Origin of the sequence: Mesorhizobium sp. B2-3-10, from assembly GCF_006442275.1 — a bacterium.
Classification (GTDB): domain Bacteria; phylum Pseudomonadota; class Alphaproteobacteria; order Rhizobiales; family Rhizobiaceae; genus Mesorhizobium; species Mesorhizobium australicum.
Window position 1 is genome coordinate 338406 of record NZ_VFVT01000007.1, and the last position, 81473, is coordinate 419878.

Annotated in this window: 81 protein-coding genes, 2 pseudogenes and 1 riboswitch (1 of these 84 only partly in view); of the genes and pseudogenes, 50 read left to right on the plus strand and 33 right to left on the minus strand. The window is 63.0% G+C overall.

Annotated elements, in window-relative coordinates:
- The 3 genes from FJ943_RS21880 to FJ943_RS21890 all read left to right on the plus strand — a co-directional run.
- Positions 1-360 carry the 3' portion of a biotin transporter BioY gene (locus FJ943_RS21880; RefSeq protein WP_140724747.1) on the plus strand. It extends 234 nt beyond the left edge of the window, so only the last 360 of its 594 coding nucleotides appear in the window; the start codon falls outside the window, past its left edge; the stop codon is at positions 358-360.
- Positions 357-806: a DUF1284 domain-containing protein gene (locus FJ943_RS21885; RefSeq protein ID WP_140661437.1), complete on the plus strand. Its 450-nt coding sequence runs from the start codon at positions 357-359 to the stop codon at positions 804-806. The genes FJ943_RS21880 and FJ943_RS21885 overlap by 4 nt, the downstream gene beginning before the upstream one ends.
- A 142-nt stretch (positions 807-948) precedes the next feature.
- Entirely contained in the window at positions 949-2724 is a 1776-nt protein-coding gene (locus FJ943_RS21890; RefSeq protein ID WP_140724901.1) for a tetratricopeptide repeat protein, read from the plus strand.
- A gap of 74 nt (positions 2725-2798) precedes the next feature.
- On the opposite strand, the gene FJ943_RS21895 is transcribed toward FJ943_RS21890, so the two are convergent.
- The gene (locus tag FJ943_RS21895; protein ID WP_140724750.1) at positions 2799-3260 is read right to left on the minus strand and encodes a GNAT family N-acetyltransferase; all 462 of its coding nucleotides are present in this window, start codon (positions 3258-3260) and stop codon (positions 2799-2801) included.
- Between the two features lie 196 nt (positions 3261-3456).
- On the opposite strand from FJ943_RS21895, the gene FJ943_RS21900 reads away from it, so the two are divergent.
- Positions 3457-4401, plus strand: a complete 945-nt coding sequence (locus FJ943_RS21900; RefSeq protein WP_140724753.1) for a glycine--tRNA ligase subunit alpha — start codon at positions 3457-3459, stop codon at positions 4399-4401.
- 3 nt (positions 4402-4404) lie between these two features.
- On the opposite strand, the gene FJ943_RS29700 is transcribed toward FJ943_RS21900, so the two are convergent.
- Positions 4405-4581 (minus strand): hypothetical protein, encoded by a 177-nt coding sequence (locus tag FJ943_RS29700; protein WP_167331130.1) that lies wholly within the window; start codon positions 4579-4581, stop codon positions 4405-4407.
- A 195-nt stretch (positions 4582-4776) separates the two neighbouring features.
- On the opposite strand from FJ943_RS29700, the gene glyS reads away from it, so the two are divergent.
- Both glyS and FJ943_RS21910 read left to right on the plus strand, forming a co-directional pair.
- Positions 4777-7008, plus strand: a complete 2232-nt coding sequence (gene glyS, locus FJ943_RS21905; RefSeq protein ID WP_140724756.1) for a glycine--tRNA ligase subunit beta — start codon at positions 4777-4779, stop codon at positions 7006-7008.
- Positions 7009-7205: 197 nt separating this feature from the next.
- Positions 7206-7493 carry an ATPase gene (locus FJ943_RS21910; protein ID WP_140724759.1) on the plus strand — a complete coding sequence of 96 codons (288 nt, stop codon included), beginning with the start codon at positions 7206-7208 and terminating at the stop codon, positions 7491-7493.
- A 71-nt stretch (positions 7494-7564) separates the two neighbouring features.
- On the opposite strand, the gene FJ943_RS21915 is transcribed toward FJ943_RS21910, so the two are convergent.
- Together FJ943_RS21915 and FJ943_RS21920 are read right to left on the minus strand one after the other, a co-directional pair.
- On the minus strand, positions 7565-7951 hold the full coding sequence (locus FJ943_RS21915; RefSeq protein WP_140724762.1) for a hypothetical protein: 387 nt from the start codon (positions 7949-7951) through the stop codon (positions 7565-7567).
- A 175-nt stretch (positions 7952-8126) separates the two neighbouring features.
- Entirely contained in the window at positions 8127-8597 is a 471-nt protein-coding gene (locus tag FJ943_RS21920) for a hypothetical protein (RefSeq protein WP_140724765.1), read from the minus strand.
- A gap of 159 nt (positions 8598-8756) precedes the next feature.
- Here FJ943_RS21920 and FJ943_RS21925 point away from each other — a divergent pair, with 159 nt between their 5' ends.
- The 3 genes from FJ943_RS21925 (at position 8757) to FJ943_RS21935 (ending at position 11928) form a co-directional block, all read left to right on the plus strand.
- On the plus strand, positions 8757-9731 hold the full coding sequence (locus FJ943_RS21925; RefSeq protein WP_181174602.1) for an L-threonylcarbamoyladenylate synthase: 975 nt from the start codon (positions 8757-8759) through the stop codon (positions 9729-9731).
- Between the two features lie 9 nt (positions 9732-9740).
- Positions 9741-11171, plus strand: a complete 1431-nt coding sequence (locus FJ943_RS21930; RefSeq protein WP_140724771.1) for an FAD-binding oxidoreductase — start codon at positions 9741-9743, stop codon at positions 11169-11171.
- Between the two features lie 190 nt (positions 11172-11361).
- Positions 11362-11928 (plus strand): DUF6101 family protein, encoded by a 567-nt coding sequence (locus FJ943_RS21935; RefSeq protein WP_041163896.1) that lies wholly within the window; start codon positions 11362-11364, stop codon positions 11926-11928.
- A gap of 41 nt (positions 11929-11969) precedes the next feature.
- On the opposite strand, the gene ubiA is transcribed toward FJ943_RS21935, so the two are convergent.
- Positions 11970-12953 carry a 4-hydroxybenzoate octaprenyltransferase gene (gene ubiA, locus FJ943_RS21940; protein WP_181174609.1) on the minus strand — a complete coding sequence of 328 codons (984 nt, stop codon included), beginning with the start codon at positions 12951-12953 and terminating at the stop codon, positions 11970-11972.
- Between the two features lie 68 nt (positions 12954-13021).
- Positions 13022-13933, minus strand: a complete 912-nt coding sequence (locus tag FJ943_RS21945; RefSeq protein WP_140724777.1) for a LysR family transcriptional regulator — start codon at positions 13931-13933, stop codon at positions 13022-13024.
- 90 nt (positions 13934-14023) lie between these two features.
- On the opposite strand from FJ943_RS21945, the gene FJ943_RS21950 reads away from it, so the two are divergent.
- Both FJ943_RS21950 and purD read left to right on the plus strand, forming a co-directional pair.
- Positions 14024-14845, plus strand: coding sequence for a phytanoyl-CoA dioxygenase family protein (locus FJ943_RS21950; RefSeq protein WP_140724780.1), 822 nt, complete (start codon positions 14024-14026; stop codon positions 14843-14845).
- A gap of 152 nt (positions 14846-14997) precedes the next feature.
- On the plus strand, positions 14998-16275 hold the full coding sequence (gene purD, locus FJ943_RS21955) for a phosphoribosylamine--glycine ligase (protein WP_140724783.1): 1278 nt from the start codon (positions 14998-15000) through the stop codon (positions 16273-16275).
- A 19-nt stretch (positions 16276-16294) separates the two neighbouring features.
- On the opposite strand, the gene FJ943_RS21960 is transcribed toward purD, so the two are convergent.
- Together FJ943_RS21960 and FJ943_RS21965 are read right to left on the minus strand one after the other, a co-directional pair.
- Positions 16295-17404 (minus strand): glycoside hydrolase family 25 protein, encoded by a 1110-nt coding sequence (locus FJ943_RS21960; protein ID WP_140724904.1) that lies wholly within the window; start codon positions 17402-17404, stop codon positions 16295-16297.
- Positions 17405-17544: 140 nt separating this feature from the next.
- Positions 17545-17781, minus strand: coding sequence for a hypothetical protein (locus FJ943_RS21965; RefSeq protein ID WP_140617309.1), 237 nt, complete (start codon positions 17779-17781; stop codon positions 17545-17547).
- 212 nt (positions 17782-17993) lie between these two features.
- Here FJ943_RS21965 and FJ943_RS21970 point away from each other — a divergent pair, with 212 nt between their 5' ends.
- Both FJ943_RS21970 and FJ943_RS21975 read left to right on the plus strand, forming a co-directional pair.
- Positions 17994-19763: an acyl-CoA dehydrogenase family protein gene (locus FJ943_RS21970; RefSeq protein WP_140724786.1), complete on the plus strand. Its 1770-nt coding sequence runs from the start codon at positions 17994-17996 to the stop codon at positions 19761-19763.
- Positions 19764-19782: 19 nt separating this feature from the next.
- Positions 19783-20535, plus strand: a complete 753-nt coding sequence (locus FJ943_RS21975; RefSeq protein WP_140724789.1) for a crotonase/enoyl-CoA hydratase family protein — start codon at positions 19783-19785, stop codon at positions 20533-20535.
- An 8-nt stretch (positions 20536-20543) separates the two neighbouring features.
- Here FJ943_RS21975 and pdxH read toward each other — a convergent pair whose 3' ends face one another.
- Complete coding sequence (pdxH, locus tag FJ943_RS21980) at positions 20544-21161, minus strand: pyridoxamine 5'-phosphate oxidase (RefSeq protein ID WP_140617306.1); 618 nt, start codon at positions 21159-21161, stop codon at positions 20544-20546.
- 40 nt (positions 21162-21201) lie between these two features.
- Here pdxH and FJ943_RS21985 point away from each other — a divergent pair, with 40 nt between their 5' ends.
- The 4 genes from FJ943_RS21985 to FJ943_RS22000 all read left to right on the plus strand — a co-directional run bounded on the left by FJ943_RS21985 (position 21202) and on the right by FJ943_RS22000 (position 24266).
- The gene (locus tag FJ943_RS21985) at positions 21202-21663 is read left to right on the plus strand and encodes an RT0821/Lpp0805 family surface protein (RefSeq protein WP_015318820.1); all 462 of its coding nucleotides are present in this window, start codon (positions 21202-21204) and stop codon (positions 21661-21663) included.
- A gap of 100 nt (positions 21664-21763) precedes the next feature.
- Positions 21764-22696 (plus strand): J domain-containing protein, encoded by a 933-nt coding sequence (locus FJ943_RS21990; protein ID WP_140724792.1) that lies wholly within the window; start codon positions 21764-21766, stop codon positions 22694-22696.
- Between the two features lie 105 nt (positions 22697-22801).
- On the plus strand, positions 22802-23620 hold the full coding sequence (fabI, locus tag FJ943_RS21995) for an enoyl-ACP reductase FabI (protein WP_015318818.1): 819 nt from the start codon (positions 22802-22804) through the stop codon (positions 23618-23620).
- Between the two features lie 52 nt (positions 23621-23672).
- Positions 23673-24266 carry a histidine phosphatase family protein gene (locus FJ943_RS22000; RefSeq protein WP_140661424.1) on the plus strand — a complete coding sequence of 198 codons (594 nt, stop codon included), beginning with the start codon at positions 23673-23675 and terminating at the stop codon, positions 24264-24266.
- A gap of 9 nt (positions 24267-24275) precedes the next feature.
- Here the strand turns inward: FJ943_RS22000 and FJ943_RS22005 are convergent, their stop codons facing one another.
- Complete coding sequence (locus tag FJ943_RS22005) at positions 24276-24539, minus strand: DUF1344 domain-containing protein (RefSeq protein ID WP_015318816.1); 264 nt, start codon at positions 24537-24539, stop codon at positions 24276-24278.
- A 183-nt stretch (positions 24540-24722) separates the two neighbouring features.
- Between FJ943_RS22005 and aroC the strand changes: the two genes are divergently transcribed.
- Together aroC and ribB are read left to right on the plus strand one after the other, a co-directional pair.
- On the plus strand, positions 24723-25829 hold the full coding sequence (gene aroC / locus FJ943_RS22010) for a chorismate synthase (RefSeq protein WP_140724795.1): 1107 nt from the start codon (positions 24723-24725) through the stop codon (positions 25827-25829).
- A gap of 126 nt (positions 25830-25955) precedes the next feature.
- Positions 25956-27056, plus strand: coding sequence for a 3,4-dihydroxy-2-butanone-4-phosphate synthase (ribB, locus tag FJ943_RS22015; RefSeq protein ID WP_015318814.1), 1101 nt, complete (start codon positions 25956-25958; stop codon positions 27054-27056).
- Positions 27057-27075: 19 nt separating this feature from the next.
- Here ribB and FJ943_RS22020 read toward each other — a convergent pair whose 3' ends face one another.
- Positions 27076-28296, minus strand: a complete 1221-nt coding sequence (locus FJ943_RS22020) for an MFS transporter (protein ID WP_140724798.1) — start codon at positions 28294-28296, stop codon at positions 27076-27078.
- Between the two features lie 120 nt (positions 28297-28416).
- Here FJ943_RS22020 and FJ943_RS22025 point away from each other — a divergent pair, with 120 nt between their 5' ends.
- Positions 28417-29025, plus strand: coding sequence for a TetR/AcrR family transcriptional regulator (locus FJ943_RS22025; RefSeq protein WP_015318812.1), 609 nt, complete (start codon positions 28417-28419; stop codon positions 29023-29025).
- 89 nt (positions 29026-29114) lie between these two features.
- Positions 29115-30098, plus strand: a complete 984-nt coding sequence (locus tag FJ943_RS22030; protein WP_246671916.1) for a hypothetical protein — start codon at positions 29115-29117, stop codon at positions 30096-30098.
- A gap of 116 nt (positions 30099-30214) precedes the next feature.
- Here the strand turns inward: FJ943_RS22030 and bluB are convergent.
- Positions 30215-30889: pseudogene (gene bluB / locus FJ943_RS30040) on the minus strand (5,6-dimethylbenzimidazole synthase); the annotation flags it as partial.
- Between the two features lie 2 nt (positions 30890-30891).
- A riboswitch (cobalamin riboswitch) is annotated at positions 30892-31075 on the minus strand.
- 178 nt (positions 31076-31253) lie between these two features.
- On the opposite strand from bluB, the gene FJ943_RS22040 reads away from it, so the two are divergent.
- From FJ943_RS22040 to FJ943_RS22065, 6 genes are all read left to right on the plus strand, one after another.
- Positions 31254-32180: a histone deacetylase family protein gene (locus FJ943_RS22040; protein WP_140661419.1), complete on the plus strand. Its 927-nt coding sequence runs from the start codon at positions 31254-31256 to the stop codon at positions 32178-32180.
- Positions 32181-32183: 3 nt separating this feature from the next.
- Positions 32184-32435, plus strand: a complete 252-nt coding sequence (locus FJ943_RS22045) for an exodeoxyribonuclease VII small subunit (RefSeq protein WP_015318808.1) — start codon at positions 32184-32186, stop codon at positions 32433-32435.
- 92 nt (positions 32436-32527) lie between these two features.
- Complete coding sequence (locus FJ943_RS22050) at positions 32528-32794, plus strand: DUF2277 domain-containing protein (RefSeq protein ID WP_140724805.1); 267 nt, start codon at positions 32528-32530, stop codon at positions 32792-32794.
- 39 nt (positions 32795-32833) lie between these two features.
- On the plus strand, positions 32834-33754 hold the full coding sequence (locus tag FJ943_RS22055; protein WP_140724808.1) for a pirin family protein: 921 nt from the start codon (positions 32834-32836) through the stop codon (positions 33752-33754).
- Positions 33755-33828: 74 nt separating this feature from the next.
- Positions 33829-35766 carry a 1-deoxy-D-xylulose-5-phosphate synthase gene (gene dxs / locus FJ943_RS22060; RefSeq protein ID WP_181174603.1) on the plus strand — a complete coding sequence of 646 codons (1938 nt, stop codon included), beginning with the start codon at positions 33829-33831 and terminating at the stop codon, positions 35764-35766.
- Between the two features lie 148 nt (positions 35767-35914).
- The gene (locus tag FJ943_RS22065; protein ID WP_140724811.1) at positions 35915-36208 is read left to right on the plus strand and encodes a hypothetical protein; all 294 of its coding nucleotides are present in this window, start codon (positions 35915-35917) and stop codon (positions 36206-36208) included.
- Here FJ943_RS22065 and FJ943_RS22070 read toward each other — a convergent pair.
- Positions 36205-36606 carry a GFA family protein gene (locus tag FJ943_RS22070; protein ID WP_140617295.1) on the minus strand — a complete coding sequence of 134 codons (402 nt, stop codon included), beginning with the start codon at positions 36604-36606 and terminating at the stop codon, positions 36205-36207. The two genes, FJ943_RS22065 and FJ943_RS22070, sit on opposite strands and share 4 nt — an antisense overlap.
- A 174-nt stretch (positions 36607-36780) precedes the next feature.
- On the opposite strand from FJ943_RS22070, the gene FJ943_RS22075 reads away from it, so the two are divergent.
- Both FJ943_RS22075 and FJ943_RS22080 read left to right on the plus strand, forming a co-directional pair.
- Positions 36781-37545: a TlyA family RNA methyltransferase gene (locus FJ943_RS22075; protein ID WP_140724814.1), complete on the plus strand. Its 765-nt coding sequence runs from the start codon at positions 36781-36783 to the stop codon at positions 37543-37545.
- Positions 37542-38786, plus strand: coding sequence for a class I SAM-dependent RNA methyltransferase (locus FJ943_RS22080; RefSeq protein ID WP_140724817.1), 1245 nt, complete (start codon positions 37542-37544; stop codon positions 38784-38786). Before FJ943_RS22075 ends, FJ943_RS22080 begins: the two co-directional genes overlap by 4 nt.
- 223 nt (positions 38787-39009) lie before the next feature.
- On the opposite strand, the gene FJ943_RS22085 is transcribed toward FJ943_RS22080, so the two are convergent.
- The 3 genes from FJ943_RS22085 to FJ943_RS22095 form a co-directional block, all read right to left on the minus strand.
- The gene (locus tag FJ943_RS22085; protein ID WP_181171394.1) at positions 39010-39693 is read right to left on the minus strand and encodes a transglutaminase-like cysteine peptidase; all 684 of its coding nucleotides are present in this window, start codon (positions 39691-39693) and stop codon (positions 39010-39012) included.
- A gap of 235 nt (positions 39694-39928) precedes the next feature.
- Positions 39929-41341, minus strand: a complete 1413-nt coding sequence (tldD, locus tag FJ943_RS22090) for a metalloprotease TldD (RefSeq protein ID WP_140724820.1) — start codon at positions 41339-41341, stop codon at positions 39929-39931.
- A 170-nt stretch (positions 41342-41511) separates the two neighbouring features.
- Entirely contained in the window at positions 41512-42072 is a 561-nt protein-coding gene (locus FJ943_RS22095) for an invasion associated locus B family protein (RefSeq protein ID WP_140661414.1), read from the minus strand.
- 378 nt (positions 42073-42450) lie between these two features.
- Between FJ943_RS22095 and coxB the strand changes: the two genes are divergently transcribed.
- From coxB to FJ943_RS22165, 14 genes and pseudogenes are all read left to right on the plus strand, one after another.
- Positions 42451-43317: a cytochrome c oxidase subunit II gene (gene coxB, locus FJ943_RS22100; protein ID WP_015318797.1), complete on the plus strand. Its 867-nt coding sequence runs from the start codon at positions 42451-42453 to the stop codon at positions 43315-43317.
- 38 nt (positions 43318-43355) lie between these two features.
- Positions 43356-45008, plus strand: coding sequence for a cytochrome c oxidase subunit I (ctaD, locus tag FJ943_RS22105; protein ID WP_015318796.1), 1653 nt, complete (start codon positions 43356-43358; stop codon positions 45006-45008).
- 75 nt (positions 45009-45083) lie between these two features.
- Positions 45084-46028, plus strand: coding sequence for a heme o synthase (locus tag FJ943_RS22110; protein WP_140714998.1), 945 nt, complete (start codon positions 45084-45086; stop codon positions 46026-46028).
- A 2-nt stretch (positions 46029-46030) separates the two neighbouring features.
- Positions 46031-46192 (plus strand): hypothetical protein, encoded by a 162-nt coding sequence (locus FJ943_RS22115; RefSeq protein ID WP_015318794.1) that lies wholly within the window; start codon positions 46031-46033, stop codon positions 46190-46192.
- Positions 46192-46824, plus strand: coding sequence for a cytochrome c oxidase assembly protein (locus FJ943_RS22120; RefSeq protein WP_140724823.1), 633 nt, complete (start codon positions 46192-46194; stop codon positions 46822-46824). The genes FJ943_RS22115 and FJ943_RS22120 overlap by 1 nt, the downstream gene beginning before the upstream one ends.
- Position 46825: 1 nt before the next feature.
- Positions 46826-47707: a cytochrome c oxidase subunit 3 gene (locus FJ943_RS22125; protein WP_015318792.1), complete on the plus strand. Its 882-nt coding sequence runs from the start codon at positions 46826-46828 to the stop codon at positions 47705-47707.
- A gap of 330 nt (positions 47708-48037) precedes the next feature.
- Complete coding sequence (locus FJ943_RS22130) at positions 48038-48424, plus strand: DUF983 domain-containing protein (protein WP_015318791.1); 387 nt, start codon at positions 48038-48040, stop codon at positions 48422-48424.
- A complete protein-coding gene (locus FJ943_RS22135) occupies positions 48421-49176 on the plus strand; it encodes an SURF1 family protein (protein WP_181171244.1) in 756 nt (251 codons plus the stop codon). The genes FJ943_RS22130 and FJ943_RS22135 overlap by 4 nt, the downstream gene beginning before the upstream one ends.
- 88 nt (positions 49177-49264) lie before the next feature.
- On the plus strand, positions 49265-50275 hold the full coding sequence (gene ispH / locus FJ943_RS22140) for a 4-hydroxy-3-methylbut-2-enyl diphosphate reductase (protein ID WP_015318789.1): 1011 nt from the start codon (positions 49265-49267) through the stop codon (positions 50273-50275).
- Positions 50276-50281: 6 nt separating this feature from the next.
- Positions 50282-51259: a homoserine kinase gene (locus FJ943_RS22145; protein WP_140714996.1), complete on the plus strand. Its 978-nt coding sequence runs from the start codon at positions 50282-50284 to the stop codon at positions 51257-51259.
- A complete protein-coding gene (gene rnhA, locus FJ943_RS22150; protein ID WP_015318787.1) occupies positions 51256-51789 on the plus strand; it encodes a ribonuclease HI in 534 nt (177 codons plus the stop codon). The genes FJ943_RS22145 and rnhA overlap by 4 nt, the downstream gene beginning before the upstream one ends.
- 44 nt (positions 51790-51833) lie before the next feature.
- Entirely contained in the window at positions 51834-52409 is a 576-nt protein-coding gene (locus tag FJ943_RS22155; RefSeq protein ID WP_140724825.1) for a histidine phosphatase family protein, read from the plus strand.
- A gap of 122 nt (positions 52410-52531) precedes the next feature.
- Complete coding sequence (locus tag FJ943_RS22160; protein ID WP_140724827.1) at positions 52532-52813, plus strand: type II toxin-antitoxin system ParD family antitoxin; 282 nt, start codon at positions 52532-52534, stop codon at positions 52811-52813.
- Positions 52803-53113, plus strand: a pseudogene (locus FJ943_RS22165) (type II toxin-antitoxin system RelE/ParE family toxin). The gene FJ943_RS22160 and the pseudogene FJ943_RS22165 overlap by 11 nt, the downstream one beginning before the upstream one ends.
- A gap of 4 nt (positions 53114-53117) precedes the next feature.
- On the opposite strand, the gene FJ943_RS22170 reads toward FJ943_RS22165, so the two are convergent.
- The 3 genes from FJ943_RS22170 to FJ943_RS22180 form a co-directional block, all read right to left on the minus strand.
- On the minus strand, positions 53118-53594 hold the full coding sequence (locus FJ943_RS22170) for a DUF2938 domain-containing protein (RefSeq protein WP_140724830.1): 477 nt from the start codon (positions 53592-53594) through the stop codon (positions 53118-53120).
- Positions 53595-53687: 93 nt separating this feature from the next.
- Positions 53688-54170 carry a peroxiredoxin gene (locus tag FJ943_RS22175; protein ID WP_015318782.1) on the minus strand — a complete coding sequence of 161 codons (483 nt, stop codon included), beginning with the start codon at positions 54168-54170 and terminating at the stop codon, positions 53688-53690.
- Between the two features lie 73 nt (positions 54171-54243).
- Entirely contained in the window at positions 54244-55050 is an 807-nt protein-coding gene (locus FJ943_RS22180; protein ID WP_140724833.1) for a protein-disulfide reductase DsbD domain-containing protein, read from the minus strand.
- A 172-nt stretch (positions 55051-55222) separates the two neighbouring features.
- Between FJ943_RS22180 and FJ943_RS22185 the strand changes: the two genes are divergently transcribed.
- Positions 55223-55831, plus strand: a complete 609-nt coding sequence (locus tag FJ943_RS22185) for a YqgE/AlgH family protein (protein ID WP_015318780.1) — start codon at positions 55223-55225, stop codon at positions 55829-55831.
- 153 nt (positions 55832-55984) lie between these two features.
- Here FJ943_RS22185 and FJ943_RS22190 read toward each other — a convergent pair whose 3' ends face one another.
- Positions 55985-56776 carry an MBL fold metallo-hydrolase gene (locus tag FJ943_RS22190; RefSeq protein WP_181174604.1) on the minus strand — a complete coding sequence of 264 codons (792 nt, stop codon included), beginning with the start codon at positions 56774-56776 and terminating at the stop codon, positions 55985-55987.
- 98 nt (positions 56777-56874) lie between these two features.
- On the opposite strand from FJ943_RS22190, the gene FJ943_RS22195 reads away from it, so the two are divergent.
- Positions 56875-57765, plus strand: a complete 891-nt coding sequence (locus FJ943_RS22195; RefSeq protein WP_140724839.1) for a LysR family transcriptional regulator — start codon at positions 56875-56877, stop codon at positions 57763-57765.
- A 49-nt stretch (positions 57766-57814) separates the two neighbouring features.
- Here FJ943_RS22195 and FJ943_RS22200 read toward each other — a convergent pair whose 3' ends face one another.
- From FJ943_RS22200 to thrC, 4 genes are read right to left on the minus strand one after another with little or no spacing between them, the layout of a single operon-like run.
- Positions 57815-60703: an EAL domain-containing protein gene (locus FJ943_RS22200; RefSeq protein ID WP_140617282.1), complete on the minus strand. Its 2889-nt coding sequence runs from the start codon at positions 60701-60703 to the stop codon at positions 57815-57817.
- A gap of 3 nt (positions 60704-60706) precedes the next feature.
- Positions 60707-61303: a GNAT family protein gene (locus FJ943_RS22205; RefSeq protein WP_140617281.1), complete on the minus strand. Its 597-nt coding sequence runs from the start codon at positions 61301-61303 to the stop codon at positions 60707-60709.
- A 12-nt stretch (positions 61304-61315) separates the two neighbouring features.
- A complete protein-coding gene (locus FJ943_RS22210) occupies positions 61316-62608 on the minus strand; it encodes a pitrilysin family protein (protein WP_140617280.1) in 1293 nt (430 codons plus the stop codon).
- 14 nt (positions 62609-62622) lie between these two features.
- A complete protein-coding gene (thrC, locus tag FJ943_RS22215; RefSeq protein ID WP_140724841.1) occupies positions 62623-64020 on the minus strand; it encodes a threonine synthase in 1398 nt (465 codons plus the stop codon).
- Between the two features lie 129 nt (positions 64021-64149).
- Between thrC and FJ943_RS22220 the strand changes: the two genes are divergently transcribed.
- Complete coding sequence (locus tag FJ943_RS22220; protein WP_140661407.1) at positions 64150-64881, plus strand: hypothetical protein; 732 nt, start codon at positions 64150-64152, stop codon at positions 64879-64881.
- A 42-nt stretch (positions 64882-64923) separates the two neighbouring features.
- Here the strand turns inward: FJ943_RS22220 and FJ943_RS22225 are convergent, their stop codons facing one another.
- Positions 64924-65613: an HAD family phosphatase gene (locus FJ943_RS22225; RefSeq protein ID WP_140617277.1), complete on the minus strand. Its 690-nt coding sequence runs from the start codon at positions 65611-65613 to the stop codon at positions 64924-64926.
- 178 nt (positions 65614-65791) lie between these two features.
- Here FJ943_RS22225 and FJ943_RS22230 point away from each other — a divergent pair, with 178 nt between their 5' ends.
- Positions 65792-66925 (plus strand): site-specific DNA-methyltransferase, encoded by a 1134-nt coding sequence (locus tag FJ943_RS22230; protein WP_140617276.1) that lies wholly within the window; start codon positions 65792-65794, stop codon positions 66923-66925.
- Positions 66926-66989: 64 nt separating this feature from the next.
- On the opposite strand, the gene FJ943_RS22235 is transcribed toward FJ943_RS22230, so the two are convergent.
- Together FJ943_RS22235 and mutY are read right to left on the minus strand one after the other, a co-directional pair.
- The gene (locus tag FJ943_RS22235; RefSeq protein ID WP_140617275.1) at positions 66990-67601 is read right to left on the minus strand and encodes an HAD family phosphatase; all 612 of its coding nucleotides are present in this window, start codon (positions 67599-67601) and stop codon (positions 66990-66992) included.
- Entirely contained in the window at positions 67594-68733 is a 1140-nt protein-coding gene (gene mutY / locus FJ943_RS22240; protein WP_140661406.1) for an A/G-specific adenine glycosylase, read from the minus strand. Before mutY ends, FJ943_RS22235 begins: the two co-directional genes overlap by 8 nt.
- Positions 68734-68786: 53 nt before the next feature.
- Here mutY and FJ943_RS22245 point away from each other — a divergent pair, with 53 nt between their 5' ends.
- The 3 genes from FJ943_RS22245 to smc all read left to right on the plus strand — a co-directional run bounded on the left by FJ943_RS22245 (position 68787) and on the right by smc (position 73880).
- Positions 68787-69287, plus strand: a complete 501-nt coding sequence (locus tag FJ943_RS22245) for a DUF721 domain-containing protein (RefSeq protein WP_140617273.1) — start codon at positions 68787-68789, stop codon at positions 69285-69287.
- Between the two features lie 267 nt (positions 69288-69554).
- Positions 69555-70298 (plus strand): DsbA family protein, encoded by a 744-nt coding sequence (locus FJ943_RS22250; RefSeq protein WP_140617272.1) that lies wholly within the window; start codon positions 69555-69557, stop codon positions 70296-70298.
- Between the two features lie 123 nt (positions 70299-70421).
- Positions 70422-73880 (plus strand): chromosome segregation protein SMC, encoded by a 3459-nt coding sequence (gene smc, locus FJ943_RS22255; protein WP_140724844.1) that lies wholly within the window; start codon positions 70422-70424, stop codon positions 73878-73880.
- A gap of 185 nt (positions 73881-74065) precedes the next feature.
- Here the strand turns inward: smc and FJ943_RS22260 are convergent, their stop codons facing one another.
- The 6 genes from FJ943_RS22260 to FJ943_RS22285 form a co-directional block, all read right to left on the minus strand.
- Positions 74066-74434 carry a VanZ family protein gene (locus tag FJ943_RS22260; protein ID WP_140724847.1) on the minus strand — a complete coding sequence of 123 codons (369 nt, stop codon included), beginning with the start codon at positions 74432-74434 and terminating at the stop codon, positions 74066-74068.
- Between the two features lie 223 nt (positions 74435-74657).
- Positions 74658-75437: a GGDEF domain-containing protein gene (locus FJ943_RS22265; RefSeq protein WP_224587748.1), complete on the minus strand. Its 780-nt coding sequence runs from the start codon at positions 75435-75437 to the stop codon at positions 74658-74660.
- Between the two features lie 120 nt (positions 75438-75557).
- Positions 75558-76220, minus strand: coding sequence for a thermonuclease family protein (locus FJ943_RS22270; protein WP_140724850.1), 663 nt, complete (start codon positions 76218-76220; stop codon positions 75558-75560).
- 46 nt (positions 76221-76266) lie between these two features.
- Entirely contained in the window at positions 76267-77469 is a 1203-nt protein-coding gene (locus tag FJ943_RS22275; RefSeq protein ID WP_140724853.1) for an ABC transporter substrate-binding protein, read from the minus strand.
- A 27-nt stretch (positions 77470-77496) separates the two neighbouring features.
- Complete coding sequence (locus FJ943_RS22280; RefSeq protein ID WP_140714969.1) at positions 77497-77865, minus strand: hypothetical protein; 369 nt, start codon at positions 77863-77865, stop codon at positions 77497-77499.
- Between the two features lie 72 nt (positions 77866-77937).
- A partial coding sequence (locus FJ943_RS22285; protein ID WP_140724856.1) for an Ig-like domain-containing protein occupies positions 77938-81473 on the minus strand: 3536 nt, incomplete at its 5' end.

Genomic DNA, 81473 nt, shown 5'->3' on the forward strand with positions numbered 1-81473 from the left:
CTGGTCGAAGGTGCTGTCGGCTTTCCAGTCCTGGCCGGCGGCGCTGCCGGCATTCAGCATTTCGTGGGCCCGACGGGTGGCTATCTCTTTGCCTTTCCTGTCACCGGCGCACTGGTCGGTTGGTTGGCCGAGCGCGGCTGGAACGGCAACAGGGTTTTGCCTGCCTTCGCCGCCATGCTGCTCGGCAATCTTGCCTGCCTGACTCTCGGCACAGCCTGGCTTGCCGTCATGATCGGCGCCGAGAAGGCCATCACCTTCGGCTTCGTGCCGTTCATCGTCGGCGGGTTGCTGAAATCGGCGCTTGGCGCCGCGACGCTGATGGCGCTCCCGCGCGGCAAGATGAACTTGCCGAAGCCGTGACGGTCAGGCTGCGCGCCCACCATCTCCTTTGCCTGCTCACCTATGTGGGCAAGGGATACAGCCCCGCTTTCACCGCCAATTATGACGGAATCGCGGAGCGCTTGAGCCGGGGCGAGGACATCCTCCTCGTTTCCGGACCAGACGACATCTGCGCTCCGTTGCTTGGCGAGCCGGAACCGCACTGCCTGCGTGACGGCGCGGCCGGGCGGGACCGGCAGGCCGCGGAAGACGTGGAAGCGCTGCTGGCTCGGCCGATCCGGCACGGCATCCGCCTCGATCTCGATGCCGCCATCCTGACAAGGCTGCGGCAGGCGTTTTCGACCGGCCACGTGCGCAAGGCGTGCGGCGGCTGCGAATGGAGCGGGCTGTGCGGCGCGGTGGCAAGCGGCGGCTATCGCGATACGCGGCTGCGGCGGCCTGTTGACGCGCAAAACCGTCCCATTTAGCCATGGTTTGTTAATCGGGTGACCCGATTGTGAATTTCAGGCGGATTGAAGCGCGACCCCAAAAAGGCCATGCTTTGCCTGGAAAGATCGAGTCTGGGTCGATCCGCTGACGCGGAGATGGCGCCTGGCTGAAAGGGATATGATGCAGCAAGGACGTGCGCGCTGGCTGACAAGGCTGGCAATTGTGACGGGCATGGCGATTTCGGCATTGCCGGCCTATGCCAAGCAATCCACCGAACCGGTCAAGATCTCGTCGTTCTCGGGCGCCTATCTGGCTGCCAGGATCGCCGAGGGCGACAACGACCTCGACAGCGCCATCGCCTATTACAAGCAAGCCCTGGCCTTCAATCCTGGAGACACAGCCCTGCAGCAGAGCCTGATGCTGTCGCTGATCGCTCAAGGCCGCTTCGACGAATCGCTGGTCTATGCCGACAAGCTCAAGGAAGTGCCCGATGTCGAGCGCTTCTCGCGCCTGGCGCTGGCGGTCGACACCTTCCACAAGAAGGATTTCACCAAGGCACAGTACTGGCTCAAGCTGTCGCTGGAATCCGATCTCGATCGGCTGATCTCCGGCGTCATGTCCGGCTGGGCCGAGCAAGGTGCCGGCCAGGCCAGCGAAGCGATGGCTTCGATCGACAAGCTGCAGGGGCCTGACTGGTTCGGCCTGTTCAAATCCTTCCACCGCGCCCTGATCGCCGATGCGTCTGGTATGCCTGAAAAGGCCGAGGCTATCTATGCCGCGACGATGCAGGACACCACCGCCGGCGGTGCGGCGCCTGAAACCTGGATGCGCAATGCGCAGGCCTATGCCTCGTTCCTGGCCCGTAAGGGCGACAAGGCCAAGGCGATGTCGGTTCTCGACCAGGCCGAGGCGTTCTCGCCGGGCAAGCTGGAAATCGTCGCCTTGCGCGACAGGATCAGCAAGGGCGACAAGATCGCGCCCTTCGTGTCCGGTCCGTCCGACGGTGCTTCCGAAATCCTGCTCGATCTTGCCACCGCGCTCAACCGTGGCGGCGGCGAGCCATTCGTGCGCCTTTATTTGCAATATGCCTTGGCCCTGAAGCCCGACAGCGACGCTGCCCTCGTGCAGCTCGCCGCCGTTGCCGAACAGCTGAAGAACGGCGAGGGCGCCATCGCACTCTATCGGCGCATCCCCGACTCTTCGCCACTGAAGGAGATTTCGGACCTGCAGCTTGGCCTCAACCTTGCCGATCTCGACCGCCATGACGAGGCGATCACGCATCTGAAGGCCTTCGTCGAAGCTCATCCAAACGACATGCGCGCCTATCTGGCGCTCGGCGGTGTCTACTCCTCGAAGGAGGATTTCCGCTCCGCCGCCAATCTCTACGACAAGGCCGTCGAGGTGCTGAAGACACCGACCGCCGCCAACTGGAACATCTTCTACCAGCGCGGCATCGCCTATGAGCGGCTGAAGGAATGGCCAAAGGCCGAGCCGAATTTCCGCAAGGCGCTGGAATTGCAGCCAGACCAGCCGCAGGTGCTGAACTATCTCGGCTATTCCTGGGTCGACATGAACACCAACCTGAAGGAAGGGCTGGAGATGATCCAGAAGGCCGTCGATCTCAAGCCGAGCGACGGCTACATCGTCGATTCCCTGGGTTGGGCTTATTTCCGCCTCGGCCGGTTCGATGACGCGGTGCGCGAGATGGAACGCGCGGTCTCGCTGAAGCCGGAAGATCCGGTTCTGAACGACCATCTCGGCGATGCCTACTGGCGCGTCGGCCGCAAGCTGGAAGCCACCTTCCAATGGAACCAGGCCCGCGACCTGAAGCCGGATCCCGACGTGCTTGCCTCCTTGCAACAGAAGCTGATGAAGGGCCTGCCGCCGATCGAGTCCAACACGGCGCAGGAAACCCCGAAGGTCAAGCCGGAGCCGGTTCCCGCCCCGAAGGGGTGAAACGCCTTTTTGGAATCCGAACGGGGCTCTCGGAGCCCCGTTTTCGTTTTGATGTCCGTCTGCTCAGAACGCGCTCAGAACATCTTTCGATAGACGACGAAGCCAGAGCGTTCGCCGACCTTGTCATAAAGCTTCATCGCCGCGTGATTGGTTTCATGCGTCAGCCAGTATACTCGGCCGGAACCGGCCGCCTTGGCGCGCTCGTAGACGCCTTCGATCAGCGCCCGGCCGACGCCTTTGCCGCGCGAGGCCTCGCTGGTGAAAAGATCCTGCAGATAGCAGTTTGGCGCGATCGCCGTCGTGCTGCGGTGGAACAGGTAGTGGACGAGGCCAAGCAACTCGCCTTCGTTTTCCGCGACCAGCGCATGCACTGGCTCATAGGCGTCGAAGAAGCGGGACCACGTCATTGCCGTGATGTCGCTTGCCAGCGCCGTCTCGCCCGAACGGCCATAGAAAGCGTTGTAGCCGTCCCACAGCGGCAGCCATCGGTCGAAATCCTGGCGCGTGACGGGGCGGATGGTGACGGGGTTGGACATGGCTTGACCTGTCGTCGTTGACATGGGTGATACAGGGCTTCGAAGAGAGCGCAGGTCGCCACGTCCGGCAATGGGCCAGCCGCTCGCAAAGCTTTCGACCGGTCCTGCAAAGGTCGCGGGCGTGCGCCTTGCTTGACGCTTCGCCGCCGTGTCTCTAGGACGTGGCCGCAAGCTAGCCTGTGTCGCCGAGGCCACCGTGACGATTGAAATCCCAGCCCATATGCATCCCAGCCGCTCGTTCCAGGGGCTGATCCTCACTTTGCACAATTACTGGGCGGCTTATGGCTGCGTCATCCTCCAGCCCTATGACATGGAGGTCGGCGCCGGCACCTTTCATCCGGCAACGACGCTGCGCGCGCTAGGCCCCAAGGGCTGGAACGCCGCCTATGTCCAGCCTTCGCGCCGTCCCAAGGACGGCCGCTATGGCGAGAATCCGAACCGGCTGCAGCACTACTACCAGTACCAGGTGATCCTGAAGCCCAATCCGCCCAATCTGCAGGAGCTCTATCTCGGCTCGCTGGCGGCAATCGGCGTCGACCCGTTGCTGCACGACATACGTTTCGTCGAGGACGATTGGGAAAGCCCGACGTTGGGCGCCTGGGGGCTTGGCTGGGAATGCTGGTGCGACGGCATGGAGGTGTCGCAGTTCACCTATTTCCAGCAGGTCTGCGGCATCGAATGCGCGCCGGTGGCGGGGGAACTCACCTACGGCCTGGAGCGCCTGGCCATGTATGTGCAGGGCGTCGACAATGTCTACGACCTCAACTTCAACGGCCGCGAGGGCGCCGACAAGGTGACCTATGGCGATGTCTTCCTGCAGGCCGAGCAGGAATATTCCCGCCACAATTTCGAATACGCCAACACGGCGATGCTGCTCAGGCATTTCGAGGACGCCGAGGCCGAGTGCAAGGCTCTGCTCGAGGCCGGCGCGCCGGCCTCGAACGACAATCTGCCGATGCACAAGATGGTCTTCCCGGCCTATGACCAGTGCATCAAGGCCAGCCATGTCTTCAATTTGCTGGACGCGCGTGGCGTGATCTCTGTCACCGAGCGCCAGAGCTACATCCTGCGCGTGCGCAATCTGGCGAAGGCCTGCGGCGAGGCGTTCTTGAAGACGCAGGCCGGTGGATTGGCGGCCTGAGCCTCAAGCGTCCTCGATCACTCCGAGGGAAGCATGGATCGGCGGCAAGACCTGGCCGCTCTGGCCAGCCATTGTCCGTAGCGCCTGCCGCACGCCCGGCATCGAGAAGGCGCCGTGGGCCTGCGCGGTGAAGCAGGCGCTGAGCGCAAGGATCTGAAGAAGTCTGGATGCCGTTTTCATCGTCGTTCAGCCAATAGTTCCCTGCCTGAGCGTGGGTCGCTTCAGCGCAGCTTTCGGTTCATTGAAATCTTTGATCCAAGGACGGGCGGGTTCGGCTCGTCCCGACAGAGTGGCCAAAATTTATGGAAAGGGTGACAGCGGCCAGCCGAGTTGCTATGCCCCGCCCGGACCACTCTCCCGCATGAGCTGACCCCGATGCCTGACCTGCTTCTTGAACTTCGTTCCGAGGAAATTCCTGCCCGCATGCAGCGCAAGGCGGCGGGCGATTTGAAGAAGATGCTGACCGACGGTCTGGTCGAGGCGGGTCTCACCTATGAGGCGGCGCGTGAGTATTGGACGCCCCGGCGCCTGACGCTCGATATACGCGGGCTCACCGCACGCTCAAAAGACATTCACGAGGAAATCAAGGGTCCGTCGATATCGGCGCCAGAACAGGCGGTCCAGGGCTTCCTGCGCAAGGCCGGCCTGTCTTCGATCGCCGAGGCGCATGTCCATTCCGACCCGAAGAAGGGCGACTTCTACGTCGCCCATATTTCGAAGCCGGGCAGGGCGGCCGAAGAGATCATCGCCGGACTGGTGCCTGACCTCGTCCGCGATTTTCCGTGGCCGAAGTCGATGCGCTGGGGACCGGCCTCGGCCAAACCGGGCTCGCTGCGCTGGGTGCGCCCGCTGCAGTCGATCCTGTGCACCTTCGGCCCCGAGACCGAGGAGCCGGTGGTGGTCGATTTCGAGATCGACGGCATCCGTTCGGGCAACATCACCTACGGCCACCGTTTCCTCGCGCCCGGCGAAATCACCGTGCGCCGCTTCGACGATTATGTGGGCAAGCTGGAGGCGGGCAAGGTCGTGCTCGACGCCGACCGTCGCAAGGAGATCATCCTCGCCGACGCCCGCAACCTCGCCTTCGCCAACGGGCTCGACCTGGTCGAGGATGAGGGGCTGCTTGAAGAAGTGTCCGGGCTGGTCGAATGGCCCATCGTGCTGATGGGCGAGTTCGAGCAGGCCTTCCTTGCCATTCCGGCGGAAGTGATCCGGTTGACCATCCGCGCCAACCAGAAGTGTTTTGTCACGCGGCCGCAGGGGGAAAGCGAGGCGCTTTCCAACCGCTTCATCCTCACCGCCAACATCGAGGCGAAGGACGGCGGCAAGGAGATCGCCCACGGCAACGGCAAGGTGGTGCGCGCCCGCCTGTCCGATGCGCTCTATTTCTGGACTACCGACCAGGGCGATTTGCCGGACCTTGACCAACTCCAGGCATCAGCCGAGAAGTTCGGGCTCGATCTGAAAAAGCCGCTCGACCAGCGCATGGCGCGGCTCGACCATCTCAATGTGACCTTCCATGCCAAGCTCGGCACGCAGGGCGAGCGGGTGGAGCGCATCAAGCGATTGGCGGAAGAATTGGCGCCGGTCGTTGGCGCCGATCCCACGCCCGCGGGCCGTGCGGCGGTTCTCGCCAAGGCCGATCTCACCACTGAAGTGGTCGGCGAGTTTCCCGAATTGCAGGGGGCTATGGGCCGCAAATATGCGCTGCTGCAGGGCGAGCATCCATCCGTGGCCGCGGCCATCGAGGAGCACTACAAGCCACAAGGACCGTCCGATTATGTGCCGAGCGATCCAGTGTCGGTCGCCGTGGCGCTTGCTGACAAGCTAGATACGCTGGTCGGCTTCTGGGCCATCGATGAAAAGCCGACAGGCTCGAAGGATCCTTACGCGCTGCGTCGCGCTGCGCTTGGGATGGTGAGGCTGACTCTGGAGAATGGAACACCGCTATCGCTTCTTTCCACCATGGCCAAACATCGAAAGACCACTGTTGACCAGATTGATAAAAGGCAAGCCAGGGAGCAGGCCGAGTCAGGCGGCGACCATGCGCACGGGCGCGGGCAAGTCGGCGACGGGAAGTCCGTGGATCGCGACCTCCTCGCCTTCTTCCACGACCGCCTGAAAGTCTACCTCCGTGACCAAGGCGCCCGTCACGATCTCATCGACGCCGTGATCACACCTCAGTCCGACGACCTCCTCCAGATCGTGCGCCGCGTCGAGGCGCTTGGCTCTTTCCTTGACACCGAGGACGGCAAGAATTTGCTCGCCGGCACCAAGCGTGCCGCCAACATTCTGGCCGCCGAGGAGAAGAAGAAAACGGCCGTCGCCGAAACCGTTGAGCCGGCGTTGTTCCGGCAAGATGCGGAGAAGTCGCTGTTCGCCGCGGTGAATCAGGCCGAGAAGCAAGCCGGCGAAGCGATTCAAAACCAAGACTTTTCGGCTGCCATGATGGCGCTTAGCGTGTTGCGTGAACCCGTTGATTCATTCTTTGAGCATGTTCTCGTGAATGATGAGGACCTGTCCGTGCGTGCCAACCGACTGGCGCTGCTCGCGCGCATTCGCACGGCTACCGGTCAGGTCGCGGATTTCTCGAAAATCGCTGGTTGAGAAGCACTTTTCGAAAAGTCGGCACCGATTTTCTCGGACAAACGGTATCCGTTTGTCCTGAGATCACGCCGGGATAGAGGGGCCTCAGGCCCCTGGAAAAATATGTTCCGGCCGGCCCTTCGAGCCGGCTTACAGTCATATGACGATGATCTCTCCGTGGCAAAAGGGGTGTGTTCCCCATCCCAACGGAGGCTTCCATGAATTCCGATCACGAAATCGAAGTGACAGAAGAAACCTCGGCTCCTGCCGAGCCGCTTGAATCCGCTTCCGAAACCGCCCTCGATCACGCCGCTGCGATCACGGTCGAAGCCGCTGATCTGTCTGACGAAGACGGAGATGGCGATGACGAGGAAGGCGACGATGAAGACGGCGAAGAGTCTGACGAAGACGACGCCGATGACACCGTGAAGGGCGAAGGCGATGACGCCGAAGAATCCGAAGACGGCGAGTCCGAAGACGACGACGACAAGGAAGAAGCAGCCTGATTTTCAGTTAACAGATTCTCGAGGGCGGCGCTTTCGCGCCGCCCTTCCGCCGTCTTCCCAAATTGATTTGATCAGTTCTCCAGGATGCTGACGCGCACGCTGTTTTCATAGACGTCGACCTGGATCAGCGGCTCGCCATTGACGATGGCGCGCTTGGTCGAGGAACTCATCGCGCCAGGGCGCTCCAGCATGCGCTGCAGGTCGGCGCGCTGGTCGTTGGTCCTAAACCAGGCGTCGCCCTCGTCGTCGCCGTCGCGGCGATGGAATTTGTGCCAGTTGGCGCGGTCTTGCCGCACCATCTGCGCGGCGCCATCCAGCGCATAGCCGTCGCTCGCCTGGTGATCGCGATCGGAAATGCGCGCGACGTAGGATCCCAGCATGTCGTCCGCTTGGGCCACGCCACCAAGCAATGACGCCAGCAGAAGCCCTGCCACGGTAACGGTCGTCGAATTTTTCATGAGCAACCCCCTCTGCCTTGAACGATGCAATTGCGTCCGCTGGAGCCACTTGGCGAAAATCAGCCGCAGGGCCGCCAGCAAGATACTCTAGACGAAATTCGCCGGACAACGGTGCGCAGGACGCCAGACCGCCGTCAAGCCGCCGAGCATTTTGCCCGTCCGGTTTGCGTGGTCGCTACTTGACCTTGCCGGCTCCCGAAGCAGGCTGGTGGGCTGGCGGTGGCGGTACGGCTGTCGCCGGTGCCGCTGCTTTCCCGTGCGCTGCCGGCGCGGGGGCTGCCGAGGCTGTCGCCGTGGCGGGGGCGGCTGGGGTGGCCGGGGCCGTTGCCGCGGCCGGCGCCTTGGCCTGCACGGGTGTCGAGAAAGCGCCGCCGACGATGCCGCCCCTAATGATCATCGGGCTCTGCGCGAAGGAGTGCCTCGCCTCGGCCTTGCCGGGGATTGCCGCGACCTTTTCGTAGGTGACGTCAGGCTCGCCAAGCGCAACGACGGACACAACATCGCTCGCCTTGCCGTCGGCCGCCTTCAGCGCAAGGATGGAGGGTGTCGAGGCCGGCGCACCGGGAAAGACCAGCGACGAGGCCTGAGCCCCGCCACCCATTGAGGCCAAAGTGATGGCAAGCGCTCCCCAGATACGAACAGACACCGACATAGCTCCCATTGCCCAGAAGCCGCACGATAGTACTCGGCGATTGATGCCGGCTTTCGTGGAAAGATAGCATTTTAGGAATTGATGAATTGCCAATGCCCGCTTGCCCCGGCGGCCCCGTCGTATTACGCAGCCGGCATCCGCGAGGTGACGAGAGTGGCTGAAATACTTGCCGTCGGCGAAGCGATGGAACCGGCGTTGGCGCTGCTCCTGGGCGGCGATGTCGTCGCCATCCCGACGGAAACCGTCTACGGGCTTGCCGGCGATGCCACCAACGGCATTGGCGTGGCGCGCATTTTCGAAGCCAAGGGGCGGCCGCGTTTCAATCCGCTGATCGCCCATGTCGCCGACATGGCGATGGCCGAACGCATCGCCTCGTTCGATCCGCTGTCCAGGAAGCTCGCGCTTGCCTTCTGGCCGGGTCCGCTGACGCTGGTGCTGCCACAACGCCCCGGCAACGGCATTCATCCGCTGGTCACGGCCGGGCTCGACACGATCGCCGTGCGCATGCCGAGGGGTTTTGGCGGCGACCTGATCGGCAGGCTTGGCCGACCGCTTGCCGCGCCCAGCGCCAACTCATCCGGCAAGATCAGCGCGACGACGGCGCAGGCGGTGGCTGCGGATTTAGGCGGGCGCATCAAACTGGTGGTCGATGGTGGCGCCACGCCGGTCGGGCTGGAATCGACCATCGTCAAGGCCGAAGGCGAAAGGTTGCGCCTGCTTCGGCCCGGCGGCATTGCCGCCGACGAGATCGAGGCGGCCATCCGCATGGAGCTGCTGCGCGGCGGCATTGCCGGCGTCGAGGCGCCGGGCATGCTTGCCTCGCACTACGCACCGGGCGCGGCTGTTCGGCTCAATGCCGGCACGGTTGGTGAAGGAGAAGCGTTGCTTGCCTTCGGCGACCAGCGCGCGGAAGGCTGGCGCGGCGCGACCGCTTTCCTCAACCTCTCGCTGTCAGGTGACCTGCGTGAAGCGGCAAGCAATCTCTTTGCCTACATGCAGGATTTGGACCGTAGCGGCGCGCGGATTATCGCCGTCGAGCCAATTCCCTTTGACGGGCTCGGCGAGGCCATCAACGACCGGCTCTCCCGTGCCGCCGCTCCTCGTGACAACGCACAGCCCACAACGTAGTTTTCCCAGATGACCGCAACCGCAAAGACACTCGATCCCGCCCTCATCGATCGTTTCGCGGCGATCGTCGGCGACAAATATGCGCTGCGCGACCAGCAGGACATCGCGCCTTATCTGATCGAGCGACGCGGCCTCTGGCACGGCGCGACGTCCCTGGTGCTGCGGCCGGGCAGCGTCGACGAGGTCAGCCGGATCATGCGGCTGGCGACAGAGACCGGAACGCCGATCGTGCCGCAAAGCGGCAACACCGGGCTGGTCGGCGCGCAGGTGCCGGACAGATCCGGTCGCGAGATCGTCCTGTCGCTATCGCGGCTGAACCGCGTCCGCGAGATCGATGTCCTGTCCAATACGGTCACGGTCGAGGCCGGTGTCATCCTGCAGACCTTGCAGGAAGCGGCCGATGCCGCCGACCGGCTGTTTCCGCTGTCGCTCGCCGCGCAAGGCTCCTGCCAGATCGGCGGCAACCTGTCGTCCAATGCCGGCGGCACCGGCGTGCTGGCCTATGGCAATGCGCGCGAACTGTGCCTCGGCGTCGAGGTGGTGCTGCCGACCGGCGAGGTGTTCGACGATTTGCGCAAACTGAAGAAGGACAACACCGGCTACGACCTGAAGAACCTGTTCGTCGGCGCCGAAGGCACGCTCGGTGTCATCACCGCCGCCGTGCTCAAACTGTTCCCGAAGCCGAAGGGGACGGACGTCGCCTTCGTCGGCCTGTCGTCGCCCGAAGCCGCCCTTTCCCTGTTCAGCCTGGCCATGGACCGCGCCGGGGCCGCACTCACGGCCTTCGAACTGATCGGCAAGCGCCCGTATGACTTTACCCTTGCGCACGCCCAGGGCGTCGTGCGGCCGCTGGCCGAAGACTGGCCCTGGTACGTGCTGATGCAGATATCGTCCGGCCGCTCAGCGGAGGATTCTCGGGCGCTGATCGAGGATGTGCTTTCGGCGGGTCTAGAGCAGGAATTCGTCGGCGATGCCGTCATCGCCGCCAGCCTCGGGCAGGGCGATGCCTTCTGGGATTTTCGCGAGCTGTTGCCCGAGGCACAAAAGCCGGAAGGCGCTTCGATCAAGCACGACATTTCGGTGCCGATCGCATCGATACCGCGCTTCATAAGGGAGGCCGCCGGCGCCGTGGCGTCAGTGAGCGCCGGCGCCCGCGTGGTCTGTTTCGGCCATATGGGAGACGGCAACCTCCATTATAACATTTCACGGCCCGTCGATGGCGACGACGAGGCGTTCCTGGCGCTCTATCATGCGATGAACAAGGCCGTGCATGACGTGGTGCGCAGCCTGCACGGTTCGATCTCGGCCGAGCACGGCATCGGTCAGTTGAAGCGCGACGAACTGATCGCCACCGCGCCGCCGATGGCCATCGATCTGATGCGCCGGGTAAAGGCTGCCTTCGATCCGGCGGGCATCATGAATCCTAGTAAGGTTATCTGATTCTTTCACCATCCTGTGGCTGGTGGCATTCCGATAACCATCCCTGAGATCAGCAAAATTTAACCGACTTTCTTAAGCGCGGCGGTAAGGAGCCGGCGCTACTGTTTCCCCATAACGAGGCCGGGAAAACTGGCCCGGAGAGAACCGGACACCGGCTCTCAGGAGACAGACAGGAAGGCGCTCTATGAACGTGAACACTGGACTGAAGCCAGTCTGGGCGGGACGCAACATGCGTCTCGACCCATTCCGCCTGCCGCAGGTGGTGAGCTATGCCACGCGCGACGATTATGGCGACGTAACCTTCACCATCGACCAGCGCGGCGCAGTGATCCGCCGCCTGCTCGAGATGAGCGGCCTGCCGGCGATCATCGTGCTGCCCGCCAATGCATTTCGCGGCGTCGCCGCCCGTGCGATGGAGGATCCGGAAGGCAATGTCACGGTGACCCTGGAACTCCTGCACAACGATCCGATGCTGTCGGTGCCGCTGCTGGTGGCCGACGATCTCGAAGACGTCGCCGCCGACTGGCGGGCCTGGGCCGACGCCTACCGTCTGCCGATGCTGCTGATCGAATCCGATGGCGTCGCCCGCACCCTGGAAGAATCGCTCGGCGCCGCCATCAAGACATTGCCGCCGCGGGAGCGCCGCAAGGGCCGCGTTTCCAATATGCGCCGCCCCCGCTTCCTTGCCCGCCGCAGAGCCGGTGACCTCGGCCTCAGGCTGGTGATCGGCGGCGAGGAGATCATTTCAAGAGACTAGCGTTCTTCTCCCCGTATAGAGACGGGGAGAAGGAAAAGCCGCTACACCAGCGGCTTCAGCGCCACCCACAATGCGCCGCCGATCAGGCCGAGGAAGATCAGCCAGCCGACCTGGTTGTTCGACCGAAACAGCCGCAGGCACTGGTCTGGATCGTCGATATCCAGAACCGCGATCTGCCGCGCCATGTGGGCGCCGGCGGCGATCAATCCCGCCAGTGCCACCACCGGGGCCTGCGCCGAGGCGAAGGCGATGGCGAAGCAGATCAGCGTACCGCCATAAAGCCCCGCGAGCCATGCCTTGGTGTTGTCGCCGAACAGCCGCGCGGTCGAACGCACGCCGACAATGGCGTCGTCTTCCTTGTCCTGGTGGGCATAGATCGTGTCATAGCCGATCACCCACAGGATCGAACCGATATAGAGCATGATGGCGGGGCCATCGAGATCACCGAACTCTACCGCCCACCCCATCAGCGCGCCCCAGGAAAAGGCGAGGCCGAGAAACAGTTGCGGCCAGTTGGTTATCCGCTTCGTGAATGGATAGACAGCGACGATCACCAGCGAGCAAACGCCGAGCAGAATGGCAAAGCTGTTGAACTGCAGGAGAACCGCCAGGCCGACCAGGGCCTGCAGGAAAAGAAACAGCCAGGCCCGTCGGCGCGTGGTCTGGCCGGACGGTAGCGGGCGTGAGCGGGTGCGTTCGACCTGGTTATCGATGTCCTGGTCGACAATGTCGTTATAGGTGCAACCGGCGCCACGCATGGCGATGGCGCCAATCAGGAAGAGCACAAGGTACAAGGGCGCCGGCAGCAGCGAGAGCAGCGGGTCGCCTGGGCGCGGATAGGCGCTCGCCGCAAGTGCGGCCGACCACCAGCATGGCCACAAAAGCAATTGCCAGCCGATCGGCCTGTCCCACCGCGCCAGCTGCGCATAGGGCCAGATCGCGCGCGGCAGCACGCGATAGACCCAATGGCGGTTCGGCGCATCGGCGACGCGACCCTGGGCCGCTTTTGACTGGACAGGTTCCATTGGCATGGAGTGGCAGCAGTGGCGGAAACCGTCAAGCGGCAAGCGGAGGAGCGGCGGCCGCCAACCCGTCACGACGCGAAGATATCGCGTGTGGAAAACCAGACTTTCGCCACCGCGATGAAAGCCAGCGCCGCATTCGACACGCGCTGATGCGTATCGTGGGTGAGAATGATGCGCTGCATGGGCAGCGGATCCGACAGCGGTTTGCAGACGAGGCGCAAGCCGTCATAGCTGCGGTCGCCATGCGGGCGGGTATAGCTGACCGCGATGCCGAAGCCGTTGGCCACCATGCTGCGCTGGAGTTCGAACGAACTTGTGCGCATGTCGGCCACCGGCGACAGGCCACGGCCGCGGAACAGGTCGAGCATATGCTGCCAGCTATGCGGCTGGTCGGTCGTGATCAGCGGGTAGGCGGCCAGATCCGCCAGGCTGACCTCGGGCCGGCCCGCCAGTGCATGGCCCGCCGGCAGCAGCGCATGCGGCCGAAGCTCGTGCAGCAGGAAGCGGGCGAAATGCGACGGCAGGCCGAGATCGTAGCTGAGGCCGAGGTCGACTGTGGCGTCCGCCAGGCGTCGCCCAAGCGTCTCGAACGTCTCGTCACGGACGACAACCGCGACCCCTGGATGGCGTTCGGAGAAGGCACGGATAAGGCCCGGCGCGAAATAGGGCGCCAGATCCTCGAAGCAGCCGAGCACCAGCTCGCCACCGATGGCTGAATTGCCCGACCCCAGGCTCATGAGTTCGTCGGTCTCGGCAAGAACCTGCTTTGCCTTGGCTACCACGACACGGCCGAAGGAGGTCAGCGAAACGCCGCTTCCCCGCTGGCGTACGAATAGTTTTTGGCCGAAATCCCTTTCGATGGCGTCGATGGCCACTGAAATCGACGGCTGCGAAATGTTGATCGCCCGCGCCGCGCCGGTGACGCTGCCATGGCGGGCGACGGCGATGAGATAGCGGAGTTGCGTGAGAGTGAGACTCATAGCCAGAACCTATGTGTCAGATGAGAAGTTATTATTTTACGGAATGAGAGGACATTGCGATAGTGGCGTCGATCCTGAGAGGAGGACACCATGGCTTCCCAAACCGCAGCGCAGCCAATCGACACCGAAATCATCGATGCGCAGACAATCGCCGACTACCAGCGTGACGGCGCGGTCTGCATCCGCGGCGCCTTCAAGGGCTGGGTCGACACGATTGCCGCCGGCATTGAGCGCAACATGCGGAGCCGCAGCGCCACCGCGTCCGACATCGCTGGCGGCAAGGGCAGCTTCTTCGACGATTACTGCAACTGGGAGCGTATCCCTGAATTCGTCGATGTCGTGCGCAATTCGCCGGCGGCGCAGCTGGCGGCCGCGGTGATGCAGTCGCGCACCGCGCAGTTCTTCCACGACCATGTGCTGGTCAAGGAGCCCGGTACGCAGAAACCGACGCCGTGGCACCAGGACATCCCCTATTATTTTGTCGACGGCCAGCAGACGGTGAGCTTCTGGATCCCCATCGATCCGGTGAAGGAAGCGACGCTGCGCCTGATCGCCGGCTCGCACAAATGGGACAAGATGATCCTGCCGGTGCGCTGGCTGGACGATGGCAATTTTTACGCGACCGAGGGCGATTACCGTCCGGTGCCCGATCCCGACACCGATCCGTCGATGAAAGTTATCGAATGGGAGATGGAGCCGGGCGACGCCATTCTGTTCGACTTCAGGACGGCACACGGCGCGCGCGGCAATATGACCGCGGCCCGGCGCCGGGCGTTGTCGCTGCGCTGGGTCGGCGACGATGCCCATTATGTCGAGCGACCGGGCCGCACCTCGCCGCCCTATCACGGCCATGGCATGCAGCCGGGACAGAAGCTGCGCGAGGATTGGTTTCCGGTGGTCTTTCAGGGCTGAACGAGTGCCGGAATAGGGGGCGGCGGTGGCTGGCGCCCTATTCGACAGGGATAACGTTCCCGTGCGCAATCCACCCTGATGCCTTGACCCGTCGCCCAGAGAGCAATAGCGGGTTGTTCTCTCTATGGGATAGGCGGCATCAAGAGGTGGCCATGAACGTTCTTCTTCTCGGCTCCGGCGGCCGCGAACATGCGCTGGCCTGGAAGATCGCCGCTTCGCCGCTGCTGACCAAGCTCTACGCGGCCCCCGGCAATCCGGGCATTGGCAGCGAGGCCGAACTGGTGAAGCTTGATATCACCGATCACGCCGCGGTCGCCGCCTTCTGCCGGGAGAAAAAAATCGATCTCGTCGTGGTCGGCCCGGAAGGGCCGCTCGTCGCCGGCATCGCCGATGATCTGCGCGCCGAAAACATCCGCGTCTTCGGGCCTTCGAAGGCCGCCGCGCGGCTGGAAGGCTCGAAGGGTTTCACCAAGGACCTCTGCGCCCGGTACAACATTCCGACCGCCGCCTATGGCCGGTTCGGCGACCTGGCCTCGGCCAAGGCCTATGTCGAGAAGACAGGCGCGCCGATCGTCATCAAGGCCGACGGGCTCGCAGCTGGCAAGGGTGTCACCGTAGCCATGACGATGGACGAGGCACGGGCGGCACTCGCTTCCTGCTTTGACGGGTCCTTTGGTGCTGCCGGCGCGGAGGTGGTGGTCGAGGAATTCATGACCGGCGAGGAGGCGAGTTTCTTCTGCCTCTGCGACGGCACCACGGCGCTTCCCTTCGGCACCGCGCAGGACCACAAGCGCGTCGGTGACGGCGACGTCGGTCCCAACACCGGCGGCATGGGCGCCTATTCGCCGGCCCCGGTAATGACGCCTGACATGATCGAGCGCACCGTGCGCGAGATCATCGAGCCGACGATGCGCGGCATGGCCGAGCTTGGCGCGCCTTTCGCCGGGATTCTGTTCGCCGGATTGATGATCACGGAAAGCGGGCCGAAGCTGATCGAATACAACACCCGCTTCGGCGATCCCGAGTGCCAGGTGCTGATGATGCGGCTCAGGGATGACCTGCTGGTGCTGCTCAATGCCGCGACCGATGGCCAGCTCGCGCATATGTCGGTGCGCTGGCGTGACGAGGCGGCGCTGACCGTCGTGATGGCGGCCAGGGGCTATCCCGGCACACCGGAGAAAGGCTCCGTCATCCGCGGCGTCGAGGACGCCGCCGGTGAAGGCGTCCAGATTTTCCATGCCGGCACCGCAATCAATGGCGGTGCGCTGGTCGCCAATGGCGGCCGTGTGCTCAATGTCACGGCGAGCGGCGCCACGGTCGGAGAGGCGCAGGCGCGGGCCTATGCCGCCCTCGACCGCATCGACTGGCCGGACGGGTTCTGCCGCCGCGACATAGGCTGGCAGGCCGTGGCACGCGAGCAGGCCGGCTGAAGCTCCGACCGGGTGGCGGCTATTGCTGACCTCGGTCGAGGGTTGTCGAAGCGGTGCTGACCGGGTCGGCCGCGGCAAAGGCGGCGTCAAGCTGTTCGGGGGAAGGCTGCCCGCCCCGCTTCCAGGCCACATATTGGACAATGCCGAACCCCGGCCGTTGCGGCACCGTCTTCACGACTGGCATGCGGAACCCGTCGCGAAATTTTGACCAGCGCGAACCAAGCACGGCGACTATTTCCTCGAAGGTCGGCGGCGTCGCCACATCGGCATAAATGATGGTGGCCTTGCCGGCGAGCGCGGCTTCCCGCGAGAGCGGCACTGGTACGCTGGCAAGATAATCGGCAGGCACGTCGATCAGGCCACCGAAAGGCCATTGCTGGCGCAGAGTGACGGCATCCGTGGGCGCCACGTTGACGTCGATGTTGTCGGGTGTGCCGGCAACTCTGTAGGGGCAACGGAAGCGGCCGCAATTGGCCTGCGCCGAGAACTGCCAGAGCGCGTAGCCCTGCCAGTTGCCCATCGGAAAATGCACGTCGATGTCAGGCTTATAGCGCGCGTACCAAAGCGGCAGCCGCGACAAGAGCCGGTATTTGTAGCGGTTGTCGGCGATATATTGGGCGGTCTTGCCGTTGGTGTAGAGCACCGGGAAGCGGCCGATGCGCCGATGCACCTGGCGGGCGAACTCCTCGGCATCGTCGAGCGACATCCATTGCGAGGGATCGATGCCCTCGATGTCGAGGGCCATGAGGTCGTCCGGTGCGGGGTCGGCGAAATCGAGGAAATTGTTGGCCTGTTCGACCGGATTGCCGGGACGGGCGAGATGATAGGCGCCCCATTTCATGCCGAGCGCCTTGGCCACGACCCTGCGTGTCTGGAACAATTCGCGCGTCACCGCGTGGCGTTTCCACAGTGCCTTGCACAGTTTCACGTCAGTGTCGCCGCCGAAACAGAAATAGGGCGGCGGCATGCCATCGGAAGCCTTGTTGATGAAGGCGACGATGCGCTTGTCGGTGACAAGCTGGGCCCAGTCGATGGAATTGTATTCGTAGGCGTCGATGACGAGCGCGCGGTCAGCGCTCTTCCACGGCTCGGAGAAGTCCGAAGCCTTTGCCGCCGTGCCCAGCACAATCGCTGCCGCGAAAGCGAGAAGCGCCGTGCGGCGAAGGAGGCGCGCCGTCCTTTTCAAAACAGGGAATCCCCGTTGATCAAGGGTAAATCCTGGACCGCTATGGTTAAGAAAATGCTTCTCGGACCCTGGTGCGGGATAAGCTAGCGCAGGCTGAACGGTTGAAATTCGAACGGGTCGGGCGCGGGCTCCTGTTGCAGCGTACCTTCGACGGCGCGTTTGCGGTGGTGGGAAAGCGAGCATCGCGGCGAGCACAATATGCCGCGATCCGACCAGTAGGCGGCACCATTTCCCAGGTCGCCGTGATAATAGGAAAACCCGGTTGCCCGATAGGGCAAACCGCATTCGATGCAGCGATAGGCGTCAGGTCTGGCAAGCATGAGAATCTTCCGGTCGCTGGTTTTCCGTCGCCGGTCGATTTGGTCCGGCTATCTGTCGAATTTAATACAGCCCCGCCTGATTGCAAAATCAGCGTGACAAAATTTGACGTTTACGTAAAAAGGCGATGGGAGACCGCCCAAAGGCGGATGGTTTTGCGGCGGCACTGGCCCTAGGGTCGGCGAGGCCGATGCATAAGGGAGGATCGAGCGGCATGTATCGGGCACCGGTCGAGGATATCGCGTTCACCCTGAAGCATGTGGCCGGCATGAAATCCGCCATCGATACGGGAGCGTTCGGAGACCTCAGCGAGGATCTGGTCGACGCCGTCCTCGGCGAGGCGGGCCGTTTCGCCTCCGAGGAGGTGGCCCCCCTTTATAAAATCGGCGACGAGCATGGCGCCGTGCTCGGCGATGGCGCGGTCACCACCCCGCCGGGGTGGAAGGAACTCTATCGCCGCTGGATCGAAGGCGGCTGGAATGCGCTCTCCGGGCCGGAAGAGTATGGCGGCCAGGCGCTGCCGACCATGCTCGGCGTCGCCGCACTCGAAATGTGGAACTCCGCCGCCATGGCCTTCGGCATCGGCCCGACGCTGACCATGGGCGCGGTCGAGGCGCTCGACAAGCACGCTTCCGAGGAACTCAAGGCGACATATCTGGCAAAGCTCGTCTCCGGCGAATGGATGGGCACCATGAACCTGACCGAGCCGCAGGCCGGATCGGACCTCGCCGCCTTGCGCGCCCGCGCCGAGCCCGCCGGCGACGGCACCTACCGCCTCTTCGGCCAGAAGATATTCATCACTTACGGCGAGCACGATTTCACCGACAACATCATCCATCTGGTACTGGCGCGGCTTCCCGATGCGCCGGCCGGAACGCGTGGCATCTCGCTGTTCCTGGTGCCGAAATTCCTGGTCGGCGACGATGGCTCGCTCGGTGCGCGCAACGACGTCTTCTGTTCCGGCCTCGAGCACAAGCTCGGCATCCATGCCTCGCCGACCTGCACCATGATCTATGGCGATGGTTTTCAGGGCGCCAGGCCTGGCGCCATCGGCTGGCTGATCGGCGAGGAGAACAAGGGCCTCGCCTGCATGTTCACCATGATGAACAATGCCCGCCTCGCCGTCGGGATGCAGGGCGTCGCGGTCGCGGAAGCAGCGACCCAGAAGGCGATTGCCTATGCCAATGAACGCCGCCAGGGCAAGGCGGCGGATTACGCCGGCGCCGGCATGGCGCCGATCGTCCACCACCCCGACGTGCAGCGCAATCTCCTGACCATGAAGGCGCTAACCCAGATCGCGCGGTCGATCAGTTATTCCTGTGCCCACGCCATCGACATGGCGCGCGTGTCGTCAGGCGGCGAGGCGGCGCATTGGCGCGACCGTGCAAATTTGCTGACTCCGCTCGCCAAGGCGTTTTCGACCGATGTCGGCGTGGAAGTTGCCTCGCTTGGCGTCCAGGTGCATGGCGGCATGGGCTTCATCGAGGAAACGGGTGCGGCCGCGTACTATCGCGACGCGCGCATCGCGCCGATCTATGAAGGCACGAACGGCATCCAGGCGATCGACCTGGTGACCCGAAAACTGCCGCTTGGCGGCGGCGAGCATGTGCATGGCTATATTGACGAACTGGCCGGCATCGCGAATGCCGTGCGAACGTCGAACCTCGAAGGTTTTGGCCGCACCGCCGACACTCTCGATCAGGCGCTCTCCGATTTGACGCAAGCGACGCGTTTCCTGCAGAAATTGTCGGCCGAGGGCCGGACGGAGGAGGCGCTGGCTGGCGCGACACCGTATCTCCGGCTGATCTCGCTTGCCGCCGGCGGCGCTTATCTGGCGCGGGCCGCTCTTGCCGACCAGGGCCGCATCGCGCTTTGCCGCTTCTTCGCCGAGAACCTGCTTGGCGAAGCCAGCGCTTTGAAGGAGCGCGTCATCGATGGCGCCGTCAGCCTGGCTGCTGCCGCCGAGGCACTGATTTCCGCCTGACCTTCACAAGGAAAACACCGTGACAGACCACATCCTCGTCGACCGCCAGGGCGCCATCCAGATCATCCGCATGAACCGGCCGGACAAGAAGAACGCGCTGACGCGTGCCATGTATGCGAAAATGTCGGCGGCCCTTGCCGAAGGCGACGCCGATCCGGCGGTCCGCGTCCATGTCTTTCTCGGCGTGCCCGGCGCCTTTTCCTCCGGCAACGACCTTGCCGATTTCATGGTCGTGGCCACGGGCGGCGATGGCGGCACCGAAGTCTGGGATTTCCTGATCGCCCTGGCCGGGGTCGAAAAGCCCATCGTGTCCGGCGTCGACGGTATCGCGGTCGGCATCGGCACCACGATCAACCTGCACTGCGACCTGACTTTCGCCACGCCGCGCACCGTGTTTCGAACCCCCTTCGTCGATCTCGGCCTCGTGCCCGAGGCAGGATCGAGCCTTTTGGCGCCCCGCATCCTGGGCCAGCAGGGTGCTTTCGCCCTGCTCGGTCTCGGTGAGGGCTTTTCGGCCGAGCGCGCGAAGGCCGCCGGGCTGATCTACGAGGTGGTCGAGGAAGGTGGGCTGGAGGCTTCGGTGCTTGCAGCGGCCGGCCAGATCGCGGCCAAGCCACCGCAAGCGCTCAAGATCGCGCGCGACCTGATGCGTGGCTCACGCGACGATCTGGTTGCCCGCATCGGGATAGAGAGCGAGCATTTCCGCGAGCGGCTGAAATCCGACGAGGCGCGCGCCGCTCTCACGGCATTCATGACCAGGAAAAAGGGCTGAAGGTTTTTTCAGGGATAGAGCCTGGCCTTGTCCCAGCCGCCTGCCGCGTTGCGTGAAAAGACCACGCGGTCATGCAGCCGGAACGGCCGGTCGTGCCAGAATTCGATCGTCTTCGGCACGATCCGGAAGCCCGACCAATGTTTCGGCCGCGGGATTTCGCCGATGGCATAACGCGCCGTGTATTCTGCGACCGCCTTTTCCAGCGCGAAGCGGCTTTCCAGCGGGCGCGATTGCTTCGACGCCCAGGCGCCGATGCGGCTGCCGCGTGGCCGCGTGGCGTAATAGCTGTCGGCTTCCGCATCGCTGACGAGCTCCACCGGACCGCGAATGCGCACCTGGCGGCGCAGCGATTTCCAATGGAAACACATCGCCGCCTTCATGCTGCCAAGAATCTCCTGGCCCTTGGCGCTCTCGAAATTCGTGTAGAACACAAAGCCGCTTTCATCGAACCCCTTGAGCAGCACCATCCTTACGTCCGGCATGCCCTCGGCATCGACAGTCGCCAATGCCACGCCATTGGCATCGTTGATTTCGCTCTTGGTAGCGTCGTCCAGCCATGCGGCAAAGAGGCGAAACGGCTCGGCCGCCTCGGTAAAGTCACTGCTTGTTAACTCTGTGTCACTCATAGTTTTTCTCAAATTGTCACGAGACCAGGGAGGTTGCCGATTGTCGCGTATCGCGCAAGCTTTTGACAGCAGGCAATGGGGCGTTATCGCTTCAGCCAGCACGAAAGCGGCGATCGTGGCAGTCGCCCTGCCGCTCGCGGCCTGCGGTGCAGGTGGCTTCAGCCTGGAAAAGGCCGAAGTCGACCGCTCGATCCTGACCAGCAGCACATCGGCTTCGCCCAAGCCGGCCGATTCGGATCGCGACTCCGACCAGACGACGATCGGCAATGCGGTATCGTCCGCCGATATCGAGCAACTCGGCGGCCAGGCGGTGCCGTGGGCGAACACCGGCACCGGCTCGCGCGGCTCCATCACCGAACTGGCGGAATTGAAGGACAGCGGCCAGACCTGCCGCCGCTTCAAGGTTTCGCGCGAAAGCTTTGACGGCGTTGCCATGTTCCAGGGCGAACTCTGTCTTGCCGGTGCCGGCGGCTGGCGCATGCAGGGCTTCAAGGCACTCTGATTTTCCGCCGTCGATATGAAGGTCCGCTACTGGAATTTCTTCCTATGCGAGCGCATATAGGGGGCAAGTATGGACTCAACTCATTTCCAGGGCAGGAAGCATGCGCGACCCCTATGAGGTGCTGGGCGTTGCAAAGAACGCATCGGCCAAGGACATAAAATCGGCGTACCGGAAACTCGCCAAGAAGCATCATCCGGACCAGAATCCGAATGATCCCAAGGCGAAGGACCGTTTTGCCGCGGCCAATCAGGCCTATGAGGTCATCGGCGACGAGAAGAACCGTGCGGCTTTCGATCGTGGCGAGATCGACGCCGACGGCAAGCCGCGTTTCCAGGGTTTTGAAGGTGCGGCCGGCGGTGGCGACCCCTTTGCCGGGTTCCGCCGCCAGCAACAGGGCGCCGGAGGCTCGCGATTCGAGTTCCGTTCGGGCCGTCCGGGCGGCGATCCATTCGACGGCAACAGCGATATCTTCAGCCAGATCTTCGGCGATGCCTTTTCAGGCGCGCGCGGGCCAGGCGCGGGCGACCGCCGCCAGGCGGCGACAGCAGCCGACCTGAACGTCACGCTCGACGTCACCATCGAGGAAGCGGCCAATGCCGAGAAGGTGACGGCGATGTTCCCGGATGGCCGCAAGGTTGCGGTCAAGCTGCCGGCCTATGTCGAGGATGGCCAGACCATCCGGCTGAAGGGCCAGGGCGAGCAGGGACCGGGCCAACCCGGCGACGCACTGGTCAAGATCCATATCCGCCGGCATCCACGTTACCGCATCGAAGGCCGTGACCTGCACGCCGACCTGCCGGTTTCGCTGGCCGATGCGGTGCTGGGCGCCAAGGTGCCGGTCGAGACGCCGACAGGCAGGCTTGCGGTCAACGTTCCCGCCTGGTCGAGCTCGGACAAGGTCCTGCGGCTCAAGGGCAGGGGCTTGCCGGAGAAAGCCGGCGGCCATGGCGATCTCTATGCCCATGTGCGCATCATGCTGCCGGAAGGCGGCGACAGCGCGCTGGAATCGCTGTTGCGCGGCCAAAAAGGCTGATCGAGAGCTTTTGTCCCCCGAACTGTCCGCTTTGAACGCTTGAAGGGGCTGTATGCCTGTGCGATAGGCACTCCACAAAGCAGATATCTTGCGGAGAACACGCATATGGCGGGTGGACAGGGCCTGATGGCCGGCAAGCGCGGCCTGATTCTTGGCGTCGCCAACAACAGGTCGATCGCTTATGGCATTGCCAAAGCCTGCGTCGATCACGGCGCCGAGATAGCGCTGACCTATCAGGGCGAAGCCTTCAAGAAGCGCGTGGAGCCGCTGGCGGCGGAACTGGGCGCCTTTGTCGCCGGCCATTGCGACGTAACCGATCCGGCGAGCCTGGACGAGGTCTTCGCCAATGTCGCCAAGCATTGGGGCAAGCTCGACTTCCTCGTGCACGCCATTGCCTTTTCCGATAAGGACGAGCTGACCGGCCGCTATGTCGAGACGACGCGCGACAATTTCCTGCGCACCATGGACATTTCGGTCTATTCCTTCACCACCATCGCCAAGCGCGCTGAAGCGCTGATGACCGAGGGCGGTTCGCTGCTGACGCTGACCTATTACGGCGCCGAGAAGGTCATGCCGCACTATAACGTCATGGGCGTCGCCAAGGCGGCACTGGAGGCCAGCGTGCGTTATCTCGCCGTCGACCTTGGCGCCAAGAAGATCCGTGTCAACGCCATCTCGGCCGGTCCGATCAAGACGCTTGCCGCCTCCGGCATCGGCGACTTCCGCTACATCCTGAAGTGGAACGAATACAATTCGCCACTGAAGCAGACGGTCACGCAGGAAGAGGTCGGCGATTCCGGCGTCTATTTCCTGTCCGACCTGTCGCGTGGCGTCACCGGCGAAGTGCACCATGTCGATTCCGGCTACCACGTCGTCGGCATGAAAGCGGTCGACGCACCCGATATTTCGACGGTCAAGGATTAGCTCTCCCCGCCTTTCCTCCGTCCAGGCCCTGGCCCGATCTCCGGAAGAGCTGATGTACCCGCTGGTTTATATCGTGCGCCACGGCCAGACCGCGTGGAATGCCGAGTTCCGGCTTCAGGGCCAGGCCGATACCGATCTCAATGCTCTCGGCCGCGAACAGGCGAGCGCAAACGGGCATCGGCTGGCCGAACTCGTCGGCGCTCCCCAGGAATTCGACTTCGTCGCCAGTCCGATGAGACGCACGCGCGAAACGATGGAACGCATCCGCGCCGCCATGAGGCTCGATCCGCTCGCCTATCGAACCGATATCAGACTGATTGAAGTCAATTTCGGCGATTGGCAGAGTTTTACCTTCGCCGAGCTTGAGAGGCAGTCGCCCGGCGCGAGCCGATCCCGCGCACTGGACAAGTGGAATTTTCAGCCGCCAGGTGAAGGCGCGGAGAGCTACCAGATGCTGCTCGAACGGGTGAAGCCATGGTTCGATGAGCTTCGGGGGCAGACGATTTGCGTGACGCACGGGGGCGTCATGCGCACCCTGTTTCGCTTCGTGCTCGATATGGCCGAGGACGAGGCCGCGAACCTGGAGATACCGCAGGATCGCGTGCTCAAACTTGAAGGCAGGAGCCTGGAGTGGCTCGCCCGGTGACGCCAACTCCTAGTTCGTGTCGCTGTCCCCCGGCAGCTGCATGTCGGTGACGACGTTTTCGCCATCGGTCACATCGTAAGCAATGACGATGTCCATCCCCGGCTTCAGCGCATCAAGATCGGTTTCGGCGTTCAGCTTGTAAGATTTGCCGTCGTCCAGCGTCAGCGTCAGCGCGTCCTTGTCGATCTTCTTGATCAGGCCTTCGGTCTGGCCGGCAAAGGCGGCGGTGGAGAGCAGCAGCGTGGCGGCAACAGCGCCAATCAGGGTACGCATCATCGTCCTCTTTGGTCATTGCGCCGGCCTGGGTGGCGGCGGATCCTCAACGGCGAATGGAGGAGAGCAGAAACCAACCGAATGTGTCAAAACTAAATCCGTCGGATCACAGTTTGACCACTGTGGAAAACGCCAATAGAAGGCTGGCTTCAGCCGGTTTCGATGCCGGGCAGGGCACTTTCCATGTCTCACAACACGTTCGGCCATCTTTTCCGCGTCACCACCTGGGGCGAGAGCCATGGCGCGGCGCTCGGCTGCGTGGTCGATGGTTGTCCGCCGGGTATCCGTTTCACGCGCGATGAAATCCAGGCCGAACTCGACAAGCGCCGCCCGGGTCAGTCGCGCTTCGTCACGCAGCGCCGCGAGCCGGACGAAGTGAAGATCCTCTCAGGCTTCGTCCTCGACGAGGACGGCGCGACGATGATCACCACCGGCACGCCGGTGTCGATGTTGATCGAGAATGTCGATCAACGCTCGAAGGACTATGGCGAGATCGCCCGCCAGTTCCGGCCGGGCCATGCCGACTACACCTACGACGTCAAATACGGCATACGCGACTATCGCGGCGGCGGCCGCTCCTCGGCACGCGAGACCGCTGCCAGGGTCGCTGCCGGCGCGCTCGCCCGCAAAGTGGTGCCGGGCATGGTGGTGCGCGGCGCGCTCGTGTCGATGGGCGAAAAGTCGATCGACCGCGCCAACTGGAACTGGAATTTCATCGGCGATGCCGAGAACCCGTTCTTCACGCCGGATCCGGCTTCGATTCCTGTTTTCACGCGGTATCTCGACGGTATCCGCAAGGCCGGTTCCTCGGTTGGCGCGGTGATCGAGATCGTCGCCGACGGTGTGCCTGCCGGCCTCGGCGCGCCGATCTACGCCAAGCTCGACCAGGACATCGCGTCCGGCTTGATGTCGATCAACGCCGTCAAGGGCGTCGAGATCGGCAATGGTTTCGAGGCCGCCCGCATCACCGGCGAACAGAATGCCGACGAGATGCGCATGGGCAATGACGGCAAGCCGGTGTTCCTGTCCAACAATGCCGGCGGCATCCTGGGCGGCATCTCGACGGGCCAGGCGATCGTCGCCCGTTTTGCGGTGAAGCCGACTTCGTCGATCCTGACGCCCCGGAAGTCGATCGACAAGGACGGCAACGACGTGGAGGTGATGACCAAGGGTCGCCACGATCCTTGCGTCGGCATCCGAGCCGTGCCGATCGGCGAGGCCATGGTTGCCTGCGCCATTGCCGACCACTATCTGCGGCACAGAGGACAGACGGGGAAGGGAGGGGAATAGGGCCGTAGGGCAGTAGGGCAGTAGGGCAGTAGGTTACGCAGCCAGCCGAAACAGCCAGGATTTTCCTTTCCCCTACTGCCTTACTGCCCTATTCCCCTACTGCCCTGCGAGCAAAGCGAGCGTTCCATGCCTTACGACCAGAAGAAGATTGTCGAAGCCATCCGCGCCTTCGAACGCGGCGAGATCGTCGTCGTCATGGACGATGACGGGCGCGAGAACGAGGGCGACCTGATCGTCGCCGCCGTCCATTGCACGCCGGAGAAGATGGCCTTCATCGTTCGCAACACGTCGGGCATCGTCTGCACGCCGATGCCGCGCGAGGAGGCTAAACGGCTGAACCTCGCGCCGATGGTGGCCGACAATGATTCGGCTCACACCACCGCCTTTACCGTCAGCGTCGACTTCAAGCATGGCACGACGACAGGCATTTCGGCCGACGACCGCACGCTGACCGTGCGCAACCTCGCCAACGGCAATGTCGGCGCCTCCGATTTCGTCCGCCCTGGCCACATCTTCCCGCTCATCGCGCGCGAGGGCGGCGTCTTGATGCGCTCGGGTCATACCGAGGCGGCGGTCGATTTGTGCAAGCTCGCCGGCCTGCCGCCGATCGGCGTGATCTCGGAACTGGTCAACGACGACGGCACCGTCAAGCGCGGCCCGCAGGTCGCGGCTTTCGCCGAGGAGCATGGCCTCAAGCAGGTATCGGTCGCCGACCTCATCGCTTACCGGCAGCGCAAGGAGACCCTGGTCGAGCGCGTCGCCTGCTCCGACATCGAGACGCTGGGCGGCAAGGCGCAGGTCTTCACCTACACGCTGCCCTGGGACACGATGCATCACGTCGCCATCGTCTTCGGCGACATCCGCGATGGCGAGGAGGTGCCGGTGCGGCTGCATTCGGAGGATGTGGTGACCGACGTGTTCGGAACCAGCCACCGGCTCGACGGCATCATGAAGGCGATGGGCGAGCGCAAGCGCGGCGTCATTGTCTATCTCAGGGAAGGCTCGGTCGGCGTTGCCCACCAGGAGCGCAACCGGCCGGCGCCAGGCGACCGCGAGGACCATGAAGAGGCGCGCCGGCGCGAGAGCGAATGGCGCGAGATCGGCCTTGGCGCCCAGATCCTGAAGGACCTCGGCATTTCATCCATTAACCTGATTGCCTCGCGCGAACGCCACTATGTCGGCCTCGAGGGTTTTGGCATTCACATCGCCAAGACCGAGATCCTCTGATCTCGACAAACCCTGCCTGTCACTCGGCCGGGATTGCCGCCTCGCATCCTTCCAACTCGCATTCGTGGGTGGCGAGGCTGCGCTGGCCGAGCAGCACCGTGATCAGCGCGATAGCGCCTGACGTCACCGAGACCCAGAATCCGTTCTGGGCGCCGAATGCATCCACCACGGCGCCGGCGGCGAAGGAGCCCAGCGCCATGCCGATGCCGATCCCGGTGGTTACCCAGGTGATGCCTTCGGTCAGCATCGCTTCCGGGACATGCCGCTCGATCAGGCCGAAGGCGGTGATGAAGGTCGGCGAGATCGCCACGCCACTGATGAAGACAGTCAGCGCGAGCGCTGGCACGGTGCTGGCGGTAAGCGGCAGCAGTGTGCCGAGCGCGACCAAGGCAACCGCGATGGCGAGCTGGCGTTGCAGCGGTGCTTTCAGGTTGAGCGCGCCGATGATGATGCCGAGCACGAAGGAGCCCAGCGCATAGACGCCGATGACGAGACTGGCAGTGCCCGGCTGGCCGAGTTCCTTGGTGATCGCCACCGTGCTCACCTCCGTCGTCGCGAAGGTCGCGCCGATGAAGATCATGGCGAAGGTGATGATTTGGACCGGCCCCAGGCGGATTGCCGAGCCGCTGGAGCCATGGTCCACCGGCCGCACTTGCGGCTCGGTCGAACGCTGCAGAATGAAGGCTGTCGAGCCCAAGGCGAGGAACAGCGTGCTGACGAGCACGCCCGCTTCCGGGAACAGCGCGGCGCTGAGGCCCACAGACAGCGATGCGCCGGCGATATAGACCAGTTCGTCCGCCGCCGACTCGAAGGCGAAGGCGGTGTTCATCTCGGACCGGCCCCGGAAAATCTCGGTCCAGCGCGCCCGCACCATGGCCGGCATGCTTGGCATCGCCGCGGCCAGCAGTGCCGACGCGAACAGCGTCCATACCGGCCAGCCTTGATTGGCCGATGCGATCAGGGCCGCGAATGCGAGCACGGAGATGATGGTGGTGGGTACGACAACCCGCGTCTGGCCGAGGCGGTCGACCAACCTCGATATCTGCGGCGCCAGGAAGGCATTGGCCAAGGCGAATGTCGCCGAAACCGCACCCGCCAGCCAGTATTCGCCACGCGTCTGCGACAGCATCGCCACGATGCCGATCGGCGCCATGGCGATCGGCAGGCGCGCCATGAAGCCGGCGGCGGCAAAGCCCGTGGCTCCGGGAGCGCGAAAGATTTCCGAATAGGGGTTTTGCATGATCCTGTTCCTCGACAAGGGGCGATTCGACAATTACATACGAGACGTATAAGTGTTAAATAGAGCATACGTCGCGTATGTCAATTGGCATACGGAGCGTATGTAAGTAAGGCCAGAAGCATGCATCGACCGCGCAAGGAGATGATCGCCGAGACACGCGCCAAGCTGATCGCCGCGGCGCGCCAGGCTTTCGGCACCATCGGCTATGCCGAAGCGTCGATGGATGATTTCACCGCGTCGGCCGGGCTGACGCGCGGCGCCCTTTATCATCACTTCGGCGACAAGAAGGGACTGCTTGAGGCGGTTATCGCCGAAATCGACGCGGAAATGGCGGCCCGGGTGAATGAGGTCGCGTCGCGGGCGCCGACCCGCTGGCAGCATTTCGTCGACGAATGCACCACCTATATCGAAATGGCGCTGGAGCCGGAAATCCAGCGCATCATGTTCCGGGATGGTCCGGCTGTGCTGGGCGATCCGGCACTGTGGTCGAATGCCAATGCCTGCGTCGGTTCAATGACCGATCATCTGACAGCGCTGCAGCGGGAAGGGGTGGTCGTCCCCGGCGTCGACCCGGAGTCGGCAGCGCGGCTGATCAATGGGGCGAGCAGCCAGGCCGCGCAGCGCATCGCCAATTCGCAAGATCCCGAAGCGACATCGAAGATGGTGGTGGCCGCGTTCAAGCAATTGCTCGAAGGCCTGCTGAAAAAGCCGGAAGCGCTTTCAAGATGAACCACCATGGCAGTCCCGCCACTGCCTGCAATTGACAATAGCCGGTTTGAGCGCATCCTCCGCAGCCATCTCTGAGGGGAGATTCGGGCATGTGGGATTTCGATATCGGCAGGTCGGTGTCCATCATGATGCGGACCTGGCCTTTCATTGTCTTTCGCATGATCATCTATTTTGGGATCACCCTGGCCTACATCGTGGCCACCGGCACCGGCGCCTCCGTCGGCTATGGCGTCGGCCATATTTCCACCGATCCCGACGGACCATTGTCTTTTGCGATGTGGGGCGGCGTGGTCGGTTTCGGCATCGTCTCGATCGCCGTCCACTGGATCCGCGAATACATCCTCTACGTCGTCAAGGCGGGCCATATCGCCGTCATGGTGCATCTGATCGACGGCCATGATATTCCCAATGGCCAGAACCAGATCGCCTACGCGAAAGAGGTCGTGACCGAGCGTTTTGCCGAGGCCAACATCCTTTTCGTCGTCGACCAATTGGTCAAGGGCGCCATACGCGCCATCACCGGCCTGCTCGGCGGCATCGCGGCCTTCCTGCCCATTCCTGGCCTGAGCGGCCTGGTTTCGTTCCTCAACACGGTGATTCGCCTGTCGCTGACCTATGTCGACGAGATCATTCTCGGCTACAACATCCGCAACAGTTCGTCCTCGCCGTTCGAAACCGCGCGCCAAGGCGTTGTGCTCTACGCCCAGAACGGCAAGACCATGGTCAAGAATGCCGTCTGGCTAGGGGTCATCATGTGGGGCGTGTCGTTCGTGATTTTCCTGCTGATGCTGGCTCCGGCAGCCGCTATTCTTTACGTCATGCCCGGGCAGCTCGCCGGCTGGGCTTTCGTGCTGGCAATCGTCTTTGCCTGGGCTTTCAAGGCGGCCTTCATCGAGCCGTTCGCCATTGCCTGCCTGATGCAGGTCTATTTCAAGACCATCGAGGGTCAGGTGCCCGATGCCGCCTGGGACGCCAGGCTGGCCGAAGCCTCGTCGAAGTTCAGGGAACTCAAGGACAGGGCACTGGCTTCTTTCGGTGGCTCACGGTGGGGCACTGCCGGCGCGACGAGCTGATCAACCGGCCTCGCCGGCGCACCGGCGACGGTGCCGAGGCGCGCCACTGCTGATTTGAGCGGCGCTTCGCCTTGTCCGCGAAAAGTCTCGCTCATGATAAGCTCGGGCAACGGCAGCCGCCGGCCCCAGCCGTGTGTTTCGAGATCCGGCTTCGGTGCGAATTCGGAAACGCGGCCGACGCAGAGATAGGCGATCGGCGTCACTTGATCGGGAATACCCAGCAAGCTTTTCAGCGCTTGCGCCTCGATGATGCTGACCCAGCCGACGCCGACGCCCTCGGCGCGTGCCGCCAGCCAAAAATTCTGCACCGCGCAGACCGTGCTGTAGAGATCCATCTCCGGATTGTGCCAGCGCCCCAGCGGCGAGCCTTTCGAGCGCTCGCGGTCGCAGGTGATGCAGATGTTGAGCGCGCTTTCGCAAATGCCTTCGAGCTTGAGCTTGCGGTAGAGCGCCTGCCGTTCTGCCTCGATTTCAGGCAGTTCCCGTTCTCGCGCGGCCAGGAACAGGTCGCGCACTTCCGCCCGCCGCGCGGCATCGCGAATGACGATGAAGTTCCAGGGTTGCATGAAGCCGACCGATGGCGCGTGATGGGCGGCAAGCAGCAGCCGCGCCAGCACTTCGTCGTCGATCGCTTCCGATGTAAAATGGCTGCGGACGTCGCGCCGCGTAAACATGGCGCGGTAAACAGCGTCGCGCGCAATCTGGTCAAATCCATCGCCCATTGGAGCGGTCATAGCTTCCGGCATCGCTTGTCCCCTTGCGATTGCAATCGATGTCATCCGCCTGACCATGCGGATGACGATGCCTGCCAGGCCGGTCTTCTGGCTCGGGATCAACCCGCGTCCGGTGCCTTCCCGTCATCGACAGTGGCATTTTACCGGCGCGGTCCCCCTCACAGCGTTGGGCACGCCACGGAGTTCAACCGTGTTCCCGATTCTCCCGCCAAGGCATTTGCAGCCAAGTGGAATCACTTGGCGTCGCAGAATGTCGCTAAAACAAACAGCCCGGCGGGCACCAGGCAGTGGTTGCGACCTTACGCCGAAGGGCCGGCGCCGCCAATGCCCGCAGCGATATGAATGGACGCAGGTTCGATTTTCCCCAGCGATCAAGCCGCAACGCATGGCCATCACGACGCCGGGGCACTAGATAGGGGGCATGGCCACCCGTCTCTACACGCACCCGATCTTTCTCGAACACATCACGCCGCCCGGTCACCCCGAGCGGCCCGACCGCCTGCGCGCCATCGAGCGCGTGCTCGACGACGAAGCTTTTGCCACGCTTGACCGCGTCGAGGCACCGCACGGCGACGAGGCGACCATCCTCTACGCGCATCCCGCCGATTTCGTCGCGCGTGTCCGCGCCGCCATCCCCGACGAAGGCATTGCCCGCATCGACGCCGACACCACCGCCAGCCCGAAAAGCTGGCAAGCGGTGATTACGGCGATCGGTGCCGCCAATGCTGCCGTCGACGACGTCTTTGCGGGCCGCGCCGACAACGTTTTCGTCGCCGCCCGTCCGCCCGGCCACCATGCCGAAAAGACCACGGCCATGGGCTTCTGCTTCTTCAACACGGCGGCAATCGCAGCGCGCCATGCGCAGAAGAAGCACGGCGCCGAGCGTGTCGCGGTCGTCGACTGGGACGTGCACCACGGCAACGGCACGCAGGATATTTTCTGGGACGATCCCTCGGTGCTCTATTGCTCGACGCACCAGATGCCGCTTTATCCCGGCACGGGCGCGAAGAGTGAGACCGGCGCCGGCAACATCGTCAATGCGCCGCTGGCGCCTCGGACGGGCAGCGAGGTGTTTCGCGATGCGTTCCTGTCGCGCGTGCTGCCGGCACTCGACAATTTCGCGCCGGATCTGATTATCGTTTCGGCCGGCTTCGACGCGCACCATCGCGACCCGCTGGCGGAAATCAATCTGACCGAGGACGATTTCGACTGGGCGACCGGCCAGCTGATGCAGCGCGCCGCAATCCACGGCGGCAACCGGCTCGTCAGCCTGCTCGAGGGCGGCTACGATCTGCAGGGATTGGCATTTTCGGTCGCCGCCCATGTCGGGCGACTGATGAAAGGATGAATGATGACCGGTGAGATCAACGAAGACGTCAAGGCGATGAGCTTTGAACAGGCACTCGACGCACTGGAGAAGATCGTCGATGATCTGGAGCGTGGCGACGTGCCGCTCGACCAGTCGATCCGGATTTACGAGCGCGGGGAGGCGCTGAAGGTTCATTGCGACCGGCTGCTGAAGGCCGCCGAGGACAAGGTCGAGAAGATCAGGCTGTCGCGCGACGGCAAGCCGGTTGGAACCGAGCCGCTCGACGCGGACTGAGGTCCGGAGCAGCCTTACCGGTTTTTGGACACGATCATCATTGAGGATACAGTTCGTCCCGATTGAAACGGACAAGAGGAGATACGGAAGCGATGTGCAGAAACATCAAGACCCTGTTCAATTTTGATCCGCCGGCAACCAACGACGAAGTCCGCGACGCGGCACTGCAGTTTGTCCGCAAGCTGAGCGGCACGACGCGGCCTTCTGCCAAGAACCAGCATGTGTTCGATCATGCGGTCGAAGCCATCGCGGCATCCGCACGCGAATTGCTCGATTCCCTCGAAACCCACCAGCATCCTCGCAATCGCGAAGAGGTGGCGGCCAAATTAAAAGCGAAAGCGGCGATCCGGTTCGCCTGATATGCCCAAGCGCCCACTGACCGCTGACGAGGAGAGTTCATGAGCTTCTTCCCCGGCAAGGACCCTGAGGCCGGCGATGCCTTCGCCAGCGACCAGATCGAGCTGATGGTTATCCCCAACGCCAAGGACATTGGCGGTTTCGAGGTGCGTCGCGCCTTGCCGACCGCCAAGCGGCGCCTGGTCGGGCCGTTCATCTTCTTCGATCGAATGGGTCCCGCGATCATGCGCGCGGGCCAGGCGCTCGATGTCCGTCCCCACCCGCATATCGGCCTGTCGACCGTGACCTATCTGTTCGACGGCAAGATCAGGCACCGCGATTCGCTCGGCACCGAAATGGTCATTCAACCCGGCGACGTGAACCTGATGACGGCCGGTCGCGGCATCGTCCACTCCGAGCGCACGCCGCAGGAATTGCGCGGCGCGCCGATGTCGATCTCCGGCCTGCAGACCTGGTTGGCTCTGCCGGACGGCAAGGAAGAGGTGGCACCGGTGTTCGAGAACACAGCGGCGCTGCGGCTTCCCGAAATCGACGCCGAAGGCGTCAGCGGCCGCGTCGTCATCGGCGATTTCCAGGGGTTGCGGTCTCCGGTGCGGGCCGATTCCGAAACACTCTATGCAGATTTGCGGCTGGCGCCTGGCGCCAGCGTCAAAATCCCGCCCGAGGCCGAGGAGCGCGCCATCTACACGCTGGAGGGCGAGGTTTCGATTTCGGGTGATGCCTTTCCAGCGGAACGGCTGCTGGTGTTCCGGCCCGGCGACGAGATCATCATATCGTCATCGATGGGTGCGCATTTCATGCTGTTCGGCGGCGCGTCTCTCGGTTCGAAGCGCTACATCTGGTGGAATTTCGTTTCCTCGTCCAAGGAGCGCATCGAGCAGGCCAAGCAGGAATGGAAGACCGGCCGCTTCGATATCGTTCCTGGCGATGAGAAAGAATTCATCCCGCTGCCGGAAGGCTGAGAAGATCGGTGAGGGGCTGACCGTCCGCGTCAGCGACACGCATTTACTTTCGCCGGCCGGCGGCCTATCCGCCGATGAACAGAAAGTCTGGGCCCAACGTGAACGCAACGCCGCATACGCCGCTTCTCGATAGGGTTCGCGTCCCGGCCGACCTGCGCACGCTGGCCGAGAGCGACTTGCCGCAACTGGCATCAGAGCTTCGCCTCGAACTGATCGACGCGGTGTCGCGCACCGGCGGCCATCTCGGAGCCGGGCTTGGCGTGGTCGAACTGACCGTGGCGCTGCACTATGTCTTCAACACACCCGATGACCGGCTGATCTGGGATGTCGGCCACCAGGCCTATCCACACAAGATACTGACCGGCCGTCGCGACCGCATCCGCACCTTGCGCCAGGAAGGCGGGTTGTCGGGCTTCACCCGCCGAGCCGAGAGCGAATATGACCCGTTCGGCGCCGCCCACTCCTCGACATCGATATCGGCCGGCCTCGGCATGGCCGCCGCCCGCGACCTCTCAGGCGGGCGCAACAATGTCATCTCCGTCATCGGCGACGGCGCCATGTCGGCCGGCATGGCTTATGAGGCGATGAACAATGCCGGCGCGCTCGATGCGCGCCTCATCGTCATCCTCAACGACAATGACATGTCGATCGCCCCGCCAACCGGCGCCATGAGCGCCTATCTGGCGCGTCTGGCTTCCGGCAGGGCCTATATCGGCCTGCGCGACTTTGGCAAGAAGCTGACCTCCTATCTCGGCAAGCGGGCCGATCGAGCCATCACCCGCGCGGTCGAGCATGCGCGCGGTTACGTCACCGGCGGCACCTTGTTCGAGGAACTCGGCTTCTATCACATCGGCCCGATTGACGGTCACAATCTGGAGCATCTCATCCCGGTCCTGAAAAATGTCCGTGACAACGGCAAGGGTCCGGTGCTGATCCATGTCGTCACCCAGAAGGGCAAGGGCTACGCGCCGGCGGAGGCGGCTGCCGACAAGTATCATGGCGTCAACAAATTCGACGTCATCACCGGCGCACAGGCCAAGGCGCCGGCCAATGCACCGGCCTACACCAAGGTGTTTGCCGAAAGCCTGATCCAGGAGGGGCGCGAGGACGACCGCATCGTCGCCGTCACCGCCGCCATGCCGGGCGGCACCGGCCTCGACCTGTTCGGCGAGGTGTTTCCGTCAAGGACTTTCGACGTCGGCATTGCCGAGCAGCATGCGGTGACCTTCGCCGCCGGCCTGGCGACGGAAGGCTACAAGCCCTTCGCCGCGATCTATTCGACCTTCCTGCAGCGTGCCTACGATCAGGTCGTCCATGACGTCGCGATCCAGAAACTGCCGGTGCGTTTCCCCATCGATCGCGCCGGCTTTGTCGGCGCCGACGGTGCCACCCATTGCGGCGCGTTCGACACCACCTTCCTGGCAAGCCTGCCGGGCTTTGTCGTAATGGCCGCGGCCGACGAGGCGGAATTGCGTCACATGGTGCGCACCGCCGCCAGCTATGACGACGGGCCGATCGCCTTCCGCTATCCGCGCGGCAACGGCGTCGGCGTCGACATGCCCGAGCGCGGCTCTGTTCTGGAGATCGGCAAAGGCCGCGTCGTCCGGGAAGGCAGCAAGGTTGCCCTCCTGTCCTTCGGCACAAGGCTGCAGGATTGCCTCATCGCGGCCGAGGAACTCGGCGCGGCCGGGCTTTCCACCACGGTCGCCGATGCCCGTTTCGCCAAGCCGCTCGACCAGGATCTGATCCGGCGGCTGGCCCGCTCGCATGAGGTTCTGGTGACGGTGGAGGAGGGCGCAATTGGCGGCTTCGCCAGCCATGTGCTGCAATTCCTCGCCCATGAAGGACTGCTCGAAAGCGGCCTGAAGGTACGCCCGCTGGTGCTGCCGGATGACTTCACCGACCACGCCAAGCCAGAGAAGATGTATGCCGATGCTGGCCTCGACGTCGCCGGAATCGTGCGCACCGTATTCACCGCGCTCGGTCATACGGTCCGCGCCCAGCGCGCCTGAATCAAAACCTCAACAGCTTGAATCAGTTTGCCGGCTCGATTTTATAAGGCATTGTTAACGTTGCCGTTTGGCGTTTTGCTTACCCTGTTCCTTGGCCGTTTTTCAACGCCGCCCTGCTAGATCACAGCCAGGCAGGGAGACAACGAGAATGAAGACGCTTCTGTGCGGCGCGGCCTTCTTGGCGGTGATGGTCGTACCGGCTGCCGCCGAAACGCCCTACGACCGCAATCTTGAAAAGGCGGCGATAGGCATTGTCGCCGGCAAGATGGGCGATATCCGCGGCGGCTTTTCCTACAAGCAAATTCCGCAGCTTGTGATGCCGCCGGATCCTTCGCCTGTATCACCTGTTGCGACCGGGCATGCGCGTGAGCAGGCTTCAGGCGGTCGAGACGACGGTTTGTCTCCAGCCATCGAGCGCCAGGCTCCGCGAACCATCTTCTAAAACCACATGTCGCGTACGCAGCGGCCGTCGCGCGGCAGATCGTCGTACGTGTCGAGACCATCGAAATGGTCGATCGGCAGATCGGCGACGGCCTCGGGGGGCGCCAGCCGGACATTGACGGCCATGCGTCTTCGACCCGAGGCGCTGGCGCGCAGTCCGCGCCAGCCGAGCACGCAGGCGCAACGCGGGCAGAACAGGATCTCGAGCGACGGGTCTTCCTGTCCGGCGCGCGTATAGCTGCCCATTGGCCCCGAAACGCGAATGCGTTCGTCGACATAATCATAGGCCCAGAGCGTGCCATAGCGGCGGCAAAGCGTGCAGTTGCAGGCCGTCACCGGGCCGGGGTCGCCCTCCAGCGTCCAGTGGGCGGCGCCACAGTGGCAGGTTCCCGTCAGCATTCGTTCTCCTTCGAGTTGCGACAAACAGAGGGCTCTTCGTGACCAATATTCTGCCGGACCCGGCATGATGGGCGCAAGCCGCGGCCTGGTTCGATGCACCAGCCGCTCTCGTAGGATCACTTTGGTCCATCTAATGTCCTTGCCTTCACCGCGGGCTTTCGTCAGAGAAGGCCGATGAACTCGCCTCTGCCAGCCAGCACACGCCAGCGGCTCGACGACCTGCTCGTCCAGCGCGGGCTGTTTGCCAGCCGCTCGCGCGCCCGCGACGCGGTGGAGCGCGGCACGGTGACGGTCGACGGCGCCATAGCCCGCAAGCCCGGCCAGAACGTTTCGCCGCAATGCGTTGTCGCCATCGACGATCCGGCGCAAGCCTATGTCTCGCGCGCCGCGCTCAAGCTGATCGCCGGGCTCGACCATTTCAGCCTCGACCCGGCCGGTCGCGAGGCCCTCGACATCGGCGCCTCGACCGGCGGTTTCACCCAGGTGCTGCTCGAACGCGGCGCGTCCCATGTCACGGCAATCGATGTCGGGCATGGCCAGATGCATCCTGATGTCGGTGGTGATCCGCGCGTGACCGTGATCGAGGGCCTGAACGCGCGCGATCTCACCGTTGCCGATCTTGCCGGCCGCAATCCGGATTTCATCGTTTCCGACGTCAGTTTCATCTCGGTGAAACTGGCGCTGCCGCCGGCACTCGCCATTGCCAATCCCGGCGCCGGTGCGATCTTTCTGGTCAAGCCGCAATTCGAGGCCGGTCGCGAGGCGATCGGCAAGGGCGGTTTGTTGAAGGATCCCTTCGATGCCGCCCGTGTCGCGGGCCTGCTGCAGGATTGGCTGGATGCCGTTCCCGGCTGGCGCTCGCTTGGCCTGCATCTGTCGCCGATCGAAGGTGGCGACGGCAATCGCGAATTCCTGCTCGGTGGGATCAAGGACCGATGAGCGTACGCTTCACAATACGAAAGCTCGGATCGCAGGGCGACGGCATCGCCGAAACCGAGAGCGGCGATCTGTTCATTCCCTTCACGCTGCCAGGCGAGATCGTCACCGCCGCGCGCGAGCGGGATCGCGCCACGCTGATGGCGGTGCTGGAAGCCTCTCCGCTGCGCGTCGAACCAGCCTGCCGCCATTTCACCGAATGCGGCGGCTGTGCCCTCCAGCATTTCGAGACCGAAGCCTATCGCCGATGGAAACGCGAAAAGGTGGTGCACGCATTGAAGGGCAAGGGCATCGAGTGCGAGATTGGCGAACTGGTCGCCTGCGCGCCGCAGTCGCGCCGCCGCGTCGTGCTTGCCGCCCGGCGCACGGACGCAGGCATGCTGCTCGGCTTCAATCGCCATCTGTCGCCCGAGATCATCTCCATATCCGAATGCCCGATCTCACTGCCCGAGATCGTCGCGGCACTCGGCCAGCTGAGGGCGCTGGCCGAATTGATATGCGCCACCACCAAATCGTTCCGGATGGCGGTCACCGTTACGGGTTCCGGCCTCGACATCGCGGTGCACGAGTCAGGCAAGCTCGGCGAACACCAGCGCCGTATCGCCTCCAACTTTGTCGTTGCGCAAGGCTTTGCCAGGCTGTCCATCGATGACGAGATCGTCATCGAACCAAGGAAGCCCGTGGTCATGTTCGGCAGTGTTGCGGTCGCCGTGCCGCCCGGCGCCTTTCTGCAGGCGACGGAGGCCGCCGAACGGACCATGGCCGAGATCGTCGGCGGACATCTGAAGCGTGCAAAAAAAATTGCCGATCTCTTTGCCGGTTGCGGCAGCTTTGCCTTGCGGCTGGCGGCGAAATCGGAAGTCCATGCGGTCGAAGGCGACGCGGCCGCGCTTTCGGCGCTCGACCGGGCATCACGTTTCGCGACCGGCCTCAAGCGGGTGACGGGCGAACGACGCGACCTGTTTCGCCGGCCACTGACCTTCAAGGAGTTGAACGCCTTCGACGGCCTTGTCTTCGATCCGCCGCGCGCCGGCGCCGAAGACCAGTCGACGCAGATCGCCCGCTCGGACGTTCCATACGTTGCCGCGGTGTCTTGCAACCCGGTGACGCTGGCCCGCGACCTGCGCATTCTCATCGACGGCGGCTATACCTTGAACAGCGTGACGCCAATCGATCAGTTCCTGTGGTCGCCACATGTCGAGGCGGTCGCCTTGCTGGAAAAACCCAAGAAGAGGCGCGGCTGAGCACGTTTCGTTCAGACTGCTGAGGCCACAGAAAACCGCGCTTCCGAAGCGCTGCTGCGGGATCCTCCGGTTAAAGCGACTCCAGGAAGAATGGGTAGCGGTTTTCCGTCCGGAATTGCGTCGAAATGAAGAGAGAGCGGTTCAGCGATTCTATCAAACACCGAACCGCTCTAAAAAAGCCGCCGAACGCCTGTAATGCCTGAACCGTACGGTCCAGGCAGGCTCAATCTGCGAGCTTTGCAGCATTCGCGAAGGTTTTCGGCGTGCCGCCTCGCTGGTTGACCGACTGCCAGACATTCGGATTCTGCTGCGATTGACGTTTCAGGAAGTAGTAGCCGGTTGCGTTCCAAGGCCTGATTTGGTCGACCATATTGTCGAGGACAAGATCGCCTTTATCGGTTTTCACCGTCAGGATGGTGTGGCCCTCATTGTTGAGATCGCGCACGACCGTCATCAACAGCGCTTGCCGGGGAAATCCAGCCTCTTGAAGGAGCTTGCGTTTGTAGAGTGCGTAGATCTTGCAATCGCCTTTGCCGTCAACCGGATAATCCCAATGGTCCGCCATCGTGCCCCAGTGATCGAAATTGCTGACGGGTTTGATGGCGCTGTTCGCCTTCTGATTTATCCGCTTGAGGATGCGGAAGGTCCGCGCTGTCAGCTTGACATTCGCGGCCGGCAGAGCCGGCACCTTGCACTCTTTTGGGCGGCGATGACAGAAATCGATCCAACCGTAGGGGACGCTGGTGCTTCCACCCACGGAGGCAGAGCGTGATCCATCCATGGAAGATTGGGTCGATCGCGACTTGAACAAAGTCGACTGGGCCGACGCCGGACTGGCTAGCAGCGATGCCGCACCAATCAACGAAACAAAGCCAAGCAGGAGAGCCAGGACGGGGGAGTGCCGCATTGCCAAAACCACCACCGCAACGAGGAACTGGTGCTGCGTTCGTGCGCGAGAGGCAGCCCAGGCAGTCAAAGACCTAATAATTTGTTAATGTGGATTGTGTCCACTTCAAGGTCCCAGCCGCCGAAAAGCCGGTCCCTGTCAGGCCGGCCCCTGTCAGGATGACAATGGGCATGGTGGAGGGCGCCTGCATCCGGAAACGTCACGGCGGGTGATGACACCGGAACGGCACCGAGTTTCAAACCCGCGTGCCGCCGACCGTCATCTGGTTCATCCTGAGATGCGGCTGGCCAACGCCGACGGGTACGCCCTGGCCGGCCTTGCCGCACATGCCGATGCCGTTGTCGAGCTTCATGTCGTTGCCGACCATCGAGACGCGGTGCATGGCATCAGGCCCGTTGCCGATCAGCATCGCGCCTTTGATCGGCTGCGTCACCTTGCCGTTCTCGATCATGTAGGCCTCGGTGCAGCCGAACACGAATTTGCCCGACGTGATGTCGACCTGGCCACCGCCGAAGGAGACGGCGTAGATGCCGTTCTTGACGGAGGCGATGATTTCGTCCGGCTCCATGTCGCCCGAGGTCATGTAAGTGTTGGTCATGCGCGGCATCGGCTGGTGCGCATAGCCTTCTCGCCGGCCATTGCCGGTGGCTTTCATGCCCATCAGCCGGGCATTCTGCCGGTCCTGCATGTAGCCGACCAGTTTGCCGTCCTCGATCAAGACGTTGCGGGCCGAAGGCGTGCCTTCGTCGTCGACGGTGAGTGAGCCGCGCCGCTCTGGGATGGTGCCGTCGTCGACGACCGTCACCCCCTTGGCGGCCACCTGCTGCCCCATCAGGCCGGCGAACGCCGACGTTTTCTTGCGGTTGAAATCGCCTTCAAGACCATGGCCGACGGCTTCGTGCAGCATCACGCCCGGCCAGCCATTGGATAGCACGATGTCGAAAGTGCCTGCCGGGGCCGGGATTGCCTCCAGGTTGACCACCGCTTGCCGGAGCGCCTCCCTGGCGGCGTGCTTCCAACTATCCTCGATCAGGAATTCGCCGAATGCCTTGCGCCCGCCCATGCCATAGGAGCCGCTTTCCTGGCGGTCGCCGTCGCCGACGACGACCGAGACGTTGACGCGGACCATCGGCCTGATATCGCGCACCATCTGGCCGTCGGCACGAACGATCTCGACATGCTGCCAGGATGCGGCGATCGAGGCCGTTACCTGGCGCACGCGTGGATCCTCGGCGCGCAGCCAGGCGTCGATTTCTTGCAGCAGCTTCGCCTTGGCCTCGAAGGAAGGCGAGGGGATCGGGTTCTCGTCGCCGTAGAGATGGCGGTTGGTACGGGCGGGGGCTGCCGCAAGCGTGCCGGAATAGCCACCCTTGACGGTCGAGACGGCTTCGGCCGCGCGCAGCAGCGACGCCTCGGACAGGTCGCTGGAATGAGCGTAGCCGCTGGCCTCGCCGGCGACGGCCCGCAGGCCAAAGCCCTGGTCGGTGTTGAAATTGGCGGTCTTCAGCTTGCCATTGTCGAACATCAGCGCTTCGCTCTCGCTGTATTCGAGGAAAAGCTCGCCGTCGTCCGCGCCCTTGATGGTGTCAGCGACGATCTGCTTGATGCGGTCGTCTGAAATGTCGAATTGGCCGATCAGGCTGTTCATGGCGTCCGTCCGTGGGATGTTTGCTTTCCCCCGATGTAGGCGTGAAGCCGCGCCCACACAATCGGCAATGACGAATCGGCGCCGACGAATGATTTCGTTCGCTGAACGCAAGGCATGCGTCTGGGGTCGGCAAAAGCCGCGTCCAGGCCTGGTTCAGCGCGAAGCCGCGATCAGGGCAGAGCGGCGAAGCCTTCGGCGAAACCCTTGAGGTCGACGGGAATGCCGATACCCTCTTCCGGGGTCTGGAAAACGATGAATGTTGCCGACGTACCGGTCTTCAGCGTGTCGAGCAGCGGCTTTTCGAGAATGACCTCGGCATAACAGCCGTCCTGGAAGCAGCGCACGAAATAGGCGCGGCCAATGTCCTTGCCGTCGACGTTGAGCCCGAGGCCGTTCGGCAACAGCACGCCGAGCGGCGCCAGCACGCGCAGGATCTCGGCCTTGTTGTCGGCGGTGCGCAGCACGACGACCGAAAGGCCCATCTCCGGACGATCCTCGGCGACGACGTTCTGCATCATCACGCATTGTTCCGAGGTGGCGCCGGCCGGCGTGTCGCAGATGATCGACCATGCGCCATGCGTCGAGCGCACCGTGCCGCTTGGCTGGGCAGCATTGGCCTTGCCGGGGACGGACAGACCGGCCGCGCACAGGACCGCGAGAAACACGGCGTTTGCCAGGGTTCTCGAAAGGCCCAGTCGCGTATGCCTCAGTCTCGAAAGCCAAGAGTTCATGACGGCTCCATTGCGAATCACGGCACTTTAAGCCGCGCCAATGCCAAGTAAAGGACGAGACCGTGGCCGGACTGTCCCTAAAAAGGCAATGCGGCGCTTTTCCCTGCCAAATTTGCCTGAATTACGACGCTTTGCGGGTGTCGCCGGCACAAGGCGTGCGGGCCGCCGAACATACGCGATTCGCCACTACGGCCATTGCCCCGGAAGAGCCCCGTCAGCTTGCGCGCAAAAATGCCGCACGGTTTCGACCGCTCCTTTCTTGCGGAGGGAAAAAGAGTATGGTTTGAACCAGCTTGAGACTGTCCGGGATTCCCGTCCCGGGATTGTTGGTTATTCTAGCGGGCACAGCCGGCGAGAGACTGGGAGACGAAGAGGGCGATGAGAAAATTCCTAGCGAGCACCGGTGCTGCTGCCACGTTCCTCGCCTGCGGATCCGCTTATGCGGACCAGCCCAGGCCGTGGGAGACCGGCTTCCAGGCGCCTGCGACCGACATGATGCGGCAGATCGAGTGGTTCGGAAACTACACGATGTGGTTTATCATCCCGGTCACGGTCCTTGTGCTGTTTCTGCTGATCTACTGCATCGTCAAATTCCGCGCGAGCGCCAATCCGACCCCGTCCAAGACCAGCCACAACACGCTGATCGAGGTGATCTGGACCATCGGCCCTGTCGTCATCCTGCTTTGCCTCGCCATCCCCTCGTTCCAACTCCTGACCGCCCAGTATACGCCGCCGGAAGAGGCCAAGCTGACCGTCAAGGCAACCGGCAACCAGTGGAACTGGGATTACGAATACCAGACCGACAACACGCTCGCCTTCAATTCGGCCATCCTTCAGGATGGCGATCGTGCCAAGGCCGGCAAGGAGGATCGCGCGGTCTATCCGCGCCTGCTCGCCGTCGACAACGAGCTGGTCGTGCCGGTCAACACGATGACCCGCGTGCTTGTCACCGCGACCGACGTGATCCATTCCTTTGCCGTGCCGTCTTTCGGCATCAAGATCGACGCCGTTCCCGGCCGCACCAACGAGACCTGGTTCAAGGCGGAGAAAGAAGGCCTCTATTACGGTCAGTGCTCGCAGCTCTGCGGCAAGGACCATGCCTTCATGCCGATCGCCGTTCGTGTGGTGTCGGACACGCAGTTCAAGACCTGGCTGGCCGCGGCCAAGACCGACCTGCCAGGTGCCAACAAGACGCTCATGGCCGAGGTCGATGGCCAGAACAAGGTAGCGGCCGCCGGCAACTGATGTCGCGGGTTAGCAAGATTTAGGGAACGGAGCGGAACATGGCAGACGCTGCAGCTCACGACGGGCACGACCACAAGCCGTATCATGGCTGGGTGCGCTGGGTTTATTCGACCAATCACAAGGATATCGGTACGCTCTATCTGATCTTCGCGATCATGGCCGGCATAATCGGCGGCGCGCTTTCGGTCGCCATCCGCATGGAGCTGCAGGAGCCTGGCATCCAGATCTTCAGCGGTCTTGCGCAGATGGTCTATGGCATGAACGGCGACGCCGCGATCGACGGCGGCAAGAGCATGTACAATGCGTTTGCCACCGCGCACGCGCTGATCATGATTTTCTTCATGGTCATGCCGGCCCTGATCGGGGGTTTCGCCAACTGGATGGTGCCGATCATGATCGGTGCTCCCGATATGGCATTCCCGCGCATGAACAACATCTCATTCTGGCTGCTGCCGCCGGCGTTCATCCTGTTGCTCACGTCGATGTTCGTGCCGAGTGCGCCTGGCGCCTTTGGCGTGGGCGGCGGCTGGACGCTCTATCCGCCGCTTTCGACTTCGGGCCAGCCCGGTCCGGCGATGGATCTGGCGATCCTGTCGATCCACATCGCCGGCGCGTCCTCGATCCTCGGTGCCATCAACTTCATCACCACCATCTTCAACATGCGCGCGCCAGGCATGACCCTGCACAAGATGCCGCTGTTTGCCTGGTCGGTGCTGGTCACCGCCTTCCTGCTCTTGCTGTCCCTGCCGGTCCTGGCCGGCGGCATCACCATGCTGCTCACCGACCGCAACTTCGGCACGACGTTCTTCGCGCCTGACGGTGGTGGTGACCCGATCCTCTTCCAGCATCTGTTCTGGTTCTTCGGTCACCCGGAAGTCTACATCCTGATCTTGCCGGGCTTCGGCATCATCAGCCATATCGTCTCGACCTTCTCGAGGAAGCCGGTATTCGGTTACCTCGGCATGGCCTACGCCATGGTCGCGATCGGCGCGGTCGGCTTCATCGTCTGGGCGCACCATATGTATACGACGGGCCTGTCGCTCGATACGCAGCGCTACTTCGTCTTCGCCACCATGGTCATCGCGGTGCCGACAGGCGTGAAGATCTTTTCCTGGATCGCAACCATGTGGGGCGGATCGATTTCGTTCAAGCCGCCGATGCTGTGGGCGCTGGGCTTCATCTTCCTGTTCACCATCGGTGGCGTCACCGGTGTCCAGCTGGCCAATGCCGGCCTCGACCGGTCGCTGCATGACACCTATTTCGTCATTGCCCACTTCCACTACGTACTGTCGCTGGGCGCGGTGTTCGCCATCTTCGCCGGCTGGTACTACTGGTTCCCGAAGATGACCGGCTACATGTACTCGCCCGTCATCGCCAACACCCATTTTTGGGTCATGTTCGTCGGCGTGAACCTGATCTTTTTCCCGCAGCACTTCCTCGGCCTCGCCGGTATGCCGCGCCGCACCATCGACTATCCTGACGCGTTTGCGGGCTGGAACATGGTTTCGTCCTACGGTTCGTATATTTCGGCCGTCGGTGTGGTGATCTTCCTCTATGGCGTGTTCGAAGCCTTCCAGAAGAAGCGCATCGCCGGCGCCAACCCGTGGGGTGAGGGTGCTACCACGCTCGAATGGCAGCTGCCTTCGCCGCCGCCGTTCCACCAGTGGGAGCAACTGCCGAAGATCAAGTAAGGCGGCTCCCGCTCGAATACAAAACCGCCGGCCCGCCGGCGGTTTTGGCCAACGGAATGATGGACTTGAGTACGCATGGCCCTAGTCGACAAAACCAGCATTGACGAAGCGGGCTTCCGTATGTCGGAAGCTACGGCGGGCGATTTCTTCGCCCTGCTGAAGCCGCGCGTCATGTCGCTGGTGGTGTTCACCGCCTTTGTCGGACTGGTCGCGGCACCGATGACCATCAATCCGCTGCTGGCGGTGATCGCCATCCTTGCCATTGCGATTGGGGCCGGCGCCTCTGGCGCGCTCAACATGTGGTACGACGCCGACATCGACGCGGTGATGACCAGGACCGCTAGCCGCCCGGTGCCTTCCGGCCGGATCCAGCCGCACGAGGCGCTGAGCTTCGGCCTGGTGTTGTCGGTGCTGTCGGTGATGACGCTCGGCGTGTTGGTCAACTGGTTGTCGGCGACGCTGCTGGCCTTCACCATCTTCTTCTATGCCGTGGTCTACACGATGTGGCTGAAACGCTCGACACCGCAGAACATTGTCATTGGCGGTGCAGCGGGCGCCATCCCGCCGGTTATCGGCTGGGCCGCGGTGACCGGGTCGGTCAGCCTCGAAAGCATCATCCTGTTCCTGATCATTTTCCTGTGGACGCCGCCGCATTTCTGGGCGCTCGCGCTGTTCAAGTCCGAGGACTATGGCCGCGCCGGCATCCCGATGATGCCCAACGTCGCCGGCCATGCATCGACCCGCCGTCAGATTTTCGCCTACGCGCTGGTGCTGGCCCCGGTCGGCGTGCTGCCCTGGCTGCTCGGCTATACGACGCCGTTCTACGGCGTGGCCGCCTTGCTGTTGGGGGCTGGTTTCGTCTGGTATGCCTGGAAAGTGCTTGGCATGGCCGACGATGACCGCGTCATGAAGCCGGCCAAGGCCCTGTTCGCCTATTCGCTGCTCTATCTCTTCGCAATCTTCGCCGCCTATCTGGCTGACAGTGTCGTCGAACGCGCGCTTGCCATGGGTGGGGCATGACCATGGCCGAGAAAGAACTCGAAACGGTCACCTTGACCGATCGCCAGAAGAAGGCCCAGCGCAGCCGTTCCATCGCCATCGGCGTGGCGCTGGCGGTGCTGGTCGTGATCTTCTACATCGCGACAATCGTGAAGTTCGGCCACAATTTGTCGGGCTCGATGTGATGAGCGCCGAGACGTCCAAGAAGACGGTAGGCAAGACCGGCAACCGCGTTGTCGCGGCTGTCTGCCTTGCTTTCTTCACCGGCATGATCGGCATGGCCTATGCAGCCGTGCCGCTCTACAAGATGTTTTGCCAGGCGACCGGCTATGGCGGCACGACGCAACGTGCCGAGAAGCAATATGCCGGCCGCGTGCTCGATCGCGAGATCACCATTCGTTTCGACGCCAACATCGCCGGCGTGCCATGGGAGTTCCAGCCGGTCCAGCGCTCGATGACCATGAAGATCGGGCAGACCGTGCAGGCGCATTATCAGGCGACCAACAAGTTCGATCGCCCCGTCACCGGCCGCGCAACCTTCAACGTGCAGCCGGAACTGGCGGGTCCGTACTTCAACAAGGTCGAATGCTTCTGCTTCACCGATACGACGCTGAAGCCGGGCGAGACGCTGGACATGCCGGTCCTGTTCTATGTGGACCCCGACATCGTGAATGTGCCGGAACTGAAGGACGTGAAGACGATCACCCTGTCCTATACGATGTTCCCGGTCGAGAAGACCAAGCCGGTGGCGTCGTCGGGGCCGGCCCAGGGCAATAGCAAGACAGTTTCAGATACCGAAGGAAATCTCGGGGGTTGATATGGCAGACGCGCACGCAAAACCACACCATGACTACCATCTCGTCGACCCGAGCCCGTGGCCTTTTCTGGGATCGGTAGGGGCGCTTGTCACCGCTTTTGGCGGTGTCTGCCTCATGGAATACCTGAAAGGCGGCTCCTTCCCGATCTTCGGCGTCAACATCGCCAATCCGTGGCTGTTCTTCATCGGCATTGTGATCGTGCTGTACACCATGTTCGCCTGGTGGTCGGACACGATCAAGGAAGCGCATGAAGGCCACCATACGCGCGTCGTGTCGCTGCACCTGCGCTACGGCATGATCATGTTCATCGCCTCGGAGGTGATGTTCTTCGTTGCCTGGTTCTGGGCCTATTTCGATGCCAGCCTTTTTGCCGGTGAGGTGCAGAACTATGCGCGCCACACGTTTACCGGTGGTGTCTGGCCGCCGAAGGGCATGGAGGTTCTCGATCCCTTCCATTTGCCGCTCTACAACACCATCATCCTGCTGCTGTCGGGCACCACGGTCACCTGGGCGCACCACTCGCTCATCCATGGCGACCGCAAGGGCCTGATCAACGGCCTGGTGCTGACCGTCGGGCTTGGCATGCTGTTCACCATGGTGCAGGCTTACGAGTACATGCACGCGCCGTTCGGCTTCAAGGATTCCATCTACGGCGCCACCTTCTTCATGGCGACCGGCTTCCATGGCTTCCATGTCATCATCGGCACCATCTTCCTGCTGGTCTGCCTCATCCGGGCGATGAAGGGCGACTTCACCCCCAAGCAGCATTTCGGCTTCGAGGCGGCCGCCTGGTATTGGCACTTCGTTGACGTGGTCTGGCTGTTCCTGTTCGCCTCGATCTACGTCTGGGGATCGGTCGGCGCGGTGATCGAAGGCCACTGATCCAGCCTTTTGAGTTTCAATTTCGGGAAGGCGGCCGCGGCGACGTGGCCGCCTTTCTTCTTTTCGGCGCAAGGATCGCCAATCGATGAAAGATGCGGCTGACTTCAATTTGCGCATTTTATCGTCTTGGCATTCCGGCTCTTGCCCGAGAAGGTCTTGCGCGTCGAGGAGGCGAAGCGGCTTCAGCTAGTGGGGCTGGCTGCTTCAATTGGTCGACTGGACCGATGACTGCATTGGGGTTACGGAGTCCGATATGGACAAATCTGGGCGATGGTGGCCGATGGGACGCCGATCGAGATCGAGCAATAGCCATGAATTACGGCACTACGCATGAGTGAAGACAAGGCGATCTGGCCTCCGATCGATCCGATTTCGGCCGGCCTGCACGGCCGCTGCCCGCGTTGCGGCGAGGGGCGGCTGTTTTCCGGCTTTCTCACCGTCGGCAAGCGCTGCGTCAATTGCGGCCTCGACTATTCCTACGCCGATGCCGGCGATGGACCGGCCGTGTTCGTCATCCTGATCATCGGCTTCATCATCGTCGGTCTGGCGCTCTGGGTGGAAGTGACGCTGAGCCCGCCGCTCTGGCTGCATCTGCTGATATGGATCCCACTCGCCCTGGTGCTGTGTCTCACGGCGCTTCGGCTAATCAAGGGCGTGCTGCTCACCCTGCAATACAGCAACAAAGCAGCCGAGGGTCGGCTGGATCGCGGCGAATGAGCGAAGCGTCCCTCAAAGACCGCGGCCATTCGCGGCCACGATCGGCACTGTTGTTCGTCCTTGGCCTTGTGCTGTTCTTGATTCTGCTGGCGCTGGGCACCTGGCAGGTCCAGCGCCTGCACTGGAAGGAAGGCCTGCTGCAGACCATCGACCAGCGCACCCATGCGGCGCCACGACCGCTTTCCGAGGTCGAGAAGGAATTCGCCTCGACCGGCGACGTCGACTACACGCCGGTGACTGTCACCGGCACTTTCCTGCATTCCGGCGAGCGGCATTTCTACGCGACCTGGGAAGGGGATGCCGGCTTCAACGTCTATACGCCGCTGGCCCTAGACGACGGCCGTTTCGTCCTGATCAACCGCGGCTTTGTTCCCTACGACCTCAAGGATGCGGCGAAGCGCGCCAAGGGACAGGTAACGGGCAGGGTCACGGTCACCGGGCTTGCCCGCAACCCGCTGCCGGCAAAGCCCTCCATGATGCTTCCCGACAATGATGTGGGGAAGAACATCTTCTACTGGAAGGACCGCGACGTCATGGCCGCGAGCGCCGGCCTGCCGGCTGGGTTCACCTTGGTGCCGATCTTCATCGATGCCGACAAGACGCCAAATCCCGGCGGCCTTCCGGTCGGGGGTGTCACCATCATCGACCTGCCGAACAGCCATCTGCAATATGCCGTCACCTGGTACGGGCTTGCCGCGGCACTCGCCGCGGTGCTTGTCCTCCGGCTTCGCCGGCCCGCGAAAGAGGAATGAACGCAAGCGACGCCTCTCTTTCCACCGATACCCTTGACAGGGCAGGGGTAGGCACCTCATTTCGGCGCTGACCAACCGGCAGGATTTGATGCTTCACACAATCGCCAAGCCTCCTCTGACGATCCGGCTCTGCCAGCCGCGCGGTTTTTGCGCGGGCGTGGACCGTGCCATCCAGATCGTCGTGCTGGCGCTGAAAAAATATGGCGCCCCGGTCTATGTCCGCCACGAGATCGTCCACAACCGCTATGTCGTCGAGGGGCTGCAGAGCCTTGGGGCCGTCTTCATAGAGGAACTTTCCGAAATCCCGGCCGAACATCGGCAGTCGCCGGTCGTCTTCTCCGCGCACGGTGTGCCCAAGTCCGTGCCGGCGGACGCGCAGGCGCGCAACCTGTTCTATCTCGACGCAACCTGTCCGCTGGTCTCCAAAGTCCACAAGCAGGCGATGCGTCACCAGCGGCTTGGCCGCCATGTGCTGTTGATCGGTCATGCCGGGCACCCCGAGGTGATCGGCACAATGGGGCAGTTGCCGGAAGGCGCGGTAACGCTGATCGAGACCGAAGCCGACGCAGCCCGGCTTGTACCGGCCGATCCAAAAGCACTTGGTTTCGTCACCCAGACCACGCTCTCGGTCGAGGATACCGCCGGCATCATCCGCGCGTTGCAGGAGCGCTTTCCGGACCTGCAGGCGCCGGCGGCGGAATCGATCTGCTACGCCACCACCAACCGCCAGGAAGCGGTCAAGGACACCGCCCCGGGTGCTGATCTCTATCTGATCGTCGGCGCCCCCAATTCCTCGAATTCGCGCCGCCTTGTCGAAGTTGCGGAACGGGCAGGTGCCTCGATGTCGCTTCTCGTGCAGCGCGCCGCTGAAATTCCGTGGAATGATATCGGCACCATTTCGACGCTCGGCCTGTCGGCGGGAGCATCGGCGCCGGAGATCATCGTCGACGAGATCATCGACGCGTTCCGCCAGCGTTTCGACGTCACCATCGACCTGGCTGTCACGGCCACCGAAACAGAGGATTTTCCGGTCATGCGGGTACTGCGCGATGTCGAACTGACGCCGGCCGACATGGCCTTCGTCAATGGGACCGCGTGAACGGCCATGGCGGTCTATACCGACGTTGCGGAGGGCGAACTCGGCGCTTTCCTGAAGCACTACCCGGTCGGCGATCTCCTATCCTACAAGGGCATCGCCGAAGGCACCGAGAATTCGAACTTCCTGCTGCACACCTCGAGCGGCTCCTACATCCTGACGCTCTATGAAAAGCGGGTCGAGAAGGCGGATTTGCCGTTTTTCCTCGGGCTGATGGGCCATCTCGCCAGCAAGGGGGTGTCCTGCCCGCTGCCGGTGACCGCGCATGACGGCAGCGTCATCGGCACGCTGGCTGGCCGGCCGGCCGTGATCATCACCTTCCTCGAAGGACTTTCGCTGCGGCGACCGGCCGCAACGCATTGCGCCGAGGTCGGCAAGGCGCTGGCGGCGCTGCACTTGGCCGGCGCCGACTTTCCGATGACGCGTCCGAACGCGCTCGCCCTCGACGGCTGGCGCAAGCTTTGGGATGCGTCTCGCGGCCGCGCCGACGAGGTCGAGCCGGGTCTTGCGGCCGAGGTCGATGCCGACTTTGCCGATTTCGAGCGGAACTGGCCCAAGGGCCTCCCCGAGGGAATCATTCATGCCGATCTGTTCCCGGACAATGTCTTTTTCCTGGGCGAGAAGCTTTCGGGGCTGATCGATTTCTATTTCGCCTGTGACGATCTCTATGCCTATGATGTCGCCACCTGCCTCAACGCCTGGTGTTTCGAGAAGGATTTTTCCTTCAACCTTACCAAGGGCAAGGCACTGCTTGCCGGTTATCAAAGCGTGCGCCCCCTGAGCGATGACGAGAAAGCGGCGCTGCCGATGCTGGCGCGCGGTTCGGCGCTACGCTTCATGCTGACCCGGCTTTACGACTGGCTGACCGTCCCCGATGGCGGACTGGTGATGAAACGCGACCCGTCCGAATATATCCGAAGGATGCGGTTCCATCGGGCGATCAGATTTCCTTCGGAATATGGATTGGCCGAAAACGGGGTGTCATGAGCAAGCAGGTTGAAATCTTTACCGATGGCGCCTGTTCGGGCAATCCCGGCCCCGGCGGCTGGGGCGCCATCCTGCGCTTCAACGGCACCACCAAGGAACTCTTCGGCGGCGAGGCCGAAACCACCAACAACCGCATGGAATTGCTGGCGGCCATTTCGGCGCTGAATGCGTTGAAGGAGCCTTGCACGGTCGAGCTTCATACCGACAGCAAATACGTCATGGACGGAATTTCCAAATGGATCCATGGCTGGAAGAAGAATGGCTGGAAGACCGCCGACAAGAAGCCGGTCAAGAACGGCGAACTCTGGCAGGCGCTGGACGAGGCCAACCGGCGCCACAAGGTCACCTGGAACTGGGTGAAGGGCCATGCCGGCCACATCGAGAACGAGCGCGCCGACGAGCTGGCTAGGGAAGGCATGGCGCCGTTCAAGAAAGGGCCTTTCAGGCCGGTAGTGTCGGCGCCAAAGCCGGATGTCCAGGCAAAGCAGCCGCTGGCCCCGAAGGCGCGTCGTTCGACCCAGAGCTATTGAACTTCTGGCATTCGCTGCGCCCGGCCGACAGGAGAATTTCTGTTATGCCGATCGCCTATTACATCACCCATCCTCAGGTTCAGATCGACGCCAGCGTGCCCGTGCCGGATTGGGGTCTGTCCGACATCGGTCGTGCCAGGGCGCATGCAATGCTGAACCAGCCGTGGATCGCATCGATCGGGCGTGTGGTGTCGTCGGGCGAACGCAAGGCCGTTGAAACCGCCGAGGTGCTCGGGCGGCACCTCGACCTTGCGGTGCAGGTGAGGGAACGGATGCATGAGAACGACCGGTCGGCGACGGGTTTCCTGCCGCCTCCGGAGTTCGAGGCGGTCGCCGACCGGTTCTTCGCCAATCCGCACGAAAGCATTCGTGGCTGGGAGCGGGCCATCGACGCACAGCAGCGCATCGTGAGCGAGGTCGAGGCCGTCCTCGGTGCCGGCGGCGGCAACATCGCCCTTGTCGGACATGGCGGTGTCGGCACGCTCCTGCTGCTGTCGCTCAGCGGCAGACAAATCAGCCGCGAAGCCGATCAGCTGGCGGGCGGCGGCAACTATTTCGCCTTCGATACCCACACGCGCCAAATTATTCATGGATGGCGACCGATCGACAGGCTGTCCTGATCGGCGTACCGCAGCCGTACTCGTAGCGCAAGGACAGGCTCTTCTCGCGACATCGCAGTTGCTCGAGGATGTGGATGGGAGTAATATTTCCCACTATCGAGCAATGCAAGAGAGGACGCAGCGTGGCGAACGTTGAAAAAATGAGCGTGGCTGTGACCCCACAACAGGCAGCCCTGATGCGCGAGGCCGTGGAGGCGGGCGAGTATGCCACTGCAAGCGGGATCGTGCGTGAAGCGATGCGGGATTGGCTGGCCAAGCGCGAACTGCGGCATGACGATGTTCGTCGGCTGAGACGGTTGTGGGATGAAGGCAAGGCAAGCGGGAGACCGGAGCCTGTGGATTTCGACGTGTTGCGAAAGGAAGCTCGGCGAGAGCTGACGGAAGCCTCGCGGAATGGCCGTTAGGCTAGTCTGGTCACCCGCGGCCAAGGCTGACCTCATCGACATCTACGTGACGTAGGCAGCGAAAACATACGGGCGGCCGATCGTTACTACGATCAGTTAGAAGCGCGGGCCATGCAGCTGGCAGACCAGCCGCGCATGGGTGTCAGGCGACCGGATATCAGGCCTTCCGCACGAATGCTGGTGGAGGCGCCTTTTGTACTGCTCTACGAAACGATTCCAAACACGGACGATGGCCCAGTGGAGTGGGTTGAAATCGTCCGTGTGGTCGACGGGCGGCGGGATCTGAACAGTCTGTTCTAGCTGTCTACCGGATCAGCAGCGCCGTACCGTAGAGCCCGAGCGCGAACACCGTGTGCGAGACCAGATTGAGGGCGCGGACCCGCATCGGATTCGGCCGCTTCGAGGCCGCCCAGCCGGCGCCCATGCCTGGCGCCAGCAGGAACCAGCCGGCGCCGACGGTAACGATGCCGAGGATGAAGGCCGGCAGGAAGGTCGGCGCGGCCAGCCAGCCCGCGCCCGCCAGCATCACCAGGATTATGCCGTAGGCGATGCCGACGAAGTAATGGAAGGCCCAGCCCAGCGCCTGTTCATACGCGTAGGGCGCCGCATCGCCGATATCGTCGTGAAACACCTTGTCGCGGAGGTGCCAGACCCAGCGCCCGACCGGCCCCCAGTTCGGGCGTGGCTGGCCGAACGCCTTGTGCAGGACGAAGGCCCAGAGATCCATCAGGACGGTCGCGCCGACGCCGGTCGCGACAGCGCGCCAGAAGATGTCAAACATCGTAGGATCCCCCCGAAAACCGGCAATTCTGGAGCGCGGCTGCTTGTCACGCGAGGCCGGCCATTGCGGCCTCGCGTGATTGGCCGTCGAAGTTCAGAGCTGGCCCAGAATATGAGCCGCGCCGGACTCGTCGACGCCGGGTTTGGTCTCGACATTGAGCGCGGTAACCTTGCCGTCGTCGATAATCATCGAAAACCGCTTCGAGCGCAGGCCCATGCCGCCACCGGAATAGTCGGCGTCGAGGCCGACCGCCTTGGCGAAATCGCCATTGCCGTCGGCGAGGAACAGGATCTTGCCTTCGCCGCCGGTGAAGCGCGCCCAGGCGCCCATGACGTGGACGTCATTGACCGAAACGACGGCGATGGTGTCGACGCCGCGCGCCAGGATCGCGTCATGGTTCTCGAGATAGCCGGGCAGGTGGTTGTTGCTGCAGGTCGGCGTGAAGGCGCCGGGAACGCCGAACAGCACCACTTTCTTGCCCGGAAAAATCTCGGCCGACGTGATCGGCTTGGCGCCGTCCGCGGTCATGGTCTTGAAGGTCGCCTCGGGCAGCTTGTCGCCAACGGAGATGGTCATGAATTCCTCGCTTGGGATAGGACGCGTGCTTGCGTAACGAACTCGGCGGCTTCCTGCAACCATCGCGGCGTCTTCAAGGGAAAGGCAGCAACCCTTCGACCGCGCCCGCCGAACTCGTCAACGTGTAGTGAAGCCCGCCGTCGGTCGGCGTCGTCGAGGGGCGATCGAGGATCGGCACGGTGAAGATCAGCTTGCCGTCCTTTTCCGAGCGGGAAGGTGTGCCGAACATATAGTCGCGCTCGCCGGCAACGAAGAAATCCGCTGCTTGCGGATCGCCAGGAAAACTTGCCTCGACAACCAGCGTCTCGTGATCGCCGGGCAGCACCTTGATGCCGAAGTCAGGCTTTGCCGCCGCCGGCAGTGCGGTGAAACTCGCCTTCACCAACGCCGCGTCGTCGGCATTATCGGGATCGGAAGCGGGGTCGACGCTCAGCCGTGTCTGCACGGGGATGCAGATGGATTCGCAAATGCCGAGAAAGACGTCGGCATCGATGACCGCCGGCTGGTTCGGCGCCGCCAGCGTGAACGTCACGAGCAAGGAAACCGGATAATTGTAACCGGCCCATTTGCCATAGCCATCATCGTGGCGCTGCGGCGCGGGAAAAGACAGTGTCGCATCGGCTATATTGGTGCTGGCCGAAACGTCGAGCTGCGGCGGCACACCTGCATCGCCCGGGTCGCGCCAATAAGTCTTCCAGCCGGGTTTGAGCGCGATATCGAGAACACCGTATATGCGGCCGGCGGCGTCCGGCTTGCCTGATGTCACCAGCCGCACCTTGCCGCCTTCGCTGTTGTACCAGGCGGATGAGGAGGCGCTGGCTGGGAGGGCGGCCGCCAATCCAATGGCGGCGCCGAGCAACAGGATTTTCAAGCTTTGCATGGCGGTGATTTGATCGTCCCTTCGTGGCCGCGCAATGATTTCATGGCCGTGCTGATATCATATTTGCGTGACCTTTGCGGGCAAGCCAAGGCCGGACTCGCAATATGAGCTTTGGTCGAATCCGCTACGGCGCATCTTTTCGGCGCCGGGGAAACGCGTTACCTTCCCTGGCATGGATTTGTTGCGCCACAAAAAGACAGCCGCCGGCCGCGGCTTTCTCGACGATCAGTTCCTGATTGCCATGCCTGGTATGAAGGACGACCGTTTCACGCGCTCGGTCATCTACATCTGCGCCCATAGCGATGAAGGCGCGATGGGCCTGATCATCAACCAGACGCAGCAGATGCTGTTCCCGGACCTTCTGGTACAGCTTGGCATCATGAACGAGCAGGAGGCGATCCGCCTGCCGGCACAGGCGCGCGATTTCGTCGTGCGCAATGGCGGGCCTGTCGACCGCAGCCGGGGCTTCGTCCTGCATTCGGGCGACTACCGTGTGGATTCCTCGCTCACCGTTTCCGACGACATCTGCCTGACCGCGACCGTCGACATACTGCGGGCGATATCGTCAGGACGCGGGCCGCGCCGCGCGCTCATGGCGCTCGGTTATTCCGGCTGGGGCGCCGGCCAGTTGGAAACCGAGATCGCTGAGAACGGCTGGTTGACCTGCCCGGCGACGCCGGAATTGCTGTTCGACGCCGACATCGAACGCAAATACGACCGGATTCTCGCCTCCATCGGCATCGATCTCGCCCATCTCAGCCTGGCCGCCGGGCACGCTTGAGCCTCGTCTTTGCCGGCCAGGGCCCCTTCGCCAGGTAAGGCGCAGCCGGAACGCTGCGCCGTTAGCGCAATCTCATCCCATGGCGGTGCGCGAGAGCTGTTCAGGCTTGGAATTGGGTAAACAGGCGAAACCGCGTGTCCGGCTTGTTATCCGCTATGCCGGCTCATAGCCGTACGCTCCGTCCTCACGCATCACGCGGCCGATGCCCGGCCAGCCAAGGTGCGCTCCGGCGATCCATGTTCCAGCCTCGGCCGCGTCGCGGAAAACCTTCTGGCGCGTTGCGCGTGCGATCGCTTGGTCGTCGTCATAGCCCCAACTCAACGCGGGATTGCCAAACTGCAACGCCGGCACATGAACGATGTCCCCGAAGAACAGGAAGCGGGCCTCGTCCGTGTCGAATGCGTAGCCGATGTGACCGGGAGCATGACCCGGCAGGGCAACTGCTCGCAGTCGCTTGGCCACCTGGTCGCCATTCCGCACGGGCTTCAACATGGATCTGAACCGCGCAAGGTCTGTTTCGGCGAGAAAGCTCTCGACAGCCTCCTCGGCGATTACGATCGCTTTCAAATTCGGAAAGAGCACCCGGTCGTCCGGCGTCAAAAGCCCGTACACATGATCCTGGTGGGCATGGGTGAGCGCCAAGACCGTGATCGAGGCAGGATCGATGCTGGCTTCGGCTAGCGTCTGCTCGAGGCGTCCTGTTGTTGAGGCCCAGCCTCCTCCTCCACTGTCGATCAGAATGCCGTCAACGCCTGGACCTGCGAGGGCAAAGCAATTGACGGACAGGCGGAGCGCCCCTGCCTGCGCGACTTGCGGCACCGGTTTGTCGCGCGGATCGCGCAGAAGGTCCGCCGGCATCTCAATATAGCCGTCCGAGAGCGACCAGACCCGCCAGGCGCCGGCGGTACAGCCGAGGACGTTACCGCTGCGGAATGTTACGATCATAGAGTACCTCAATCTGCCGTTGCCGATCAAAGCTAGGACAGAGTCACCTATGAGGATAGGCCTGTTGCACAGCAAGGCCTCATGAGTGATACTCATGAATGATGAGAAGCGAACTGAACGAACTCGCCGCGTTCGCGATGGTCGCCCGGGAACGAAGCTTTACACGAGCCGCGGCAAAACTAGGCGTGTCTCAATCTGCGCTGAGTCACACTATCCGTGGGCTCGAGCAGCGGCTCGAGCTGCGGCTTTTGGCTCGAACGACGAAGAGCGTCGCGCCAACAGCCGCAGGGGCCGCTCTCTTGAAAGACCTGTCTCCGGCGCTTGAGCAAATCGCTGCTGCCCTTGACGGAGCGCGAAGCCTCAGGCGGCGCCCTGCGGGGCGCCTTCGAATTGTGATGTCACGCTCGGCCGCCGTAATGGTGCTGCTGCCCCGGCTCGCGGCATTCGCCCAGGCCTACCCCGATATCGTTCTCGACGTTGTCACCACGACAGGCCCTGTAGACCTCGTTGCCGGCGAGTTCGATGCCGGTATCCAGCTCGGCGAGTATATTCAGAAAGACATGATCGCGGTCCGCGTCACGCCGGAGTTGCGGCTGGCTGTGGTGGGATCGCCTGGTTATTTCTCATCACGAAGAATCCCGCAAAAGCCGAGGGATCTCAAGGATCATCAATGCATAGCCCTGCGTCTTCCAGGCGGTCCATCTCGGTGGGAGTTCGAGCGGGCGAGAAAGTCGGTCACGATCAACGCCAGCGGCTCGCTTATAATCGACGATACTCACCTGGTGATTCAGGCGGCGCTCGCCGGCGTTGGTCTCGGTCTCGCCTATGAAGAGCAAGTCGCGGAGTATATCGCGGAGCGACGGCTTGTCCGCGTCCTGGAGGAATGGACACCGCCAATCGCAGGCTTTTTCCTGTATTATCCCAGTCGTCAGCTTCAGCCAGCGGCGCTGTCAGCATTGGTCAATGCGCTGCGACTCTCGCAACAATAGTGATGCATGTCGTTGTTCCGGAACCGAGGACACTTCCGGGTGACATGCATTAGGCCTGCGTGAGCGGATACTGCTCCTTCAGCGTCTTCAGCACCTGGTCGCCTGGCATCGGCGCGCCGAACATGAAGCTCTGGACATATTCGCATCCCATCTGGCGCAGCTCCAACGCATCGCGCTCGTCCGATATGCCCTCGGCGACCACCGAAAGGCCGAGCTCATGTGCCATGTTGACCATGGATTTGAGCAACACCGCGCGTTTTGGCGTGCTGTCGTCGACGAAGCTCTTGTCGATCTTGATGGTGTCGAACGGGAACCGCGTCAGATAGGCGAGCGATGAATAGCCGGTGCCGAAATCGTCCAGCGACAGGCCGATGCCGAGCTGCTTGAGCTTGGTCAGCACATGGGCCGTCTGCTCGGGGTTGTCCATGACCAGCGACTCGGTCAGTTCGAGCCGGAAGCAGCGCGGCTTCAGATTGGCGCGCGCGATCACGGAACGCACGTCGCTGACCAGGTCGCGGCGGATGAGCTGGCGGCTTGACAAGTTGACCGACACCGACAGCGGCGCGTCGCCGATCTGCTTTTGCCATCCTGCCAGATCCTCAGCCGCCTGCTGCATGGCAAACAGCCCAAGCTGCACGATCAGCCCGCAGCTTTCCGCGACCGGGATGAAATCGGCCGGCGGGATCATGCCGCGGCGCGGATGGTCCCAGCGCAGCAGGGCCTCGAAGCCGGCGACGCTGCCATCCTCGAGCCGCACGATCGGCTGGTAGGCCAGCGTGAATTCGCGCCGCTCGATGGCGCGCCGCAGATCGGATTCGAACTGCAGGCGATCGGTGCCGACGGTGCGGAACGCCGGGCGGAACGGCTCGATCCTGTCGCCGCCGAAACGCTTGGCCTGATGCATGGCGAGCTCGGCGTCCTTGACCATGTCCTCGGCCGAGGTTTGCGCCGAGGTCCAGGTGATCAGGCCGATCGAGGCGGTCAGCACGATTTCGCGCTTGGCAAAGGTGATCGGATTGTTGATCGCATGCTTGATCGCATCGGCCACGCCGGCGATGCGGGCAGGGTCCTGCTCGGACAAAAGCATCAGGGCGAACTGGTCGCCGGCGAAGCGCGACAGCGAATCCTTCGGCTTGAGCAGCCGGTGCAGGCGGCGCGCTATGGTGAGCAGGATGGTGTCGCCGGCCGAGATGCCGAGCCCGTCATTGACCTGCTTGAAGCGGTCGATATCGATGACGAAGACGGTCGGCCGCACCTTCTCTTCGGTGCGGGCGATCGAAATGATCGCCTCCAGCCGGTTCATGAACAATTCGCGGTTCGGCAGGCCGGTCAGATTGTCGTGCACGGCGTCGTGCAGCAGCCGTTCCTCGGATTTCTTCTGTTCGGTGACGTCGACCATGGTACCGACGCAGCGGATGACCTCGCCGTCCGATCCGATGACGGGCCGCGCGCGCAGGGCAAACCAGTGATAGTGCCCATCGGCGCCACGCAGGCGGAAATTCTGCGACACCCGGCCGCGGCGATGTTCCAGCACCACGTCGAGCGTGGTGCGGAACGTGTCGCGGTCGTCGGCATGCAACACCGGCAGCCAGTTGCGGGCGGCGCCCCCCAGGCTGTTGGGCGCAAGGCCGAGCTGGATGCTGACGTCGGGTTTGGTCACCACGCGGTCGCGCAGCACGTCCCAATCCCACACCGTATCGCCCGATCCCGCCACGGCCAGCGCCTGCCGCTCGAGGTCGGAGAACAGCCCCTGATGCAGCGCACCGCCAGCAAAGGCGTGCTGCATGACGGTGAAGCCGATCAGCAGGATGATCAGGATCAAGCCGCCGCCAAGTGCCGGCTGGGCGATATCGTTGTCGAGCATGCCGGTGATCGCCATCCACGATCCGCATAACCACAACAGCACCATGACCCAGCTGGGCACCAGCATGATCGCTCGGTCATAACCACGAATTCCGAGGAAAATGATCAAGCCGAGCCCGGTCAGTGCGGTCGCGGCAAACGAGATGCGGGCGATGCCGGCGGCGACCGCCGGATCGACGATTGCGACGCCGGCGATCAGCAGCAGCCCCAGAATCCAGACCAGGGCGCCGTAGCTGAAATGGCCGTGCCATCGGTTGAGGTTGAGATAGGCAAACAGGAACACCACGAAGGTCGCTGCCAGCGCCACCTCGGTGCCGGCCCGCCACATCTGCTCGTTGCCGGGCGAGATCTCGATGACCTTGTTGAGGAAGCCGAAATCGACACAGATATAGGCAAGCACCGCCCAGGCGAGGGCCGCCGTCGCCGGGAACATCGACGTCCCCTTGACCACGAACAGGATGGTCAGGAACAGCGCCAGAAGGCCGGCGATACCGATGACGATGCCGCGAAACAGCGTGTAGGAATTGACCGAATCCTTGTAGGATTCCGGATCCCAGAGGTAGACCTGCGGCAGCTTCGGCGAGGCGAGTTCGGCGATGAAGGTGATCACCGTGCCGGGGTTCAGCGTCACCCGGAACACGTCGGCGTCGGGGCTGGTCTGGCGGTCGAGCGCGAAGCCTTCGCTGGGCGTGATGGCGGCGATGCGCGTAGAACCCAGATCCGGCCAGAAGATGCCGGAATTGACCAGCCGGAAGTGCGGCGCCACGATCAGCCGATCGAGTTGCTGGTCGGTGGTGTTGGCGAGCGCGAAGACAGCCCAGTCGCCGGTCGAGCGGGCATCGTTGGCTTCGACCTCGATCCGCCGCACGATGCCGTCCGGCCCGGGCGCGGTCGACACCTGGAAGTTCTCACCCTGGTTGCGGTAGATTTCGACGGCGCGCGAAAGATCGAGCGCGACATCGTCGCGGGCGATCTTGATCGGTTCTACGGCAAAGGCCGACGAAGCCGCGCACAGCGTCAGCATCGTCGCCAGAAGAAAGGCGAACAGCGGCCCGTTTCGCAGGGAATTCGTCAAAAGTCAGTCCTTCGTTCCAGCGCCCGGCGGATCGTCGGCGATCCGGGCGTAGAGGTAGTGATCCTGCCAGATGCCGTTGATCCTGAGATAGGATCGCAGAAGTCCTTCGCGCCGGAATCCGGCTTTTTCAAGCACGCGGATCGACCTGATATTGTCGGGAATACAGGCGGCTTCGATCCGGTGCAACCTCAGCGTCTCGAAGGCGAAGCGGGCCACCACCTTGACCGCGTCTGTCATCAGGCCGCGGCCGCCGAAGCGCTCGCCGATCCAGTAGCCGACATGGCCGCTTTGCGAGACGCCGTGGCGTATGTTGCCGAGCGTGATGCCGCCCGCGAGCTTGCCGCTCGACTTCTCGAAGATGAAGAAGGCGATCGCGGTTCCCTGTGCGTAGTCCTCGCGATAGCGGCTGATGCGCAGGCGCCATGCCGTGCGGTCGAGTTCGTCCGGGGTCCAGCGCGGCTCCCATGGCTCCAGGAACGCCCGGCTTTCGCCGCGCACCGCCGACCACTCGCGGTAGTCGTTGGTGAACGGCACGCGCAGCGTGACGAGGTTGCCCTTCAGTGCCGGCAGGTCACGGCGAAAGAAAGGGAGCGCGAACACGGCGCTTGGGACTTAGACGGCGAGCCTGCGGGCCGTGGTCTGCGTGCCCGGAAGCGAATCGAGGATCGCCTCGTATGGTGCCAGCGTACCCACGGGCCCGACAGCGGTAAGCGTCGGCTTGGTCGAGAACATCCGCGACGACAGGTCGGTCAGGCGCTCGATCGTCAGCGCCGCCAGGCGCTCCATCAACTCTTCTTTCGCGATCGGCCTGCCGAAAAGGAGTAGTTGCCGCGCGATCTGCGAGGCGCGGCTGGCCGGGCTTTCGGCCGACATGATCAGCCCGGCACGATATTGGGCGCGCGCACGGTCGAGCTCTTCCTGCAGGATGCTCTCGCCGGCCTTCTGCAACTCGTCGATGATGACAGGCACCAGCTTGGCGATGTCGCTCTGCCCCGTCGCGGCATGAACGCCGAATATGCCCGTATCGGAAAAGCCCCAGTGGAAGGCGTAGACCGAGTAACAGAGGCCGCGTTTTTCGCGGACCTCCTGGAACAGGCGCGATGACATGCCGCCGCCGAGGATCATCGACAGCACCTGCGAGGCGTAGAAATCCCGCACATGGTAGGCGCGGCCCTCGAAGCCCAGCACGATCTGCGCGTCCATCAGGTCGCGGTCCTCGCGGAAGTCGCCGCCGACATATTGCGCGTATTGCGGGATGGTGCTGTCGGCCTTGCTGCGGAAACCGCCGAGCCGGTTTTCGACCTCGCGCACAAACTTGTCGTGCTTGATGTCGCCTGCGGCCACGATCACCATCCGCTCGGCGCCATACTGGCGTTCTATGAAATCGTGCAACTGCTTGGAGGTGAAGGATTTTACCGTTTCGGGCGTACCCAGGATCGAGCGGCCGATGGTCTGGTGGCGAAAGGCCGTCTCGGTGAAACGGTCGAAGACGATGTCGTCGGGCGTGTCGTGCGCGGCGCCGATCTCCTGCAGGATGACATGCTGTTCGCGCTCAAGTTCCTGCGGGTCGAATTCGGACTCCTGCAGGATGTCGGACAGGATGTCGACGGCCAGCGGCACATCGTCGGAGAGCACCCTGGCGTAGTAGGACGTGGTCTCGACGCTGGTGGCCGCATTGATCTCGCCGCCAACGTCCTCGATTTCCGAGGCGATCTCGAAGGCGCTTCGCCGCTTCGTCCCCTTGAACGCCATGTGCTCGAGCAGATGGGCCATGCCGTGCTCGTCTTCGCGTTCATTGCGGGCACCCGACTTGACCCAGGCACCCAAGGCAACCGATTCGATACTTGGAAGGGTTTCGGTGGCGACTGTCAGGCCGTTCGACAGACGGCTTACCTCAACACCCATATGGCTCGTACTCCCTAACGCGCCGCCCGCGCGCGGCGACTGACGTAATCTTCCACCATTTTGAGGTCGGATGGAAGTACCGTGTATTTTTCCTCGAATGTCATCAATCCCCCTAGCCATGCGGGCAGGGCGGGCGAGACACCGCTGGCGGTTTCGACGGCGGCCGGGAATTTCGCCGGATGGGCGGTGCCGAGCACCACCATCGGCACGGCGCCCGCAGCCCTGGCCGCCGCCACATGCATGGCTGCCGCCGTATGTGGATCGAGCAGGTAGTTGCTGTTTGCCAGCGTCGAGCGGATGGTGGCGGCAACCTCGTCCATATCTGCGCGGCCGGCGTCGAATTCGGTTCGCATACCGGCGATTTCCGCGGCTTCGATGGTGAAGGCGCCCGATTGTTTGAGGCCGGCCATGTAGCGCCGCACCGTTGCGGCGTCGCGGTTTGACGCCTCGAAAAGCAGGCGTTCGAAGTTCGACGAAACCTGGATGTCCATCGACGGCGAGGTGGTCGCAAAGACCCCTTTGGTCCGGTATTCGCCGGTCGCGAAGGTGCGTGCCAATATGTCGTTGTCGTTGGTGGCGATGACCAGCCGGTCGATCGGCAGGCCCATTTTCTTGGCGGCGTAGCCGGCGAAGATATCGCCGAAATTCCCGGTCGGCACGGTGAAGGAGACCGGCCCGTCCGGCGCGCCGAGCGACAATGCCGAGGAGAAATAATAGACGATCTGGGCCATGATGCGTGCCCAGTTGATCGAATTGACCCCCGACAGCGACACCTGGTCGCGGAAGCCGTGATCGTTGAACATGTCCTTCAGCAAGCCCTGACAGTCGTCGAAATTGCCCTCGATCGCCAGCGCATGCACATTTTCAGCCTTCGACGTGGTCATCTGCCGCTGCTGCACCGGCGAGACGCGGCCATGCGGAAAAAGGATGAAGATGTCGGTGCGGCTGCGCCCGGCGAAGGCGTCTATGGCCGCGCCACCGGTATCGCCCGACGTGGCGCCGACGATGGTGGCGTGCTGGTCGCGTTCGGCAAGCACATGGTCCATCAGCCGGGCAAGCAACTGCATCGCCACGTCCTTGAACGCCAGTGTCGGCCCATGAAAGAGTTCGAGGACAAAAGTGTTGGCGCCGGTCTGCACCAGCGGGCAGACGGCCTCATGGCGGAAGGTGGCATAGGCTTCGCGGACCAGGCGCTCGAAGACCGGCGCGGCGATCTCGCCGCCCAGGAACGGCGTCAGCACGCGTATGGCGAGGTCGGGATAGGCGAGGCCGCGCATGGCTCGGATCTCGGATGGCGAGAAATGCGGCCATTCGCGCGGCACGTAGAGGCCGCCATCGCGCGCCAGGCCCGCCAGGATGGCGTCGGAAAATCCAAGCGCGGGCGCTTCGCCGCGGGTGCTCACATAATGCATGTCACAGATCCGTTTGCCGCCTGTTTTTCCGTTCACCACAAGGTGGTTAATTTCTGCACCGGCTCTAGTCGCATTTTTGCCGCGCGGTTGATATACGTCACCAGCTTTGCGAGAGGGAAGTGCAGTTTCATGGCGTTTCGTATATCAAGTGGTCGCTTTTTGGCGGGTCTTGCGCTCACGGGCTTTATGCTTGCCGCCGCGGGCTGCCAATCAGGCGACAATGGCATCCTGAACCTCGGTTTCGGCAAGAAGGATCCGACGGCGCCACCGCCGCCGCAGGATCCCAAGGTGCTGGCCAGCCAGCTGAACGCCTATTGCCCAAGGGTGACGGTGCGCGACGGCACGGCCTTCTTCAACACCTATGTCAACGAGGTGCAGAAGCCCAAGCCGAAGCTCAAGAAGACCGGCGATGCCGCTGCGGATGCCGCGGCCCAGGCCGCCGCTGACGCCGCTGCTGCTACGCCGCCCGACGATTCGGCGAGGATCATTTATCAGGCGTCGATCAGCGACGTGACCCGCGATTGCAGCCGTGCCGACGGACAACTGACGATGAAGATCGCGGTTGCCGGCAAGATCGTGCCAGGGCCGAAATTCACGCCAGGCACCATCACCATGCCGATCCGCACCGCGGTCATGCATGGCACTGACGTGCTTTATTCGCAGATCCACCAGTATCAGGTTCAGGTGACCGATCCCTCGGTCGCGACCCAGTTTGTCTTCACCGATTCCAATGTGGTCGTACCGGCGCCGACGGCGCAGGACTATCAAGCCTATGCCGGTTACGACGAAACCGCGCCCAAGGCGACGACCGACAAGCCGAGGAAGAAGACCCACAGGAAGAAGACGGCCGCGACGAACTAGGCGGCTGTCGGCCTGGCGTGCCTCCAGCCGGACGCACGCATCTCAGGCATCCGCCGACCACTCCGACAGAGCGGCAATGACACTCTTCAGTTCCGCCCAGCGGCGGATCACCGTCTCGGCACCGGCCTCTGTCAAGGCGTCGGCATGGCCGGGATAGCTGTGGCTGGCGCCCGTAAAGCCGATCACGCGCATGCCGGCGGCCTTGGCGCCGGTGACGCCGTGCACGGAATCCTCGATGACGAAGGTGTTCGCCGGGTTGACGCCGAGCTTTTCGGCGGCATGCAGGAACACGTCTGGAGCCGGCTTGGTCTTTCCGGTCGGCGTTTCCATCGCCGAGAAGATGCGCCCGGCGAAGAACGGCAACAGATGCACCTTCTCCAGCATGAACTCGATCCGCTCCGAACGTGAGTTGGAGCAGACGCAGCGTTGCGACGTGACCGAGGCGACCGCTTCGCGCACGCCTTCGATGGCGCGCACGTCGCTGCGCAGTTTGCGGTCGACCAGTTCCTCGGCGCGGTCGATCAGCGACACCTGGAACGGGATTTTGGACTTCTCCTCGATTCGTATCAGTATGTCCTTGAAGGTCAGGCCGGCATAGGTCTCGGCAATCTCCTCCGCCGAGATTTCGTATCCGGCCAAGGTTATCAGTTCAGCTTCGACCCGCGCGGCGATGATTTCGGAATCGACGAGCACGCCGTCGCAATCGAAGATGACAAGATCTGGCTGGGGCATGGTGATCCGAACGATGGAGGGTGGAGGAATGGCCGCTCAGGGCTCAAGCGGCGCGGCATACACCAATGGACACGGCTTCGCAAACTCCTCCACGGCATCGATAAAGCTTCACCGAATATTTACGCTGATCGGTAACCATAACGGGCAGTAAACAGTAACGCGTGCCTTGGGTGTAAAAATGTCAGCCGTGCGTCTTCTCGACGAGCTCTCCCACGCTCCCCAGCAATCCGAATGGCTGGACACGATCCTGAAAGGCGACTGCGTCGCGGCGCTCGACCGCCTGCCGGAAAAGTCGATCGACGTCATCTTTGCCGATCCGCCCTACAATCTGCAGCTCGACGGCGACCTGCACCGTCCCGACCAGTCCAAGGTCGATGCGGTCGACGACGACTGGGACCAGTTCGAGAGCTTCGAAGCCTATGACGCTTTCACCCGCGCCTGGCTGCTGGCGGCACGCCGCGTGCTGAAGCCCAACGGCACCATCTGGGTCATTGGCTCCTATCACAACATCTTCCGCGTCGGGGCCAAGATGCAGGATCTCGGCTTCTGGATTCTCAACGACGTGGTCTGGCGCAAGACCAATCCGATGCCGAATTTTCGCGGCCGCCGCTTCCAGAACGCGCATGAGACGATGATCTGGGCTTCGCGTGACCAGAAGGGCAAGGGCTATACCTTCAACTACGAAGCGCTGAAGGCGTCGAACGACGATATCCAGATGCGCTCCGACTGGCTGTTCCCGATCTGCACCGGCGGCGAGCGCCTGAAGAATGAGAATGGCGACAAGCTGCATCCGACTCAAAAGCCCGAGGCGCTGCTTGCCCGTATCATGATGGCCTCGACCAAGCCGGGTGACGTCGTGCTCGACCCGTTCTTCGGCTCCGGTACGACAGGCGCGGTTGCCAAGCGCCTCGGCCGTCACTTCGTCGGCATCGAGCGCGAGCAGGCCTATATCGACGCCGCCAATGAGCGCATCGACGCGGTGCGGCCACTCGACGAGGCGGATCTCACCGTGCTCACCGGCAAGCGCGCGGAGCCGCGCGTCGCCTTCGTCAGCCTGATCGACACCGGGCTGATGACGCCCGGCGCCACGCTCTATGACGCCAAGAAGCGCTGGGCCGCCAAGGTTCGCGCCGATGGGACCGTCGCGATCGGCGACAGCGCCGGCTCGATCCACAAGATCGGCGCCGAGGTGCAGGGATTGGACGCCTGCAACGGCTGGACCTTCTGGCATTATGAGCGCAGCGGCGGGCTTACCCCCATCGACGAACTGCGCCGCATCGCCCGGCTTGGCATGGAACGGGCAGGGGGCTGAGCTCTGCCGCCTGCCTCATATTTATTGATTCAAATGCTCAACGGATCGTCGCAAGCGATGGAGATCACGTCCTGATCCCCAATCGCTCAAGGTCTGCTTTAAGCGTGCTGGCATCGGTGAACAGCACCGCTTGCCAGCCGGCGGCCTTGGCGCCGTCGACATTTTTCTGGCTGTCGTCGATGAACAGCGTCGCCGATGGCTCGAGGCCGAACGCGGCCACGTGATGGTCGTAGATGCCACGATCCGGTTTGATCTTGCCAATCTCGCCCGAGATGGTGACGCCGCGCGGACGATCGAGGAAATCGAAGCGTTCGCGCGCTTCGGCCAGCGTGTCGGAAGCAAAGTTGGTCAGCATCGTCACATCGTGGCCGCTATCGATCAGGCCGAGCATGATGGTGACACTGTCGTCATAGGCATGCGGCACCATCTCGTGCCAGTGGCGACGGAAATTGCGGATGTTTTCGGCGTGCTCGGGGTGCTCCGCGATCAGCAGCGCTTCGGCCTCTTCCCACGTCCGGCCGCGATCCTGCTCTATGTTCCAGTCATGCGTGCAGATATTGTCGAAGAACCACTTTCTCTCTTCGTCGTCGGGAATGAGGCGGCTGAAGGGAATGTTCGGATCGTAATGGATCAGCACCTTGCCGATGTCGAAAACGATGTGGCGGATTTCAGTCATGGGGCCTCTTTGCACTCAATGGCGACGGTTTTTTCGTCGCGCCGGGTATCGCAGCCTCGATTGCCTTTTTCATGACGGTGGGCAGCGCCTCGCCTGAAATCTCATGGGCGGGCGACCAGAAATACCCTGCCAGGGCATCACCTTTGATGTGGGCACGAAAGACTTCGAGTTCGAGCGCGAAATGGGTGAACACATGCGCGATTGTCCCGGCGCGCCGCCAGTCGCCGGCAAAGGGCGCTGCCGCCTCTGTGGTGGCTCCGTCCACCCGCGCCGTCCAGGCGGTGGTCGGCACTTCCGTCATGCCGCCGAGCAGCCCTTTCTCAGGCCGCTTGCGCAAAAGAATGGCACCGTCGTCGCGCATGGCAACGAAAGCAGCCCCCCGCCGCAGCGGCTTGTCGGCCTTCGGCAGGCGCACCGGGAAATTTTCGGGATCTCCTGAAACAACGGCGCTGCAGTCCTCGCGCAGCGGGCACAGCATGCAGCGCGGCCGGCGCGGAGTGCATATCGTGGCGCCGAGATCCATCATCGCCTGGGCAAAGTCGCCGGGCCTTGTCGCCGGCATCATGCGCTCGACATGGACCCGTATCTCGGCCTTGGCTTCGCTGAGCGGCGTCGTGATCGAAAACAGCCGTGAGATGACGCGTTCGACATTGCCGTCGACGACGGCGGCGTGGCGGTCGAAGGCGATGGCCGTTATTGCCGCCGATGTATAGGCGCCGATCCCCGGCAATTCTCGAAGTCCGATCTCGGTGTCCGGAAACCGGCCGCCGCGCGCCGCCACCAGATCCGCGCAGGCCTTGAGGTTGCGGGCGCGGGAGTAGTAACCGAGCCCCGCCCAGGCTTTCATCACATCCTCCGTCGGCGCCGCGGCCAGCGCTTCGACATCGGGCCATTTCTCGACAAAGGCGAGGAAATACGATTTCACCGCTTCGACGGTGGTCTGCTGCAGCATCACCTCCGACAGCCAGATACGGTAGGGATCGGGCCGCACACCGCGTGCATGCTCGCGCGGCGTCACGCGCCACGGCAATTCGCGATGATGCGCGTCATACCAGGCGAGCAGGCGCGACGCCGTATCATCCGAGATGGCCTTGCTGGTCTGGGCCTTGCGGGTCTGGTCTGCTGGTGCCATTGATCTTGCGTTGGCCTGGCCGGTATCTGCTGGGTCGTGGCTGGAGAACGCACATGGCAGGGAAAAGGCGCTTCGGCAATCCCGTTCCGGTGAGCGATCTCGCCACCGACATCCTCGACCCGGTGCTGCGCAAGCGGGCAGGCATCTCGATCGGTCTGGTCCAGTCGTGGGAAGAGATTGCCGGACCGCGCCTGGCCATCCACTCGCGGCCCGAAAAGATCCAGTGGCCGCGCCGCCTGCACGAGGATGATCCGTTCGAGCCGGCCGTACTGGTCATCGCCTGCGAAGGCATGGCCGCGCTTCATCTGCAGCACGAGACCGGCGAGATCATCAACCGGGTGAACGCCTTCCTGGGTTTCAGGGCGATAGGCCGCATCAGGATCGTGCAGAAGCCGATAAGCTCGGGAAGAGCCCGGCCCAAATCCACCCTCAGGGCGTTGAGCGCGGCCGAAAAGGCGAAATTGTCCGATACTGTCGGGCTTATAGAGGATGACGGGCTGCGCGCCTCGCTGGAACGGCTGGGGGCGACCATTCTGGGCGCAAGGAAAGCCTAGACGGCTGCAATGACCCCAGGGACTATCCCGAGGCCGTCTGGCCAAGGGCGAAGTGGAACGGTTACAGTTGCCCCGGTCGGCCCAAACGGAGACGATCCCCTTGGTTCTGATTGGAAACGTCATAGGTTTGTCGTTAATCTCGCGCATTCGTGATCGCCCTTGTCAGGTTTCACGATTGGATTGGGGACAGGGATGCCTTAATTCGCGCCAACTCTCGCCTTTTCGTGCCTTTGCATTGCAAAATCCAACCCTTATCAGGTGATTCGTATGAGCCGTCCCCCGTTTGGCCAAAGCTTCTCTCGCAGAAACGTCCTGACATCGCTGGCCGCAATCCCGGCGGTGGCCCTGCTCGCCGCCTGCAGTGATTCCGGCGAAGAGGCGAAGGCCGCGGATGTCAAGCCCGCGAACCCGGCAACGCCCGCAAAGCCGGCCACGCCCGCCGCGGTCCAGGTGCCGGAAGCGCAAGGCACCGTCGACATGACCGAACTGATGAAGCCGGGCGCGCTGCCCGACAAGCAGCTCGGCAAGGACGACGCCAAGGTCACCATCGTCGAATACGCCTCGATGACCTGCCCGCACTGCGCGCATTTCGCCGAGACCACCTTTCCGGATTTGAAGACCAAGTACATCGATACCGGCAAGGCGCGCTACATCCTGCGCGAATTCCCATTCGATCCGAGCGCCGAAGCCGGTTTCATGCTGGCGCGTTGCGCCAAGGATAACTATTTCCCGATGGTCGACGTGCTGTTCAGGCAGCAGGCGAACTGGGTCGGCGTGTCGAACACCAAGGAAGCGCTGCTGCAAATTTCCAAGCTTGCCGGTTTTACACAGGAGTCCTTCGAGGCCTGCTTGACGGACCAGAAACTTCTGGACGATGTGAGATCGGTCCAGAAGCGTGGCGCCAATGAATTCAAGGTCGACTCGACGCCGACCTTCTTCATCAACGGTAAGACCTACAAAGGGGCGATGTCGATTGAGGAAATGTCGGCCATCATCGACCCTCTGCTCTGACATCGGCTCAGTGCTGAAGCGGCAGCGCTCCGGCGCTGCCTGCCTCTCTATCCGTTCGCGCGCTCTGCGTCCTATCGCAAAACCTCGGTACACTCTTGCCGAACCGGTGTATGAGGCGCGCGAATGAAGTTTTCGCGCCTCCGCCTCCTTGGTTTCAAGTCCTTCGTCGAACCCGGCGAGTTCGTCATCGAACGCGGCCTGACCGGCATTGTCGGGCCGAACGGCTGCGGCAAGTCGAACCTGGTCGAGGCGCTGCGCTGGGTGATGGGCGAAAGCTCCTACAAGAACATGCGCGCGTCCGGCATGGACGACGTCATCTTTTCCGGCTCGGGAACCCGCCCCGCCCGCAACACCGCCGAAGTCACGCTTTTCCTGGACAACAGCGACCGCTCGGCTCCATCCGCCTTCAACGATGCCGACGAACTGCAGGTGTCGCGCCGCATCGAGCGCGAGGCGGGCTCGCTCTACCGCATCAACGGCAAGGAAGCGCGCGCCAAGGACGTGCAGCTTCTGTTCGCCGACCAGTCGACCGGCGCGCGCTCGCCCTCGATGGTCGGGCAAGGCCGTATCGGCGAACTGATCCAGGCCAAGCCGCAGGCCCGTCGCGCCCTGCTCGAAGAAGCGGCCGGCATTTCCGGCCTGCACACCCGTCGCCACGAGGCGGAATTGCGGCTTAAGGCGGCCGAGCAGAACCTCGAACGCCTGGACGATGTCGTGGGCGAGCTGGAAAGCCAGATCGAAAGCCTCAAGCGCCAGGCGCGCCAGGCTTCCCGCTTCAAGAACCTGTCGGCCGACATCCGCAAGGCCGAAGCAACGCTCTTGCACCTGCGCTGGACGCTGGCCAAGACACAGGAAGGCGAGGCGCGTTCGGCGCTGGCCACGGCCACGGCGCTCGTCGGCGACCGCGCCGCCACGCAGATGAACGCGGCCAAGGAGCAAGGCATCTCCGCCCATCGCCTGCCTGACCTGCGCGACGCGGAAGCCGCGGCTGCCGCGGCTTTCCAGCGCCTGTCGATCGCCAGGTCGCAGATCGAGGAAGAAGCTGGCCGTATCCGCAACCGGCAGGCCGAACTCGAACGTCGGCTGCAGCAGCTCGACGGCGACATTGCCCGCGAAGAGCGGATGGTGCGCGACAATGCCGACGTTCTCGAGCGCCTGCGTGCGGAAGAGGCCACGCTGAACTCCGAAAACGCCGGTGCCGCCGAGCGTGAGGCCACCACCCGCGCTGTATTCGAACAGGCCGCCTCGACGCTTGCGCAAAGCGAAGCCAAACTTGCCGCGCTGACCGCCGAGCGCGCCGAGGCCGCCGCCTCGCGCCACCAGATCGAACGGACTTTGCGCGAAACCGCGGAGCGTCGCGACCGCTTCGCCCGCCAACTCGCCGACGTCGACCGCGAATTGTCGGACATCCTCTCCAAGGTCGCCGGCTTGCCGGATCCGGCCGAGAAGCAGGTACTGGTCGAGCAGGCGATGGCATTGCTGGAGGAGTCCGAGGCAGCGGTGGAGCAGGCTGAACAGTCGGTCATCGACGGCCGTGGCGCTGAAAGCGCTGCCCGCCCGCCGCTTCAGGACGCCAAGGCGGAGCTGGCGCGGATCGAAACCGAAGCGCGCACGCTGGCCAAGATCCTGAACGCGGCCAGCGGCGATCTCTTCCCTTCGGTGCTGGAGCAGATCAGCGTCGAGCGCGGCTTCGAGACGGCACTGGGGGCCGCCCTTGGCGAAGACCTCGACGTGCCGCTCGACCGCAGTGCACCGGCGCATTGGGGCGAAAGCGAAATCCAGCCCGGTGATGCCGCGCTTCCGGAAGGGATCAAGAGCCTTGCCAGCGTGGTTCGCGCGCCGGCGCAACTAGCCCGACGTCTTGCGCAGATCGGCATCGTCGAGGCCGCTGACGGCCGCCGGTTGCAGGGGCTTCTGGCTCCAGGCCAGCGCCTGGTCAGCCGCCAGGGTGCGCTGTGGCGCTGGGACGGCCTGACCGCCAGCGCCGATGCACCGACCGCCGCGGCACAAAGGCTGGCACAGAAGAACCGGCTTGCGGAACTCGATGCCGAAGCGGTGCAAGCGACGCTTGTGCTGCGCCAGGCCGAGGAAGCGCTAGCGCAGGCCGAGCAGGCGCTCCGCCAGGCAAGCGAAGCCGAACGCAACACGCGCCAGGCGGGACGTGAGGCCCAGCACCGGCTGGACGCCGCCCGCAATGCGCTGGCCGAGGCGGAAAAGGCCGGCGGTGAACTATCGAGCCGGCGTGCCGCGCTGGACGAGGCGCGCGCCCGCATCGTCGACAGCCATGAGGAGACGTTAGCGGCTTTCGTCGAGGCCGAGATGCTGCTGCAGGATGCGCCCGACCTCGGCGACCTGCAATTGCAGCTCGAACAGTCCTCGGCCAATGTCTCGCGCGACCGCGCCGCGCTTGCAGACGCGCGCGCCGTCCACGAGGGCTTGCGGCGAGAAGCCGAGGCACGCACACGCCGGCTTGATGCCATCGGTGCCGAACGCAGCAATTGGCTGGTACGCGCCGAAAACGCCTCGACGCAGATCGCGTCGCTTGCCGAACGCAAGGCAGAGGCCGAAGCCGAGCGCGAACGGCTGGCCGATGCGCCCGACGAGATCGACGCCAAGCGGCGTGCGCTGCTGTCGCAGCTCACCGAGGCCGAAACCTTGCGCAAGGCGGCAGCCGACCGGTTGCAGGAGGCGGAGAACAGGCAGGCCGAACTGGACAAGGCGGCCACATCAGCCATCCAGTCGCTGGCCGAAGCGCGCGAAACCCGCGCCCGTGCCGAGGAACGGCTGACGGCGGCCGACGAACGCCGGCTGGAGGTCGAGGCGCGCATCCAGGAAACGTTGAACACGCCGCCGCATCTGGTCATTCGCCACACCGGCCTGGAAGCCGACGATCCGATGCCCGAAATGCCCGAGATCGAACGCCAGTTGGATCGGCTGAAGGTCGAGCGCGAGCGGCTCGGCGCCGTCAATCTGCGCGCCGAGGAAGAGCAGAGGGAGCTTTCCGAGCGCCTGGAGGCGATCGTTTCCGAGCGAGAGGACATTATCGAAGCGATCCGCAAACTCAGGCAAGCGATCCAGAGCCTCAATCGTGAAGGCCGCGAACGGCTGCTGGCCGCCTTCGATGTCGTCAACAGCCACTTTCAGCGACTGTTCTCGCATCTGTTCGGTGGCGGCACGGCGGAATTGCAGTTGATCGAATCCGAGGATCCGCTGGAGGCGGGCCTGGAGATTCTTGCCCGACCGCCCGGCAAGAAGCCGCAGACCATGACGCTGCTGTCGGGCGGCGAGCAGGCGCTGACGGCGATGTCGCTGATCTTCGCTGTCTTCCTGACCAACCCGGCACCGATCTGCGTGCTCGACGAAGTCGATGCGCCGCTCGACGATCACAATGTCGAGCGCTTCTGCAATCTCATGGACGAGATGGCCAAGACCACCGAGACGCGTTTCGTCATCATCACCCACAATCCCATCACCATGGCCCGCATGGACCGGCTGTTCGGCGTGACCATGGCCGAGCAGGGCGTCAGCCAGCTTGTCTCTGTTGATTTGCAGGCGGCAGAGGCGATGCGCGAGGCGAGTTGACGCGTCCGGCAGCCATCGGCGGACCGCTTAGGTTTTCTGATCGTGTCCGTGGGACTGGTGTTTGGCCGAGGCCCGGAGGAATAGAGCGGGCCCATTTTCAGCACAGGCACACGACGATCCCGCTCGCGATCGCGCAGTTCGTGGTAGACCTTCACCTTCAGCGGCAACTTGCTGATTTGGCTATCTCAATGCACGCGTCGCGAAATCCAGTTCGCGCAGATTGCCGCCAGAAGTCCGCAAGCCATGCCGACGCAATCGGCGATCCAGTCGAACACGTCGAGATCACGCTCTATCAGCGACGTGCCCTGGAGGATTTCGATCGCGGCTCCAACCAGGGCGAGGAAGATGATCAGCCTCCCCTTGCGGCCCGGCCAGCCCAGACTTCCCAGAAACGCCAGGATCGCGAAGGCGCTCGCATGGTTGGCCTTGTCGTAGTGGAAGCCGATATCGATGCCGAATTCGTCGAGGCGAGATATCGGCAGCAACGCGAGCACCAAGACCGCAATGAGCGTGGCGATAAAGGCAATCCGCTCGGCGGCTGAGTAAAATTTCATTCTGTTCCGTCGATACACCAGCCATCGAGGTCGGGTCCGGAGATCTTGGTCAGGTGGCATGCCGGTGTAAGCGGCAGGCTGGCGTCCATGGCCACGATTGCATAAGCCGGCTTCGAAAAGCAACGAGCCCGTCTCGCGATCACGAGGGGATCCCAAGGCGTGCCCGCCCATTTGCCGGCAGGGCACGCCTTCCGCCTATTGGCGATAGAATGGTGACGGCTCGTCAGATTGAAGCGCGTTGAATACGCGACAGTCCAAAACCGCTTTTGCCCGACAAGCTCTCTTCGGCAGGCCGGAACATGTCCTCGAAGTCCAGGTCCTGCTCGAAAACCACGCCCCCGACGGACACGGCCAGGATCTCCTCGGCTCCCTGAGGGGCGAAATAGACCTGCGAGACAGTGGCACGGATACGCTCGCCAACCGTCCTGGCTTCGGCCTCGCTCGTTCCGGGAAGGAACACACCGAACATGGAGGCACCTATGCGGCCGACGACGTCTTGCGAGCGCACGCAAGACCGGATGGTTGAAGCGATCAGGCGCAAGGCCTCGTCGCCCCAGTTCAGGCCGAAGCGCAAGTTGATGGCGTTCAGGTGTTCAGGATGAATGACCAGGAACGCGCCCGATCGCTCGCCTTGTGGGGAAGACCTGATCGCCCGTCTCTCGATCAGCGACGTGAAGACCCTCCCGTTCAGGCAACCGGTCAGCGTATCGAAGGTCGCGGCCCGGTTGAGTTCCCGCCGATAGCGACGGATCTCGGCCAGTTTCAGGCCTATGAACACAAACAGCGGCAGGCAGATCACCACAGGCAAAAGTGTTGCCGTGATCATGCCGCGCCCGAAAGGCGTCAGCGCCTCGCTGAACAACAGCAGATAGTTCAGGACGAGGGACACGCACAGGCTGCCGACGGTTCCAAGAAATGCCAGCCAGGCAATGGTCTTCCATTCATGATGGACCGGGACATCAGCTGCTGCATTGCTCATCGTCGATCTCCGTTCGATCGCCAAGCATAAGACCGGCAAGTTACGATTTCGGTTTCGAAGAACAATACAATTTGACACGTTGGTTAGATCGCCAAGCTTCTGAACGGAGGATGCTGCCCTTTGTGGCGAATCCGGTGCTGTCGCCTATGGCGGGCCGAAGATTCCCATCTCCGCCGCCCTGGCTGTTGCTTCGGCCTTGCCATAGATGCCGCTCGGCAAGGCCAGCGCCCAGCCATTCGATACCAGCCAGGCACCGACATCCTGTTTGCCCAGCCTGCATGTCACCGCGACAGGGAAGCGGTCGACCACCGGAGGCACGAAGCAGTTCAGCGCTCGCCCGCGCATCCAGTTGTTGAAAGCCGCGTAGGCCCGCTGTCCGCATGGCCACGCGCTCTCGTGAAACAGGCAGACCCTGTCGGTCTGGACGCCCTGGGTTCCACTGATGAACAGTTTCCGCCCCATGGAGTCGAAAGCAGCCGACGACGTGGCCACTGGATCGTAAAGCAATGTTTCCCGCCAATCCCTGGGCATCCATGACTTGGGGCGTGATGCGAGGCCGAGGTCGCCAAGCGGCAAACGAGGTTCCACCCGCTCCATCTCCGATCCCTCGATCTGCGGCGGTGCGATGAGATCCTCGGCAATCTTGCGGGCTGAGTTGACGATCGATCGAGCCGGATGTCGCGCGACGTCATCGCCGACGTCAGGGGCTGGGTCGGTGAGGCTTCGTTCGACGGGGAACAGGGTCGCTGCCTTGACCAGCAGCAGGATGCCGATGACAAGCTCGAGGCCCGCGAGCGCGATCATCATGCGAACGCGCCCCCGATGTCCCATCGGGCCGCCCGCGTCCAATTCGCTAGAAGCTGGACGTCGATTTGGCAACCAGTTTGAGCGCACCTTTTTCAATCCGGTAAAACGGCATTGAGCGTTCGCTGGATCCATCCGCGCGGAACCTGAACAAGCCGGTCGATCCGCGAAAGCCATTCGGGTTCTCGAAAACCTGCCTGTTGAAGCCATTGGGTCCGGCAGCGCTCGCGATCCCCGCAGTAAGGGCGACCATATCATAGGCATAAGCGACATTGACGTCGGCCTGGTAATTGAAGCTTGCCTTGAAACGATCCGAAATGGGGCCTGTTTCATGTTGGTCGAGCGTCGCGATATAGGCGCCTTCGAAAAGCGGACTGGTCGGGTGCTCCAGCCAGCGGTTCGTGCCAACCACGGAGGTTGATTTTCCAGGGATGCCTTTTGCCTTCAGGGCGATCAGGATTGGCGATGGATTGCTGTCGCCGCTGGCGACGATCACGGCGTCGGGGGCGTCAACCAGCGAGCCCATGTCCGCGACCGCCTTTGCCGCGCTGTCGGCGCTCGTGTAGGGGATGGTGATCGCAAGTGCGGCGCCGTACACGCTGAGGCTGTTGGCGACCCGTTTTTCGGCAATATCGGCACCCGCGCCCGCTGGCACCAGCAGGACGAATTTCTTGCCGCCCTTGGCCGCGATTGCGCCGGCGCCTGCCGCGGCGCTGTCAGCCTCGCCAAGGCATACCGCATAGACGCCCGGGCCGCCGGCAAAATTGTCCGCGAGAGCCAGAACCACCGGCCGGTTCGAGCCCGACAGTTTGGCGACATGCTGCGCCGCCGGCAGTTCGGTCGGACCGATGACCACTTTCGCTCCCGAAGTTATGGCCTTTACCGCCAGTTGCTGGGAGTAAGCCGCGTCTCCCCTTGTGTCTTCGACGGTAAGCGTCAGCAGGGGATTACCGAGGTCCGTCATGGCGAGCTTGGCGGCGTCGAGCATCTTTTTGCCGTTTTCGCCCGCTGATCCGGAAGCGGACAGCGGCAGCAGCATGGCGACTTTCGTGGGTCCCGTGCCGAGGGACTGCGTCGCCTGGCTTGCGTTTGCCACAGCAACAACAGCAGCCGGCTGATTGGCGACCTGGATGGCAGCGGGGTCGAGCGCGTCCGACACCGAGCCTTTGGATTGGCAGCCGAGCAGCGATAGCGCCAGCGCGCAAGCGACCACCCATGTCCGCAGGCGGTGAACCTGCCGGTCAGATTCCATTTTCTGCCAGCGCTTTCGCTCTTGCGGTCAGTTCATGTACTCGACCATGCGGTCGTGAAAACACTCGCATTTATTGAGCGTGTCTTCGTCCTTGTAGTTGGTCTTCAGGTAGCCGTAAGCCATGCCGCAGGCGACCTTGGCTTCCGATGCCCAGACGAAGACCGGCCGGGATGAATGGATCCATTCCGGGCTGTTGGCGACGGCAACCGACTCATCCATCAGCTTGACGACCTGTTTCGTGAGGTCGACCGTGTTGTCGGTCAGCACCAGATTGGAGGTTCCAACGGTGCGACAATAGTCGGCCACGGGTCCCTCGATGATGTCGGCGGCAAAGCCGGTCGATCCCGCCAACAGCAGCGCCGTGGCCGAAATCAGCAACCTTGAACGAATTCTCATGTAAGCCCCTCTCCAAATTGCCATTTCATGTCCCGCTAATGCATAGCATGGGAGCACGAGCGCGCAGAAGCGTTAAATCGTAACATGCTGCTGCGTGTGTGTTGCGTCGTCATAGAGGATGTTGATGGTGCCGGCCGCGGGCGCGTTCTGCAGTACAGCCACATCCACGAAGTTTGCCGCGTTGCCTGAGCCGCTGGTGTCGACGCTTACCGTGCTGGTCGCGCTGTTGTAATGCACGTAGTCGGCGATATTGCCCGCGGCGGCTTTGTCGAACAGAGCGGTCAGATCGATCTTATCGCCCTCGGCGCCATGGTAGTCGGCGATCAGATCCTTGATGTTCAGATTGTCGATCTTGAACGTGTCGGCTCCCGAAGTGCCGTCGATGGCCATCGACTGCTGCGCCGGGGCAACCAGCGAAGTATCAAGTTCCACCTCGACATAGTTGCCGCTTGTGCCGTCGGCCATCTGGAAAGTGCCGTTGCCGGTGACGGTCTGCCCGTCGATTTCGCCGACAGCCGGCTGCGCTGCCGTGCTGATGGAGACAATACCGTTGTCGGCGAGGTGCGACAATTCCCCGGCGTCGCTGGTGCCGTTGGCATTGGCGTCCTTCCAGATCAGCAGGCTGCTGAACGCCGCATCGTTGTGATCGATGACGCCGTCATGATTGCTGTCGAGCGATGCCAAAGCAGCCGCGCCGCTGGCGAAGTGGCCGCCGTCGAAGTTCGGCGTGAACAGCTCCGTGCCATCGTCGATCTTGCCGTCATGGTTGAGGTCGACCGCCAACATGCCATCATTCGATGTGTTCCAGGCGAGTTGTTCCTTGGTGCCGTCGCCGTTCATATCGAACTGAACACCATGGCTGACATCGGAGAAGGCAAAGCCATTGTGGTTCAGGTCGAGAATGATGGGATCGACCGATCCTCCGATGAGGGTGTTCAGGTCCGCAACCGTGACGTTCTGCAGGTCGACCAGCGTTCCGCCGCCGGCATCGGCAGTTGGCTGAGTGTAGACGAAGGTGTGGTTTATCCCCGAGATCGTCGCCGCGAAAGCGAGCGTTGCTCCGGCGTTGCCGATGTCTGTGCCCATAAGATACTGAACAGCCGCAGCGACGCCTGACGTTGTGGTGATAATTAACGGCGAGGCGCCGGCATCGGTTCCGAAGAAATTGGCGATGCCATTCGTGACCGAATGAGACTCCACCGTGTCTCCACCGATCGTCAAGACCGAGTCACCTGCGCCGTCAACGAGACCGGCTGTAGCAGCCAGCAGCACACCCGGCAGGGTCAACTTGTCGGTTCCGGCGATGAAGTCGGTGATGATGTCGTAGCCGGAGATCGTACCGGCGTTGCCTGATCCACCTATTACGGGCGTCGAGTCGCCAGCCCCGATCAAGAACGTGTCGTTGCCGATGCCGCCAGTCATCGTGTCCGCGCCGGCGCCGCCGACGAGAGTGTCGTTGCCGTCGCCACCGTTTAGGATGTCGTTACCTGAGCCGCCGATCAGCAAATCGTTGCCGCCCGCACCGTTCAGGGTGTCGTTACCGTCCAGGCCGGCCAGAACGTTCGCGGAGCCATTCCCGGTAAGCGAATCCCCGAAATTGGAGCCGATGATGTTGTCTACTCCCGCACCGGCGGTCTCATTTATTAACGAGCCGGAACTCGAATGATCCGTGGTCGCGCTACCTGACGAAAGCAGATCGACGACCAGAGGACTGGTGGAAGTATCGCCATCCGCGTCCGTCAATGCGAGGTTGAAGTTGAGTTCGACTGAGGGAACATTCGTGACGGTGCTGACGAATGCAAATGCACCAATATCGAATGCCTCGCCGTCGAGGCTGGGGTTCACGCCGTTGATGGAACGGGCATTCTCGATTTCAATCCTGTCATAGCCGGTTCCCGATGCCGTCACGAGAACGGTGTCGTTGAGGTCGAGACCAGTGACTAGGTATCCGCCATGCCCGTCCGTCGTCAGCGAAGCAAGACTCAGACTCACGCCGTTCACCTTGATATCGGTGATCGTATTGAGCTGCGCATCGTTCGCCAGCGCGGCGGAGTCGTTGACGGTATTGGGGTCATCGCCAGCATTGTAGATGCGCACCCAGGTTTCGATGGAATCGGCCGGGGGACTACCGTTGACCTGAACAATGGCGAACTGGAAACTGTTCACGTTGTAATGTGTCGTGTAACCATATGAATTGTTGTTGCCGGATGAGGCAGTCGCACTATTGACGAAGTCAATACGCAAATTGTCTCCGTCGTTCATCGAGTTGTTGGCGACGCCGATGCCGGTCGTGCTTGCCGAGACCGATGATCCCGATGCTGCGTTGCTTGTACCATTCGCTTGGCGTTCGTAGCCGGAGAACAGCACGTCCTGGGTGGTGCCAGCCACGTCCAACACCTTGAATTGCTGCGTGTTCGAGCCAAGCGCCGAAAAATTGTCGATGTGCGTCTGTTGCGTGGCACCAATCGCGGCGAACACTTGAACCTGGTAGTGGTCGGCACTGGTGGCCAGGCTTCCGTCCGGTTGCAGCGTTATCTGGAAGATCTCGGTTCCGGTGCCCAGACCACCTGTCCACCCTTGCAGTTGCAGCGGGGTGGCGGGGTTGAGGTCGTGATCGACAAGGAACAGCTGGATAGGCTGACCTCCTGATGTCAGATTGACCGAAGCCCCATTTATGATGCCGGTGGCCAACTGGCCGTTCGTGATGTTGGAAAAGCTGATCGAGCCAAGCTGGTCGGCGCCAACATTGTTGTCAATATTGGCATCCGCATCCAGGTCGAATGTGGCGGTGCTGCCAGCGACGTTGACGAGAACTGCCCTCTCTGGAGATAGCATCGTCGGGACGTCATCGACGATATCGACCAGGATGGTGCCGGTGGTGGTGTTGCCGTGGGCGTCGGTGACCGTATAGGTGAAGCTGTCCTTGTCCTGCTCTGTGGTGATGCCGTTGTTGGTGGTCGCGCCGTCATAGGTATGGGTCAGCGTGTAGGTGTAGGTGCCGTTGGCATTGAGCACCAGGTTGCCGTAGCCGCCGGTAGCCGGCGAGGTCAGCGTATAGGTATAGGGACCGGTGCCGCCGGCGGGCGTGATGGCGCCGTCGAAGATCTGGCTGCCGTCCAGCGGCGAGCTGCCCGTGGCAAGTCCCTTCTCGTGAACCAGCGCATCGGTGTCGGAGGCCGTCACCGTGACGTTGTTGACGGTGATGTCGAGGGTCACCGTCGAGGTGTCGCCGTCGCCGTCGGTAATGGTGTAGACGAAGTGATCGACCGCGTTGGTGGTCACCGCATTGGGATTGGCCGTGTAGGTGTAGGTGCCGTTGGCGTTCAGGACCAGCGTGCCGTACTGGCCCGCGATCCCGGTTCCGCCGAGATTGCCGCTGACCGGGTTCGCGACGTTCGAGCCGGTGGCCACGCCCGTCACCGCGCCGCCGGGTGCTGCGCCGTCGGCGCCCAGCACGTCCGCCGTGCCGTCGCTCAGCACATTGCCCGAGGCCTGCGCGCCTTCCGTGACGCTGTTGGTGTCGGCATGGGCCGTCGGGACGTCATCGACGATATCGACCAGGATGGTGCCGGTGGTGGTGTTGCCGTGGGCGTCGGTGACCGTATAGG

What these genes read in the sequence shown, in the direction of transcription:
- FJ943_RS21890 (WP_140724901.1), top strand. Translation starts at nt 949, where the DNA reads ATGCAGCAAGGACGTGCGCGCTGGCTGACAAGGCTGGCAATTGTGACG.
- FJ943_RS21895 (WP_140724750.1), bottom strand. Translation starts at nt 3,260, where the DNA reads ATGTCCAACCCCGTCACCATCCGCCCCGTCACGCGCCAGGATTTCGAC.
- FJ943_RS29700 (WP_167331130.1), bottom strand. Translation starts at nt 4,581, where the DNA reads ATGAAAACGGCATCCAGACTTCTTCAGATCCTTGCGCTCAGCGCCTGC.
- glyS (WP_140724756.1), top strand. Translation starts at nt 4,777, where the DNA reads ATGCCTGACCTGCTTCTTGAACTTCGTTCCGAGGAAATTCCTGCCCGC.
- FJ943_RS21910 (WP_140724759.1), top strand. Translation starts at nt 7,206, where the DNA reads ATGAATTCCGATCACGAAATCGAAGTGACAGAAGAAACCTCGGCTCCT.
- FJ943_RS21915 (WP_140724762.1), bottom strand. Translation starts at nt 7,951, where the DNA reads ATGAAAAATTCGACGACCGTTACCGTGGCAGGGCTTCTGCTGGCGTCA.
- FJ943_RS21930 (WP_140724771.1), top strand. Translation starts at nt 9,741, where the DNA reads ATGACCGCAACCGCAAAGACACTCGATCCCGCCCTCATCGATCGTTTC.
- ubiA (WP_181174609.1), bottom strand. Translation starts at nt 12,953, where the DNA reads ATGGAACCTGTCCAGTCAAAAGCGGCCCAGGGTCGCGTCGCCGATGCG.
- FJ943_RS21945 (WP_140724777.1), bottom strand. Translation starts at nt 13,933, where the DNA reads ATGAGTCTCACTCTCACGCAACTCCGCTATCTCATCGCCGTCGCCCGC.
- FJ943_RS21950 (WP_140724780.1), top strand. Translation starts at nt 14,024, where the DNA reads ATGGCTTCCCAAACCGCAGCGCAGCCAATCGACACCGAAATCATCGAT.
- purD (WP_140724783.1), top strand. Translation starts at nt 14,998, where the DNA reads ATGAACGTTCTTCTTCTCGGCTCCGGCGGCCGCGAACATGCGCTGGCC.
- FJ943_RS21965 (WP_140617309.1), bottom strand. Translation starts at nt 17,781, where the DNA reads ATGCTTGCCAGACCTGACGCCTATCGCTGCATCGAATGCGGTTTGCCC.
- FJ943_RS21970 (WP_140724786.1), top strand. Translation starts at nt 17,994, where the DNA reads ATGTATCGGGCACCGGTCGAGGATATCGCGTTCACCCTGAAGCATGTG.
- pdxH (WP_140617306.1), bottom strand. Translation starts at nt 21,161, where the DNA reads ATGAGTGACACAGAGTTAACAAGCAGTGACTTTACCGAGGCGGCCGAG.
- FJ943_RS21990 (WP_140724792.1), top strand. Translation starts at nt 21,764, where the DNA reads ATGCGCGACCCCTATGAGGTGCTGGGCGTTGCAAAGAACGCATCGGCC.
- fabI (WP_015318818.1), top strand. Translation starts at nt 22,802, where the DNA reads ATGGCGGGTGGACAGGGCCTGATGGCCGGCAAGCGCGGCCTGATTCTT.
- FJ943_RS22000 (WP_140661424.1), top strand. Translation starts at nt 23,673, where the DNA reads ATGTACCCGCTGGTTTATATCGTGCGCCACGGCCAGACCGCGTGGAAT.
- FJ943_RS22005 (WP_015318816.1), bottom strand. Translation starts at nt 24,539, where the DNA reads ATGCGTACCCTGATTGGCGCTGTTGCCGCCACGCTGCTGCTCTCCACC.
- aroC (WP_140724795.1), top strand. Translation starts at nt 24,723, where the DNA reads ATGTCTCACAACACGTTCGGCCATCTTTTCCGCGTCACCACCTGGGGC.
- ribB (WP_015318814.1), top strand. Translation starts at nt 25,956, where the DNA reads ATGCCTTACGACCAGAAGAAGATTGTCGAAGCCATCCGCGCCTTCGAA.
- FJ943_RS22020 (WP_140724798.1), bottom strand. Translation starts at nt 28,296, where the DNA reads ATGCAAAACCCCTATTCGGAAATCTTTCGCGCTCCCGGAGCCACGGGC.
- FJ943_RS22025 (WP_015318812.1), top strand. Translation starts at nt 28,417, where the DNA reads ATGCATCGACCGCGCAAGGAGATGATCGCCGAGACACGCGCCAAGCTG.
- FJ943_RS22030 (WP_246671916.1), top strand. Translation starts at nt 29,115, where the DNA reads ATGTGGGATTTCGATATCGGCAGGTCGGTGTCCATCATGATGCGGACC.
- FJ943_RS22040 (WP_140661419.1), top strand. Translation starts at nt 31,254, where the DNA reads ATGGCCACCCGTCTCTACACGCACCCGATCTTTCTCGAACACATCACG.
- FJ943_RS22045 (WP_015318808.1), top strand. Translation starts at nt 32,184, where the DNA reads ATGACCGGTGAGATCAACGAAGACGTCAAGGCGATGAGCTTTGAACAG.
- FJ943_RS22050 (WP_140724805.1), top strand. Translation starts at nt 32,528, where the DNA reads ATGTGCAGAAACATCAAGACCCTGTTCAATTTTGATCCGCCGGCAACC.
- FJ943_RS22055 (WP_140724808.1), top strand. Translation starts at nt 32,834, where the DNA reads ATGAGCTTCTTCCCCGGCAAGGACCCTGAGGCCGGCGATGCCTTCGCC.
- dxs (WP_181174603.1), top strand. Translation starts at nt 33,829, where the DNA reads ATGAACAGAAAGTCTGGGCCCAACGTGAACGCAACGCCGCATACGCCG.
- FJ943_RS22065 (WP_140724811.1), top strand. Translation starts at nt 35,915, where the DNA reads ATGAAGACGCTTCTGTGCGGCGCGGCCTTCTTGGCGGTGATGGTCGTA.
- FJ943_RS22070 (WP_140617295.1), bottom strand. Translation starts at nt 36,606, where the DNA reads ATGCTGACGGGAACCTGCCACTGTGGCGCCGCCCACTGGACGCTGGAG.
- FJ943_RS22075 (WP_140724814.1), top strand. Translation starts at nt 36,781, where the DNA reads ATGAACTCGCCTCTGCCAGCCAGCACACGCCAGCGGCTCGACGACCTG.
- FJ943_RS22080 (WP_140724817.1), top strand. Translation starts at nt 37,542, where the DNA reads ATGAGCGTACGCTTCACAATACGAAAGCTCGGATCGCAGGGCGACGGC.
- FJ943_RS22085 (WP_181171394.1), bottom strand. Translation starts at nt 39,693, where the DNA reads ATGCGGCACTCCCCCGTCCTGGCTCTCCTGCTTGGCTTTGTTTCGTTG.
- tldD (WP_140724820.1), bottom strand. Translation starts at nt 41,341, where the DNA reads ATGAACAGCCTGATCGGCCAATTCGACATTTCAGACGACCGCATCAAG.
- FJ943_RS22095 (WP_140661414.1), bottom strand. Translation starts at nt 42,072, where the DNA reads ATGAACTCTTGGCTTTCGAGACTGAGGCATACGCGACTGGGCCTTTCG.
- coxB (WP_015318797.1), top strand. Translation starts at nt 42,451, where the DNA reads ATGAGAAAATTCCTAGCGAGCACCGGTGCTGCTGCCACGTTCCTCGCC.
- ctaD (WP_015318796.1), top strand. Translation starts at nt 43,356, where the DNA reads ATGGCAGACGCTGCAGCTCACGACGGGCACGACCACAAGCCGTATCAT.
- FJ943_RS22110 (WP_140714998.1), top strand. Translation starts at nt 45,084, where the DNA reads ATGGCCCTAGTCGACAAAACCAGCATTGACGAAGCGGGCTTCCGTATG.
- FJ943_RS22115 (WP_015318794.1), top strand. Translation starts at nt 46,031, where the DNA reads ATGGCCGAGAAAGAACTCGAAACGGTCACCTTGACCGATCGCCAGAAG.
- FJ943_RS22120 (WP_140724823.1), top strand. Translation starts at nt 46,192, where the DNA reads ATGAGCGCCGAGACGTCCAAGAAGACGGTAGGCAAGACCGGCAACCGC.
- FJ943_RS22125 (WP_015318792.1), top strand. Translation starts at nt 46,826, where the DNA reads ATGGCAGACGCGCACGCAAAACCACACCATGACTACCATCTCGTCGAC.
- FJ943_RS22130 (WP_015318791.1), top strand. Translation starts at nt 48,038, where the DNA reads ATGAGTGAAGACAAGGCGATCTGGCCTCCGATCGATCCGATTTCGGCC.
- FJ943_RS22135 (WP_181171244.1), top strand. Translation starts at nt 48,421, where the DNA reads ATGAGCGAAGCGTCCCTCAAAGACCGCGGCCATTCGCGGCCACGATCG.
- ispH (WP_015318789.1), top strand. Translation starts at nt 49,265, where the DNA reads ATGCTTCACACAATCGCCAAGCCTCCTCTGACGATCCGGCTCTGCCAG.
- FJ943_RS22145 (WP_140714996.1), top strand. Translation starts at nt 50,282, where the DNA reads ATGGCGGTCTATACCGACGTTGCGGAGGGCGAACTCGGCGCTTTCCTG.
- rnhA (WP_015318787.1), top strand. Translation starts at nt 51,256, where the DNA reads ATGAGCAAGCAGGTTGAAATCTTTACCGATGGCGCCTGTTCGGGCAAT.
- FJ943_RS22155 (WP_140724825.1), top strand. Translation starts at nt 51,834, where the DNA reads ATGCCGATCGCCTATTACATCACCCATCCTCAGGTTCAGATCGACGCC.
- FJ943_RS22170 (WP_140724830.1), bottom strand. Translation starts at nt 53,594, where the DNA reads ATGTTTGACATCTTCTGGCGCGCTGTCGCGACCGGCGTCGGCGCGACC.
- FJ943_RS22175 (WP_015318782.1), bottom strand. Translation starts at nt 54,170, where the DNA reads ATGACCATCTCCGTTGGCGACAAGCTGCCCGAGGCGACCTTCAAGACC.
- FJ943_RS22180 (WP_140724833.1), bottom strand. Translation starts at nt 55,050, where the DNA reads ATGCAAAGCTTGAAAATCCTGTTGCTCGGCGCCGCCATTGGATTGGCG.
- FJ943_RS22185 (WP_015318780.1), top strand. Translation starts at nt 55,223, where the DNA reads ATGGATTTGTTGCGCCACAAAAAGACAGCCGCCGGCCGCGGCTTTCTC.
- FJ943_RS22190 (WP_181174604.1), bottom strand. Translation starts at nt 56,776, where the DNA reads ATGATCGTAACATTCCGCAGCGGTAACGTCCTCGGCTGTACCGCCGGC.
- FJ943_RS22195 (WP_140724839.1), top strand. Translation starts at nt 56,875, where the DNA reads ATGATGAGAAGCGAACTGAACGAACTCGCCGCGTTCGCGATGGTCGCC.
- FJ943_RS22210 (WP_140617280.1), bottom strand. Translation starts at nt 62,608, where the DNA reads ATGGGTGTTGAGGTAAGCCGTCTGTCGAACGGCCTGACAGTCGCCACC.
- thrC (WP_140724841.1), bottom strand. Translation starts at nt 64,020, where the DNA reads ATGCATTATGTGAGCACCCGCGGCGAAGCGCCCGCGCTTGGATTTTCC.
- FJ943_RS22220 (WP_140661407.1), top strand. Translation starts at nt 64,150, where the DNA reads ATGGCGTTTCGTATATCAAGTGGTCGCTTTTTGGCGGGTCTTGCGCTC.
- FJ943_RS22225 (WP_140617277.1), bottom strand. Translation starts at nt 65,613, where the DNA reads ATGCCCCAGCCAGATCTTGTCATCTTCGATTGCGACGGCGTGCTCGTC.
- FJ943_RS22230 (WP_140617276.1), top strand. Translation starts at nt 65,792, where the DNA reads ATGTCAGCCGTGCGTCTTCTCGACGAGCTCTCCCACGCTCCCCAGCAA.
- FJ943_RS22235 (WP_140617275.1), bottom strand. Translation starts at nt 67,601, where the DNA reads ATGACTGAAATCCGCCACATCGTTTTCGACATCGGCAAGGTGCTGATC.
- mutY (WP_140661406.1), bottom strand. Translation starts at nt 68,733, where the DNA reads ATGGCACCAGCAGACCAGACCCGCAAGGCCCAGACCAGCAAGGCCATC.
- FJ943_RS22245 (WP_140617273.1), top strand. Translation starts at nt 68,787, where the DNA reads ATGGCAGGGAAAAGGCGCTTCGGCAATCCCGTTCCGGTGAGCGATCTC.
- FJ943_RS22250 (WP_140617272.1), top strand. Translation starts at nt 69,555, where the DNA reads ATGAGCCGTCCCCCGTTTGGCCAAAGCTTCTCTCGCAGAAACGTCCTG.
- smc (WP_140724844.1), top strand. Translation starts at nt 70,422, where the DNA reads ATGAAGTTTTCGCGCCTCCGCCTCCTTGGTTTCAAGTCCTTCGTCGAA.
- FJ943_RS22260 (WP_140724847.1), bottom strand. Translation starts at nt 74,434, where the DNA reads ATGAAATTTTACTCAGCCGCCGAGCGGATTGCCTTTATCGCCACGCTC.
- FJ943_RS22270 (WP_140724850.1), bottom strand. Translation starts at nt 76,220, where the DNA reads ATGATGATCGCGCTCGCGGGCCTCGAGCTTGTCATCGGCATCCTGCTG.
- FJ943_RS22275 (WP_140724853.1), bottom strand. Translation starts at nt 77,469, where the DNA reads ATGGAATCTGACCGGCAGGTTCACCGCCTGCGGACATGGGTGGTCGCT.
- FJ943_RS22280 (WP_140714969.1), bottom strand. Translation starts at nt 77,865, where the DNA reads ATGAGAATTCGTTCAAGGTTGCTGATTTCGGCCACGGCGCTGCTGTTG.